Genomic DNA, 115343 nt, shown 5'->3' on the forward strand with positions numbered 1-115343 from the left:
CGGGACCATGTGTAACGACCGCCGGCCCACCATCATTCCGGGCCCCGCGACCCGCCTCGACGGGCCACCCTTCCTCGGTCGCTCACCCGTGTTCAACCACCCCCAGCCACCCACCATTCCGCCGCCGGCCAACCCCGTCCACTCCCGAAATCCGCACAAAACCCCCAGACCGCTCCCGTCACCCACCCACCGCCCAGTTGATCAAGAGGTTTGCGTCCGGATTCGCCCCGATGCCAGACGCAAACCTCTTGGTCAACACGGTGCGGGGTGAGCCGCATTCCGGCCAGGTCGGACAGCCCGCACATCCCCTGCACGACGAGCGGTCGACGGGTCAGTGGGGCACCGCGCCCAACGCGGGGATCAGGCCGCTGGCCAGTCCTGGGAGGCCATACGTGGCGAGACCGCCCCCGGAGGGGCGGCCTCGAGCCAGGAGGAGAATCCGGTGACGGTGGACCGCGCCATGGCGATCTCGACCGGAGCGTGTCTGCTGGTACAGCGGAGGATGATCCAGTCAGCCGGCATGGACATCCGTTCCTGCCCCTCGGGCAGTCGCCGTCGCTCGACGGTGAGCGTCTCGCGGGAGAGCACCCGCCTGGGGCGTACGGCGAAACTGAACATCCGGTACCAGCGGAGTTCGTCGCCGACGAACCGGCCGAAGCCGGGCGACCAGCCACGACCGTCGAGCACGGTGGTGGTCCGGACGCTGAGCCGGATGATGCCGCCGCTGCGCGTGACCACGGCCCGCCGGATGAAGAGGATCAGGAACGCGCCGAGGATCACGGCGAGGCCGATTCCGATCCCTTCGACGATCTCCATCGGCGGATCGGCTCAGTTGCCCTGGGCGGCGGCGGACGTCGGAGTCGCGCTCTCGGCAAGTACCGTGACGCCCCGTTCGCTCACCGACAGGAAGCCGCCGGCCACCTCGTAGGCGAGCTGCTCGCCACCGGGAAGCTTGATGCGCACCTGGCCGGGCTCGGCAAGCTGACCGAGCAGGGGCGCGTGCCCGGGCAGCACACCCAGCTCGCCCTCGGTCGTCCGGGCGATGACCATCTCGGCCTTGCCCGACCAGACCTTCTCCTCGACGGCCACGAGCTGGACGTTAAGCTGCTCTGCCACGCTGTCTCCTTGCTGAGGCGGCGGATTGGGGAAAGTCTAGTCGCGACTTCGGCCTGCTCATCATGCGGGTGCCGAGACCTGCGCCACGATCAGCCCTTGTTCACGAACTTGGGATGCTCCAGGAGGAACGGATCCAGCAGATTCCGCTCCAGGGCCACGAAGAAGTCCTCCACCGCAGGCTCGAACCGCTCACCGCGGTACTTCCCGTTATCGAAGACGCCACCACCCGGCAGCTTGATCATCTGGATGTTGCCGGGGCGGATGTCCTTGAGCGCGAGACCGAAGTCGACCACGCTGTGGCCCCGGCCGTTGAAGATCAGCGACTCGCCCGCAGCCCGGAGCACCCGGTCCAGCTTCACCGGGTTGGTCACCACGTCGGCGCTGAACGCCTGGCTCGCCATCGCCTTGACGAACTGCTGCTGGTGCCGCTGCCGGCCGTAGTCGCCGTCCGGCACGCCGTTCTCCGCGTACCGCTGACGGACGTAGTCCAGCGCCTGCCAGCCCTTGAGGTGCTGCTTGCCCTTCGGGTAGACCGCCTGCGGCCCGACGTAGCCCCCGCCGCCGGGTCTGCCCTGGCGATGCTTGCCGTCCGGCTCGCGGTGCCTGGAGCGGACCTCCCGCTCGATGTTCATGGTGACGCCGCCCATCGCGTCGACGATCTTCTGGAAGCCCGAGAAGTTGATGATCGCGCCGGCGTCGAAGCGCTTGATCCCGGTGACGTTCTGCACGGTGGTGGCCAGCAGCTCGAAGCCCCGCGCCGGGTCCGGCTTCTCCCCGGGCACCCGGCTGCCGAACGACATCGCGTCGTTCAGCTTCGAGGTGGTGCCGTTGAAGCCCGCCTTGCGGAACGGCGGGATCTGGACGTAAAGGTCGCGCGGCAGCGAGAAGAGGTACGCCCGGTCCATTTCCTCGGGCACGTGCAGGACCATGATCGCGTCGGCGAGGGGCGGGGTGGTCTCGTTCCTCGGGTCGATGCCGACCAGCAGGATGTTGAGCGGGCCCTTGATGTCGCTCTTACGTTCGGCGGCCCCGGCGGCCTGGTCACCGAAGAGGTCCGCCTTGCCCACCGCGCCCTCGTAGCGGGCCATCAGCGCCTCGGCACCAACCAGCGACGTGCCGCTGAGCATCATCAGGACGACCCCGAAGATGGTGCAGAGCTGCGCCCAGCGTGGTACGCCCCGCCACACGGACGATTTGCCGCCACGCTTGCCGCGCTTACCACCCCGGCCGGCCTTACCCACGAGCATCTCCGTTCGTCGCGCCCCGAGGAGGGATACGGGCGCAGGTAACCGAATGGTTCAACTCCTCGCTGCCCAATCGCGACGAGCGTGGCTAGACGGTATCTCGCCACCGGCTGGATCGCCGACCATGGAAACGGGGGCACCGCCGACGGTAGATCATAACGGCAAAGGAAGGCCGCCCCGGCATCGACCGGGACGGCCTTCCTTTCGCTCGTACGAAGGACTACTCCTTCATCAGCTCGGCGGCCTTCTTCTCCAGGTCGTCGAGCCCACCGCACATGAAGAACGCCTGCTCGGGGAAGTGGTCGTACTCACCCTCGCTGATCTTCCGGAACGCCTCGATGGTCTCCTTGATCGGGACCGTCGAGCCCGGCACGCCGGTGAACTGCTCCGCCGCGTAGGTGTTCTGCGACAGGAAGCGCTCGATCCGTCGGGCCCGCTGGACCGTGATCTTGTCTTCCTCGGAGAGTTCCTCGATGCCGAGGATGGCGATGATGTCCTGCAGGTCCTTGTAGCGCTGGAGGATCCGCTTCACCTCGCTGGCCACCTGGAAGTGCTCCTGGCCGACGAACTCGGGCGCCAGGATCCGGGACGAGGACGCCAGCGGGTCCACCGCCGGGTAGATGCCCTTGTCGGAGATGGACCGCTCCAGGTTGGTGGTCGCGTCCAGGTGGGCGAAGGTGGTGGCCGGAGCGGGGTCGGTGTAGTCGTCCGCCGGCACGTAGATCGCCTGCATCGAGGTGATGGCCTGGCCGCGGACCGAGGTGATCCGCTCCTGGAGCTCGCCCATCTCGTCGGCCAGGGTCGGCTGGTAACCCACCGCGCTGGGCATCCGGCCCAGCAGGGTGGAGACCTCCGAGCCGGCCTGGGTGAAGCGGAAGATGTTGTCGATGAAGAGCAGCACCTCCTGCTTCTGCACGTCGCGGAAGTACTCCGCCATGGTCAGCGCGGAGAGGGCGACCCGCAGCCGGGTGCCCGGCGGCTCGTCCATCTGGCCGAAGACCAGCGCGGTCTTGTCGATGACGCCGGAGTCGGTCATCTCGTGGATGAGGTCGTTGCCCTCACGGGTCCGCTCACCCACGCCGGCGAAGACCGAGGTACCACCGAAGTTCCGGGCGACCCGGGTGATCATCTCCTGGATGAGCACCGTCTTGCCCACGCCGGCACCGCCGAACAGGCCGATCTTGCCGCCCTTGACGTACGGGGCGAGCAGGTCGATGACCTTGATGCCGGTCTCCAGCATCTCGGTCTTCGGCTCCAGGTCCGCGAAGGCCGGGGCCTTGCGGTGGATGCCCCAGTGGTCGTCGGCCTTGATGGTCTCGCCCTCGGCGAGGTTGAGGCACTCGCCGATGGCGTTGAAGACGTGGCCCTTGACCGCGTCGCCGACCGGCACCCGGATCGGGAAGCCGCTGTCGCGCACCTCGGCACCGCGGACCAGACCGTCGGTGGGCTGCATCGAGATCGCGCGGACCAGGTTGCCACCCAGGTGCTGGGCGACCTCCAGGGTCAGCGTCTTCTCGCCGCCGGAGAGGGTCACGTCCACGTTCAGGGCGTTGAACAGGTCCGGCATGGCGTCGCGCGGGAACTCGGCGTCGACGACCGGGCCGATGACCCGGACCACGCGACCCGTGGCCGTCTTGGTCTCTACTGGGGCAGTCATCACACTTCACTTCCCGACGCGGCCAGCGCGTTGGCGCCGCCGACGATCTCACTGATCTCCTGGGTGATCCCGGCCTGGCGGGCCGAGTTCATCTCACGCGTGTACTTTTCGACCATCTCTTCCGCGTTGTCCGTGGCGCTCTTCATCGCCCGCCGCCGCGCCGCCGACTCGCTCGCCGCCGACTCCAGCAACGCCGCGTAGATCCGCGTGTTGATGTACTTCGGCAGCAGCGCGTCGAGCAGTTCCTCCGGATCCGGCTCGAAGTCGTAATCCGGCAGCACGCCCACGGCCGCCTCCGACCGGGGCCGCTCGTCCACCTGCAACGGGCCGATGATCCGGGTGACCGGGGTCTGGGTCATCAGGGACTTGAACTCGGTGTAGACGATGTGCAGTTCGTCCACGCCGAGCACCCCGTCCGAGCCGGGGCCGCTGTCGACGTCGTCCGCGCCGGCCGAGAACGCCTTGATCAGCGTCTCGCCCACCTCGCGGGCGTCGGCGAACGACGGCTGCTCCGAGAAGCCCGTCCAGCTGGCCTCGATCGGTCGGTTGCGGAAGCGATAGAACGACACACCCTTACGCCCGATGACGTAGAGCACCGGCTCCTTGCCGTCGGCCTGGAGCCGGGCGATCAGCGACTCCGCCGTCTTGATGGCGTTGGAGCTGTAGCCGCCGGCCAGGCCGCGGTCGGCGGTCACCAGCAGGACGCCCGCCCGCCGCACCCGCTCGCGCGGGGTGAGCAGCGGATGATCGACCGACGCGTTGGACGCCAGCGCCGTGAGGACGCCGGTGATGGCCCGGGCGTACGGCAGGGACGCCTCCACCCGGGCCTGGGACTTGGCGATCCGGCTCGTCGCCACGAGCTCCATCGCCTTGGTGATCTTCTTCATCCCCTTCGCCGAGCGGATCCGTTGACGAAGAACACGTACCTGCGCCGCCATGGCCCGGCCCTACTGCTTCTGGGCCGGAGCCCCGCCGCTGTAGCGGGTGACCGTCTCGTGCTCGGCCTCGCCCTCCAGCGGCGCTGCCGGCGCCTCGTTGATCGTGCGCTCGTCCTCATGGCCGAGGAAGCCCCGCTTGAACTCCGTCACGGCCGACTCGAGAGCGCCGATGACGTCGTCGTCCCACTTGTTGTCGGCGATCGCCTGCAGCGTGGCGTTGTGCTTACGCCGCAGGTGCTCCAGGAACTGCGTCTCGAAGCGCCGGACCTCACCGACCGGGACGTCGTCCAGCTTGCCCTCGGTGCCGGCCCAGACCGAGACGACCTCGTCCTGCACCGGGTACGGCGAATAGTTCGGCTGCTTGAGCAGCTCGACCAGGCGGGCACCGCGGTCCAGCTGGGCGCGGGAGGCCTTGTCGAGGTCCGAGGCGAAGGCGGCGAAGGCTTCCAGCTCGCGGTACTGGGCCAGGTTCAGCCGCAGCGAGCCGGCGACCTTGCGCATCGGCTTCACCTGGGCGGCGCCACCGACCCGGGAGACCGAGGTGCCGACGTTGATGGCCGGCCGGACGCCCTGGTTGAACAGGTCGGTCTCCAGGAAGATCTGGCCGTCGGTGATCGAGATGACGTTGGTCGGGATGAAGGCCGAGATGTCGTTGGCCTTCGTCTCGATGATCGGCAGACCGGTCATCGAGCCGCCGCCCATCTCGTCGGAGAGCTTCGCGCAGCGCTCCAGCAGGCGGGAGTGCAGGTAGAAGACGTCACCCGGGTACGCCTCGCGGCCCGGCGGGCGGCGCAGCAGCAGCGACACGGCCCGGTACGCCTCGGCCTGCTTGCTCAGGTCGTCGAAGACGATCAGGACGTGCTTGCCGTTGTACATCCAGTGCTGCCCGATGGACGAACCGGTGTACGGGGCGAGGTACTTGAAGCCAGCCGGGTCCGAGGCCGGGGAGGCGACGATGGTGGTGTACGCCATCGCCCCCGCCTCCTCCAGCTGGCCCTTGATGGAGGCGATGGTGGAGGCCTTCTGGCCGATGGCCACGTAGATGCAGCGGACCTGCTTCTTCGGGTCGCCGGAGGCCCAGTTCTCCCGCTGGTTGAGGATGGCGTCCAGGGCGACCGTGGTCTTGCCGGTCTTCCGGTCGCCGATGATCAGCTGCCGCTGGCCCCGACCGATCGGGGTCATCGCGTCGATGGCCTTGATGCCGGTCTGCAGCGGCTCGAAGACGGACTGCCGGGCCATCACGTTCGGCGCCTGCAGCTCAAGCTCGCGGTAGCCCTCGTCGGTGATCTCGCCGCGGCCGTCGATCGGCTGGCCGAGCGCGTCGACCACGCGGCCGAGGAAGGCGTCACCGACCGGCACCGAGAGCACCCGGCCGGTGCGCTTGACGCGCTGTCCCTCCTCGAGCCCGGAGTAGTCGCCGAGGACGACGACACCGATCTCCCGGACGTCGAGGTTCAGCGCCACGCCGAGCGTGCCGTCCTCGAACTCCAACAGCTCGTTGGTCATGGTCGAGGGCAGGCCCTCGACGTGGGCGATGCCGTCGCCGGTGTCGGCGACGGTGCCGACCTCCTCACGGGAGACGTCGGGCGAGTAGGAGGAGACGTAGCGCTCCAGGGCGCCGCGGATGTCCTCCGTCGAGATGGTCAGCTCGGCCATCCTCTGCTTCCTTAAGTATCAGGGGCCCGGGATACCTAGTACCGACCGGTCCTCGGGTCTGTCGTTTCCGGGCGCTTCGCGGGGTGCTGGTCAGCGCTTCGTAAGCGCGTTACGGGTCTCGTTGAGGCGACGCAGGATCGTCCCGTCGTACAGGTCGGCACCCACGCGGACGCTCGCTCCGCCGAGGATCGCCGGGTCAACCGTAAGCTTGACAGCGACCTGTCGATCGTATATGGCGGAAAGCTGGTCGCCCAGCCGTCGCTCCTCGTCCTCGCTGAGCGGCGCCGCGACGGTCACGTACGCGACCAGTCGGTCCCGCCGCTCCGCCGCCAGCTCCACCAGCCGGGACAGCGCGGCGGAGAACGATCGACCGCCGAAGCCGGCCAGCGCCGTCTCCACCAGTCGCACCGTCACCGGCCGGGCCTTGCCCGTCAGGAGCATCCCGATCAGCTCGGCCCGCTGGGCCACTGGCGCCACCGGGTCGGAGAGGGCGTTGGAGAGCTGCGGATTCCCGGCGACCACCTGGCCGAAGCGGAACAGTTCGTCCTCCACCTCGCCCAGCTCGTCGACGCCGTCCGCGCTGGCGAGCAGGGCCTGCACACCGAGGCGCTCGGCACCGTCGAGTAGCTCCGACGGAGCCGACCAGCGGCCGGTGACCAGCGCGCCGAGCAGGTCGAGCGCGTCCGCGCCGATCTTGCCGGAGAGCACCGAGGCCAGCAGGCCGGTCCGATCCGCGCCGCTGCGGGCCGGGTCGGAGAGCGCCCGGCGCAGCCGGGCCTCACGCCGCAACAGATCCGCCACGGCGAGCAGGTCGGCGCCGGTGGTGGCGACGGCCTGCGGCTCGGCGCGCCGGACGTACTCCTCCAGCCGCTCGGCCACGACGGTGTAGGACTCCCGGCTGGCGGCCTGCATCAGCGGGCCCCCGCGCTCTCGAGGTCGGTGAGGAACCGCTCGACGGTGCCCTTGCGGCGGGCCTCGTCGGCGAGCGACTCGCCCACGATCCGGCTGGCCAGGTCGACCGCAAGGCCACCGACCTCCGCGCGCAGCTCGCGCACGATGGTCTGGCGCTCCACGGCCAGCGAATCCCGGCCGGCGGCGATGATCCGGTCCGACTCCTCCCGGGCCTTGGCCAGGATCTCGGTACGGATCGACTCGGCGTCGGCGCGGGCGTCGTCCCGGATCTGGGCCGCCTCGGTACGGACCTCGGCGAGCTGGGCCCGGTACTGCTCGAGGAGTTGGTTGGCCTCGGCCTGAGCCGCCTCGGCGCGCTTGAGGCCACCCTCGATCGCGTCGACCCGCGCCTGGTACATCGCCTCCATGCGCGGCATGACGAACTTCAGCAGCACGAAGCAGAGCAGGGCGAAGGCGATCGTCCCGATGACCAGCTCCTGCCAGAGAGGCACGAGCGGGTGGTGCTCTACACCTTCGGCGGCGACTAACATTTCAGACCTCCGGGTCGGGAAGCGGACGGTCAGCTGACGGCGAAGGCGAGCACCAGACCGAACAGGGCGAGTGCCTCGACCAGGGCGAAGCCCAGGACCAGCCAGGTGCGGTTGTAGCCGGCGGACTCCGGCTGGCGGGCGCTCGAGTTGATGTACGCCACGAAGATCAGGGCGACACCGATCGCGGGGCCGACGGCGGCGAGGCCGTAGCCGATCGTGTTGACGTTACCGCTGATCTCGGCAAGAACAGTCATTGCGGGTATTCCTCCTGTTTGACGCGTGAGGTTTCACGCGTACGCGGTCATGCCAGAAGCTTGGTCGGGCCGGGCGGCCCACCGAGTGGATCAGTGCTCGGTCGCCAGCGACGACCCGATGTAGTTGGCGCTCAACGTGACGAAGACATATGCCTGCAGGAGCGCGACCAGGACCTCGAAGAACGCCATCATGATCGCCATGATGAAGGCGAAGATCGAGCTCGCCTGGATGAAGATGTTGTCCGAGGCGAGCAGCACGAAGCCGCCGATGGTGAAGACCAGCAGGATCAGGTGGCCGGCGAACATGTTGGCGAAGAGCCGGACCGCCAGCGTGACCGGCCGGACCGCGAAGACCTGCAGGAACTCGATCGGGATCAGCAGGATGTGCATCGGCCACGGAACACCCGGGATGATCAGGCTCTGCTTGAGATAGCGGCCCAGACCGTGCTTGCGGGCGCCGACGTAGAGATACATCACGAAGGTGATCAGCGCGAGCACGATCGGGAAGGCGATGTGCGAGTTCGGCGAGATCTGCAACCCGGGCACGATGCCGAAGAGGTTGGTCACCACGATAAAGGAGAACAGCACGGTGAAGTACGGCGCGAACCGGATGCCGTCCTTGCCCATCTGCTCCCGGGCGATGTTGTCCCGCACCAGGCCGTAGACCGACTCGGCCATCCACTGGCCCTTGCTCGGCACCAGCTTCGGGTTTCGGTAGGTCGCCATGAAGAAGATGATCAGCAGCCCGACGGCCAGCCAGATCATGAGGGAAAACTTGGTCACCCACGGGCCGGCCACGTCCGGCAGGTAGAAATCCTCGACGCTCGGGGGCCATGGAAGGCCCTCTGCGGCGACCAGCCGTCCGCTCACCGTGTCATCCTCCGCATTTGACAGACCCGCGCGTGCCGGCACTCAGGCACTGAGCCTCTTCATGATCAGGTAGATCGCTCCGGCTGCGCCGAGCATCATGCCCACGCCGATCCCGATGCCGGCCGGCAAATCGAGGAGCTCCCCCGCCAACCAGCCGAGGAATCCCCACATCACGATGCCGGCGAGCAGGTAACCGAGAACGGCTCCGGCCACGCCCTCCGACGAGTGCTCGTCGGAGCGTCCGCGATGAGGGTTGTCGGCCATGACGAGGCGAACACTATCAGCCGGGTGTTTCGCGAGTGCCCTGTACCCCCCACACTGCGAGCAGCGTGCGGGCGACGGGTACGGGCAAGTCAGCCGCGGCCAGACTACTCCCCTGCGGCCAGCCCGACAGGCCCACGAAACGCCCGGGAAACGCCAGCCGTCCGGTCAGCACTCCGGCGAGTGGACCACGATGGGCAGCGGAGACCGCAAAGCCCAGGCCACGTGGGCACCGATCCACACCAGCACGGCCGCGATGACCGCCACGCCCAGGTCCGGCAGCCCGGCCCAGCCGGTGGCCGCCACGGCGGCCATCACCACCCCCAGGAAGATCATCTTCGTGGCGTAGGTGACCAGACCGACCGGCATGATCAACTTCGGGTGCACCGCGTCGGCCCAGGCCACCGAGAGACTGGAGATCAGGTAGCTGACGACCACCAGGCCGATCCCGGCGACCACGCCGGCCGCGCCGGTCGTGCCGCGCAGCCAGGCGGCCACCGGCACGCCGGCCACGGCCAGCGCGGCGCAGGCGAGCAGGGGCAGCCGGAGGTGGGGCAGGCGCGCGCGGATGGCGCCGGTTTCCCCGGCGCGGGGTAGCTGCACGTCTGGCCCCCAGGCGGTGCCCTTGGCGGTCTCCACACACCGAGTCTAGGAGACCCCGGACCGGTGACCGTGAGATGCCTGGTCGCCAGCGGCTACGGGACACATCGCCTGCACCGGCGCGTCACTCGCCGGTACGTTGCCCGGTGGCCCGCCACGCCGTCCGATCGCTCGGCGGCACGAAATCGCGTACCGGCTGGTCCCGCAGCGCGAAGTCGAGGATCTCCCCCACCGACTCGACCATCTCGGTCTGCACCGCCCGACCGACCGCGTCGCGGGGGTCGTCCGGGTTCGCCGCGATCGCAGCGACCGCCAGTTGCGGGGTGAAGGCCACCAGGGTCTCCGTGGCGTACCGCTCGGAACTGCCGGTCTTGCCGCCCACCGGGCGGCCGAGCTGGCTGCGCAGCCGGGTGGCCGTGCCGCCCGCGCAGGCGTGGTACATGGACTGGTCGCCGACCGGGCAGCGGGCCGCGTCGGCCCCCGCGCGGGCCACGTCGACGTCGAGCACCTGCCGGCAGTCCGGCTGGCCGGCGGTCACCCGGCGACCGTTGGCATCGGTGATCGAGGTGATCGGCGTGGGCGCGCACCAGGTGCCCTCGGCCGCCAGGGTGGCGTACGCGCCGGCCAGGTCCAGCGGGGTCGTGGCGACCACGCCCAGGGTGAACGGCCCCCACTCGCGCGCGCCGTGCCGGGCCAGCTGCGCGTCGTCCTCGGCCCGCAGCACGATGCCCAGCCGCTCGGCCATCTCCACCACCCGGTCCGCGCCGACCCGCTCGGTCAACCAGACGAAGTACGTGTTGACCGAGCGACCGAAGGCGGTCCACATGTCCTGCTCGCCGGTGGTCAACGAGTTCGCGTTCTCCGGACACCAGTAGCCGCCGCAGCTCGCCTCGCCGCTGACCCGGTACCCGGTGACGATTCGCCGCGGTGCGTCGAAGACGGTGTTCAGCGGCATCCCCGCCTCCAGGGCGGCCAACAGGGTGAAGAGCTTGAAGGTGGACCCGGCCTGGTACCCGACGATGCTGCCGCCCCCGGCAACCAGCTGGTTGACCGTGTTCGGGTAGTTCTTCTGGCCCGGCGGGTTCGCCGCCACGCTGTAGACCCGGTTGACCGCCAGGGCCAGGACCCGTCCGGTGCCCGGCTGGATGACGGCGGTCGGCATGGCGTACCGGTCATCCACCGAGTAGACCCGCCGGACCTGCTCGGTGGCGGCCCGCTGCACCGACGGGTCGAGCGAGGAGACGATGGTGAAGCCGCCCCGGCGCAGGGTGCGCTGTCGTTCGTCGACGCTGCCGCCGAACGCCGGCTGTTCGTTCCACCAGCGGGTGAACCAGTCGCAGAAGAAGCCCTGGTCGTTGTGCCCCTCGGGCACCGCCGTGCAGTCGTTCGGGGTCTCGCTGGGGCGCAGGTTCAGCGGCTCTGCCTGGGCCTTCACCGCCAGGTCGGGCGCCAGTTGGCCGGACTCGACCATCCGGTCCAGCACGTACCCGCGGCGGGCCAGCGCGCGGTCCGCGTCGCCGCTGATCGGGTCGTCGGTGTGTGGGGAGCGGACCAACCCGGCCAGCAACGCCGCCTGGGCCAGCGTCAACTCCGCCGGGGAGATGGAGAAGTAGCGTTTGCTGGCGGCGGCGATGCCGTACGCGCCGGCGCCGAAGTAGGCGATGTTGAGGTACCGGGTGAGGATCTGGTCCTTGCTCAGCTCCCGCTCCAGCGCCAGCGCGTAACGGATCTCCCGGAGCTTGCGGGCGGTGCTCACCTCGGTGGCCGCGGCCCGCTGCGCCTCGGTCAATCGGGGGTCGGTGCTCAGCACGTTGCGGACGTACTGCATGGTCAGCGTGGAGGCGCCCTGCCGGGTGGCACCGCCGTGCCGGTTGGCGGTGAAGGCCCGCGCGATGCCGCGCAGGTCCACTCCGTTGTGTTCGTGGAAGCGGGCGTCCTCGGCGGCGATGATCGTCTGGCGCATCACCGGCGCCACCTCGCCCAGCGGCACGTCCACCCGGTCCTCCTGGTAGAAGGAGGTGATCAGGGTGGTGCCGTCATTGGCGTACAGGTTCGACCGCTGGGCGGTCGGTGGCATGCGCAGCGTGCTGGGCAGCTCCGCGTACGGCGCGGCGAGCGCCGAGAAGCCGAAGCCGAACACCAGCGCGGCCGGCAGGGCCGCCGCCGCCAGTACCAGGCCGGCCAGTGCGCCGGCCAGCAAGACGGTGAACACTTTCGGCAAAAAAGCCCGGGTCATCAGCTCTCCCCGCAGGAGCCGTCAGGACCCTCCCAGAATGGCGCTAATCGCCCATCAAGCTACCGTTTCCCCCCATACCTGGAGAGAATTCATGCCTTCAGGGCAGCAGGACCGCGGCCAGCGGGTGCACGGTCTCCTCGATCTCGTCGGCCACCCGGGTGAAGCACTGGTCACCACGCCCCCACGGGTCGTCGAGGTCGTCGGCGGGCAGCGGGGTGCTGCCCTGACGGGCCGCGTCCGCGGCGTCGACCAGCGCCACGCCACGGGCATGAACCGCGTCCGGGGTGACCTCGGCCGGCGGCAGCCCGACCGGGTCCAGGGCGGCCAGCAGCCGGCCGAACTCGCCCAGCACGAAGGTGCGGGCGGCGGCGTCGGGACGCAGCGCCACCACGTATTCCTGCTGGTCGGCGGTGGCGGTCAGGACCAGGTCGGCCGCGTCGATGTGCTCCGAGCGCAGCCGGCGCGCGGCGAAGCCGGAGACCCCACCGCCCCGGCTGATCACCTGGCGAGCCGCTGGCGGGTTCATCTCCTCGCCGGCGTGCCACCCACCGGTGCCCGCGCTGTGGCTGTGCAGCAGTTCGTCGGCCCGGGCCGGGTCGACGTCGCGTCGGGTCAGCCGCTCTCGCACGGCGACGGTGAGCAGCCGCTCGGCCATCGGCGAACGGCAGATGTTTCCCATGCAGACGTGCAGGACGGTGAAGGGAGGCATTTACGCCACCTGACTCTCGCGCAGTTCCGGCACCACGTCGCGCAGCTCGGCCAGGCCGATCGCGCCCTCCCGGACCACCACCGGTTCGTCGCCGGTCAGGTCCACGATCGTGCTCGGCACCGGATCGGCGGCCGGTCCGGCCTCCAGGTACGCCCGCACCGAGTAGGCCAGCTGGTCGCGCGCCTGCTCGGCGGTGAGCGCGGGCGGCTGGCCGGTCTTGTTGGCCGAGGCGACGGCCATCGGACCGGTCTCCCGCAGCACCTCCAACGCCACCGGGTGCAGCGGCATCCGCACCGCCACCACGCCGCTGTCGTCACCGAGATCCCAGCGCAGGCTCGCCGAGTGCTTCACCAGGATGGTCAGCGCACCCGGCCAGAACGCCTCCACCAGGTCGCGCGCCGCGGTCGGCAGCGTGTAGACCAGGCCGTCGAGGGTGTGCCGGGAGCCGATCAGCACCGGCGGCGGGACGTGCCCGCCCTTGGCGTCGAGCAGGGCCTTCACCGCGTACGGGGTGAAGGCGTCCGCGCCGATCCCGTAGACCGTGTCGGTTGGCAGGACCACCAGCTCGCCGTTGCGGACCGCCTCGATGGCCGCAGCGATGCCGCGGTCCCGGTCGGCAAGCGACCGGCAGTCGTAGAGCATCACGAGGAGCCAGTCTGCCATGTGTCGGCCGGGCCGGGCGCCGGACGGTCCGGCCGGCGGGACGCGGTCACGAATCGGGGCCGGCCGGCGAGGTCCTGGTGGTCGACGATCGCCGCGTAGCGGCCGTCCGCGGCGAGCAGGTCGGGAACCACCGCGCCGTGCGTGTCGTCGTGCTCGATGCCGAGCCCGCCGCCGGCGCGCAACAGGGTCGCCGCGCGGTGGATCACCGGACCGATGACGGCCAGACCGTCCGCCCCGCCGAACACCGCCTCCGCCGGATCGTGCCCGGCCACCTCGGGCGGTACGGCCACCGACCGCGGCACGTAGGGCGGGTTGCACACCAGCACGTCCACCTGGCCGACCAGTTCGGCCAGCAGGTCCGGATCGGTCGCGTCCGCCTCGACCACCTCGATCGGCCGGTCCCCCGCCGCGGCCCGCGCCGCCGCGTTGCGGAGCAGCCAGGACAGCGCGGCCGGGGAGCGTTCCACCGCGATCACGCGGGCGGCCGGCACCTCCTGGGCCACCGACAGCGCGATCACCCCGGAGCCGCTGCACAGGTCCACCACCAACGGCTCGGCGCCCCCGCCGTCACGGGCCCGCTCGACGGCCCAGCCCGCGAGCAGCTCGGTCTCCGGACGCGGCACGAAGACGCCCGGCCCGACGGCCAGTTCCAGATGCCGGAAGCCGGCGCTGCCGGTCAGGTGTTGCAGCGGCTCCCGTGCCGACCGGCGACGCACCAGGGTTCGAAAACGCTCAAGCTGCCCGTCGGTGAACCCGTCGGCCAGGGCCAGTCGTCCCCGGGGCACCCCGAGCACGTACGCGGCCAGCAGTTCGGCTTCGGCCCGCGCCGAGGGCACGCCGGCGTCGGCCAGGTCACGGGCGGCGTGGGCCACTACGGGAGTGGCGCGTCGCCGTCCCGTCCCTTCGGACGGGTGTTGCGGCTCGGTGGTCACGCAATCATCATGAGGCGTCGCAATGCACGTGCATAAGCAGGTGCAGGCGACACACCGACGGGAGGTCTCGGGTGGGCTGGCTCGACCGGGTCGATGACCAGGTTGACGCCCTGACGAAGGCGCGGGCGTTGCAGGAGGTGAGCCGCTCGGTCGAGGCGTACGCGATCCTGGAGCGGGTGTTACGGGTCACCCGGGATCCCGCCGCCCGCGCCGACGCGCTCGTACAACGCCTCTCCGCGCTGATCAACCTCGGCCGGACGGCCGAGTACACCCGGGCGATCGAGGAGGCCGCCGCCGCGGTGCGCGACCTCGCCGAGCCCTACCTGCACGGGCACCTCAACGCACTGGCCGCGCTGGCCGCGCAGCATCAGGGCGCGTTGGACCGTTGCGTCACGCATCTGGTCAAGTCGGCACGCGCGCTGAACGCCGTGGACGACCCGGACCGGGACACCGCCTGGGGCTGGCACGACCTGGCGATGGCCTACTCGTACCTGAGCTTCCACGGCTACGCGCTCGGGGCGATCGAGCGAGCCCGGCAGCTCGGCACCGCCGCCGGGATCCCGGAGGAGACGTTCGCCGCACCGGGAATCCGGCTGCGCAACGCCGTGGCGCTGGACCACACCGGCGACAGCGACGGCTGCCTGCGCGTACTGCGGGACGTGGCAGTCGACCTCGACCGGTTCGTCGCGGCCGGTCGCGCCGACCGGCTGCGCCCCAGCAGCCTGGCCGCCTACGGCTACGCCGGCGCCCGCCGGGCCGCCCTCGGCGACCCCGTCGACGACACCGGCGCGGGCAGCGGCCCGGCCCGGCTGCTCGGGCACGGCGCGGACAGCGCCCGGGCCCGGGACATGCGCCAGCTCGGCCAGGTCTGCCTGGCCATCGCCGCCGACCGGCCGGTCGAGGCCGTCGCCCGGCTGGACACCGCCCAGGTGTCCGCCGAGACGCTCGGCGCCGCCGAAGCGGCCCGGCTGCGGAGCATGGCGCTGGCCCGGGCGGGGGATCATGCGGCCGCACACCGCGTCGACCGACTGGCCTTCCGGCTCGCCGCCCAACGGCACGACCGACTCCGTGACGTCTACATCGACGGCATCGCGGCCCGGATCGATCACGAGGAGATGCGTCGCGAGGCGGCGCGTTTCGAGGGCGAGGCGCTGACCGACCCGTTGACCGGGCTGCCGAACCGACGCCGGCTGGAGCGCTACATCGCGACGGTGGTGTCGCGGGGCGAGCGCGTGGTGATCGGCGTCTGCGACCTCGACGGGTTCAAGGCGGTGAACACCCGCCACGGGCACCACTCGGGGGACCTGGTCCTCCAGCGGATCGCCGGTGTGATCAACAGGGTGATGCGCCGGGGCGACTTCGTGGCCCGTTACGGCGGCGACGAGTTCGTGGTGGTGCTGCCGGGGGCGGGGATGACCGAGGCGACGGAGGTGGCCCGCCGCATCGACGCCGCCGTACGCACCGAGGACTGGGAGTCGCTCGTGCCCGGCACACCGGTCGGTGTGAGCATCGGCTTCTCCGAGGTGAGTGCCGGCGGCCCCGGCCAGCGGGACGCGCTCGGCGCCGCCTTCGAGGCCGCCGACCGCGAGATGCTGCGGGCGAAGGCCCGCCCACGCAGCGCCTGAGGCGGGTCAGCGCCGGGCGAGTTCCGCGTCGCCGGCCAGGCGGGCGGCCCGGTCGGCCTCGCTGAGCGCGTCGAGCACGCCGTCCAGCTCCCCGTCCAGCGCCAGATCCAGGTTGTACGCCGTGTAGCCGATCCGGTGGTCGGTGATCCGGTTCTGCGGGAAGTTGTACGTACGGATGCGCTCCGAACGGTCGACCGTGCGCACCTGCGCCTTACGCGCGTCCGAGGCGGCCGCGTCGGCCTGCTCCTGGGCGGCGGCGAGCAGCCGGGCCCGGAGGATGCGCATCGCCTGCTCCCGGTTCTGCAACTGGGACTTCTCGTTCTGGCAGGAGACCACGATGCCGGTGGGCACGTGGGTGATCCGCACCGCCGAGTCGGTGGTGTTGACCGACTGGCCGCCCGGCCCTGACGAGCGGTACACGTCGATGCGCAGCTCGTTGGGGTCGATGGTCACGTCGACCTCCTCCGCCTCGGGCAGCACGAGCACACCGGCCGCGCTGGTGTGGATGCGCCCCTGCGACTCGGTGACCGGCACCCGCTGCACGCGGTGCACGCCGCCCTCCCACTTCAACCGGGACCAGACCCCGTTGCCGCCCTCCGGCGCCCCTTTGGTCTTGATCGCCAGGGAGACGTCCTTGACCCCACCGAGGTCGGAGTCCTGAGCGTCGATCACCTCGGTGAGCCAGCCGTGCCGCTCCGCGTACCGGGTGTACATGCGCAACAGGTCGCCGGCGAACAGCGCCGACTCCTCACCGCCCTCGCCGGCCTTGATCTCGACGATGACGTCCTTGGCGTCGTGCGGATCACGCGGGATCAGCAACTCGGCCAGCCGCCCCTCCAGCCCGGGCAACGTCGACGCGATCGCCTCGGCCTCGGCCGCGAAGGACGCGTCCTCGGCGGCCAACTCCCGCGCCGCGGCCAGATCCGCTCGGGCCTGCTCCAGCTCGGCAGCGGCCTTGTGCAGCGGGACCAGCTCCGCGTACCGGCGCCCCACCCGACGGGCGGTGCCCTGATCGGCGTGGATGGAGGGATCGGCCAACCGCCGCTCCAACTCGGCGTACTCGTCGAGGAGGGCGGCCAGGCGCTCACTGCTCATGCTGGGGGTTGCTCCTAGGACGGCGGGAGACCGGGACGAAAGACGACCGACGCCCGCGCCCGGAGAAACCGGACGCGGGCGTCGAACGAGGAGCTACTTGGCCTTCTTGGGCTGAACCTTGGCGTACTTCTGCTGGAACTTCGCAACCCGGCCGGCGGTGTCCAGGACGCGCTGCTTGCCGGTGTAGAACGGGTGGCAGGCGCTGCACGTCTCGACGTGGATCGAGCCGCCCTTGGCGGTGCTGCGGGTGGTGAAGGTGTTGCCGCAGGAGCAGGTGACGTCGGTGGTCACGTACTCCGGGTGGATGTTCTGCTTCATGTCGCCTCGGTCCTCTCATCGTGGTCGCCGGGTCGCCCTGGGCTGGTGTGCTCGTCAGGGCGTGAACCGGAACCGGTGGCCGATTGACCAGTGTGCCACGGGCATCAGCCGACCCGGGAAGCGGGCCGCACCCCAGGTCCAGCATCCGCAACGTGCGCCTCCGGTCTGGTATTCCCACCCCCGCGCCGGGCATTCACCCGGTACGGTCCGGCCGGCCGCGTGCTCCGCTCGGGGGCATCCCGGCCACGGACGCCCGTCGGGCGTCCACGAGAACCAGGCGTACGACACGGAGGACCCATGGCCCGCCTGATCGCCACCCGAGGCCTGCCCGCCTCCGGCAAGACCACTTTCGCGCGAACGCTTCAGCCGTCCGTGGTCCGGGTCAACCGGGACGACCTGCGCCGGATGCTGCACGGCGAGCGGCTCTTCACCCAGCGGGCGGAATGGCAGGTCACCATCGTCCAGCGGGCCCAGGTCGAGGCGTTGCTGCGGGCCGGTGCCGACGTCTGCGTGGACGACACCAATCTGCGTTCCCGTGGGCTGCGGGACTGGGCGGACCTGGCCGCCCGGTACGGCGCCGAATTCGAGGTGCACGACTTCACCGACGTGCCACTTGAGGAGTGCCTCCGCCGTGACGCCGCCCGCCCGGAGGCCGACCGGGTCGGCGAGGCGGCAATCCGGCGGCTGCACGAGCGCTACCTGGCGGGCAGGACGCTGCCGCTGCCCGTGCCACAGGCCCGCACCGGGCGGCCCGCGACGGTGCACCCGCCGTCGGCCGAACCACCGGAGATCGTCCTGGTGGACATCGACGGCACCGTGGCGCTGAACGTGTCACGCAGCCCGTACGACATGACCCGGGTCGGCGAGGATGCCCCGAACCCGGCCGTGATCGCGGCGATCCGGGCCATGCACGCCGCTGGCTACGGCGTGATCTTCTGCTCTGGCCGGGACGCCACGGCTCGCGCCGCCACCGAGGCGTGGCTCGCTCACCACGTCCAGGTGCCGTACCTGGCCCTGCACCTGCGGGCGATCGGCGATTCACGAAAAGACTCGATCGTCAAACGGGAGATCTACGAGCACGAGATCAAGGATCGCTACCGGGTGGTCGGCGTCTTCGACGACCGCGCGCAGGTGGTGAAGATGTGGCGCGAACTCGGTCTCACCGTCTTCCAGGTCGCCGAGGGCGACTTCTGAACGGGTGCAGGGGCGCAGCCGTTCCGGCTGCGCCCCTGCAGTTCGCCTCCTCGGGCGAGGGTCACTCCCCCGGCGTCGACTTGGCGATCTGCATCAGGAACTCGATGTTGGTCCGGGACTTCTTGAGCTGGTCCAGCAGGAGATCGAGCGACGCCTGCGAGTCCAGCGAGTGCAGCACCTTGCGGAGCTTGTGCACGATGGCCAGTTCCTCCGGCGCGAGCAGGATCTCCTCCTTGCGGGTACCGGACGCGCTGACATCCACGGCCGGGAAGGTCCGCTTGTCGGCGATCTTCCGGTCCAGCTTCAGCTCCGCGTTACCGGTGCCCTTGAACTCCTCGAAGATGACCGTGTCCGCCATGGAGCCGGTCTCCACCAGCGCGGTGGCGAGGATGGTCAGGGAGCCGCCGTTCTCGATGTTGCGGGCCGCGCCGAGGAACCGCTTCGGCGGGTAGAGCGCGGTCGAGTCGATACCACCCGACATGATCCGGCCGCTGGCCGGTGCCGCCAGGTTGTACGACCGGCCCAGCCGGGTCACCGAGTCGAGCAGTACGACCACGTCGTGGCCCAACTCGACCAGGCGCTTGGCCCGCTCGATCGCCAGCTCGGCGACGGTGGTGTGGTCCTGCGGCGGACGGTCGAACGTGGCCGCGATGACCTCGCCCTTGACCGAGCGCTGCATGTCGGTGACCTCTTCGGGCCGCTCGTCGACCAGCACCACCATCAGGTGGCACTCCGGGTTGTTGTGCGTGATCGCGTTCGCGAGCGCCTGGAGCACCATGGTCTTACCGGCCTTCGGCGGCGAGACGATCAGCGCCCGCTGTCCCTTCCCGATCGGCATGACCAGGTCGATCACCCGGGTGGTGAGGATGTGCGGCTCGGTCTCCAGCCGCAACCGCTCCTGCGGGTAGAGCGGGGTGAGCTTGTAGAACTCCGGCCGCCGCTTCGCCTCGTCCGGTTCCATCCCGTTGATGGTGTCCAGCCGGACCAGCGGGTTGTACTTGTCGCGCCGCTGCTCCCCGTCGCGGGCCGCCCGCACCGCACCGGTGATCGCGTCACCGCGCCGCAGGCCGTACTTCTTGATCTGGGACATCGACACGTACACGTCGTTCGGCCCGGCCAGGTACCCGGTGGTCCGGACGAAGGCATAGTTGTCGAGCACGTCCACGATGCCGGCCACGGGTACGAGCACGTCGTCCTCGCCGACCTGCGGCTCGCGGCCACCGTCGCCACCGGACTCGCGCTCGCCGCGGCCCCCGCGCCGACGGTCCCGGAAGCGGCTGCGCCGACTACGCCGGCCACTGCCGTCGCCATCGTCGTCGCCGTCGTTGTCCCGCTCGGCCCGCTGCCCGCGGTCGTTACGCTCGCCGCGCTCGGCGGTCCGCTCGCCGCCACGTTCGGTCCGCTCGCCACGCTCGGTGGTCCGCTCGGCGCCACGCTCGGTGGTCCGCTCGCCGCCACGTTCGGTCCGCTCGCCACGCTCGGTGGTCCGCTCGGCGCCACGCTCGGTGGTCCGCTCGGCGCCACGCTCGGTGGTCCGCTCAGCCCGCTCGGCGCCACGCTCGGTGGTCCGCTCAGCCCGCTCGGCGCCACGCTCGGTGGTCCGCTCGGCCCGCTCGCCACGCTCGGTGGTCCGCTCAGCCCGCTCGGCGCCACGCTCGGCTCGCTCGGTGGTCCGCTCGCCACGGTCCTCGTGCTCGGCGCGATCGCTCCGCTCGCCGCGGTCGCGGCCGGTCCGGCCCTCGGCCCGCTCGCCGGCCTCCACGACGGTCTCCTCGGCGCGAGGCTCGGCCGCGGCCGCCCGGCTGCGCCGGGTCCGGGTGGTACGCCCCTCGGTCTCGACGCTCGCCGCTGGCTGCTCGGCGTCACGCCGTTCGGCCTTCGGCTGCTCAGCCGTGTCGCGTACCTCCGCGTGGACCTCCTCGCGGACCGGGGCAGCGGCCGCCGCGACCTCGGCCCGTGGTCGAGGGGCCCCGGCAGCGCCGCCCTGCCGCTCGGTGATCGCGCTGATCAGCTCGCCCTTGCGCATGCGAGCCGTCCCCGAGATGCCGAGCGACGCGGCCAGGCTCTGCAGCTCCGGCAGCAGCATTGCCGACAGCCCCGTGCCGCTGCGCCGGCGGCGGGCAGGGGCAGCGGTGGTGGCATCGCCAGCGACGTTGGAAACATCCGACGTCACGTCGGTGGTGTCGCTCAATGGATTCCTTCCCTCGATAGGCCGGGACTGCCCGGAATCGACAATCAGGTGGCCGGGCGGCCTCGGTGCACCCGCCTCGCATGACGCTCTGCGGGAGTCTGTGACACAGCAGCCGGTCGGTCGCCCGACCCACCAGTGAGCCGGTGAGCGGGTTTCGCCGTCTGCGGCGACCGGTGAAGACTGCGGTGCGGCGTGGGCCTAGGCAGGAATGACGGGCTTACCGCCGAAAGCTTCGGGGGTGCGCCGACCCGCAGGAGATCGCATGCTTCGCGGCTGTGCTAAGTCTAGAGCGTAATCAACTCTTCCGACCTGCGGCAACAGGGTCCCGCTCCGCGTGTCCGAGTCTACCCCGCCCAACCTGTGCGCCGGGTACGTCTACCGGCAACCGCAAAACTCGCCAATCTGTTCCCGGTTCGAAGCCTTTGGGCAGCTCAGACAGGGCGAGCACGGTCGGGCCGGCCCCACTGACCACCGCCGCCACACCCATCTCACGCAACCCGTTGACCAAGGCGGCCGTGGCCGGCATCGAAGATGCGCGGCTGTTTTGGTGCAGCCGGTCGGCGGTGGCCGGCAGCAGCAGTGCCGGCTGCATGGTCAGCGCGTGCACCAGCAGGGCCGCGCGGCCGGCGTTGAAGGCGGCGTCGCCGTGCGGCACGGTCGCCGGCAGCACCGCGCGGGCCGACGCGGTCAGCCCGTGCTCGGCGGGAATCAGCACCGTCGGACGTACGCCGTCGGCCACCGGCAGCGACACCGCCCGTGCCCCGGAGGGTTCCGTCCAGGCCACGGTGAAACCACCGAGCAGGCAGGGTGCCACATTGTCCGGGTGGCCCTCGATCCGGGCGACGAGCCGTAGCACGGCATCCTCGTCGAGGCAGCGTTTTCCGTCCACCACCAGGGCCCGGGCCAGCAGCACACCGGCGACGATCGCTGCCGAGGAGGAGCCGAGCCCGCGCGCCTGCGGAATGCGGTTCACGCACTCCACCGCCAACCCCGACGGCTGTCCGCCAAGTTCGTCGAAGGCCGTCCGCATCGCGCGGACCACGAGGTGTTCGTCGTCGACCGGCAGCTGGCCGGCACCCTCGCCGGTCACCGCCACCGTCACGCCGCCGGTCGTCACCTCGGCGGACACGTCGTCGTAGAGCGCGAGGGCCAAACCCAACGCGTCGAAGCCCGGCCCCAGGTTCGCACTGGTGGCGGGAACCCGGACCCGGACCGGCCCGGCGGCGAATGTGGTCGACACGGGCCCATGCTAGGGCTCGTTGCCGACGTCACCGAACGCCGCCCGGTTCCTGGGATTCCCAGAACGATCGGTCGAGCCTGATTCATGAACCGGACGGTGGGGCGGTTTACGGGCGGCCGGTGGTCTGCCGCACCGCATTCTGGGCCGACCCGGCAGCCGGCGTGACGAGCGAGAGCCGACGCGTGGCGATCCGCCAGCCGATCGCGTACACCAGCGTGACCAGGCCGCAGCCGGCCAGCACGACGCGCTCGTCCACCACGTCCACCACTCCCGCCACCACCAGCTGGCTGACCGAGATCGCCAGGGTCGCCAGCATCATGTCGGTGGCGAACACCCGCCCGCGCAACCGGTCCGGCACCTCTACCTGCAACGCGAAGTTGGACATCACCCAGTTGCTGCCGCCGGCGAAGTGCGCCACGAAGACCAGGACCAGCACCAGCGGGAACCAGGGCGCCACCGAGGCGCCGAGGTAGGCCAGTCCGTACGCCGACATGGACAGTGCCAGCCCCGGCAGCAGCCACGCACGGTTGGTCAACACCCGGCGCATCAGGATCGGGCCGACCAGGGCGCCCGCGCCGCGTACCGCGAACAGCAGGCCGGCGCCCACCGGGCCGACCGCGTACACCCCGGCGAGCAGCGGGAAGACGGTCAGCACGCCATTACCCAGGCCCACCGCCGACTTCACCGTCACCAGCGCCAACACCCGCGGGCGGTGCCCGATGTAGCCCAGCGCCTCGCGGATGGCCGTCCAGGTCCGTGGTGCCGCACCGCCCTGCTGCTGCGGGGCCTGCAACGGCCGACGGATGAGCGTGGTCAGACCGGCGGCGGCGACCAGGGCGGTCCCGCCGATCCAGAAACAGACGTACGGCCCGGCCACGGCGGTGAGCACGCCACCGAGCGACGCGCCGACGATGGTCATCGTGCCCCACGCCGACCCGGCCACCGCGTTACCGGCGGCCAGTTCCTCGGAGTCGAGCACGTTGGGCACGGCGGCCTGCGCGGCCGGGGAGTAGAACGCCTTGGCCACCGCGACCACACCGATGCCGAGCATGGCCAGCCAGGCCGTATCGGCGCCGCGCACACCGAGCAGGAGCAGCACGCCGGCCAGCGCGGCGACGTTCGCGACCATCATGATCTTACGGCGGTCGAACCGGTCCGCGATGGTGCCGGTGTACGGCAGCAGCAGCGCCACGATGCCGGTGTCCACGGCGAGCACCAACGCGCCCCACACACCGCTGCCGGTCAGCTTCGGCAGCAGAACCAGCAGCGGCACCATGACGAACCAGTCGGCACCGAACACGACCAGTTGGGCCATGAACAGGTTGCGGAAGTTCCGGTTACGGGTGAGGACGGAGAGGGTGGACGCCACGGGCGGACCATACCGGGCAGTTTCCGGTGGTCGAGTCGCAGCGCGGACATGCGACGTCCCCGGTGGATCGGGACCCACCGGGGACGTCGCGTCGGCCTGCTCAGCTGCTGGGCGGGAAGGGCGACTGGCGGCTCTTCGGCAGCCGGAGCACCTCGAACTGGTCGGTGCCGTCCACCAGCGCGCCCGAGGGTGCCGCCGGCACCGGCCGGCTCTGCGGCGCGGGGGCGTCGGCCCCGGCCGAGGCGCCCACCGGAATCGACTCGGCTGCGGCCGGCTCGCTCTCGACCCGGTCCGGGCCGGTGTCCGGTCGCTCGTCGACGACGGTCGCGCCGGACCGGCGCTGGCGCCGCGTCCGTAGCGACTGCTTGGTGTCCTCCACCATCGCGTACAGCGTCGGCACCAGGATCAGGGTGAGCAGGGTGGAGCTGAGCAGCCCACCGATCACCACGACCGCCAGCGGCCGGGAGATGAAACCGCCCTCGCCGGTGAGCCCGAAGGCCATCGGCATCAACGCGAAGATGGTGGCGATCGCGGTCATCAGGATCGGGCGCAGCCGGTGCCGGCCACCCTCGACCACCGCCTCCCGTACGCCCAAGCCCTGGGCGCGGTACTGGTTCACCAGGTCCAGCAGCACGATGGCGTTGGTCACCACGATGCCGACCAGCATCAGCACGCCGATCAGCGCCGGCACGCTCAGCGCGGTGCCGGTGGCCAGCAGCAGGGCGACCGCGCCGGTGGCCGCGAACGGGATGGAGACCAGCAGGATCAGCGCCTGGACCATGCTGCGGAACGTCGCCATCATGATCAGGAAGACGATCGCGATCGCGGCCAGCACGGCCAGGAACAGGTCGCCGAAGGTCTCCCGCTGCTCGGCACCGACCCCGCCGAGCGTGAGCGTCGCACCCGGCACGTCGATCGCGTCGAGCCGGTTCTCCAGCTCCTTGCTGATCGCGCCGAGGTCGGAGCCGGTGACCGTGCCGGTCACCGAGACACTGCGTTCGCCGTCGATCCGCCGGACCTGCTGCGGCCCCTCGGTCTCGGTGACCTCGGCGATGGCGTCCAGCCGCACCGGGCCGACCGGCAGCGCCTTCAGCTCCGCCACCGTCACCGGCGGCTGCGCCGACAGGCGCAGCACCACGTCCCGCCGGCCGCCGTCGAGGCTCACCTGGCCCATCGGCGTACCGCGGAACGCCTGCCCCACCAGCTCGCCGACCGCGGCCTCACTGAGCCCGGCCCGGCTGGCGGCGACCCGGTCGACCGTCACGTCGATCCGCGGCACCCGGTCGGCCAGGGTGGTCGACACGTCCTCGACGCCCGCGATACCGGCCAGCGCCGCCTGGGCCTGCTCGGCGGCGCGGGCCAGCGCCTCCGGCTCGGCGGCCCGGACCACCACCGCCAGCTCGTTGGCGGACGCCCCGCCCTGACCCGCCGGGAAGGTGATCTCGCCGGCCGCCGGGCCGAGCTGCGCCAACCGCTCCCGCAGGATGCCGCGCATCTCGGCGGCGTCGGTGTCGCCGTCGAGCCGCAGCGCGTAGCTGGCCACGTTGTTGCCGGCGCGGCCGCCCCACGGCGTGTCACCGCCGCCGGCGGTCACCTGGTACGACCGGACGCCCGGGGTGTCCGCCAGCACCTCCTCGACGCGTCGGGCCGCGGCGTCGGTCCCGGCCAGCCCGGTACCGACCGGCAGCTCCTGCCGGATGTTGAGGGTGTCCTGGCCGGAGTCGTCGAGGAAGTTGGTCTCCAGCTGACGGGCCAGGCCGAAGGTGCCGGCCAGCACGAGCAGGCTGGCGGCCAGCGTCGCCCAGCGGTAGGCCCGCCGGCCGGTGGCGAACCGGATGACCGGCAGGTACGCCCGTTGCAGGGGGCTGCGCAGCTCGCGCTGCTCGGCGGCCCGGCGGATCGCGGCACCGTCGGCCCCGGTCACCGGCTTGAGGAACCAGTACGCGAGCACCGGGACCACCGTCAACGAGACCAGCAGCGAGGCGAGCAACGCCACGGTGACGGTGATCGCGAACGGCGCGAACAGTTGGCCGACAAAGCCGCCGACCAGGGCGATCGGGGCGAAGACCGCCACCGTGGTCAGGGTGGACGCGGTGACCGCCCCGGCCACCTCACGGACGGCGGTGAGGATCGCCCCGCGCTTCGCTCCGCCGTACGTCAGGTGGCGCTTGATGTTCTCCAGCACGACGATCGAGTCGTCCACCACCCGGCCGACGGCGACGGTCAACGCGCCGAGGGTGAGCAGGTTGAGCGAGTAGTCGCCGATCCAGAGCGCGAGCAGCGCGACCACCACGGACAGTGGGATGGAGACCGCGGTGACCACCGTGGAGCGCACCGACAGCAGGAACACCAGGATGACCACCACGGCCATGATCAGACCCAGCAGGCCCTCGGTGCTCAGCGTCTCGATGGACTTCTCCACGAAGGGTGCCTGGTCGAGCACGACGGTCAGCTCGGCATCGGTGGCCTCGCGCAGCTCGGCGAGCCGCTCGGTGACCGCGTGCGAGATCTCCACGGCGTTGCCGTCCGGGTCCGCGGTGACCGCGATACCCAGGCTCTCCGCGCCGTTGGTCCGGGTGATCGCCGTGGCCGGGGCGAGCTGTTCGGAGACCGTGGCGACGTCGCCGAGGCGGACCGGGCCCTTCTTGCCGGCCGGCGGCGCGACGACGATGCCGCGCAACTCGTCCAGCGTGGTCAGCGGGGCACCGACCTGCACCGGCAGGCTGCGCTCACCGTCGACCACGGCGCCAGCCGGCACCGTCACCCCGTTGACCCGCAACGCGGTGCCGATGGCGGTCGGCGGCACCTTCGCCCTGGCCAGCTTGGCCGGATCGGGCGAGATCACCACGAGGTCGTTCCGGACGCCGGTCAGCTCGACGCTGCGGACGCCCTCGATCGCCGCCAGCTCCGGCACCACGGTGTCGCGCAGCTTGCCGGCCAGGGCGCGCTCGTCGCCACCACCGCTCGCGGCCAGTACCACGGCGGGCAGGTCGTCGGTGCTGCCCGCGAAGATCTGCGGGTCGACGCCCTCGGGCAGGCGGGTACGGTTCAGCGCGGTCTGCATCCTGCCGACCACGTCGTCCAGGTCGGTGCCGAACTCGTACTGGACGGTGATGGTGGTGAGACCCTCACGGGAGGTGGAGGTGACGGTGTCGAGGTCGGGAATGCCGCGCAGGCTGTTCTCGATCGGCTCGGTCACCTGCGACTCGACGACCTCCGGCGCGGCGCCGGGGTACGAGGCCACGATGAAGGCGGCGGGAAACTCCAGCGACGGCAGGAGTTGCTGCTTCAGCGACGGCACGGCGTACACACCGAACGCCGTGGTCACCACCGCGATGAGGGCTACCAGCCCCCGGTTGGCGAGGCTGAATCTGGCGAGCAGCGACATCGGTGTGGCTCACTCCTGAGGGAGACGGTCCTGGGGTACGAGCAGTGTGCCCGACCCGATCCGCCCGTCGGTCTCCGGGGCGGCACCGATCCCCAACGATGCTGAAGAGATCGACTTCGCCGCTGACTCATGATCAACGGTGGGTGGAGTGGGGGGTCAGGTGAGGTCCAGGGAGCGGGCGGCGGCGATCGGGTCGTTGGCGATGGTGACCGGGGCGGGGGCGGTGGAGATCGCCCACTCCGGGTCCTTCAGGCCGTGGCCGGTGACCGTGCAGACCACGGTGGACCCGGCCGGCACCCGGCCGGCGGCGGCCTGCTGGAGCAGGCCCGCCACGCTGGCCGCGCTGCCGAGTTCGACGAATACGCCGACCTCCCGGGCCAGCAGTCGGTACGCGGCGAGGATCTCCCGGTCGGTGACCGCCTCGATCAGGCCGCCGGAGGCGTCCCGGGCATCGAGGGCCTTCGTCCAGCTCGCCGGGTTGCCGATCCGGATGGCGGTGGCGATGGTGGACGGCTCAGGCACCACCTGCCCGGTGACGATCGGCGCGGCGCCGGCGGCCTGGAAGCCGTACATCCTCGGGGTGCGGCTGGCGTTGCCGGCCGCCCGGTCCTCGGTGTAGCCCATCCAGTAGGCGGTGATGTTGCCGGCGTTGCCCACCGGCAGGCAGTGGATGTCCGGCGCGTCGCCGAGCGCCTCGACGATCTCGAACGCCGCCGTCTTCTGGCCGTGCAGCCGGTCGACGTTGACCGAGTTGACCAGGGCCACCGGGTAGTCCTGGGAGAGCTTCGCGGCCAGGGCCAGGCAATCGTCGAAGTTGCCGTCGATCTGGAGCAGCTTGGCACCGTGCACCAGCGCCTGGGCCAGCTTGCCCAGCGCGATCTTGCCCTGTGGCACCAGAACCGCGCAGGTCACCCCGGCCCGGGCCGCGTACGCGGCGGCGGAGGCGCTGGTGTTGCCCGTGGAGGCGCAGATGATCGCCTTGTTACCGGCCTCGATCGCCTTGGAGACCGCCATCGTCATGCCGCGGTCCTTGAAGGAACCGGTCGGGTTCGCGCCCTCCACCTTGAGGTACACGTCGCAGCCGAGCCGGGCGGAGAGCACCGGCGCGGGCAGCAACGGGGTGTTCCCCTCGTGGAGGGTGACGATGGGCGTAGCCTCGGTGACCGGCAACCGATCCCGATAGGCGTCGATCAGGCCCCGCCACATGTCGCTCTCCTCATTCCTCGTCTGCCCGTTCGGCCGCCACCAGCGTCGCGCAGCCTCGCGAACCGGCTCCGGGCGCACTCCCGTCCACCCACCTGACGGGACGCCCCCGTCACAGCATGCGTAGCCGAGTGTCGGTCACAGGCCGCCCTCGACGCGCAGCACGCTCGCCACCGACCGGACGATGTCCAGGCCGTGCAGCTCGCGGACGGTCGCCGCGAGCGCCGCGTCCGGCGCCACGTGGGTCACGATCACCAGTACGGCGTCGCCGTTGCCGCCGCCCGACGGGCCCTGCCGCACCGTGGCGATGGAGACGTCGTGCCGGGCGAACACCCCGGCCACCGCCTCCAGCACGCCCGGACGGTCGGCCACGTCGAGGCTGATGTGGTAGCGGGTGAGCGCCTCCCCCATCGGCCGGACCGGCAGGGCCGCGTACGCGGACTCGCTGGCCGCGCGGACCCCGGCGAGCCGGTTGCGGGCCACCGCCACCACGTCGCCGAGCACCGCGCTGGCGGTCGGCGCGCCACCCGCGCCCCGCCCGTAGAACATCAACTCTCCGGCGGCCTCAGCCTCGACGAAGACCGCGTTGAAGGCGTCGCCGACGCTGGCCAGCGGATGGGTCAGCGGGATCATCGCCGGGTGCACCCGAACACTGATCGTCTCCCGGCCGGCCGCGTCCGCGCCCCGGGCGGCGATGCAGAGCAGCTTGATCGTGCAGCCCATCGCCTTCGCGCTGGCCACGTCGGCGGCGGTGACCTCGGTGATGCCCTCCCGGTGCACGTCGGCCGCGCCGACCCGGGTGTGGAAGGCCAGCGAGGCGAGGATGGCCGCCTTGGCCGCCGCGTCGAAGCCCTCCACGTCGGCGGTCGGGTCGGCCTCGGCGTACCCCAACTCGGTCGCCTCCTCCAGCGCCTCGGCGAAGCCGGCACCGGTGGCGTGCATGGCGGAGAGGATGAAGTTGGTGGTGCCGTTGACGATGCCGGTGACCCGGGTCACCCGGTCCCCGTGCAGCGACTCCCGCAACGGCCGCAGCAGCGGGATCGCCCCGGCCACCGACGCTTCGTAGTAGAGGTCGCCACCACCCTCGGCCGCCGCGTCGTGCAGTGCGCCGCCGTCCTCGGCGAGCAACGCCTTGTTGGCGGTGACCACGCTCTTGCCGGCCCGCAGCGCCTCCACCAACCAGCTACGCGCCGGCTCGAGCCCGCCGACCACCTCGACCACCACGTCGACGTCGTCGCGCTTGATCAGCCCGAGCGCGTCGGTGGTGAACAGGGCCGGGTCGACCGGCAGGTCGCCGCGGTGGCGTCCGATCCGGCGTACCGCGATGCCGGCGATCTCCAGGGGGGCACCGATCCGGGCGGCGAGGTCCGCCGACTGCTCATGCAGCAGCCGGACCACCTCGGCACCGACGGTGCCGCAACCGAGCAGGGCCAAGCGCACAGGTGACTTCATTCCACGTCCAAAGCGAGCAGGTCCTCTTCAGTCTCACGTCGAACGATCAGCCGAGCCTGGCCGTTACGGACCGCGACCACCGGGGGTCGGGGCACATGGTTGTAGTTGCTGGCCATGCTGCGACAGTAGGCGCCCGTGCCGGGCACCGCGACAAGATCTCCGGGCTGCACGTCAGCGGGCAGAAATTCATCCTTCACCACGATGTCCCCGGATTCACAATGCTTTCCCACCACGCGGGCCAGCATCGGTTCCGCGTCGCTGGCCCGCGAGGCCAGTGTCGCGGAGTACGAGGCGTCGTAGAGCGCGGTGCGGATGTTGTCGCTCATCCCCCCGTCGACGCTGACATAGGCACGACGATCATCGGCCGGGTCGTTACCGGTGCCGATCAGCACGGACTTGACCGTGCCCACCTCGTAGAGGGTGAACACGGCCGGGCCGACGATCGCCCGGCCGGGCTCGATGGACAGGCGCGGTACGACCAGTTGCTCCGCCGCGCACTCGGCATCCACGATCTTGCGCAGCCGCTTGCCCAGCTCGTGCGGCTTCGCGGGGTCGTCCTTGGTGGTGTACGCGATGCCGAAGCCACCGCCGAGATCGAGTTCGGGCAACTCCACCCCGCGGGCGTCCCGGATCTGCGCCTGAAGGCCCAGCACCCGGCGGGCGGAGACCTCGAACGCGCTGGTGTCGAAGATCTGCGAGCCGATGTGCGAGTGCAGGCCGCGCAACTCCAGCACGTCCTCGTCGAGGATGCGCAGCGCGGCGGCGATGGCCGCCCCGCCGGCCAGCGAGAAGCCGAACTTCTGGTCCTCGTGGGCGGTGGCGATGAACTCGTGGGTGTGCGCCTCGACCCCGACGGTGACCCGGAGCAGCACCCGCGGACGCACGCCCCGCTCTCTGGCCAGCGCGGTGAGCCGGTCGATCTCGGCGAACGAGTCGACGATGATCCGGCCGACGTTGGCGTCCAGCGCCCGGCGCAGCTCGGCCACCGACTTGTTGTTGCCGTGGAAGCCGATCCGCTCCGGCGGTATCCCGCCAGCCAACGCCACGGTCAGCTCACCGCCGCTGCACACGTCGAGGAACATGCCCTCCTCGGCGATCATCCGGACCACCGCGCGGCAGAGGAACGCCTTGCCCGCGTAGTAGACGTCCTCGTTCGGGAACGCCGCCCGGAATTCCCGGCAACGCGAGCGCAGGTCGTCCTCGTCGAGGACGTACACCGGCGTGCCGAACTCGGCGGCGATGTCGCGTACGTCCAGGCCCGCGACGACCAGCGCGCCGGCGTCGCCGCGCCGGGTGTTGCGCGGCCACAGCTGCGGCACCAGGGCGTTGACGTCGACCGGGGTACGCAGCCAGGCCGGCCCCCGGGTGCCGATGTTGCCGTGCAGCGCACCGGCCTCGTGAGCACGCATCCGGTCACATCCTCTCTGGGGCCGAGACACCGAGCAGGTGCAGGCCGTTGGCGATGACCACCCGGGTGGCGTCGTTGAGCCAGAGCCGTGCCCGGTGCAGGTCGGTGACCTCCTCGTCACCGCGGGGCAGGATCCGGCAGTTGTCGTAGAACCGGTGGTACGCCCCGGCCAGGTCCTCCAGGTAGCGGGCCACCCGGTGCGGTTCGCGCAGCTCGGCGGCGGCGGCCACCACGGCGGGGAACTCGGCGAGCGCCTTGAGCAGCTCGTTCTCCTTGTCGTGGTCGAGCAGCTCGGGGCGGAACGACGCGGCGTCGCCCCGGATCAGACCGACCTCGGCGGCGTTGCGTCCGACGCTGGCCGTCCGGGCCGCCACATACTGCACGTAGTAGACCGGATTGTCCCGGGTCGCCCGGGTCCACAGCTCGATGTCGATGTCGATCGGTGAGTCGCTGGAGTAGCGGGCCAGCGCGTACCGGGCGGCGTCCACCCCGATCGCGTCGACCAGGTCCTCCAGGGTGATCACGGTGCCGGCGCGCTTGCTCATCCGCATCGGCGCCCCGTCCCGGACCAGGTTGACCAGCTGACCGATGAGGATCTCCAGGGTCTGCTCGGGGTCGTCGCCGAAGCATGCCGCCATCGCCTTCATCCGGCCGAGGTAGCCGTGATGATCCGCGCCGAGCATGATCACGACCCGGTCGAAGCCGCGTTCCCGCTTGTCCAGGTAGTAGGCGCAGTCGGCGGCGAAGTACGTCCACTCGCCGTTGGACTTGCGCAGCACGCGGTCCTTGTCGTCGCCGAAGTCGGTGGTGCGCAGCCAGGTGGCGCCGTCGGTCTCGAAGACCTGCCCCTGCTCGCGCAGCCGGGTCAGGGCATGGTCCAGCTCACCCCGGTCGTGCAGGTCCTTCTCGTTGAAGTAGGTGTCGAACTCCACCCCGAAGTCGCGCAGCGAGGACTTGATCTCCTCGAACATCAGCGCGACGCCCTCGCCCCGGAAGACCTCCTGGGCGGCGGCGTCGGACAGCTCCAGAACGTCCGGCCGGCGTGCGGTGACCTGGGCGGCGATCTCGGCGATGTACGCGCCGCTGTAACCGTCCTCCGGGGCCGGCTCGCCCCTGGCGGCGGCGAGCAGCGAACGGGCGAACCGATCGATCTGCGAGCCGGCGTCGTTGAAGTAGTACTCCGTGCCGACCTGCGCGCCGGTGGCCCGCAGCAGGCGGCTCAGCGCGTCGCCGACCGCCGCCCAGCGGACCCCGCCGATGTGCACCGGGCCGGTGGGGTTGGCCGAGACGAACTCCAGATTGATCTTCAGATCGGCGAGCCGGCCGCTGCGGCCGTACTCCGTGCCGGCCTCGACGATCGTCCGGGCGAGCTGACCGGCGGCGGCAGCGTCCAGCCGGATGTTCAAAAAGCCCGGCCCGGCGATCTCCACCGACTTGATCCCCGGCGTGCTGGCGAGCTGCGCGCTCAGCGCCGCGGCCAGCTCACGGGGCGGGACGCCCACCTTCTTGCTCAGCTGAAGCGCCAGCGTGGCGGCGTAGTCGCCGTGCTCGGGATTACGGGGTCGCTCGACCGTCGTGCGCTCCGGCAGCGCGGAGCGGTCCAGCCCTCGGTCGGCGAAGACGGCGTGAGCGGCGACGAGGACGGCTTCGGCGAGTTCTGCGGGAGTCACCGATCCATGTTATCGGGGGTAGACTCGGTCCCCGCGGCGGCGACCCGGCATCGGGGGCCGGGCCGCCGGACTCCTCTGACCGACCGACCTGACGAGGCACGATGAGCATCAGCACCCCGGGCGGCCCGCAGCGCCGCCCGACCGTGGTCAGCACCGGCAAGAAACCGGCGGCGGGTCGGCCGGCCGCCGACGCCAAGGCCGGGTCCGGCAAGCCAGCGACTCCCCAGCGTTCCGGCGGCGGCAAGGGGCCGCGCAAGCCGATCACCCCGGTCAAGGTCAGCCAGGGCCGGCCGTGGGGACCGATCGCCCTCTTCGTCGCCGTGGGTGTGCTCGCCACAGCCATCATCGGCTACGGCGCCTGGGCGACCTTCAAGGGCAGCCAGTCCTGGCAGGACAAGGCGGCGCAGATCGAGGGCATCGTCAACTTCCGCAAGACGGACCCGGAGAGCATCAGCGACCAGGAGCACCGGGCCGGCAAGATCGAGTACAAGCAGAGCCCGCCGGTCGGCGGTCCGCACAACCCCACCTGGCAGCGCTGCCTCGGCGACGTCTACGACGCGCCGATCGCCAACGAGCACGCACTGCACAGCCTGGAGCACGGCGCGGTCTGGCTCACCTACCGCCCCGACCTGCCCGTCGCCGACGTGGAGAAGCTGGCCAGCGTGATCCGCAACAACGACTTCATGCTGATGAGCCCGTACGAGGGCCTCGACGCCCCGATCTCCGTTCAGGCGTGGGGCTACCAGCTCAAGCTCGACAACGCCGACGACCCGCGGATCAAGGAGTTCGCCACCGTCCTGGCGCAGAACGCCTCGGTGGAGCCGGGTGTGCCCTGCTCCTCCGGCAACTACACCACCGGCACCGGCACCGAGCCGCGCGAGCTCGAGCCGTCGATGGGTGGTTGACGTGGCCACCGCGCTGCAGGATCCCCCGGTGGAGGAGCGGACGGGCCCGGCGGAAGCCAGCCGGAGCCCTCGGGCGCTGCGCTACCTGACGCTGGCCCTGGCGGCGCTGCTGCTGCTCGGCGTCGGCTGGACGGCCGCGACGCTGGTCGCCGGGCGCGCCCCGGGCGAAAACTCGCCCGAGGCCGGCTTCGCTCGGGACATGTCCCGCCACCACGCCCAGGCGGTCGAGATGGCCATGGTCGCGTACGCCAACGGGCAGGATCCGGCGATCCGGCAGATCGGGTACGACATGGCGCTGACCCAGCAGGGCCAGATCGGCCAGATGCAGCGCTGGTTGCAGGAGTGGAACCTGCTGCCGACGGGTTCCCGGCCGGCGATGGAGTGGATGCCCGACGGGATCACGGTGGACAACAACGGGCTGATGCCCGGAATGGCCACCCGTGAGCAGATCACCCAGCTGCACGAGGCGCAGGGCGCCGAGGTCGACCGCATCTTCATCGAGCTGATGATCAAGCACCACATCGGCGGCGTCCACATGGCCGACGGGGTGCTCAAGGCCTCCGACCGTCCCGAGGTGGCCCGGATGGCCGAGGCGATGAAGCTGTCGCAGCAGAAGGAGATCAACGAGCTGCGCAAGCTCCAGCAGGCCAGCAGCTGAGCCGCCCGCAACCGTACGATCCAGCGCCGCCCCGCTCACCACGAGCGGGGCGGCGTCGCTCTGTCACCGGGACGGGGATAAGGGGCTTCCGCGCCGTGTTGTGACCATAAGACCGATTTTCCCTTCTAGGGGTTGCTTAGGGAGTTCTGCACTCGTTGTCCAACACGTGGGGGTTGCACTCAGAGACGCGCAGCGCTCGGTCACCAGCTGGTGCCGGCGCCACACCATCGGCGGTGACGGGACGGTGGCAGCCGTCCGTCGCGGACAGCGGCAGGGTGAGCCGGGAACACTCAGCCGCGAGCAGGAGCTGGAACTGATCGACGCCCTCCGGGGCGTTCACCCCGACGCCTTCGGTCTGGACGAGGAACTGTGGACCCGACAGAGTCTGCACGCCCTGATCCAGCAGCAGTTCGGGCTGAGCCTGGATCTCGGGATCGTCGGGGCGTACCTGCGAGCCTGGGGGCTGGGGCCGCGGGAGCCCCGGGAGCGGGCCTGCGGCCTCTGCGTCGGCGCGGTCGAGCGCTGGGTACGCAGCGAGTATCCGGCGATCACCCGGGCCGCGCAGGAGCACCTCGCCGAGGTGTACTGGATCGGCCGGATCCGCCTGCGGGGCACCATGCCGGCGGCCGACGTGATCTCCGCCATCTCCGCGCGGGGCCGGGTGCGCTTCATGATCACCACACCGTCGGTGGATCCGCGGCTGCCCCGGGACTTCGTGCTCCGGCTCAGCGGCGCCGAGCAGCGCACCGTACACCTGATCGTGGACGGCTCCTGGGCCCGCAACGAGTGGCCGCGCCGACTTCCCCGCCGCATCGTGCCGCACCCGCTGCCCAGCTGCGGGCGGGCGCTGGCCCCCTGACTCGCCGATACCGATTCGGCGATCGGCTACGGGGTTTGCTAATCTTCTCCAGTCGCTGAGCCCCCGTAGCTCAGGGGATAGAGCACCGCCCTCCGGAGGCGGGGGCGCAGGTTCGAATCCTGCCGGGGGCACCAGACAGACCTCGTGCGAGTTGAGCCGGACGGCATTGCCGTCCGGCTTTTCGTTCTGGGCTGACCGGTGAAGCCGCCTACCACCGTCTCGGTGCGGAACGCCTCCCGATCCCGGTATCCCGATCCCTTCGGAAGTTCGTCCGGCAGGGGTCTACTCGTGTTGCCAACCGAGGAGAGTCACGTGCCACCGCGTTACCGCTACGAGCAGATTGCCGACGACCTCGCCAAACGCATCGCATCCGGCGAGTTCCCACCCGGCTCCAAGCTGCCCAGCCGGCGAGAGCTGATCGAGCGTTACGAGGTGACCGAACCGGTCATCGACCGGGCGATGCAGGTGCTGCGGATCAAGGGCATGACCGAGACCCTGCCGGGCGTCGGCGTCTTCGTCGCCGAGTAAATCGCTGCGTGCAAGATCGTCAAGTTGGCGATCGCATATCATCGACCACCGTGATCGAGCGGATCCTGCCCCCGGCCGTGGTGGTGGTTGAGTCCTTCAACGACCCCGACGGGGCGACGCTCTTTCCCGAGGAGGAGGCGTGCATCGCGAAGGCGGTGCAGAAGCGCCGACGCGAGTTCACCACCGTGCGGGATTGCGCCCGGCGGGCGCTGGGTCAGCTGGGCCTGGCGCCGGCGCCGATCCTGCCGGGCGTCCGGGGTGCCCCGGTCTGGCCGGACGGGGTGGTCGGCAGCATGACCCACTGCGACGGCTACCGTGGCGCGGCTCTCGCCCGCTCGGCGGAGATCGCCACCATCGGCGTCGACGCCGAGCCGCACGCGCCGCTGCCGGACGGCGTGCTCGGCGCGATCGCCCTGCCCGGCGAGCGGACCCGTACCGCGGCGCTGGCCGCCGACCAGCCGGCGATCTGGTGGGACCGCCTGCTGTTCAGCGCGAAGGAGTCGGTGTACAAGGCGTGGTTTCCGCTGACCGGCCGATGGCTGGGCTTCGACGAGGCGGACATCGAGCTGGCCCCGGACGGAACGTTCGTCGCTCAACTGCTGGTGCCCGGCCCGCTGCTCGGGGGAACCCCGGTGACCAGCTTCCGGGGCCGGTTCCTGGTCGACCGGGGCCTGCTGCTCACCGCTATCGCCGTGCCGGCCGTCGCCGGTTGAACGCGGGCGCAGGCCCGTACATCGGCACCTGCCGGACGATCGCCCACGCCACCCCCAGGACGGCCAGGCCGGTGACCGCGTGCAGACCGAAGATCAGCGGGCCGACGGTGTCACCGGACGCCCGGGCGAGCTTCGCGATCAGGACTTCGAGAGCGGTCAGTCCGGCCACGAGGGCCGGTAGCCCGATCAGCCGCCACGGCACCCGGGCCACGGCGGCGACGAGCACCATCACCACCGGCAGGAGGAAGATCACGTACCCCAGCGCGTGGTGCGGCCGATAGGACTCCTCGGGGGGCGCGCTACCGACCGCGCCGCTCGCGGCGAAGAAGAACTGCGCAACGACGACCAGCAGGAGCAGTGCCGCCAGTCCGGCGAAGACCTTACGCATCAGAGGACCTCTTAAGGTTGTCCGGCTCAGTGGTGGTTGGTGGCCGGTCAAAGCTCCGACGATCCCGTCGCCGAGAATGTGAGGTCTCTTCGTCCTCATCGGTTCGTCGCGGTCCCCCGTCGAACCGATGAGGAGAGTCGCGATCGAGGGAGAGCCGGCGACATGACCATCGGATCCACCCCAGGGGACGGCGCGCTCGACCCGGAGCTGAGCGCGATCATGAGTGAGCGACGTCAGCTCACCAATCTGGCGTACCGGCTTCTCGGTTCCCTGGCCGAGGCCGAGGATGCCGTGCAGGAGACGTACGCCCGCTGGTACGCCATGACCCCACAGCAGCGCAGCGTCATCGAGGTGCCCGGTGCCTGGCTGACCACCGTCGCCAGCCGCATCTGCCTCGACCTGCTCGGCTCGGCGCGGGCGAGGCGGGAGCGCTACCTCGGCGCATGGGTTCCCGAGCCGCTGCCCGACCGGGCCGAATGGATCGGCGAGCGGGCGGAGGACACGAACGCCGACCCGGCCGAGCGGGTCACCCTCGACGAGTCCATCACCATGGCCTTCCTCGTCGTGCTCGAGTCGATGACCCCGGCCGAACGGGTCGCGTTCGTCCTGCACGACGTCTTCCGCTATCCCTTCGCCGAGGTGGCCACGATCGTCGGCCGTACCCCGGCGGCCTGTCGCCAACTGGCTTCCTCGGCCCGTCGCCGGATTCGCGCGTCGCAGGCCCCCGGCACACCGGCGGCCCAGCGGGTCGGCGTCGTCCGGGAATTCCGGCGGGCGTGGGAGGCGAAGGACATCGCCGCCCTCGTCGCCCTCCTCGACCCGCACGCGACGGCGGTCGCCGATGGCGGCGGCCTCGCCAGCACGGTGCTCCGCCCTGTCGAGGGCGGCGAGCAGGTCGCGCGCTACGCCATCGAGATCGCCAGCCGGGTGCCGCACATGACGCTCCTGGAACGCACGGTCAACGGCGAGCCCGGCCTGGTGGCCCAGCGGGACGACGTCACCATCGCGGTGCTGGCGTTCCACGTCGTGGGCGATCGAATCACGCGCATCTGGGCGGTACGCAATCCGGAGAAGTTGCGGCCCTGGACGACGGGGTGAGGCGGCTCAGGCGGGTGGCACCCGGTACACGGGGGCGATCCGCCGGCGGCGTGTGGGGAACGCCACTGATCTGACCGATCGGTCAGGTGCTGACCGATCGGTCAGGCATCCTGGTCCCCATGGCCCGCCCCACTCCGCAGACCCACGGCGAGATCCTCGCCGCCGCGGCGCGACGCTTCGCCGCCACCGGCTACCGGGGCACCTCGCTACAGGACATCGCCGGTGAGGTGGGCTGCTCCAAGGCAGCGGTGCTCTACCACTTCGCCAACAAGGAGGCCATCCTCACCGAGTTGATGGCACCGGCGATCGAGGTGTTGCGGGCACTCGACGACCGGATCGCGGCCCAGTCGGAGCCGGCGTCGGCCCAGCGGGTCGCCGCCGAGGGCTTCGTCGACCTCGCGGTCCGTTTCCGCGGCGAGATCGCCCTGCTCCGCGGCGAGTTCCCGGAGCTGCTGCAACAGCCCGACTTCGCACACATCCAGCAGATCTCCGAGCGGCTGCTCGCCGCGCTCGCCGGGCGATCCGAGCGGGCCTCGGCCCGGATCACCGCGTTCGTGCTGCTCGCCGGCATCGCCGAGACCTGCGGCGAGTTCGCCGACGTGCCCGACGAGGAACTGCGTGACGCGCTGCTGGCGTTGCTGCGGCGGGCCCTGGCGCCCGTCCACTGACCCGTCCCACCATTCACGACCGAGGGAAAGGACCTCATGGCGACCCTGCTCTACCGGCTTGGCCGGGGCTCGATGCGCCGGCGGCGACTCGTCGCCGCGATCTGGCTCGTCGTACTCGTCGGGCTCGGCCTGGCCGCGGCGACCCTGCGCGGCCCGACGGCCAGCAACTTCACCATGCCCGGCACCGAGTCCCAGCGCGCGCTCGACCTGCTCGACGAGCAGTTCCCGGCGGCAGCCGGCGCCACCGGCACCATCGCGGTCAAGGCGCCGGCCGCCGGCCAACTCGGCACCCCCGAGGGCCGGGCGGTGGTCCAGGCGATCACCCAGGAGGCCATGGCCCTGCCCGGCGCGGTCGGCGCCGTCGACCCCTTCCAGGTCGGCGCCGTGTCGCCCGACGGCCGGTACGCGCTGATCCAGGTGCAGTTCAACGGCGGCGCGGACACGGTGACCGCCGAACAGCGGGACGCCTACGAGAAGGTGGGTGCCGAGGCCGCGCCGCAGGGCTGGCAGGTGGCTCCCGGCGGTGAGGTGCTCAACACCGAGCCCGAGGTCGGCTCCACCGAGGCGATCGGCGTCGCGGTGGCGCTCGTCGTCCTGGTCGTCACCTTCGGCTCGCTGGTCGCGGCGGGGATGACCATGCTCAACGCGCTGATCGGGGTCGGCGTCGGCATGGCCGGGCTGTACGCGCTCAGCAACGTGGTCGAGCTGACCAGCACCGCGCCGATCCTGGCGCTGATGCTCGGCCTCGCCGTCGGCATCGACTACTCGCTCTTCATCACCTCGCGGTACCGGCAGAACCTGCTCGACGGGCTGCCGGCCGACGAGGCGGTCGGTCGCGCGGTCGGCACCGCCGGTTCGGCGGTGGTCTTCGCCGGAGCCACGGTGGTCATCGCCCTGGCCGGCCTGGCCGTGGTGAACATCCCCTTCCTCACCGTCATGGGTCTGGCCGCGGCCGGCACGGTGACCGTCGCGGTGCTGGTGGCGATCACCCTCCAGCCGGCCCTGCTGGGCTTCGCCGGTGGCCGGGTACTGCCCCGCCGACTGCGCGCCACGGTCCCGGTCACGACCGAGGAGAGTGCCGGGGCCACCACCGGCGACGGCAGCGCCGCGCTGGATCGCGCCGCCCCGGAGGCCGGCACGCTCGCCGGCGAGGACCGCTCGGCGTTCGGGTTCCGCTGGGCCGGCCTGGTCACCCGATTCCGGATCCCGGTGATCCTGGTCGGCGTACTCGGCCTCGGGCTGCTGGCGTTGCCCGCGCCGGACATGCGCCTCGCCCTGCCGGACGCCGGCACCGCACCGGCCGGCTCGCCGGCCCGGGTCTCCAACGACCTGATCACCGAGGGCTTCGGCCCCGGCTTCACCGGTCGCCTCGCGGTGGTCGTGGCGGGCGACGACGCCCAGGCCACCGCTGCGGCTATTCCGCAGGTCACCGGGCTCGTCCAGGGCACCGAGAACGTGCTCGCGGTGGCCCCGCCGCAGCTCAGCCCGGACGGCCGGACGGCGCTGCTCGGGGTGATCCCGCAGACCGGCCCGACCGACCCGGCCACCGAGACGATGGTGCACGACATCCGTACGGCGGTCGCCGGCGTGCCGAACGCGGACGTGCTGCTGACCGGCGTGACCGCGATCGGCATCGACATCTCGGAGAAGCTCTCCGACGCCCTGCCGGTCTACCTGATGCTGGTCGTCGGGTTGTCGATCCTGCTGCTCATGCTGGTGTTCCGGTCGCTGCTGGTGCCGGTCAAGGCCGCGCTGGGCTTCCTGCTCACCGTCGCCGCGACCTTCGGTGTCACGGTGGCGGTCTTCCAGCAGGGTCACCTCGCCGACCTGGTCGGCCTGGACACCCCCGGTCCGCTGATCAGCTTCCTACCGATCCTGCTGATCGGCATCCTGTTCGGCCTGGCCATGGACTACGAGGTCTTCCTGGTCTCCCGGATGCGGGAGGACTTCGTCCACGGTGACACCGCCCAGCAGGCCACCATCAACGGGATGGGCCACGGCGCCCGGGTGGTGACCGCGGCCGCACTGATCATGACGTCGGTCTTCGGTGGCTTCGTCTTCCTCGACGACCCAGTGATCAAGTCGATGGGCTTCGCGCTCGCCATCGGCGTGGCCATCGACGCCTTCGTGGTACGGATGACCATCGTCCCGGCGGTGATGTCGCTGCTCGGCAAGGCGGCCTGGTGGCTGCCACGCTGGCTGGACCGGGCACTGCCCAACGTCGACATCGAGGGCGAGAAGCTCCGCGCCCAACTCGACAAGATGTAAGGAAGGGCCCCCTGTTAACGCCTCGTGCATAGCAGGGGGCCCCTATTAACAAACCCCGTCGCCGCGCGACTCAGACGCCGGCCGGATACGTCTCCATCTCGCCGGCAGCGGGAAGCGCCGGCAGCGGATGCAGCGCGGTCGTCTCGTCGCACCAGATGAAGGCGTCGTACCGCTGCCCCAGCCGGGTGGGCACATAGTTGCCCCACGACTCGAAGGACGGGTCGTACACCACCCCGATCGCCCGGTGGTCGAGGGTGTCGGTGACCCAGCCCGGCTGGTCCGGTCCGCCGAAGACCAGCACCGCGCGGTCCGGCATCAGCTCGTGCAACCGCTGCTCCACCGAGCCGGCACGGGCCGGCGGCGCGAGCATGGCCTCGGCCGGCGCGCCCCACCTCGGCGCGGCGATCACCGTCCCGCGCCAGCTACCGAAGCCGATCAGTACGACGTCGTCGGCGCCGTGGCGTTCCCGGGCCAGCTGACCGATGTTCAGCATCCCGCCGGTGGCCATGTCGGTCGCCCGCGCGTCGCCGACATGCGTGTTGTGTGCCCAGACCACCCCCCGGGCGTCCGGCCCGTAGCGGTCCAGCAACCGATCCAGCGTGTCGGCCATGTGAGTGTCCCGGACATTCCACGAAGCCGGGCCACCGGAGACCATCGCCCGGTAGTAGCGCTCCGCGCCCGCCACCACCTCCGCGTTCTGCCAGGCCGAGAAGGCTCCCGGTCCGTCCACGGCGGCCTGTTCCCGGGTACGCGTCAACAGCCGTACCACCTCCTGCTCGCAGCGCGCGGAGACGAACCGGGCCGCGGTCCCGTACTCCTCGATCCGCTTGCCGTACGGCTCGAAGCAGCGGTACGCCTCCTGCGCGGCCTCCAGCGACGCCGGGTCCTCCTCGCCCAGGTAGTCGAAGATCGCCTGCATCGACTCCCAGAGGCTGTAGACGTCGAGGCCGTGGAAACCGACCCGGGCCGGCTCGGCCCGCTCCAAGTTCCACGCGCGCAGCCAGCGGCAGAAGCGGGCCACCTCGGCGTTCGCCCACATCCAGGTCGGCCACCTCTCGAAGCGCTCCAGCGCGGCCTGCGGCTCGGCCGCGCCACCCGGCGCCCCGGTCACCGAGCGGTGCACCCGGTCGCAGTCGGGCCAGTCACCTTCGACCCCGACGAAGTTGAACCCGCACTCGGCGATCAACCGGCGGGTGAGCTGCTCCCGGATCCGGTAGTAGTCGTAGCTGCCGTGGGTGGCCTCCCCGATCATCACCACCCGGGCGTCCCGCACGCGCTCCAGCAGGGGATCGAAATCACTCGGCGCGCCGAGCCGCTGTACGAGCATGACTGCGGCTACCCGGCACCCCGGCGGGCAAACGCGGACCGCCCCGGTGGTGTGCGGAGGTGGTCGCCCGGGTAGATCGGACGACATGTCCGACAGCGGTTTGTCCTTGCCGGAGTACCTCGCGGGGCTGGACTATCCCGTCTCCCGCGAGGACCTCGTCCGCTGGTGCCAGGAGAACGGCGCGAGCACGGAGCAGTTGCAGGCCGTACGAGCTCTGCCCATGGAGCAGTTCAGCTCCCCCGCCGAAGTGACCGAGGCGCTGCGCGCGACGCTCTGACCGGGTGCGCGCGAGATGCATCGCGCCCAAGGCGAGCTTGCGCGAGATGTTAAGAAGGGGCCCCTTCAATGCACTAGGCGTTAAAAAGGGGCCCTTCCTTACATCTGTCAGCGGGCGTGGAGCAGGCGGTGCAGGGTCAGCCACTGCTCGGGCCAGACGTGCCCGACCGGCGCGGCCGGGTCGAGTCGGCTGGCGCGCAGGGCCGCCACCAGCCGGGCCCGCGGGTACTCGCGGGCCAGCGACGCCGCGAGGGAACCGCCGGCGCCGCCGAAGCCCAGCTCGACCATCCGGCGGTACGACGGCAGGGCGGCGGCCGCCACCAGTGGCTGCGCCCGCCGCTCGATGCGCAGGATGCCCGCCTCGACCCGGGGCACCGGACGGAACGCGCTGCGCGGGATCCGCCCGACGAGCCGCCAGTCGAACTCCGGCCAGGTCAGTACGGTCAGCCGGGTCCACCGGCCGTAGTCACCGGCGCGGCGGCGGGCGTACTCCAACTGGGTCAGCAGGGTCGCCGTACGTAGCCGGGGCGCGGTCAGGCACCAGCGCACCACGGCCGCGGTCAGCGACCACGGGATGTTGCCGATCACGGCGAACTCCTCGTGCGGCGGCGACGCGGCGAGGAAGTCGGCTTGGCGGTGGGTGACCGTGGGCAGGGTCGCGCAGACCAGGGCCAGTTCCGCTCCGACGTCGGGGTCCACCTCGTACGCGACCAGCCGGCCGCAGCGCGCGGCCAGTGGCCGGGTCAGTTGCCCGCGCCCGGCGCCCACCTCGAGCACCAGCCCGTCGGGATCCGGGCGGGCGGCGTCGACCATCCGGGCGATGGCGGCCGGGTCGGCGAGGAAGTTCTGGGAGAGCACGCGACGGGACCGGTCGCGTTCGGTGGTGCGGGTTCGGCGGGGTGCCATGGCGTCGTCCTGTCTGTCGCCGGGCGGCGACGGATGCGGACAGGCAGCCGTGAGCGGGGCCTGTCCGAGGGCTCGGGACTCGGACGACCCTGGTGAGATGGCGCGAGGGCACGGCGACCTGCGATGCGCAGGCGGGTGCCGGAGGAGTACGCGGAGGCGTCAGTCGCGGATCGCGCCGGCCAGGGCCGGACGCCGGACTCGCGGGCGGGCCTGCAACAGCGGCCCGAACGCGGCCGGCGCAACGGCCGCGTTGATCAGAGCGTACGTAGCCATGGCCGCGACCCTACCGACTGCCATCTCCCCCATCCACCGCTTTTCCGGTCGGCTCAGCTGGGCAGGTCGACGGGAGTGCCCTGGGTGCGGGCGGCCTCGGCGGCGGCCAGCACGGCCACCACCTCGCGGCCGAAGCGCACGTCGCAGCGGTGGTCCCGGGTGCCGGCGTCGATCTCCGCCAGCAGTTGGTCGATCGCCATCCCGAACGCGGTCGCCGGACTCGCCTCCGGGACCGGGATCGACTCGACGCCGTTCTCGCCGTACAGGACGAACTCGCCGGCCACCGCCGTCGGCGGGGCGTCCAGGGTCAGCGACACCGTGCTGACGACGCCGCCGTCATGGGTGAGCAGCAGGTGCACCAGGCCGCCCGGCCCGTCGACGGCCACCACCCGGGTCACCCGGCCGAGCACCGGCAGCAGGATCGCCAGGGCGTGCGGACCGATGTCCCACAGCGCGCCGTGTCCGCGCCGCCAGGGCGACTGGGCGTACGGGCTGCCTGGCTGGAAGGCCGAGGCGAACCGGACCACGTTGGCGGTGTGCCAGCCACCGGCGGCCGCGGCGGCGGCGACGAAGCCGGCGACCTCGGGCTGGTAGCGACCGGTGAAGAAGACCACCGAGGCCACACCCGACCGGGTCGCCGCCTCGACCACCCGGTCGGCATCGGCGATGCTCAGCGCGAGTGGCTTGTCCAGCAGCAGGTGCCGACCGGCGGTGGCGGCCCGGACGGCGATGTCCGCCTGGACGTCCGGCGGGAGTGCGACGGCCACGGCGTCGCACGCCTCGATCAGCGCGTCCACATCGTCGAAGGCCGGTACGCCGTAACGGGTGGCGAGGGCAGCGGCCCGGTCCCGGTTGCGGCCCCAGACACCCACCAGGTCGGCCCTCGGGTGTGCGTCGAGCGCCGCCCCGTGCGTCTCCGCCGCCCAGTGACCGGTGCCGAACAACCCGAACCGCATCACGCGTACCTCCCCATCGTCGTCGTGACCCCCGACACGGTCCACGCTATCGGCTGCCGGCGGCGACAGCCGTCCCCACGAGGGTGGCGTCGCGGTGACGTCGCACCCGTGCCAGCGGTGACCGGCGGGCCCGACCGGGCTTTACTACGAGGATTAGTAGAGTGGGGCGGTGAACGACTTGAGCGCCGGGCGGCACCGGTGATCGGCACCGGGTCACCGGTCGACGGAGTACCGTCCGTCGCCGCCATCGTGTTGTCGCTGCTGGTCGCCGCCTGGGCACTGGTGGCCGTGCTGCGCCACCGGGCGCCGGACCGGGTGCAGCTGATCGGTTTGGCCGTGCTGGAACTGGTCCTGCTCGGGCTGGCGGTGCTGGCCGGGGTGGCGCTCGCCGGTGGCGAACGGCCCGGTGAGCCGGGAGCGTTCTTCGGCTACCTGGTGACGCTGGTCTTTCTGCCGCCGCTGGCCGCGGTGCTGGCCCGGATGGAGCCGACCCGCTGGGGCTCGGCGATCGTCTGCGCCATCTGCCTGGTGACGCCGGTGGTCGTGGTGCGGCTTCAGCAGACCTGGGAGCTGCTCGGTGGCTGAGCTGCGGACCGCCCGGTCGACGAGGACCAACGCCGGCCCGGGCCGGCTGCTGATCGCGGTGTACCTGCTCTTCGCGATCGCCGCCACCAGCCGGGCCGGTCTGCAGATCGCCACGAGGTTCGGCGAGGCGCCGCTGGCGTACCTCCTCTCCGCGCTCGCCGCGGTGGTCTACATCGTGGCGGCGGTGGGCCTGGCCCGGGCCGGCCACGCGGGCCGCCGCGTCGCCTTCGCCTGCTGCACCGTGGAACTGGTCGGCGTGGTCGGGATCGGCGCATTCAGCCTCGTCCGGCCCGATCTCTTCCCCGACGAGACGGTCTGGTCCGGCTTCGGCAGCGGCTACGGCTACATCCCGCTGCTGCTCCCGATCCTCGGCCTGGCCTGGCTCGCGAAGACCCGGTAAGGAAGGGCCCCTTCTTAACAATCAGCACCCGTCCGCCGCCGCGGGCCACCACAGGCCGCGCGGGAGGGGTGGTCAGGAGCGGCGGAGCCGGATCCAGCGGTAACCGAAGCCGGCCAGCTTCAGTTTGTCCAGCTTGCCGACGTCGTCGTAGTTGCGGTCGGCGAGCACGTCGATGGGCAGGTCCGCCTCGGGCTGGAACAGGCTCAGATCCAGCTCGGCATCGGCGGTACCCAGGTTGTGCAGGAAGACCATCGTGCCGCTCGGCCCGTCGGCCCGGTGCGCCAGCACGCCCGGGGGCATCGGCACGTCGATGTGGGTGGTGTTGCCGAAGCCGGTCTCCGGCGCCTCCCGGAGCGTACGGATCATCCGCTCGAACCAGGCCAGCAGCGAGTTGCGGTCCCGGCGCTGGAGCGTGACGTTGACCTTCCCGTACCCGTACTCGCCCTTTTCGATGACCGGACGGAGCAGCTTCTCCGGCTCCGCGCTGGAGAAGCCGTTGTTGGTCTGGCTCGACCACTGCATCGGGGTACGGATCGCCTCCCGCCCGGGCAGCGAGAGATCCTCGCCCATCCCGATCTCCTCGCCGTAGCGCAGCACCGGCGTGCCGCGCAGCGAGAACTGCAGGGAGTACGCGAGCTCGATGCGCCGCCGGTCGTTACCGAGCATCGGCGCGAGCCGGCGGCGGATGCCCCGGTCGTAGATGCGCATGTGCTCCTCGGGGCCGAACTGCTCGTACACCTGGTTGCGCTGTTCGGCGGTGAGCCGCGAGAGATCGATCTCGTCGTGGTTACGCAGGAAGGTGGCCCACTGCCCGCCCTTCGGCAGGGCCGGGGTGTCGCGCAGCGCCTCGATCACCGGTTCCGGGTCCTGTCGGGCCAGGGCCAGCATCAGCCGCCCGTTGAGCATGAAGTCGAAGAGCATGTGTACCCGGTTCGCCGAGCCGCCACTGTCACCGAAGAAGGCGGGCAGTTCGTCCGGCTCGACGTTCGCCTCGGCCAGCAGGACCGCGTCACCCCGGCGCCACTGCACGTGCTGGCGCAGCTCGGTGAGGAACTCGAAGTCCAGCTCCGGGTTCGGGTCACCGGGCTCGGTCCGCTCGATGATGAACGGCACCGCATCCATCCGGAAACCGGAGACCCCGAGCTGGAGCCAGAACGACATGATCTTCTTTATCTCGGCGCGTACCGCCGGGTTGGTGGTGTTGAGATCCGGCTGGAACTTGTAGAAACGGTGGTAGTACCACGCCTTGGCGGTCCGGTCGTAGGTCCACGTCTCGTGCTGCTCGCCGGGGAAGACCATGCCCTGGTGCCGGTCGGTCGGCTCGTGATCGGACCAGACGTACCAGTCGCGGTACGGCGAGTCCGGCGAGGAGCGCGCGGACTGGAACCACGGATGCTGGTCCGAGGTGTGGTTGACGACCAGGTCGATGATCACCCGGATGCCCCGGTTGCTCGCCTGGTGCAGCAGTTCGGCGAAGTCGCCGAGGGTGCCGAACCGGGGGTCGATGTTGTAGAAGTCGGTCACGTCGTACCCGTCGTCGTCGTTGGGCGACGGGTGGATGGGGTGCAACCAGAGGCAGGTCACCCCCAGCCGGGCCAGGTAGTCCAGTCGGCTGATCAGGCCCGGGATGTCGCCGACCCCGTCGCCGTTGGAGTCCGCGTACGTGTCGATGTCGAGGCAGTAGACGACCGCCTCCGAGTACCACCTGTCAGACATGCCCCCGTACCTTCTCCGATCCGGCCCGACGGCAAACGCGCCGTCGTACCCGAGCGCCGGATCGGCCGACCGGTGTTAAGAAGGGGCCCCTGCTCTACCGGAGGCGTTAACAAGGGGCCCCTCCTTACACGTCAACGGCGGAAGTGGAACCAGTTGACGTTGACGAAATCGTTGGGCTGGCCGCTGCTGAAGGTGAGGTAGACCGTGCGCCGGCCGGTCACCGAGGAGACGTTGCCGGGCACCGAACGCCAGCTCTGCCAACCTCCGGTGTTGGCGATGGCGAAGCTGCCGATCGGGGTGCTGGTCGGGCTGTCCAGCCGGACCTCCACCAGGCCGCTGACGCCGGCCGCCGCGCCCGAGGCGACCCGGGCCACGAAGTCACGCGGGCCGGGGGAGCCGAACTCCACGTTGTCGAAGCGGACCCAGTCGCCGTTGCGCAGTGCCCCGATGTTCTGCCCGCCCTCGGCGCAGGCCTCAACGATCACGCCGTTCTGCGCGTTGAACGACTCGGCCTGGATCGTCGCGTACGCGTCCCGCACTCCGCCCGTCGGCGGCGGCGTGGTCGGGGGCGGGGTGGTCGGTGGGGTGGTGCCGCCGCCACGGCTGTAGACGGCCACGTAGTCGACCAGCATGGGCCGGCCGGGCACGGTCGCCGAGGTCGGCGTGGCGCTACCGGCCACGCCGTCCGGGAAGGCGCCGCCCATCGCCACGTTGAGCAGCAGGAAGTAGCCGGCGTGGCTGGTCATCTGCGACCAGTACGGCTCGCCGACGCGGGTCTGGCTGACCGTGTGGTAGAGCTGCCCGTCGACGTACCAGCGCAGTTGCTGGGGGCTGACTGAGGCGTCCCACTCGAAGCGGTAGGTGTGGAACGCCGACTGGCAGGTGCTGCCCGGGCAGGACCGGGAGGCGCCGATGCCGTTGAACTCGTCGCACGGGCCGCCCGGCGCGACGCCGCAGTGCAGCACGCCCCAGACGGTGTTGAGCCCGTTGACGTTCTCCATCACGTCGAATTCACCGACGCCCGGCCAGTTCTGGTAGTTGCCCCGGTACGGCGACCCGAGTGCCCAGAACGCCGGCCAGTAGCCGGCCGCGGCCGCGCCGGTGACGTTGGGCATCTGGATCCGGCCCTCGATGGCCAGCACGCCACCGGACGGCGGCTTGAAGTTGCTGCGTACGGTCTCGATGCGGGCCGAGGTCCAACGGCCGGCGCTGTCGCGCAGCGGGGTGATCCGCAGGTTGCCGGCGCCGTCGTGGCTGACGTTGGCGGTGCTGTTGGTGTACGTCTGGATCTCGCCGGTGCCCCAGTTGGGCGGGCCACCCGGGTAGCTGGTGCCGGTGTCGATGATCCAGTTGCTGGCCGACGGGAGGGTGTTGGCGGCGCCGGTGAAGTCGTCGCTCCACACCAGGCTCCAGCCGGACGGGGGCGGCGGCACGGCGGCGTCGGCGGTCGTGGTGAGCCCGGCCAGGCCGGTGGTGACGGCGGTGAGCAGTGCCAGGGCGAGCGGAAGGCGACGTCGGGCGGGCAGGGCGGCGGGTGCCGCCGGGGCAGGTGCCATCGGACTTGCCTCTCTATGGGACGGGGATTAGAGAGCGCTCTCTGACGAGTTGTACGTCCCACTCTCGCAGTTGTCAATGTCGATGGACCGACGCGCGGGGACGACGGGCCGCGCGGCCGGCGTTTCCCGCGCCCGTCACAACGGGTACATGCCCGGCCGACCGGGCGCGGACGGACCGCACCGGCAGGAGCGGGAGTTCCAGACCAGCCAGATCGAGATCGGCAGCCCGCCGGGGCTGGCACTCTCCTCGATCCGGCACTCCCTCGCCCTGCTCCGCGCCGCTCTCGCCGACGCCGCCGAGCGGGCCGACGTACGGCTGCTCGCGATCGGGACCGGCCCGGTCGACGGCCCGGGGCGAGGACACCGGCTACGCCAGTTGGCGCTCGATCGAGTGGGAACGCTGGCCATCGGTGGCCCCCACCCCGTACCTGGTCAACCATGACCACTACCGCCGGCTGATCAGTCAGCTGATCGGCAGCGGCGTGATGCTCGACGAGGGGATGCTCTGCTGGTACGCCCGACTGTCGGCCAGGTACCCGACGGTCGAGCTGCGCATCGGGGACGTCTGCCCGACGGTGGACGAGGCGGTGCTGGTCGGCGCGCACTGGCGGGCCGCGCACGACGGCCTGGAGGGCTCGGCGGTCGACCTGACCACCGGTGAACTTCGGCCGGCGTGGGACGTGCTCTACCAGCTGGTCGGGCGGCTCGGGCCGGCCCTGGAGCGGCACGGCGACCACACCGAGGTGACCAGCCTGCTGGAGACGCTGCGCCAGCACGGCACCAGCGCGGCGCGACAGCGTTCCGCGTACGCCCGCACCGGCCGGGTGGAGGATGTGGTGGCGGACGTGGCGCGACAGACCCGGGGAGAGGCCCCGGGGTGACAGGAGGGTTGCCGTGGCGGAACGGATGATCGTGGTCGGCGGGGACGCCGCCGGGATGGCGACCGCCGCCCAGGCACGACGGCGCCGGGACCGGCACGACCTGGAGATCGTCGCGTTCGAACGGGGGCACTTCACCTCGTACTCCGCGTGCGGCATCCCGTACTGGATCAGTGGTCTGGTGCCCGACCGCGAGCAGCTGGTGGCCCGGGACCCGGCGACCCACCGCGAACAGTTCGACATCGACGTGCGAATCCGGCACGAGGTGACCGCGATCGACCTGGACCGCCGCGAGGTCCTCGCCCGCGACCTGGACGGCGGCGGCGAGGTCCGCGAGCGCTTCGACACCCTGATGTACGCGGCCGGCGCGGTGCCGATCAAGCCGGACTGGGCGCGGAGCGACATGGCCGGGGTCTTCGGCGTGCAGACCCTCGACGACGGCACGGCGCTGCGGCAGTGGCTGGACGCCGAGCCGGGGCCCCGACGCGCGGTGGTGGTCGGCGGCGGCTACATCGGCGTCGAGATGGCCGAGGCGCTGGTCCTGCGCGGCCTGTCGGTAACCCTTGTCGAACGCGGCGAGCAGCCGATGTCGACGGTGGATCCGGACATGGCCCGGCTGGTCACCGAGGCGATGCGCGGGGTGGGCGTCGACATCCGCACCGGAGTGCGGGTCATCGGGCTGTCCGAGCGCGACGGCCGGGTGTCCGGGGTGGAGACCGACACCGACCCGATCCCGGCCGACCTGGTGGTGCTGGGTCTCGGCGTACGCCCGAACACCGCGCTCGCCGAGGCGGCCGGCCTGCCGCTCGGCCCCACCGGCGGGATCCGGGTGGACCGCCGGATGCGGGTCACCGGGGTACCCGGAGTGTGGGCCGCCGGGGACTGCGTGGAGACGCTGCACCGGGTCAGCGGGATGCCGGTGCACGTGCCGCTCGGCACGCACGCCAACAAGCAGGGCCGGGTGGCCGGGATCAACATCGGCGGCGGGTACGCCACCTTCGCCGGGGTGATCGGCACCGCCGTGACCAAGGTCTGCGACCTGGAGGTGGGCCGTACCGGGCTGCGCGAGCAGGAGGCCCTGGCCGCCGGCTTCGAGTTCGTCACGGTGATCGCCGAGTCGACCAACCGGGCCGGCTACTACCCGGGAGCCCGACCGATGACCGTGAAGCTGATCGCCGAACGGACCAGCGGACGGCTGCTCGGAGCGCAGATCGTCGGCTGGTCCGAGGCGGCGAAGCGGATCGACACGCTGGCCGTGGCGCTGTGGAACAAGATGACGGTGGACGACATGACCGCGCTGGACCTCGGCTACGCCCCGCCGTACGCCCCGGTCTGGGACCCGGTGCTGGTCGCCGCCCGCAAGGCCGTCGACGCGCTCGCCCGCTGAGCCGCTCGGGATTGTGGCGACCGCTCGACCTCGACCACAATGCACCGGTGAGCGGCGCGCTGCGGATTCCCGACGAGCTGACCTGGTTGCGCGGGATGGCGGGCGGCCCGCAGTGGCTGGCGGAACTGCCCGACGGGCTGGCCGCCTGCGCCGCCCGCTGGTCGCTGCGGGTCGGGGCGCCCTTCGGGTACGCCTTCGCCTCGCTGGTGGTGCCGGCCGACCTGCCGGACGGCACCCGCGCGGTGCTCAAGTTGCAGTTTCCCGACGCGGAGAGCGAGCACGAGGCGACCGCGTTGCGGCGCTGGAACGGCGACGGCGCGGTCCGGCTGCTCGCCCACGACCCGGGTCGGCGGGCGCTGCTGGTGGAACGCTGCTGTCCCGGCACGCCGCTGCACGCGCTGCCGCTCGACGACGCGCTCGACGTGGTGGTGGGGCTGCTCCCCCGCCTCTGGGTGCCGGCGGGCCGGCCGTACACGTCGTTGGCCGACGCGGTGGCCGGCTGGGCGACCAACCTGCCGGTCGCCTGGGAGCGGAACGGCCGGCCGTACGAGCGACGGCTGGTGGACCTGGCGCTCGACCTGCTGACCGGGCTGGCGGGCAGCCAGGGCGAGCAGGTGCTGGTCAACCAGGACCTGCACGCCGCCAACGTGCTGCGCGCCGAGCGTGAGCCGTGGCTGGTGATCGACCCGAAGCCGCTGGTCGGTGAGCGCGAGTTCGCGGTGGTGCCGATGGTGCGCGGCACCGAGCTGGGTCACTCCGCCGCAGCGGTCCGGCGTCGGCTGGACCGGCTCAGCGCGGAGTTGGGGCTGGACCGCGAACGGGTCCGCGACTGGACCATCGGCCAGACGATGGCCTGGAGCATCGCTGGCGACAAGATCTTCCACGACCACGTCGAGGTGGTCCGTTGGCTGCTCAACGAGGGGTGAGGGTGCCGCCCTTCCTAACACCAGGTGTCAGGAAGGGCCCCCTCCTATACATCAGGCGTTAAAAGGGTGTCCTTTCTTACATCTGGCAGGTGGGGCACCAGTAGAGGTTGCGGGCGGTGATGGTGCCGCGGCTGACCGGGGTGCCGCAGACGTGGCAGGGCTGGCCGGCGCGGCGGTAGACGTACACCTCTCCGCCGTGCCGGTCGACGCGGGCCGGGCGGCCCATCGCCTCGGGCAGGTGCGCGGCGCGGACGGTGTCGATCCGACCGGTGCCGACGGCGAGCGTCATCAGCTCCACCAGGTCGGCCCAGAGCGCGTCCCAACCGGTGCGGTCGAGGTCCCGGCCGGGCAGGGTCGGCGGCAGCCCGGCGCGGAACAGCGCCTCCATCACGAAGATCAGACCGGTGCCGGCCACCACCGACTGGTCCAGCAGCAGCGCCGCCAGCGGCGTCGAGCTGCGCCGGATCCGGGCGTACGCCTGCTCCGGGTCGGCATCGGCGCGCAGCGGATCGGGCCCGAGGCGGGCGCGCAACGCCGCCGCCTCGGGCGGGGTGAACAGTTCGCAGGCGGTGGGCCCACGCAGGTCGAGCCAGTGCCCATCGCTGCTCAGCCGCAGTCGGATCTGCCCCACCGGCTCGGGCGGCACCCCGACACCGTCGGTGACCTTGCCGTACAGCCCGAGGTGTACGTGCAGAATCAGCTCACCGGCGTAGTGATGCAGCAGGTGCTTGCCGTACGCCTCGGTGCGCTCCAACACGGTGCCGGAGAGCCGTGCGGCGCCCTCGGCGAACCGGCCCTGCGGGCTGGCGGCGAGCACCTTGTCCCCGGCGAACAGCTCGGCGTGCCGGGCCGCCAGGCGATGGATGGTGTGTCCCTCTGGCACGGCCGCCAAGCTTAGTGCGACCGGCAATCGGGCCTGCCAGCCGCGCGTGCCCTGGCATGACCGGGTGGTGGGAATTCGGGCGGGGTGTCTGGTTCAATTGCGCGTCGGCCGCGGGCAAGGTCGGCAGTTGTCGGGCGCAGCGCGACGAGGGCGGTGGGTCATGGCGGATCGGGTGCGTTGCGCGGTGGTGGTCGGCAACAGCGACGGGATCGGGTTGGCGTTCACCCGCCGGCTACTCGCGGACGGGTGGCGGGTCGCCGGGCTGTCCCGGCGGGAGAACGGAATCAACGTCCCGACGTACGCCCACCACGTCGTCGACGTGACCGCACCGGACTACCCCGAGGTGCTCGGCAAGGCGGTCGACGCGCTGGGACGGGTGAACCTCTGCGTGTACGCCGCCGGGATCGGTGAGCCGATCGACCTGGCCGACCTGAACGCGCAGGCCCACACCTTCGAGGTGAACCTGCTGGGCGCGGTCCGCACGGTGGCCACGGTGGTGCCGAGCATGGTGGCCGCCGGTGAGGGACATTTCATCGGGCTGTCCAGCCTCGCCGACCGGCTGGTCTCCGCCGAGGCACCCGGCTACGCCGGGTCGAAGGCCGGGCTGTCGTCGTACCTGATGGGGTTGTCGACGGCGCTGCGCGGGCAGGGTGTGAGCGTAACGACGGTCCGGTTCGGATTCGTGGACACCAAGATGGCCAAGGGCCCCGTGCGCCCGCTGATGATCCCGGTCGACCGGGCGGTGGAGATCCTGGCCCGATGCGTACGCACCCGCCCCGTCCTGATCTCCCGTCCTCGCCGACTGGCTCTCCTCACCGCGGCCCTGGCCCCCTTCACCCGCCCCCGCTGAGCGGGAGTCTCCAGAGCGGGCCGGCGCTGGCTGGCCCGGGTGTCTGGGAGCGGGCGAATGGGTATCTGCGGGTCATCGACGCGCGTGGGTGGCGCCGATTCACAGGGCTTGCGGCACCCGCACGCACTACCAGGAGGTCAAGCCATGAGATTTCCTTCGCTGTCGCGCCACGCGGAGCCCGCGCCCTCGACGGCCGACGACGACGCCGACCGGGGTGGGACGGTGGCCACCGCGATCCGCACCCCCGCCGACCAAGCCGCCGAGCGGGACGCCGCGGCCCGGGCCACCACCGCCCGTTCCGGCGTCGCCGGATCCCGGCGCGCCCGCGCCGTCGCCCCCGCCGGCACCCCCGACCTGGACCGGACCGTCGATCTCGACCAGCCCGCGGACCGGGATTCGACAGTCGACCGGGATCGGGTGGCCCCACCGGACCCGCCAGCGGCACCGGCGGGGCCGCGACCCCGGGGCAGCCTGCTGGCCACCATCGGTCTGATCGGCGGGCTCGCCGGCCTCGGCCTCGTCCTCACCGGCGCCCTCGCCGAGTACGGCATCGCCCTGGGCGCGCTCGGCGCGGTGCTCGCCGTACTCGGGCTGATCGCCACCCGGCGGCGGCACGTGGCCGGCAAGCCCGACGCGCTGCTGGGGATGGCCTTCGGCCTGGGCGCGGTGGTCCTCGGTGTGCTGGCGATGACCGGGCAGTACGACTGGCCGACCACCGACGGCGACGTCGTGACCCGCCTCCGCGAGTGGCTCGACTCACAGTTCGTCGGCCGTCCCTAGTGGGCACTGATCGGCCCGCCGGTGGTTGACCGGCGCCCGGCCGGCGAGTTACCGGCCGTAGCCCGAAGTTCTGGTGGTTCACCAGCCGGGCGCACTTTCTCGTCAGGGGCGGCGATTCGCCGCCCCTGACTTCTGCCCGGCCCCCTGACGACGCAATGAACAGCCGATCAATGCCGTGCATACGCAACGATCCGCCGCTTTCTGCAACGCTCGGCGGTGGATTCTGGCGGTCAACGCCGCATAACGTTGAGCAACGGCGCCAGCCCGTGGCCCGACGGTGGCCGGGCGCGCGGAGACCCTGGGAGCAGGACAATGACGATGGACGCCACCCGCCAGCGCTACCTGATGTGCCGGCCGACGTACTTCGCCGTCGACTATGCGATCAACCCGTGGATGGACCCGACCACCCCGGTCGACGCCGACCTCGCCGTACGCCAGTGGGAGCGGCTGCGCCAGGTGTACCGCGACCTGGGCCACACGGTCGAGGAGATCACCCCGCTGCCGGGCCTGCCCGACATGGTCTTCGCCGCCAACGGCGGCACCGTGATCGACGGCAAGGCGATGGCCGTGCAGTTCCGCGACCCGCAGCGCGCCGACGAGGCGCCCGCGTACCGCGCCTGGTTCGAGGCCGCCGGCTTCGAGATGTACGACCCGAAGCACATCAACGAGGGCGAGGGCGACGTCCTGCTGGCCGGCGACCACCTGCTCGCCGGCACCGGCTTCCGCACCGCGCACGCCGCGCACGCCCAGTTGCAGGAGGTCTTCGGCTACCCGGTGATCACCATGCAGCTGGTCGATCCGCGTTTCTACCACCTGGACACCGCGCTGACCGTGCTCGACGAGCGGACCGTGGCGTACCTGCCGGAGGCGTTCAGCGCCGGCAGCCAGGCCGTGCTACGCCGACTGTTCCCGGACGCGGTGCACGCCACCATGGCCGACGCCGAGGTGCTCGGTCTCAACGCGGTCAGCGACGGCCGGCACGTGGTGCTGCCCGCACAGGCGACCAGCCTGGCCGCGCAGCTGCGCGACCGGGGCTACCAGACCATCGGCGTCGACCTGTCCGAGCTGCGCAAGGCCGGCGGCGGCCCGAAGTGCTGCACGTTGCGACTCCGTCAGAGAAAGGCGAGCAAGTGATCGAGGACATGCTGCGGACTCCGGCCGCCGTGCAGGACGCGGAGCGCCACACCGCGCACAACTACCACCCGCTACCGGTGGTGATCTCCTCCGCCGAGGGCTCCTGGGTGACCGACGTGGACGGCCGGCGCTACCTGGACTGTCTGGCCGGCTACTCGGCACTGAACTTCGGTCACCGGCACCCGGCCCTGATCGCCGCCGCGCACGCCCAGCTCGACAAGCTCACGCTGACCAGCCGGGCGTTCGTCCACGACCAGTTCGCCGACTTCTGCCGTGAACTGGCGGCGCTCTGCGGCAAGGAACTGGTGCTGCCGATGAACACCGGCGCCGAGGCGGTGGAGACCGGCATCAAGGTGGCCCGCAAGTGGGGCTACCAGGTCAAGGGCGTACCGGCCGGGCAGGCCAACATCGTGGTCGCGGAGGGCAACTTCCACGGGCGTACGACCACCATCGTCAGTTTCTCCACGGACTCCGACGCGCGGGCCGACTTCGGGCCGTACACCCCCGGTTTCCGGATCGTCCCCTACGGCGACCTGGCCGCGCTCGCCGAGGCGGTCGACGAGCAGACCGTCGCGGTGCTGCTGGAGCCGATCCAGGGCGAGCAGGGCGTGGTCGTGCCGCCGGAGGGCTACCTGCCGGGCGTGCGCCGGCTCTGCGACGAGCGGAACGTGCTCTTCGTCGCCGACGAGATCCAGTCCGGCCTCGGCCGGACCGGCGCCACCTTCGCCTGCGAGCAGGAGGGCGTGGTGCCGGACATGTACCTGCTGGGCAAGGCGCTCGGCGGCGGCATCGTGCCGGTCTCCGCGGTGGCGGCCGACACCGACGTGCTGGGTGTGCTCAGGCCGGGCCAGCACGGCTCCACCTTCGGCGGCAACCCGCTCGCGTGCGCGGTGGCCACCGAGGTGGTCCGTTTGCTGGCCACCGGCGAATTCCAGCGCCGCTCGGCCGAGCTGGGCGAGCGGCTGCACGCGGGCCTGCGCGCGCTGGTCGGCAGCGGCCTGGTCGCCGTCCGTGGCCGAGGGCTCTGGGCCGGTCTGGACATCGACCCGGCGCTGATGAGCGGCCGGGAGGCCTGCGAGCGGCTGATGGAGCGTGGCGTGCTGGCCAAGGACACGCACGGCTCGACCATCCGGCTCGCTCCTCCGTTGGTGATCACCGCCGAGGAGATCGACCACGCGGTGGCGCAACTGGCCGCCGTGCTGGCCGGCTGAGCGGTCGCAGCGACGCCGGCGGGAACCGGTCGTGACGACAACGGCGGGCGCCGGAACGTGATCCCGGCGCCCGCCTTTGTTACGGGACCGCTCAGCGAGGCAGGCGCATCGCCATGGTCGGCGCCTCGGACATCACCGAGTCCGGGTTGTACGGTGCGCCGGCCGGTAGGTCGTCCGGGCGGCCGATCTGGACGCCGGGATAGAGCTCCACCATGTCGCCGGCACCGAGGACCCGGGACTGCTGCGGTGGCAGGGGGATCCGGTCCGCCTCCGTCATCGAGCCGGCCGGCCGGATGCCGGAGCCGTTGGTGCTCACGTCGGTGGCCACGATGTCGGCGCCGCGCAGCTCGAACCGGAGGTGGCTGCGGCTGATCCACCGGCGGGCCTCGTCGTTGAGCCACTGGCCGAGCACGATCCCGTTGGAGCCCTCCGGTGCCCGGCCGACCGTCACCGGCTGCTCTGCGGTGAGCACGAATCGGCGTCGGGTCAGGCCACCGACGCGTACCGCGAGGACTTCGCTGCGCGGCCGGGACCCGGCGTCGCGGAGCCGGGTGCCGTGCCGGGGGCAGGTCGGCACGCCGCCCCGGAGCGACGGTGGCGGCTGACCGGTCGGCGCGCGGTCCACCCGGGCCAGGTCGGCGAAGGCACCGCCGCCGCCACTACCGCCGAACAGGTTGCAGCCCGACTCCGGGCAGCGCCATTCCCGAGCGAGCAGCTTCGCCGCAGCCGGCGACGGTGGCCCGGACACCGGCGTGTGGCCGCCACCGACGTGGGCGATGAAGACCGGCCCGCCGGCACCGGGCACCGGCGCGAGCACCCGACCGGGCTGCTCGACCAGCCAGGGGAACCGCCCGCGCAGGCCGTCGAAACGGACCCGGCTGAGCACCGGCAGGCCGAGCAGGTCGGCGACCTCCAGCATCCGGTCACCCGGGTTGTCGAGCACCTCGACCAGGCCGTCGTCGGCCCAGCGGCGGACCACCATGCGTTCGTTGGAGGTCAGGTCGGCGTCGGAGAGCACCCCCCGGTGCACCACCGCGTAGACCGGGACGGTGTCCTCCTCCAGGCTGCGCGCCAGCGCGTCGATGACCATGCCGAGACGCAGGGTGCTGGCCGGGCGCCCGCCGTCGAGGTCCTGGTACCGGATGATCTCGGCCAGGTCGATCACCGCCCGGACCAGCTGCGGGTCGGTGCAGACCCGGCCCTCGATGGCGTCCAGCACCTTGCTGATCTCGAACCTCATCGGCCCTCCCCCACGATCTCGTCGATTCGCCGAGCCAGCTCGACGTCGCGCCGGGTGACCCCACCGGCCGAATGCGTCACGCAGCGGAAGGTCACCGTGCGCCACCGGATGTCGATGTCCGGATGGTGGTCCAGCTCCTCGGCCGTCACGGCGACCCGGTCGACCACCTCGATGGCGTCCGGGAAACTGGCCAGCTCCACCGTGCGGGTGATCCCGCCGGGATCCCCCGACCAGCCTGCCAGCCCACCCAGCTCGTCTCGCACCGCCTCGGCGGTGAGCACCTCTGCCATGGCCAGACCCTACCGGTGAGACCCGGAGGCACCATTCAGGTCATCCGGGTCACCGCGGAACGCAGCCGGCGCAGGTCGCGGCGGCGCCGCTCATAGGTGGCGGCCAGGCCGATCAACGCCAACCCGGCGGCGCCGAGGTAGATCCACCGGGGCAGCAGGTCCCAACTGCGCACCAGTTCGTAGAGGGCGAGCAGGGCCAGCGTCCCGCCGCCCAGCACCACCGGCGCCTGCCAGCGGCGGGCCGCCCCGAGCAGCGTCGCGGTGAGGGCGGCGGCCCCGAGCAGCAGTCGCCGCAACGGATGGTGTTCGGCACCGACCAGCACGGCCGCCAGGCTGGGCAACAGCACCGCAGCCAGACCCGGCCCGAGCGCCAGCCAGCTGGTCAGACCCGGCCGGCTCCGCAGCGCCACCGCGCCCACGACGAGCGCCAGCACCGCCAGCGGCAGGGTGTACGCCTCCAGCACCGTCACCCCACCGGCCCTCAGCAACAGCCAGGTCGCGAGCAGTTCGCTGCCCCCGGCGATACCCGCGAACGCCCACCGCCGCCCGGTCGACTCGCCCCGGCGCAGCAGCCGCACCCCGACGGCGACTCCCCAGAGCACGCAGACCGTCGCGCCGTGCCGAGGCGCACCCAGGGTGAGCAGCAGCGCGAGCAACGCCACCGCCTGCGCGGCGGCGTCCAGCACCGGGCGCACCGGCGGCATCGCCGACACGTCCCGCACCGCACGGGCGGGCACGGTCGCCTCTGGTCCCCCAGGTCCGGAGGACGCGGCCACCTGCGGAATAATGTGCCAACGTTCGGGTGCCACGGCGGCGAGGGCGAGGGCAACCGCCGCCACGCCGAGCACCGCGAACGCAGCCATCCGCAGCGGCAGCCCGCCGGCCAGCGGGGCGACGACCGCAAACGCCGTCGTCGTGGTGACCGTGATCAGCCAGCCGACCAGGCGTACCCCGGGCTGCCGCGCGGCCACTGCGGTACTGGCCGCAGCCACCACCAGCAGACCCAGCCCGGCGAGCGTGCCCGCCCGGGTGGCTTGGAGGTTGAGCAGCCCGGCCCCGGCCAGCACCAGACCCACCGGGACACCGGCCGCGAGGAACGGACCGCGCGGGGTGGAGAGCGCGGCGGTCACCAGCAGGGCCACGCCGCCGAGCAGCGCCGTCGCCGGCACCACCGGCCAGGGCGCTCCGCCGGCGGCCAGCAGCACCTGCCCGGCAGCCGCCACGAACGGCAGCACCACCGCCGCCACCCGCCAGCTGGCGAAGTTAAGAGGGGGCCCTTCCTCTACCGCAGGCGTTAATAGGGGGCCCTTCCTTGCACTGGGGGGCTGGGTGGCCAGCGCCGCCGCCAGGGCCAGGAGTGCCAGGGCGAGACCGACCGGCAACATGCCCGGGACGGGCTGCGCGTCCGGGGCGCCGGACCACACAGCGGGCGGCGGGCCGTACGGAGTGAACAGGGCCGTCACCACCACCGGGACCGCCGCCAGCACCGCCACCACGGCCAGGCCCAGCCCGGCCACCGGCAACCCCGCCGACGGGCGGGTCCGGAACCCGGCCAGCGCGACCAGCAACGCCGCCACCGCCGCGTAGGCCGTCACCCGCTCCCCGCCGGGTACCACCAGCGGCGACAGACCGGTCAGCACCGCCACCACGGCGAGCCCGGCCGAGGCGTACCCGCTCAGGTCGGGCCAGGATCGACGCAGCGCGAGCAACGCGACCGCCGGCAGCGCGACGGCGGCCAGCGCGGCCCGGGCCTGCCACCAGGGTGGCGCCCCGGCACCGATCAGCGCGACCGCCGCACCGGCCGGCACCACGAGCACCGCCGCGAGCAGCCCGTACCCGGCCACCCTCCGCTGCACCGGCCCGCCGTGCCGTCCAGCGACGGCCACCACCAGGCCGGTGGCCAGGATCACCGCACAGGCCGCACCGGCACCGGCCGGGCCGGCCAGCCCGACCAGCAGCCCGTGCCCGAGCAGCACGGCGCCGCCCAGCGCCGACGTCAGCGCGGTCACCCCGCGTCCCGCCGGGCGGGCCACCGCGGCGGCCGACAGCGCCGCCCCGACCACCAGGTCGATGGCGACCACCGCCGGCCACGGCGCGGCCCAGGCCACCGGCACGGCCAGCGCGGTCACGGCGACGCCGGCCGCCGCGATCGACGGCCGGGCGGCCCGCGGCAGCAGCCAACCCACGGCGAGCGAGGCCAGGGCCACCGCGACCGGCAGTTGCCAGCCCCAGGCGAAGTCCGGCCCCGCCGTGGCCCCCCGCCACGGCGGAACCGACCGGCCCACGGCGACATTGGCCAGCACCACGGTCATCAAGGCGGTCACCGCCGCGCCGCCGCCCGCCACCACCAGCGCACCGATCCGGGGACCGGGTCGCCAGCCGGCCGGAAGCAGCCGTACGGCACCGGCAAGCGCCACCACGATCAACGCCGCCAGCACCAGCGACACCGATGCACGCAGCTCCACCGCCGGGCGCAGCAGCGCGCCGGCCAGGACCGGCACCAGCGCGCCGGCCGCGACCGCCCGCGCCGTCCCGCCACCCAGCAGCAGCGCCGCCGCGAACACGGCCAACGCCACCAGCAGCATCGGCACTCCGGCCAGCAGCGGTACGCCGCCCGCCCGGCCGACCAGCAGCGGCACCAGCGCACAGCCGCCGGCGAGCAGCAACGCGCCCACGTACCCGGTACCGGCCGTCACCTGTCCGCCGAGCAGCATCCCCGGGGTCGTCGCGGCCCCCTCGACCGCGACGCTCCTGCGCCGTTGCAGCACGACGACAACCGCCAGGTCGATCAGCGCCACCCCGACGAAGACCACGGCCCAGCCAGCCGGCTCGGGGCGCGCCTCGGCGGCGAGCAGCGGCAGCACCGGCTGCCCGGCCAGCAACGCGGCGAACCACGGGACCGTCAGCCGGCTGAGCCGGGCGTACCCGACGGCGACGGCCGTGCTGACCATCGCGACGAGCCCGGCGTATCGGCTGCCCGGCCAACTGGTCACCCCGAGCAGGTCCACCGTCCACACGGCGTACCCGTCCAGCACCACCAGCAGTAGCCCCACGGCGGCGAACGTCTCGGCGGTGCCGCGCAGCCCGCGCCAACGGGCGACCATCGGCACGGCGAGCAGCAGCGCGGTGAACGCCAACAGGATCAGCGCCCGGCCGGCGATGCCGACCGACGCCCAGGCCACCGCGGTGAAGACCGTCGCCGCAGTGCCCAGCATCAGCCCACCCAGAACGAAGAGCAGCCCCTGCACGGTGCGGGTCGAGGTCTCCGCCCCGCCCGGCCGGCCCGCCGCCGACACGGGCACCGGCGCCCAACCGCCGGCACCCGCAACGGCGCCGGCACGCGGGACGGCGCGGGCACCCGGGACGGCGCCGGCACCCGGGACGGCCCCCGCAACGCCGGCACCCGGGGTGGCACCCGGAACGCCGGCACCCCGGGCGGCGATCGGGATGGCGGCAACCGGGATCGGGGGAAGCGGCGCGGCGGCCGGGACCGGGAACTCCGCCCGCACCGTGGCGGCCAGTTCGTCGCGCCGCCGCCGGGTCGCGGCCAGCCGGCCGGCCAGCCCTTCGTACGCCTGGCGGACCCGGGTCACCTCGGCGTCGAGTACGACGATCTCCCGGTTCAACCGGATCACCTCGGCGGCAGCGGAGTGCGGCGGCCGGCCGCAGCCGGTGCAACCGGAGGCGAGGCGCGCCGCCGCACCGCACGCCGGGCAGGGATAGTCGTTGTCCACGGTGTCATCCTCGACAGGCGGGTACCGCTCGCACCAGAGTGCGCGTACTCAGGAAAGGGTCTGCTCGAGCCGCGTGTCGACCACCGTCGCCACCAGGCTGATCAGCTTCACGTGCGGACCCTACGCGACGCTCTCCCGGTTCTCCGCGATCCACCGGTCGATCCGGCTCCACCACTCGTAGAGCCAGTCGATGCGCTCCTGCCGCCCGGCCGGGATCTCCTCCGGCGGCACCGACCAGAACCGCATCACGAGCCGCTTGTCCATCGGCAGTTCCCGCCACACGTCACCGATGGTGAGCATCCGGTCCAGGCCGGTGTGGGCCACGAAGATCACCCCGGCGTCCGGCGCGGCGTCCAACGCCGCCAGCACTCCGCCGGGCTGCGGGGCGAGCACGTGCCGCATCGCCTCCGCCCGCAGCGCCATCCGCTCGTGCCCCCGGTCGCGCAGCCGGGCGATGGCCCGCACCCGCCGTCGGGGGGTGAAGTTGCCGCCCTCGGGAAAGATCACGAAGGCGTCATCGTCGTCCAGCCCGACGGCGAGGTGCCCGACCTGCTCGGTGAGCGAGTTGGCGCCGTCCCGGCCCGGCGCGATGAAGCGGCTCGGCAACCGGTTGAGCAGCACGTCGATCGCCGGGTCCCACTGGAGGGTGTCCTTGAGCACGATCCGCGGCTCGCGACGGAACCAGTTCACCAGGGCGTGGATCAGGATGAACGAGTCACCCGGGCCGGCGTGCCGACAGAGCACCAACTCGGGCCGGCCGGGCATCGCGGTGTCCGGATCGGTGCCGACCACCTCGAGACTGAGCCGCAGCGTCCATCGGGCCTGCCAGAACAGCACCCGCAGGAACCAGCCCGCCAGCACGTAGTGGGCGCGTTGGAAGGCCGGCGAGCGGACCCGCCAGCCGAATCCGGAGGCGACCCAGAGCCCGAACAGACTCAGCAGCGCCGCCGCGTCCCAGAGCAGGTAGAACAGACCGATCCACAACAGCCGCAGGGGCCGCAACCGCCCCGGAACGAACGGGGACAGCAGCACCGCCAGCAATGCCCAGAGCGGCACCGTGGTCACCAGCAGGATCACCAGCAGGATCACGCCCGGCGCCAGCAGCAGGCGGCGGAGCCAGCGGGGCGGCAGCGGCATCAGCGTTCCAGATTCGCCAGGTAGTGCCGGGAGGCCGCGTAGGCGCGGCTGATCCTCCGGCCCACCGCTGCCATGTCCCGGTACGCCCACGGCGTGTCGTCGCGCGGTTCCAGCCCGCCGGTCGGCAGCACGTGCACCTCAACACCCTCGGGCAGCGCGGCCATCTCCCGGGCGAACCGGTGCCGGCGGGCGATCTCGAACGCGACCTGGGCGATCTCCCAGGGACGCCGCGGCGGAGTCAGCGCCCGCTCGATCCGGCCCACCTGGAGTACGAAGATCCGGCCGGCGCCGGCCGCGACCGCCTCGCCGATCGGGATGGAGTTGACGATCCCGCCGTCGACGTAGTGCTGGTCGCCGATCCGCGCCGGCGGCAACAACCCGGGCACCGAGGCTGACGCGAGCACCGCGGGCACCACCGGCCCGCTGACGAACCAGTGCTCCGCGGCCCGCTCGATGTTCGCCGCGCAGCAACGGAAGGGAACCTTCAGGTCGGCGAAGGTGGTCTCCGCGCCCAGCTCGCTCTCCAGCAGCTTGCGTAGCGGCCGGGGCGAGTGCAGGTGGGTCCGGGCGGCGAAGCGGCGCAGTTGCCGGGCCACCGAGTCGCCGTACACCTCGCTCGCCTCGGGTGAGGCCCAGAGCCGCACCAACCGGTCGGTGACCGCCTCGCACGGGTCGGCGGCGACGAGCGCCCCGTTGACGGCGCCGATCGACGTGCCGAGCACCATGTCCGGTCGGATCCCGGCGCGGAACAGGGCGCGCAGCATGCCCACCTCGACCGCGCCGAGGACGCCTCCGCCCCCGAGCACGAACGCCACCGGTCCCCGCCCCATGCCGCCAATCCTGGCACGCCCCGTCCGAGCGCGGTCAGTCCGACCTGCCCCGGTGTCCGCCGCCGTCGTGCCGACCGGCGCCGCGCAGCCGCCGGGCCCGCCCCGCACCGGCCGTGCCGGCGTTGGCGGCGACCGCCCGCCGTGCCGTTGACAGCGGCGCAACATTCCCGCAACCTGATACCGCTCCCACCTACGAGGCAGGTGCGATCCGTTGAAGCCAGCACTGCAGCCTGGCCGGTTGCTGGCCACCAGATACCGGCTGATCAACCAGATCGGTGCCGGTGGCATGTCGGTGATCTGGCGAGCCCACGACGAGGTGCTCGACCGGGTGGTCGCGCTGAAGGTGCTCGCCCCGTCACTGGCCGCCGACGCCCGCTTCCGCGACATGGTCCGCGAGGAGGCCCGGGCGGCCGCCCAGCTCGTCCACCCGCACGTGACGTCGGTGCACGACTACGGCGAGGCGGTGTCGCCGGACGGTTCCATCACCTCGTTCGTGGTGATGGAACTGCTCTCCGGCGAGGAGCTGGAGTTCCGGCTCACCGAGGGGCCGCTGCCCTGGCCCGAGGCGATGGAGATCGGGGCACAGGTCGCCGACGCGCTCGCCAGCGCGCACCGGCTCGGCATCGTGCACCGGGACGTCACCACCGCCAACGTGATGATGACCCAGGTCGGCGCCAAGGTGCTCGACTTCGGCATCGCCACCCGGATCGGCACCCCGGACGACGACGAGGACGGCGCCACCTTCGGCACCCCGGCGTACGTGGCACCGGAACGGCTCGACGGGGCGCCCGCCCAGCCGGCGACCGACGTCTACTCGCTCGGCGTGCTGATGTACGAGACGCTGACCGGCCGGGTCCCGTACCCGGCGGACACCTGGGAGGAGCTCAGCGTCGCGCTGGCGGAGGGGGCGCCGCCCACGCTCGCCGGGGTGCCCGGCCTGCCACCGACGGTGGCCGAGGTCTGCCTACGCTGCCTGTCCCGCGACCCGGCCGACCGTCCCACCGCCCGCCAGGTGGCCACCGTGCTCCGCGACCAACTGCTGCCGACCGATCCGCAGGCCAGCACGATGGTCGCGCACACCGCGGCACTGCCCGCGGTCAAGCCGCACCGCGCCGTTCCCGCCGGCGCGCCACGGGCCGTCCCCGCCGCGCCACCGGACGCACCCGCCCTGACGCCGCAACGGGCCGCCGACCCGACGTCGGTCACCGGTCCCGCCGGGCCGACTCCGGGCGACCCCGAACACGACCAACCACGGGCCGCACCGTCGCGGCTGCTGCGCCCCGCTTTCCTGGTGCCCGTGGCGGCGGTCCTGGTCGCCGCGGCACTCGCCGTTCCGGCACTGCTTCCGGACGACGGCAACGAGCCGCCCGCCGCGCTGCCCAGCGACGGCCCGACGGCGCAGGTCGAACCGACCCCGTCGGCGGAGACCGCCAGCGCCCAGCCACCGGTCGCGCCGTCGGCCACTGCGGCTCGCCAGCCCGGCCCGACCGTCGTACCATCCCAGCCGGGCGGGACGGGCACCCTGGTCGAGGCCGCGAACCGGCTCGATGCGGTGATCGGCGCCGGTCTCGCCGACGGCGGCATCCGCGAGGATGTCGGCCTCGACCTGCGCAATGAGCTGCGCAACCTGACCCGGGCGGTGACCGGCGGAGAGCGCGAGCTGGGGCCGGGGGTCGCGCGGCTTCGCGAGAAGGTGTCCACCCGGCTCGGTGAGCAGGCGCTGAGCCCGGCGTACGCCCAACAGCTCGACGCGGCCATCGCCGCGCTCGGCGCCGCGCAGACCTGACCGGCGCCACCGTGGATCAGCCCGGGGTGCTGCGAGTCGGTTCCCGCACTCCGCTGTTCGGGAACGCCCCGGCGAGGAACCGTCGGTACACCGCCTCGTAACCGGCCGCCATCCGCTCGGTGGAGAAGGTCTGCGCGACGTGCGCCACGCACTCCGCCGGGTCGAGACCGGAGGCCGCGCGCAGTGCCGCCGGCAACTCGTCCTCCCGGTCACAGATCAGCCCGGTCACTCCTGGCCGGACCAGTTCCGGCACCGCCCCCCGGCGCAGCGCCACCACCGGCGTGCCGGTGGCCATCGCCTCCAGCATCACGACGCCGAACGGCTCCTCCCACTGGATCGGCATGATCAGGCAGCGCGCCTCGACCAGCAGCCGGAGCACGGCGTCCCGGTCGGCATCGAACACCACCGTGACATCCGGGCCCAGCAACGGCCGGACCACCGCGTCGTAGTAGTCCAGTTCGGCGGGCTCGGTGCACTTGCCGGCCAGCACCAACGGCAGGCCGGCGGCCCGGCAGGCGCTGATGGCCAGGTCCGGCCCCTTGTCGGGGCTGAACCGGGCCAGCCACAGCACCGGACCGTGGCTGGGTTCGCTCTTGCGGGGGAAGAGGTCGGTCTCCATCGCGTTGTGCACGGTGCCGACCCACGGCAGCCGGGAATTCAGCCGGCGCTGGGCGTGCGAGATGGCCACCAGACCGACGCCCCGGTCGGTGTCGCTGAGCACCGTGCCGTACTCGCCCACCGGGTTGCCGTGCACCGTCGCCACGGTGGGTACCTCGCGGCGGCCGGCAACCAGCGGACCGACCGTGGTGTGGTCGTGCACCAGATCGAAGTCGGCCACGCTCAGCAGGTGGTTCACCCGGGCCAGGTGAGCCAGTTCCGGCAACGACTCGCCGAGCCGGTCGTACTGGAGTTCGTCGAGCATGGCGAGAAAGTCGGCGGCGGTGCGGTGGCCGTCACCGGCACCCAGCAGGGTCACCGCGTGGCCCCGGTCGACCAGGGCGTCCACCAGGCCCGCCACCACCTGCTCCAGCCCTCCGTAGCCGGGCGGAGGCACCGACAGCCAGGGCGGCACCACCATCGCGATCCGCAACCCATGCTTACCCGCGGCGTGGTTGTCGGGCACGAGTCCTCCCCCGTCGGTCGGGTGCGTCAACCCGGCGCTCGGCGCCGGGTATCCCGCCGGACCGGAGCGTTTTCCCGGCGCCGGCACCGGCAAACCGGGCGTCGGCTGCGCCGCTCAGCCGCCCACCAGCAGGTCGACCCGCACCGCGCACACCCCCTCGGCCGACCAGGCGACCCGTTCCGCCTGGTCGCGTTCCCACCAGGACCGCACCACCCCACTCAGGGCCACCGTGTCGTCGTGCACCTCGACGGTGATCCGCTCGGTGCCGATCCCGCGCAGCAGGGCGCGCTGCACGTCGCGACGGATCCGGTCGGCGTCGGCGGGGGCGGCGGGACTCACCTCGACCAGGTTGGTCACGCCGCGTACGCCCCACAGCCGGCGCAGTTCCCGTTCGGCCGTACGCCGCTGCCAGCCGAACTCCACCTCGCCCCGCAGCATCACCCAGCCGTTCGAGACGGTCAGGTCGAGCCGCTCGGCCGGCACGAAGCTGTTCCACTCCAGCGCCCGGCTGGCCGCGACGGCCAACGCGCCGTCGGTGAGGTCGACCGGCCCGACCGGGTGTACCTCGATGTCGTCGGCGACCACTCGCACCCCGCGGATCCGCTGGACGGCGCGGACCGTCGCCCACTTACGCGCGGCGCTGTCCACCTGACCGGTCAGGGTCACCACGCCGTCGTGCACGGTCACCCCGATGTCATTCGAGCGCACCTGGGCGTCCCAGGTGAGTTCGTCGAGCACGTCGCGCTGGATCCGGTCATCGGACCGGGCAGCCGTTGCCGCGCTGGTCATGGCACCCCCATCCGCCGCACGAGGTCTTCACCTGCGTTGAGGCTGCCCGCCGGGCGGGTGAGGCGGGTTCACCCACCGGGGGTGAACCGGGCCGGAGACGGAGGAGGGCGGCGGGTAGTGCGGCCAACCCCCTTGGCCGCGCCACCCGCCGCCCGAGGGAGGAAGGTTCTTCGTTTAGGACGCTTCGGCGAGCGTTACGGTTGCCGTCGCCTCGGCCCCGTTTCGCTGGAAGATCACCTCGGCCTGGTCGCCGACCTTGCCGGCCTGCACGGCACCGACGAGATCGTTCGCGTCGTTGATCGCCTTGTCGCCGAACCGCGTGATCACGTCGCCGCGTTGCAGCCCGGCCCGCTCGGCGGCACTGCCCGGGGTGACGTTGTTGATCACAGCACCCCCGTCCGGCGCGTTGCTCACACCCACCCCGAGCGACGGGTGGCTGATCTTCTCGCCCCGCTGGAGCTTGTCCGCGACGTCCTTGGCCTTGTTGCTCGGGATGGCGAAGCCCACACCGATGTTGCCGGTGTTGCCCTGTCCCGCGGTGGCGATCGCGGTGTTGATGCCGATCACCTCGCCCCGGGTGTTGACCAGGGCACCGCCGGAGTTGCCGGGATTGATCGGCGCATCGGTCTGGAGCAACCCGGAGATCGAGCTGACTGCCTGGCCGGGCAACTGCTGCCCGCCGCCGGCCTGGATGGTGCGGTCCCGGGCACTGAGGATGCCCGCGGTGACCGACCCCTGCAGCCCGAGCGGGCTGCCCAGCGCGAGCACCTGGTCGCCGACCTGCATCGCATCGCTGTCACCGAAGGTGGCCGGCTTGAGATCGCGTACCCCACTGGCCTTCAACACGGCCAGGTCGGTCTTCGGGTCGGTGCCGACGACCTCCGCCTGAGCGTTGGTGCCGTCGGCGAAGAACACCCGGACGCTGGCGCCACCGTCCGCGCTGGCGATCACGTGGTTGTTGGTCAGCACGAATCCGTCGGTGGAGAGGACCACCCCGGAGCCCTCGCCGCTGCCGGTGCTGATCGAGACGACGCTGTCCTGCACCGAGGCGGCGATGCGGGGCAGGTCGGCGCTGTCGATGACCGGGGCGGCGGAGTAGGTGCGGGTGATCCCGCCTCCGTCGCTCAACGCCAGCGCGAGCGACCCGCCGGCGACGCCACTGCCGAGCATCAGCGCGAACACCGCGACGCCGGCACCGACGAACTTGGCGATCCGGGCCGGCCGTACCCCGCGCGAAGGCGCCGGCGACCACGGTGCCGGTTGCCCGGGGTAACCGGTCGGCGAGCCGCCCGGGTAGCCGGTGGCCGGGTAGCCCGGGTAGCCGGTGGCCGAGCCGCCCGGGTAGCCGGTGGCCGAGCCGCCCGGGTAACCGGTGTGCGGCCCGGGATGTCCCGGGTGCCCGCCGGGCGAGGTCGGCTGCGGGCCGCCGCTCCAGCCGGACTGGCCGGCGTACCAGGGCGTGCCCGGGTAGGGCGGGGCGGAACCGGGCCGACCGGCCTGGTACGGGTGCTGGCCCGCCGGCGTCCAGGCGGGCTGCCCGGAGACCGGCGGCGCCGAGGGCGGCGGGCCTGCGGTGGCGCCGCCCGGCGGGGTCGGCTCGCCGGCAGGCCCGCCGGGGCCGGACGGCGTCTCGACGGCACGGACCGGGACGGTCGGCGCCTCGGCGGTCGAATCGTCCGCCGGTACGGATGAGGAGTCGGCCCACGCGTGCTCGGCGCGGGGCAGCTCGGAGTGCGACGGCTCGGCGTCGGTGCGGGCCGGCCGGCGCGGTTCGGACTCGTACTCGGTCATGTCCCTACCCTCCCCCATCGCTCTGCGATCCGGCTTAGCCTGACCTGAGGATTTGCTGAAAATCACTGCTGATCGATGTCGATGTCCGGAGAGAGCGGCAGCCGGACCCGGAAGGTGGTGCCCCCGCCGGGTGTCTCGGTCACCTCGACGGCGCCCTGGTGCACCGTCACCAGGGCGGCCACGATGGCCAGGCCGAGGCCGGTACCGGTGTTCCCACCCAGCTGGCGGGTACGCGAGGCGTCCGCCCGGTAGAAACGTTCGAAGACCCGATCCGCCTGCTCCGGGGTGAGCCCCGGGCCGGTGTCGGCCACCTCGATCACGGCCACGTTGTCCGGTTCGGCTCGTAGCCGCAGCGTGACGGCCGCCTCCGGCGGGGTGTGCCGCAGCGCGTTGGTCATCAGGTTGCCGATCACCTGCCGCAGCCGCGCGTCGTCGCCGCGCACCACCAATGGCCCCGAACCGGACTCGATCTCCAGCTCGATCCGCCGGTCCGGCTCCACCGCCCGGGCCGCCTCCACGGCGTCCGCGGCCAGCACCGGCAACTCCACCGGGGCGAGCGAGAGCGGTCGCTCGCGGTCCAGCCGAGCCAGCAGCAGCAGGTCCTCCACCAGCAGACCCATCCGGGCGGCCTCGTCCTCGATCCGGCGCAGCAGGTCGGCGGTCTGCTCGGGGGCCCGGGCGGCACCCTGCCGGTACAGCTCGGCGAAGCCGCGGATGGTGGTCAGCGGGGTACGCAACTCGTGCGAGGCGTCCGCGACGAACTGCCGCATCCGCTCCTCCGAGCGGCGGGCCCTGCCCTCCGAGGCACGAGCCGCCTCGGCGGCCTCGCGGGCGGCGGCCTCGGCGGACCGGGCCGCGGACTCCGAGGCAGCGCGGGCGGTGAAGGCCATCTCGATCTGGCTGAGCATCGCGTTCAACGCCCGGGAGAGCCGCCCCAGCTCGGAGTTCGGGCAGGGCTCACCGTCCTCCGGATCGGGCACCCGCCGGCTGAGGTCTCCGCCGGCGATGGCCGCGGCGGTACGTTCGATCTCCACCAGCGGCTTGAGGCTGGCCCGGACGATCGCCGCGCCGATCGAGGCGAGCAGGATCAGCACCGCGCCACCCACCAGCACGTCTATCCAGACCAGCCGGGTGACCGCCCGGTCGACGTCGGTCAGGTGCTGCCCGACCGCCACCCACTGCCCGTTGGGCAGCTCGGTGTAGAGCATCTGCCAACGAACCTCGCTGCCTCGGGACTTGACGGAGAAGGGTTCACCGGCGAGCCGGGCGAACCCGGCCGCGTCGTCCGGCCAGGGTGGCAGGTCGGCCTCGCTGAACCGGCGACTGTCGAACCCGTAGTCCTCCACCGCGCCGGAGCTGCGGTTGGTGATCACCACCACGTAGTCGGTCGGCACGACGCTGTCCCGCCGGAAGACGAGCTCCGCCCAGGGCCTGCCGTACAGCTCGTTCTCCAGGGTGCCGACGGCGTCGGTCAGCTCCGCGTCCACCTGGTCGACCAGGTAACTACGCAGGAAGAACGTGGTCAGCGCGCTGATCACGAGGAGCGCGGCGGCGACCAGGGCGAGGACGGCCGCGACCAGCTTGACCCGCAGCGGAACCGAGCGCAGCCGGGTCTTGCCCTGCTGTAACGCGTTCACGCCGCCGGCTTGCGCAGGACATAACCCACCCCGCGCAGGGTGTGGATCAGCCGCGGCTCGACGTTGTCGACCTTGCGCCGCAGGTACGAGATGTACGACTCGACGATGTTGTCGTCACCCCGGAAGTCGTAGTTCCACACGTGGTCGAGGATCTGCGCCTTGGACAGCACCCGGTTGGCGTTGAGCATCAGGTAGCGCAGCAGCTTGAACTCGGTCGGCGAGAGCTGGACCCGCTGGTCGGCCCGGTACACCTCGTGGGTCTCCTCGTCCAGCTCCAGGTCGGCGAAGGTGAGCCGGGCCGGGGCCTGCTCGCCGCTGCTGGTACGGCGCAGCACCGCCCGGATCCGGGCGGTCAACTCCTCCAGGCTGAACGGTTTGGTGACGTAGTCGTCGCCCCCCAGGGTGAGGCCGCGGATCTTGTCGTCGGTGGCGTCCCGCGCGGTGAGGAAGACCACCGGGGTACGCGTGCCGCCCTCCCGCATCATCCGGATCACCTCGAAACCGTCGAGGTCCGGCAGCATCACGTCGAGCACCACCAGGTCGGGTCGGTGGTCCCGGGCAGCGCTGAGCGCGGCCGAGCCGCTGGTGGCGGTGGCCACGTCGAAGCCCGCGAAACGCAGGCTCGCGGAGAGCAGTTCGAGGATGTTGGGATCGTCCTCGACGACGAGCAGTCGCGCCTCGGTCTGGGTAGCGGCCATGCCGCCCATCATCCGCGCAATCGCTGCGCCCACGCTGGGCGAAGCCTGAAAAGACCCTGTGAGCGGAACTGGTCGGCGGTCAGGCCGCCAGGGGCAGTCCTCGGCCGGCCGGGGTGCCGGGCCCGGCGCACCGAGCGCAGCAGGGTCTCGTCGCCGACGAAGGCCGGGGCGGTGGTCGGCGCGCCGGTCGCACCGCACCGGTAGCCAATCCGTAGCGGCACCACGGGCGCCCCGGCGTCGATGGCGGCCTGGAACATGGCCGGCCGGAAGCCAGCCGGCGGGCGGGGGCGATCCACGAACAGGGTCCCGGCCGCGCGGGCCAGCACTCCGATGAGCGGCCAGCGGCCCACCTCGTGCTTGGCCACCAGCCGGGCCGGCGCGACCGCCAGCAACGCCAGGATGTCCCACCAGGAGAGGTGGTTGGCGACCAGCAGCACGCGCCGCCGTGGCAGCCGGCCCCGCACCGTCAGGCGTACGCCGCAGGCGCGGGCCGTCGCCCGCGCCCAGCCGTGGGTGAGGGCGTGCCGCTCCCCGGCGGGCAGCACCGCGAGCGGCGGAACCAGCTTGCCCGCCCCCGCGACGGTCGCGGTCGGCACCCCAGCCGCCGAGCCAGCGCAGGCCACGCAGGTGCAGGTAGCGGGCGATACCAGCCCACATCAGGTTGATCACCGCGCCGGTGCGGTGGTCCGGGTGCACGCAGGAACGGCCCGCCTCGACCAGTTGGGCGCGCAACGCGTCGAGCGCGCTCAGCTCGAACTCGCCCTCGGCGTAGTGGCGAGTGGTCCGCCCGGGCGGGGGTTCGCAGAGGGGCGTCCGCGGCGGGCAGAGCGGGCATGCTTCCAGCTAACGCCGGCCGGGTTGCCGGCCCTGGTGCCGGGCGATGGCGATCCGGTGAACGGCGGTCGGCGTTCGTTCGCCGCCCCGCCACCGATGCCCCGAGCGGGGGCGTGCGAGGCTGCCGGGGCGCCGACGACCGGCCGGCGCGGCGGGAGGAGTCCGATGATCATCGAGGCACGGTTCAACGGCCCGTCCGGCTCGGGCAACGGCGGTTGGAGCGCCGGGGTCTTCGCCGAGGCGTACGGCGTCTCCGGTCCGGTGGAGGTGACCCTGCGCCGGCCGCCGCCGCTGGACACCCCGCTGACGCTGCGCGACGGGCAGGTGCACGACCCGACCGGGGCGGTGATCGCGCAACTGCGGCCGGCGGAGCGGTTCGACGACCTGGTGCCGCCGGTGGACCTGGCGACCGCGCGGGAGGCCTCGGCGGCGTACCCCGGTCTGCTGGACCACCCCTTTCCCGGCTGCTACGTCTGCGGACCGCAACGCGCCGACGGCCTGCGGATCTTTCCGGGACCGCTGCCGGACGGCCGGACGGCCGCGCCGGTCCGGGCGCCGGAGCAGGTGCGGCTCGCCACCGTCTGGGCCGCCCTGGACTGCCCCGGTGGCTGGGCGGTGATCGGGGCCGGCCGGCCCTACCTGCTCGGTCGGATCACCGCCCAGGTCGAGGCGTTGCCCCGGCCCGGCGACGAGTGCGTGGTGACCGGCGCGGTGGTGACCATCGAGGGACGCAAGGCGCTGGTGCGCACCAGTCTGTACGGACCGGGCGGTGATCTGCTCGGCCGGGCCCACGCCACCTGGATCGCCCGGTAGCGGCGTCGGCCGATCGGGTCGTTCCTGGGGATGAGGCGACTCCTGCCTGCGACGGAGGAGGATCTCCGGAGCGTGCCCGATTGATTTGGTTGACCACTACCGTCACGCTGTGCAACGGCGCACCTCGGCGCCAACACGGGAGGAGAACAATGTCCGACGGGCAGCCACGCCCCAACAATGACGCGCAGATCGTGGTTTCCGGCCTGAGCAAGCAGTACCGCAACGTGCTCGCGGTCAACAACCTGTCGTTCACGGTCGAACCGGGTCGGGTCACCGGCTTCCTCGGCCCGAACGGCGCGGGCAAGACCACGACCCTGCGCATGCTGCTGAACCTGGTCACCCCGACCGCCGGAACGGCCACCATCGGTGGCCGCCGGTACCCGGACCTGGCCGACCCGCTGCACCACGTCGGCGCGGTGCTGGAGGCGTCCAGCGCGCACAAGGGCCGCACCGGAATCAACCACCTGCGGGTGATCTGCGCGGCGGCGGGGCTGCCTCGGCAGCGCGCCGACGAGGCGCTCGCCCTGGTCGGGCTGACTCCGGCGGCGAAGCGCAAGTTCAAGGGCTATTCGCTGGGCATGAAGCAGCGACTCGGAATCGCCGCCGCGATGCTCGGCAACCCACGCGTGCTCATCCTCGACGAGCCGGCCAACGGGCTGGACCCGGAGGGCATCCGGTGGATGCGCGGGTTCCTCAAGGGCCTGGCCGCCGAGGGCCGCACCGTGCTGGTTTCCAGCCACCTGCTGTCGGAGATGCAACTCCTGGCCGACGACGTGGTGATCATCGCGGCCGGGCAGTTGATCCGGCAGGGCCCGGTCGACCAGGTGATCGGGTCGATGGCACAGGGCGGCCGGGTCCGGGTCCGCACCCCACAGGCGGAGGCGCTGACCACGGCGCTGGCCGGCGGGCCGGCCACGGTGGAGGCCGATGGGCAGGGCGCACTCCTGATCACCGGGGTGGACGCCCCGACGGTGGGCCGGGCGGCGCTGACCGCCGGTGTGGAGTTGCACGAACTGACCACCGAACGCCCCGACCTGGAAGGCGTGTTCCTGGAACTGACGGCCGGAAAGGCGGGCATTCGATGAGCAACCTGGTCCGCTCCGAACTGATCAAGATCCGTACGACCAGCACCTGGTGGTGGCTGGCCCTCGGGGCCTTCCTGTCGATCGTCCTGGCGTTCCCCTTCAACGCCTGGCTGTTCAACGAGACGGTCGGCGGCGGCGGGGAGGAGTTCGGCGTCACCGGCGACGCGGCGTCCGCTCCGGCCCAGGCGGCGAACCTCTACACCTCGGGGCAGTACCTCGGGCTGATGTTCGTGATGCTCATCGGCATCCTGATGGTCACCAACGAGTTCTTCCACCAGACCGCGACCACGACCTTCCTGGCCACCCCGCGACGCACTGCGGTGATCACCAGCAAGCTCATCGCGGCCAGCCTGCTGGGTTTCGCGTTCTGGCTGGTGACCACGCTGATCGACCTCGGTGCCGGAGCGGCCTTCCTGGCGCTGAACGATCACGGTCCACTGCTCGGCGAGTGGGAGGTTCAGCGGGCGTTGCTGCTCAACCTGATGGCGTACGCCATCTGGACCGTGCTCGGCGTGGGCATCGGCACCCTGATCACCAACCAGCTGGGCGCGGTGATCACCGCCTCCGTGCTCTACCTGATCGGCACGCAGGTGGTGGGCCTGCTCTTCCTGCTGCTGGCGAGCTGGCTGGACAGCATGGCCGTGATCAAGTGGCAGGTGATCTGGCCGGCGGCCGCCTCCCAGATCATGATCACCCCAGGCGAGAACGAGATGCTTCCGGCCTGGTGGGTCGGCGCGCTCGTACTGATCGGGTACGCCCTGGTCAGCGGCATCGCCGGGGTGTTGATCACCCGGCGCCGCGACATTTCCTGACGCTGGCGGCCCGGCCGGGCCGACGCAGCGACCGGCGTGGGGCCCGGTTCACCGGTGACAGCCGGCGGACCGGGCCCGTCGTCTCATAACAGCAAGCAACGGAACACGCAGCGCTTACCGAACTTCTGGCATCTTCTGTGAATTCGGCCACGCGGAGCAGCCGGAAATGCCGTAGGGATCCGTACGGCGTAGCCTTGGATCCGTCCTGTGTCCCGCTTCGGCGGCACGGGACACCGCGTGACACACAAACCCGCGTGAAAGAGGCGATTACCGGCCGTGTCGACCCAGCAAACTTCGCAGGAGAACCCACTGGCGGGTTTCGGCCCGAACGAGTGGGTCGTCGAGGAGATGTACCACCGCTACCTCGCCGACCCCGGCAGCGTCGACCCGGCCTGGCACGACTTCTTCGCCGACTACCGCCCTGGCCCGGGCACGGCTGCCGCGGCCGAGGGGGCCGGCGCCCCGACCGAGGCCACCCGCAAGCAGTCTGCCCCAGCCAGGACCGCGCCGGCCGCCAAGGGTGAGCCGACGGCCAAGACCGCCGCCCGCACCGCGCCGGCCCCGGCGAAGGCCCAGCCGGCAGCCAAGGCCGCCGCTCCCGCCAAGGCCGAGCCCCGCACCGCGCCGGCGAAGGCCCAGCCGGCAAAGACCGAACCGGCGAAGACCGCGCCGAGCGCCACCGGGGCGCAGACCACGCCGCTGCGCGGGGTGGCCGCCCGGATCGTGCAGAACATGGACGCCTCGCTGTCCGTGCCGACCGCCACCAGCGTGCGGGCCGTGCCGGCCAAGCTCCTGGTCGACAACCGGATCGTGATCAACAACCACCTGACCCGGGGGCGCGGCGGCAAGGTGAGCTTCACTCACCTGATCGGCTACGCGCTGGTCCGCGCGCTGGCCGCGCACCCGGAGATGAACAACTCCTTCGCCCAGGTCGACGGCAAGCCGGCGCTGGTCCGCCCGGAGCACGTCAACCTGGGCATCGCCATCGACCTGGTCAAGCCCGACGGCAGCCGCAACCTGGTGGTCCCTTCCATCAAGGGCTGCGAGCAGATGGACTTCCGGCAGTTCTGGCAGGCGTACGAGGACATCGTCCGGCGCGCCCGCCGCAACGAGTTGACCATGGAGGACCACTCCGGCACGACCATCTCGCTGACCAACCCCGGCGGCATCGGCACGGTGCACTCCATACCCCGGCTGATGCAGGGCCAGAGCGCGATCATCGGCGTCGGCGCGATGGAGTACCCGGCGCCGTACCAGGGCATGAGCGAGGCCACCCTGGCCGAGTTGGCGGTCAGCAAGGTCATCACGCTGACCAGCACGTACGACCACCGGATCATCCAGGGCGCGCAGTCCGGCGAGTTCCTCAAGGCCATGCACGAGCTGCTGCTCGGCGAGCACGGCTTCTACGACCAGATCTTCACCTCGCTGCGGATCCCGTACGAGCCGGTGCGCTGGGTGCGCGACGTTGCGGTCGACAGCGAGGGGCAGATCAACAAGACCGCGCGGGTGCACGAGTTGATCCACGCGTACCGGGTCCGCGGCCACCTGATGGCCGACACCGACCCGCTGGAGTTCAAGATCCGCAAGCACCCCGACCTGGACGTGCTCCAGCACGGGTTGACCCTGTGGGACCTGGACCGCACCTTCCCGGTGAACGGCTTCGCCGGCAAGCAGCGGATGAAGCTGCGCTCGATCCTGGGCGTGCTGCGGGACTCCTACTGTCGGCGGGTCGGCATCGAGTACATGCACGTCCAGGATCCGGAGGAGCGCCGCTGGATCCAGGAACGGGTCGAGCTCAAGTACGAGAAGCCGCCGGCCGACGAGCAGAAGCACGTGCTCAACCGGCTCAACGCGGCTGAGGCGTTCGAGACCTTCCTGCAGACCAAGTACGTCGGCCAGAAGCGCTTCTCGCTGGAGGGCGGCGAGTCGCTGATCCCGCTGCTCGGCGAGGTCCTGGAGGCCTCCGCCGAGAGCGACCTGGACGAGGTCGTGATCGGCATGGCCCACCGGGGTCGGCTCAACGTGCTGGCCAACATCGTGGGCAAGCCGTACGAGAAGATCTTCTCGGAGTTCGAGGGGCACCTGGACCCGCGCTCCACCCAGGGCTCCGGCGACGTGAAGTACCACCTCGGGCAGAACGGCAAGTTCACCACGCCCGACGGCGCGCACTCGGTCAAGGTCTCGGTGGTGGCGAACCCGTCGCACCTGGAGGCCGTCAACCCGGTGCTGGAGGGAATAGTCCGGGCCAAACAGGACCGGATAGACCTCAAGCTGGAGGGCTACACCGTGCTGCCGCTGGCGGTGCACGGCGACGCCGCCTTCGCCGGCCAGGGCGTGGTGGCCGAGACCCTCAACCTGTCCCAGTTGCGCGGCTACCGCACCGGCGGGACCGTGCACGTGGTGGTCAACAACCAGGTCGGCTTCACCACCGCCCCGGAATACAGCCGCTCCAGCCTCTACAGCACCGACGTGGCCCGGATGATCCAGGCGCCGATCTTCCACGTCAACGGCGACGACCCGGAGGCCGTGGTCCGGGTCGCCCGGCTGGCCTTCGAGTACCGCCAGACGTTCAACAAGGACGTCGTGATCGACATGGTCTGCTACCGCCGGCGCGGGCACAACGAGGGTGACGACCCGTCGATGTCCAACCCCGAGATGTACAAGATCATTGACTCGAAGCGGTCGGTCCGGAAGCTCTACACCGAGGAGCTGATCGGCCGGGGTGACATCACCGTGGAGGACGCGGAGGAGTTGCTGCGCGACTACCAGGCGCAGCTGGAGCGGGTGTTCAAGGCCACCCGCGACGCCGCCACCACGCCGCGCCAGCTCGGCCGCCCGAAGCGGGAGGACGAGCCGGAGCCGCAGGTGGACACGGCGACCGACGCGTCCGTGATCAAGTCCATCGGCGAGGCGCACGTCAACCTGCCGGAGGGCTTCACCCCGCACAAGCGGATCCAGCAGTTGCTCGACCGGCGGGCCAAGATGTCCGTCGAGGGCAACATCGACTGGGGCTTCGGCGAGATCATCGCCTTCGGCGCGCTGCTGAACGACGGGGTCACCGTCCGGCTCGCCGGGCAGGACTCGCGCCGCGGCACCTTCGTGCAGCGGCACGCCGCGGTCGTCGACGCGGAGACCGGCGACGACTACCTGCCGTTGCAGTCGCTCACCGGTGACGGCGAGCGGTCCCGGTTCTTCGTGCACGACTCGCTGCTGTCCGAATACGCCGCGATGGGCTTCGAGTACGGCTACTCGGTGGAGAACCCCGACGCGCTGGTCTGCTGGGAGGCGCAGTTCGGCGACTTCGTCAACGGTGCCCAGTCGGTGATCGACGAGTTCGTCTCCTCCGGCGAGGTGAAGTGGAGTCAGCGCTCGGCGGTCACCCTGCTGCTGCCGCACGGTCACGAGGGGCAGGGCCCGGACCACACCTCCGGCCGCCCGGAGCGGTTCCTCCAGCTCTGCGCCGAGGACAACATGCGGGTGGCCGTCCCGACCACCCCGGCGAACTACTTCCACCTGCTGCGCCGCCAGGCCCTCTCGCCCAAGCGCAAGCCGCTGGTGGTGTTCACACCGAAGTCCCTGCTGCGGCACAAGCTCTGCGTGTCGTCGGTGGAGGACTTCACCACGGGCACCTTCTCCCCCGTGCTCCCCGACGGCGCCGCTCCGGCGCCGGAGCAGGTCAAGCGGGTGCTGCTCTGCTCGGGCAAGGTCTACTACGACCTGTTCCAGGCGCGACAGGAGCGCGGCGTCACGGACACCGCGATCGTCCGCCTGGAGCAGCTCTACCCGATGCCGGCGGCGGAGGTCCGGGCGGCGCTCGCGCAGTACCCGAACGCCGAGGACTTCGCCTGGGTGCAGGAGGAGCCCGCCAACCAGGGCGCCTGGTCGTTCGTCGCGCTCAACCTGTTGGAGCACCTCGACGGGCTCCGGCTGCGCCGCATCTCCCGCCCGGCCGCCGCCGCACCGGCCGTCGGCTCGGCGAAGATGCACGAGGTCGAGCAGAGCGCGCTCATCGAGGCGGCCCTTCCCCGACCCTGACGAGACGCATCCCGGTCCCGTCCCACCTCGGTGGGACGGGACCGGCCGGCTTCACCGGGAGGACACCGGTGAGGAAGCGAGTAGGCGATGTACTTCACCGACCGGGGCATCGAAGAACTGGTCGAGCGGCGCGGTGACGAGCAGGTCAGCCTGGAGTGGCTCGGCGCACGGCTGCGCGACTTCGTCGACCTGAACCCGGAGTTCGAGACCCCGATCGAGCGGTTCGCCACCTGGCTGGCCCGTCTCGACGACGAAGACGACGACTGACCGCGGTGCGCACCAGCCCGCCTGAGTGCCCGGTTTCCCGTACGACCGCCGGAGCCCGGACGACCGTGGCGCGGGACCCCGCCGCGACCCGGATCGGGGCGGTGCCGGTGGCCACACCCCGGACCGCCAGCGGCATCGCGGCGGCCAGCGTGGCCTTGGCTCTGCTGTTGGGCGGGTGCGGCTCCCCCTCGACGCCGCGGGTGGCCGAGGCGGCCGGGTCCGCGCTGCCCTCCCCGCCGTCGGTGTTCTACGTCGACCCGGCGAATCCGGCGGAGGCGGAGGCGGAGCGGCGTGCGGCGCGTGGCGAGACGGCCGACGCGGAGGCGTTGCGCGCGATCGGCAGCCGGCCCAGCGCGAAGTGGCTCACCGGCGGCCCGGCCCGCGAGGAGGTCGACGCCTTTCTGGGGCGGGCCGCGATCGCCGGCCAGATCCCGGTGCTGGTGGTGCACAACGTGCCGCAGCGGGACTGTGGCCGGCGGGGCGGCAGCGGTGGGGCCGGTTCCGGCACCGAGTACCAGTCCTGGATCCGCGACGTTTCCGCCGGCATCGCCGGCCGGCCGGTGACCGTGATCCTCGAACCGGGCGCACTCCCCGACGCGGTGGCCGGCTGTGTACGCGACCACGCCGGCCGGCTCGCCCTGCTGCGCGACGCGGTCGCCGTACTGGCCAGCACCGGTACCGCCCGGGTCTACCTCGACGCGGGCCATCCGGGCTGGATCTCCAACGTCGACGCGCTGGCGACGGCGCTGCGTCAGGCCGGGGTGGCCGAGGCGGACGGCTTCGCGCTCAACGTGGCGAACTTCGTCCGCACCGAGGACAACGTCGCCTACGGGCACCGGATCTCCGACGCGCTCGGCGGCGCCGCCACGTTCGTCATCGACACCAGCCGTAACGGCAACGGTCCGTACCCGACGGACCGGGTCAAGGGCGCACCGAGCTGGTGCAACCCGCCGGGGCGCGCGATCGGCGCGGAGCCGACGGCTGACAGCGGGCTGCCCCGGGTCGACGCCCTGCTCTGGATCAAGTACCCGGGCGAGTCCGACGGCGACTGCCGCCCCGGCGAGCCGCCCAGCGGCACCTTCTGGCCAGAGTACGCCATCTCTCTGGCCCACCCCTGACTCTCCTCATCAGGGGGTGCAGGCCGGGCGGCATCCGCGCCAGCTCGGCGAGTCCCACCCGCGCACTTCCTGATCAGAGCGAGTTGGCCGGGGCGGAGGGCTGGGTGGGGGTCAGGCCGGTACGGCGGAGTTTCTGCCAGCCGAGGCGGCCACCGGTCAGGGCGGTGACCATCGACTGGATCATTACCAGGTACATCAGCTGGCGGTACGCGAACTGCTGCAACGGCAGCACCCACAGCACGCCCAGCTTCTCCCGGTCGAGCCGGAACGCCACCACCGCGGTCAGCATCTGCAGGCCCAGCATGACCAGCCAGGCCACCGCCGTCGCGGTCCGGTCGAGGAAGAACAGCCCGTAGAGCGCGAGCAGGTCGATCACCGGTGCCAGCAACGGCAGGAGCACCCCGAACAGGCTGAGGAAGAGCAGACAGCGGCGGGTGAACCGGCCCGAGGCGCCGCCGTCGGTCAGCGACCGGCGGTGTTTCCACATCGCCTGCATGGTCCCGTAGCTCCACCGGTACCGCTGCTTCCACAACTGGCCCAGCGTGGTGGGTGCCTCGGTCCAGGCCCGCGCCGTCTCCTCGTAGACGACCTTCCAGCCGGCCCGCCCGATGGCCATGGTGATGTCGGTGTCCTCGGCCAGGGTGTCGTCGGTCATCCCGCCGGCGTACGCCAGGGCCTGCCGCCGGAACGCACCGATCGCCCCGGGCACGGTGGACATGCAGCGCAGCGACTCGTAGAGCCGGCGATCGAGGTTGAAGCCGATGACGTACTCGATGTGCTGCCACTTGGCGATCAGGCCGCCGCGGTTGCCCACCTTGACGTTGCCGGCGACGGCGCCCACCTGCGGGTCCGCGAACGGCTGCACCAGTCGCCGCACCGAGTCCCGCTCGAACACGGTGTCGCCGTCGACCATCACGATCAGCTCGTGCCGGGCCAGCGCCACCCCGGTGTTCAGCGCGCTCGGCTTGCCGCCGTTGGGCTTGCGGACGACCCGGACGTTGGGCAACCCGAGCCCCTCGGCGATGTCCGCCGTTCCGTCGGTGGAGCCGTCGTCGACGACGATCACCTCGATTCCGCCCGGGTGATCGCCGCCGGCCAGCGAGCGGACCGCCGCGGCGATCCCCTCCTTCTCGTTGTACGCGGGCACGATCACCGACACCGGTTCGGTCACCGGCGGCCCCCACGCCCAGTCCTTGGCGCGACGTCGGCGGGCGTGCCGACCGGCGAGCACGAACAGCAGCACGCTCCGCCCGATGGTGAGCACGCCCACCGCGACGAAGAGCCACCCGAGCAGGCCCAGCGTCCGGTCCGCGCCCTGCACCGCCCAGATCAGCATCCGGCCGCGCCAGCGCTCGTCCGGACCGGCCGCCAGGCCGGCGTCCACCCGGTGGTCGACGCCGGCCTCGGCGAGCGCGAGGTTCAACCCCTCGGTCACCGTGACGAACCGGTAGCCGCGTTCCTTCATCAGCGGAATGAACCGGTCGAGGGCCGCGACGGTCTCGGCCCGGTCACCGCCCGCGTCGTGCCAGAGCGTGACGGCACCCGAGTACCCCGAAGGCGTCACGTTGGCGACGATCTGATCCACCCCGGGCAGCGCCCAGTCCCGGCTGTCGGTGTCGTTGAGCACGCTCAGGTAGCCCAGGTCGCCGGCGTGGCCGAACACCGGCCAGTCCAGGTCGTCGATGGCCGCCGCGTACGAGGAGTACGGGAACCGGATCAACGAGGTACGCACCCCGGCGGCACTGGCGATGACCAACTGGGTCTGGGCGTACTCCATCCGGCGCCGCCACCCGGGCAGGACGGTCAGGTCCGGGTGGGTGAAGGTGTGTACGCCGAGCTCATGGCCGCCGGCGGCCAGTTCTCTGACCAGATCGGGGTGGCGAGCCACCTGCGAGCCGACCACGAAGAAGGTCGCCGGGACCTGGTGGGCGTCCAGCACCCGTAGGACCTCCGGGGTCCAGACCGGATCGGGCCCGTCGTCGAAGGTGAGCGCGAGGGTGCGTGGCGGCAACCGGTACGAGCGGTGCTGCCCGTCCGCGATGCTGATGATCGGGCCACCGGTCGTCACCGCGTCGGGCACCTCGTGCTGTACGCCCTGGCTCTGCCGGCGGTCCGGAGCGAACGACGCGTTGGCGTACGCGCCGACCATGAGCACGCCGACCAGCACCGCACCGAGCACGCCGAGCAGGGTCCAGCTCGGTGGCGGTACGACGCGACGGCCCAGCCGGACCCGGCGGTGCCGCTGCCGCGACGGCTCAGCCATCGACGCGGGCAGCAGCGTCTGCGCCGACCGGCGGGTCGATGATCGGGGGCGGGCTGACGGTCGGTTCGGCGCCGGGTGCCGTCGGCGGTGTGGTCGTCCGGGGCGCACGGGTCTCGGCCGGCGGCGACGACGGGCCCCGGCCGGGTGCCGTCGAGGTGGCCGGGGTCGAGGGGGCGCGTGCCGGCGTGGCCGACGTGCGGTTGGTCGTGGGGGCGGTGGTCGTCGGCGTGGCCGGTGCGGTCGTCACGGGCGCCTCGGCGGCGGGCAGCGTGGGCGCGGGAGGCGGCTGCCAGGGCTGCTGGGTCGACTCGACCAGGGGCAGCAACGGCGTGGCGTTGACCGGAGCACCGGCGAAGCTCGCCACGACCAGCCCGGTGTAGAGCAACCCGATCAGCCCCAGGCCGTACGCGATCCACCGCAGCCAGGAGCGGCGTCGACCGGTGGGGTCGACGAAGACGGGTGGGGGTTCGGGCACCGTTGCCATCAGGGTGGTGGGGCTGTCTACCCGTACCAGCATCATGGTCGGTCCGTCCACGGCCGGCGGTGCCGGCGCGACCCGCACGGCCGGCTGCACCACCGTCGCGTCCTGCCCTGCCGGGTGCCAGCCCTCCAGCGCGTCGGCCTTCGCGTTGGCGCTGGTGAGGCGGTCCCGGTTCATGGGGCCGCAGTTTAGAAGCGAGCATTCCTCGATCTGCCGGCGGCATCCGCGTTTGGGACGCAAGTTGCATCCGACAAACGCCCGGTCGGAGCCGGAGTGACCGGATCGCTGCGGACGGCGACGTACGGCTCGGCCGGTAGGCGGCACCCGACCCCGCGCCCGTCCCGCGCGGCCTGCCCGAATCCCGCCTCGGCCGGCGCGAACGACCGGGTCGCCGTCCGGCCGGCGGAGACACGGTCGTCCGGACCGCTCACCGACCCCTGGTCGGACGGCCCAAAATAAAGATCCTCTCGGTCGACGCGCAGGTCGGTGCCCCGCCGACCGGCCCGGCCGTCCGGCGGACCGATGGCCCGCGTCCGGGGGCGTCGAGGGTCCGGGCGGGACCTTCCGGTATCCGGGTAGCGTGAGTGCCGTGGCCCGCAGCGTGTACCTGACCAGCGTCGGCTCGGGCGGGGGGAAATCCACCGTCGCCCTCGGACTGGCCGAGCTGCTGTCCCGGCAGGTCGGCCGGATCGGAGTGTTCCGGCCGCTGGTCGCGCCGGATCCGCCCGACCCGATCCTCGCCCTGCTCACCGAGCGCTACCGGGTCGGCCTGCCGGTCACGGAGCTGCACGGCGCCACTTACGCCGAGGCGACCGCCCTGGTTGCCGACGGTCGCCGGGAGGAGCTGATCTCCCGGATCGTGGAGCGCTACCGGGAGGTGGAGCGGCAGTTCCCGGCAATGGTCGTGGTGGGCAGTGACTTCGCCGGTGCCGGTGCCGGTGACGGCCCCCGGGAGCTGGCCTTCAACGCCCGGCTGGCCACCGAGTTCGGCAGCGTCGTGGTGCCCGTGGTGGACGGCTTCGAGCAGTCACCCGACACGATCAGCGCCGCTGCCCGGGGCGCGTACCACGACGTGGCCGACCTCGGCGCGACCGTGCTCGCGGTGCTCGCCAACCGGGTGCCGGGCGTCATGGCGCTGCCCCGGTTGCCGGTCCCCGCGTACGCGATTCCGGAGGTGCCGAGCGTGTCGGCGCCGACGGTGGCCGAGGTGGCGGCGGCGCTCGACGCCACCCTGCTCGCCGGTGACGAGACGGCGCTCGGCCGGGACGTGCTCGACTACGTGGTCGGCGCGGCGCACGTGCCGACCCTGCTGGACCACCTGACCGAGGGCGCGCTGCTGATCATGCCGGGCGACCGGGACGACCTGCTGGTGGCAGCGGCTGCGGCGCACGTCGCCGGCCAGGTGTCCCTGGCCGGGCTGGTGCTCACCCTGGGGGTGCCGCCCGACCCCCGGGCGATGCGGCTGGTGGCGGCGCTGAACGCCCGGCTCGCGGTGCTCTCGGTGACCAGCGACAGCTACCACACGGTGGCCGCGTCGAGCCGCATCGAGGGCCGGCCCAGCGCCGGCAACCCGCGCAAGGTGGAGGCCGCCCTCGGCGCCTTCGAGGCGCACGTCGACACGGCCGAGCTGGCCGGCCGGCTGCGGGTCAGCCGCTCCGAGCGGGTCACCCCGTTGATGTTCGAGTACGACCTGATCGACCGGGCCCGGACGCGACGGCGGCACCTGGTGCTGCCGGAGGGGACGGAGCCACGGGTCCTGCGCGCCACGGAGATCCTGCTGCGCCGAGGCGTGGCCGACCTGACCCTGCTCGGCCGTCCCGAGGAGGTCGCCCGGGGCGCCCGGGAGCTGGGCGTCGACATCGGCGCGGCCCGGGTGGTGGACCCGGCGGCCAGCCCGTGGCGCGAGGAGTTCGCCGAGGCGTACGCGAAGCTGCGCGCCCACCGGGGCGTCACCGTCGAGCTGGCACACGACATCGTGGCGCAGCCGAACTACTTCGGCACGATGATGGTGTCGGCCGGCCACGCCGACGGCATGGTCTCCGGCGCCACCCACACCACCGCGGCGACCATCCGCCCCGCGTTCGAGATCGTCAAGACCATGCCGGAGGTCTCCGTCGCCTCCAGCGTCTTCTTCATGCTGCTCGCCGACCGGGTGCTGGTCTACGGCGACTGCGCGGTCAACCGCGACCCGGACGCCGCCCAGCTCGCCGACATCGCCATCTCCTCGGCCGACACTGCGGCCCGGTTCGGCATCGAACCCCGGGTGGCGATGCTGTCGTACTCGACCGGCAGCTCCGGTGCCGGCGCGGACGTGGAGAAGGTCGCAGCGGCCACCGCCCTGGTCCGGCAGCGCCGGCCCGAGCTCGCCGTGGAGGGACCGATCCAGTACGACGCGGCGATCGACCCGGCCGTGGCGGCGACGAAGCTGCCCGGCAGCACGGTCGCCGGCCACGCCACGGTCTTCATCTTCCCGGACCTGAACACCGGCAACAACACCTACAAGGCGGTGCAGCGCTCGGCCGGGGCGGTGGCCGTGGGGCCGGTGATGCAGGGCCTGCGCCGGCCGGTCAACGATCTCTCCCGAGGAGCCACCGTGCCGGACATCGTGAACACCGTTGCGATCACCGCCATCCAGGCCGCCGCGCTCACCGACGCATCGGCGGCGGTGCTCTCGTGAGCAAGGTACTCGTGCTCAACAGCGGTTCGTCGTCGGTGAAGTACCGGCTCTACGACGGCGAGCGCGTGCTCGACCGGGGCATCGTGGAGCGGATCGGCGAGCCGGGTGGTGGCCCGGGCGACCACGCCGGCGCGATCCGACAGATCCTGACCGGACTGGACCTGACCGGGCTGGCCGCCGTGGGTCACCGGGTGGTGCACGGCGGTCGGCGGTTCACCGCGCCGACGCTGGTTGACGACGCGGTGCTGGCCGCCATCGCCGACCTGGTGCCGCTCGCCCCGCTGCACAACCCCGCCAACCTCACCGGCATCGCGGTGGCCCGCGAGGCGCTGCCCGAGGTGCCGCAGGTCGCCGTCTTCGACACGGCGTTCCATCACACGCTGCCCGACTCCGCCGAGACCTACGCGATCGACCGGGAGGTCGCGCAGCGGTACGGCATCCGCCGGTACGGCTTCCACGGCACCTCGCACGCGTACGTCTCCCGGCGCGCCGCCGACCTGCTGGGCCGCCCGTACGCCGAGGTCAACACCATCAGTCTGCACCTCGGCAACGGCGCCAGCGCCTGCGCGGTCTCGGGTGGACGCAGCGTCGCCACCTCGATGGGGATGTCCCCGCTGGAGGGCCTGGTGATGGGGACCCGCAGCGGAGACCTGGATCCGGCCATCGTGTTCCACCTGCGCAGGGAGGGCGGGATGGGCGTCGACGAGATCGACGACCTGCTCAACCACCGCAGCGGCCTGCTCGGGCTGACCGGCGTCAACGACATGCGCGAGGTGCTGGCCCGGCGGGCGGCCGGGGACCAGGCGGCGACGCTCGCCTTCGACGTCTACTGCCGGCGGATCACCAGCTACGTGGGCGCCTACTACGCCCTGCTCGGTCGGGTGGACGCGATCGCCTTCACCGCCGGTGTCGGCGAACACGCGGCACCGGTACGCGCGGCGGCGCTGGCCGGGCTCGGCCGGCTCGGCATCACCGTCGACGCGGAGCGCAACGCGGGCAGCGGCGACCGGCTCATCTCGCCGGACGGCGCCGAGGTGGCGGTCTGCGTCATCGGCACCGACGAGGAGCGGGAGATCGCCCGCACGGCCAGAGCGGTGGTCGAAGCGGCCCGCTGAGCCGCCACATCGACCCAACCGGCGGGTCGCGTGCCCGGGCGGTGAGGGGGGGGACACCCGGGCAACGGCACCCGGGTGGGTGCGCCGGGGCCCTACCGTGATGCCGTGGATGTTGTTCCACGGCGGCTCGTCGCGTCGGCGATGGCTCTGCTGATGGCTCTGCTGATGGCCGGGGTGACCGGCTGCGCGGCGACCGGCGACCCGGCCGGCCGGGTGACGCCGACCCGGGCGGCACCCCAACTGCAGTACGCGGTGGCCGTCCGGACGTTCGTCGTCGACCCCGGCTCGGCGCGGCCCCTGCCGGTGACCCTCTGGTACCCGGCGCAGGGCAGTCGGGTGGCCGACGGGCGGTTCCCGGTGGTGCTCTACAGCCACGGCCTGGCCAGCCTGCCCGAGCTGCACTCCGGGCTGACCGCCCGCTGGGCCGCCGCCGGTTTCGTGGTGGCCGCTCCCGCGTACCCGCACACCCGACGCGGCGCGGCCCGTTTCTCCCGGGCCGACGTACGCCATCAACCGGCCGACGGATGGCGGGTGATCCGGCACCTGGTCCAGCTCGACCGCCGAGCCGGCGACCCCCTCGCCGGCCATCTCGACGTGCAGCGGATGGCGGCGGCCGGTCACTCGGCAGGCGGCTTCACCACGGCGGGCATGTTCACCAGTGGGCACCCGGTCAGCCTGCGCGCCGGCATCGTGATCGCCGGCGGTGGAATGGCGGGCAGCTTCGCGGGACCGCCCGCGCCCATGCTCTTCGTGCACGGCACCGCCGACTCGGTTGTGCCACTCAACGTCGGCCGGGCCGCCTATCACCGTACGCCCGGCCCCGCCTGGTTCCTCAGTCTGCTCGGGCAGGGGCACGGCGAGTACCTCGTCCCCGGCCGACCCGGCTTCGCCCAGGTGCTCGGCGTCACCACCGACTTCCTCCGGTGGACCCTCTACGGCGACCCGGAGGCCGCCCGTCGCCTCCCCACCCACGCCCTGCTCTCCAACATCACCTCCTTCGAGTCCCGCCCCACCCGCTGACTCCCCCGCGATCTTGCACTTTTCGTCCCCGCAAATCACCCCATAAGCATCTTTTCGGCGACCGAAACTGCAAGATCGGCGCGGCGGAGGGGTGGGGGGAGGGGTGGGGGTGGGTGGGGGGGAGGCAGAATCGGGGTGTGGGGCGTCGTGTCGGGTCGGCTCTGCTCGCCAGCGCGCTGGTCACCGGCGCGGTGGTGGGCTGTTCCAGTAGCCGCGACACCGTGCCGCAGGCGACTTCCGCCGCGCCGGCGCCCACCTCGGTCGCGCCGGAGAAGCCAGCAGTACCCGCCGGCAGCGCGCCGGAACGCGCCTTCGCGGTCGGCGTACGACAGCTGAAGCTGAACCGCGACGGCGATCGGCCGCTGCCGGTGACCCTCTGGTACCCGGCGGCCGGGCGGGCCGGCGGGCCGCCGACGACCTCGGCCGACGCGGCGGCCGGGAAGTTCCCGGTGGTCATGTTCAGCCACGGCCTGGGTGGCCGACCCGACGACTACGCGGAGCTGCTGACCCGCTGGGCGGCGGCCGGTTTCGTGGTCGCCGCGCCGACCTTCCCGCACACCTCCCGGTCCGGCGACCGCAACGTGCTCGACGTGCTCAACCAGCCCACCGACGTGTCGTACGCGCTGACCCGGGTGCTCGCCCTCGACGCACGTGAGGACGACCCGCTGCGCGGACGGCTGGCGACCGACCGGGTAGCCGCCGCCGGGCACTCGGCCGGCGGGGTGACCACCATCGGCCTCTTCACCACCGGTCGGGACGAGCGGCTGGCCGCCGGGATCGTCCTCGCCGGCACCGCCCTCGGAGTGGGCACCGCCTTCGCCGGCGCCGCGGCACCGCAACTCTTCGTGCACGGCGAGGCCGACGAGGTGGTGCGGTACGCCGCCGGCAGGGCCGTGTACGACAAGGTGCCCTGGCCGAAGGCGATGCTCAGCCTGCCCAACGGCGACCACGGCCGAGCCCTGCTGCGCGACGGCCCCTCGCTGCGGGTGGTGGCTGACACCACCATCGAGTTCCTACGCTGGGCCCTCTACGGCGACGCCGATGCCAGGGCCCGCATTCCCGCGGCCGGCGCCCGCAACGGCATCGCCACCCTCGACGACCGCTTGTAGAACCGCGGCGGCTCAGGCGGTGTGGTCGATGACGACCTTGCCGAAGACGTCTCCGGAGTGCAGGCGGGCGAAGGCGTCCGCCACCCGGCTGAACGGCACCACGCTGTCCACCACCGGTCGGACGCCCCGTTCCGCGCAGAACGCCAGCAGGTCGGTCAGCTCTCCCGGCGTGCCCATCGAGGTGCCCAGGATCTCCAACTGCATGGCGAAGACCCGGCGCAGGTTGAGCTTCGGTTCGTGCCCGGCGGTCGCGCCGGCGACCACGATCCGGGCCCCGGGCGCGGCGGACTTCAGCGAGTGGTCGAAGGTGGCCGCGCCGACGGTCTCGACGACCACGTCGACCCGTTCGGGCAGCCGCGCGCCGGGTTCGACCGCGGTCGCGCCGAGCTGGGCGATGCGCTCCCGCTTGACCGTGTCCCGGCTGGTCGCGTACACCCGTTTGCCCATCGCGGCAGCCAGCGCGACCGCCGCGGTGGCCACGCCACCACCGGCGCCCTGGACCAGCACGGCGTCGGCCTCGTCGACGCGGCCCTTGGTGGTGAGCATCCGCCACGCGGTCAGCCAGGCGGTCGGCAGGCACGCCGCGTCGGTCGCCGCCAGGCCCGCCGGCAGCGGCAGCAGATTCGATCGGGGTACGGCCACCCGCTCGGCCAGGGTGCCCGGGAAGTGCTCGGAGAGGATCGACACGCCGCGCGGGTCACCTGCAGTGGCCACCACCGGGTAGACGACCACCTCGTTGCCGGCGGGGTCCGTCCCGGCCGCGTCACAGCCCAGGATCATCGGCAACTGTTCGGCGCGCAGCCCCACGCCCCGCAGCGACCAGAGGTCGTGGTGGTTGAGCGAGCTGGCCGTGACGCGCACGACCACCCAGTCGTCATCGGGCAGGCTCGGCTCGGGCTGCTCACCGACGGTGAGTGCGGCGAGCGGGTCGGCGTCGTCGAAACGGGAGGCGAAGGCGGCACGCATGATCCGCACCGTAACAAGCGGAGCGGGCGTTAAGAAGGGGCCCTTCCTATGCACGAGGCGTTAAGAAGGGGCCCCTCCTTACACCTCAGGCGCGGGCGACGCCGGCGCGGCGGGCGGCCTCGGCGACCGCCTCGGCGACGGCGGGGGCGACCCGCGGGTCGAGCGGGGAGGGCACGATCGCGTCCGGGGCCAGCGTCTCGGCCACCACGGCGGCGATGGCGTCGGCCGCCGCGACCTTCATGGTGTCGGTGACCCGGGTGGCGCGGGCCGCCAGGGCGCCCCGGAACACGCCCGGGAAGGCCAGCACGTTGTTGATCTGGTTCGGGTAGTCGCTGCGGCCGGTGGCGATCACCGCAGCGTGGCGCCCGGCCACCTCCGGATGCACCTCGGGCGTGGGGTTGGCCAGCGCGAAGACGATCCCGCCGGGGGCCATCCCGGCCACCGCCTGCTCGGGGATCTGCCCGCCGGAGACCCCGATCAGGACGTCGGCGTCGCGCAGCGCCTCGATGATGTCGCCCTGCCGACCGTCGGCGTTGGTCAGTTCGGCCAGCTCTGCCTTTGTGCCGGTCAGGTTGGGGCGATGGGCGGAGATGATGCCCTGGGAATCGCAGACCACCACCTGGTCCGGGTCCACTCCCCCGGCGACCAGCATCCTGGTCACCGCCACCCCGGCGGCGCCCGCGCCGCTGACCGCCACCCGCAGGTCGCCGAGCTTGCGGTTGAGCAGCGTGGCCGCGTTGCGCAGCGCCGCCAGCACGACGATCGCGGTGCCATGCTGGTCGTCGTGGAAGACCGGGATGTCCAGCGCCTCGTCGAGCCGGCGCTCGACTTCGAAGCAGCGCGGGGCGCTGATGTCCTCCAGGTTGATCCCGCCGAACGAGGGGGCGAGCGCCGTGACCGTCGCCACGATCTCGTCGACGTCCTGGGTGTCCAGGCAGACCGGTACCGCGTCGACCCCGCCGAACTGCTTGAACAGCACGGCCTTGCCCTCCATCACCGGCAGCGCGGCGCGCGGGCCGATGTTGCCGAGGCCGAGTACGGCCGAACCGTCGGTGACGACCGCGACCGTGTTCGACGCCCAGGTGTAGTCGTGGGTGAGCGTCGGATCGGCGGCGATGGCCTCACACACCCGGGCCACCCCGGGGGTGTACGCGAGGGAGAGGTCGTCCCGGCTGGTCAGCGGGACCGTCGAGACGACGGCCATCTTGCCGCCCCGGTGCAGTCGGAAAACCGGATCAGCAGGGTCCACGGTGGACGAAGACATGGTGACTCCAGGATCTGTCGAGCAGCTGGACCAGCCGGTCGGGCGCACGGTGAGGCGACGAGCGGCGGCGCGCGGTGCGGGGGGTCACCCGGACGTCTCCGAGCATATGGGAGCGGCGTCGCCAGCACGTGACCAGGGTCATAACCGACGGGACGGCAGCCGGCCGGGCCGTGGCCAGTAGCGGGCCACCACCCGGCCGATCACGTCGGCCACCCCGTACGCCCGGGAGTCGTCGGTGACCAGATCGTTGTCCCCGTACAGCCACCAGCCGCCGTCGGCGGGACGGACCGCGCGTTTGACGACCAGCAGGTCCGGGCGGCTGCGGAAGACCGCGACCACCACGTCGCCGGGGCGGACGGCCCGGCCGCCCCGGCGGACCAGCACCGCGTCGCCGTGCCGCAGCGTGGGCGACATGGACGGGCCGGTCACCAGTACGGCTGACAGCGGCCACCGCAGCCGGGCCTCGGGCACCGGTTTCACCTCCAGCGGCCTCGGGGACCATGTCCAGGAGTAATGTCGTCTTGGATCATCGCAAACTTCCCATGGAGGATCCCGATGCGACTTCCGCGCATCCTCACGCCTCGCGTGACCGCCAGCGCGCACTGCGACCTGCCCTGCGGTGTCTACGACCCCGCTCAGGCTCGGATCGAGGCCGAGTCGGTGAAAATGATCTGCGAGAAGTACCAGGCCAACACCGACCCCGAGTTCCGCACCCGAGCCATCCTGATCAAGGAGCAGCGGGCCGAGCTGGTCAAGCACCACCTCTGGGTGCTGTGGACCGACTACTTCAAGCCGCCGCACTTCGAGAAGTACCCGAACCTGCACCAGCTGTTCAACGAGGCCACCAAGCTGGCCGGTGCCGCCGGCGCCAAGGGCGCCACCGACCCGGCCAAGGCCGACGAGCTGCTGCAGAAGATCGACGAGATCGCGAAGATCTTCTGGGAGACCAAGCAGGCCTGACAGCGCCATCCACGGCGGCCGGTGCGTCCGTACGGACGCACCGGCCGCCGGCCACCCGCACCACCACCGCCGCCGTCGTCGCTGGCGGCCATCGAACATCCGGCCGCCTGAGCGGGTAGAGTCCCCGACCGGGGGGATGAGTGGTGACTCAACTGACTGGCCAGCCGGCAACCGACGACGTCGTGCACCTCACCGTGCCCGCCGACGGCGGCTATCTCGGCGTGCTGCGCACCGCCACCGCGGGCCTCGCGGCCCGCCTGCAGTTCGCCCTCGACGAGATCGAGGATCTGCGCATCGCCGTCGACGAGGCGTGCGCCATGCTGCTTGCCATCGCGGCCCGGGGGGCCGATCTCGACTGCCGGTTCACGGTGATCGAGGACGCACTGACCGTCGAGGTCACCGTGCCGACCGTGCCGGGTGCCAAGCTGCCGGCCGAGTCGTCGTTCGCCTGGAAGGTGCTCACCGCGCTGACCACCTCGGCGTCGGCGAGCGCGGTCGCCGGCCGGGCCACCATCTCGCTGCTCACCCGTCGTACGACGGGTTGGTGACGGTCTCAGCTCACTCGAAGCCCAGGGCTCGCGTGGTGGGCGGGCTGACCAGCAGCCAGGTGACGCCGATCCCGAGCGCGATCAGCGGTACGCCGAGCCAACCCAGCCCTCCCTGGATCATGAACCAGCCGATCGGCAGCAGCATCAACTGGAGCACGATGGCCGGAGCGCGGGCACCAGCCCGGCGGCGCAGCAGCGCGCCACCCAGCGCCCTGAGCGCACCGGCGGCGCCGGCGGCGAAGGCCGTGACCAGTAACGCCGAGGTCAGGTCGGTGCTGGTGGCGGTGAAGTCGGCGACGACCAGCCAGGCGGCGACCAGCCCGACGGCAACCGACTGGCCCTGTAACAGCCGCACCGCCCAACGGAGCGTGACGGGGGTCGGGACGGAGTCGATGGCCACGCGGACACGATACCCGTGACGGTCCGGAGTACAGTGCCGCCCATGCGGGCCGTCCTGCTGGTCAATCCGAAGGCCACCACCACGAGCGAACGCGCACGGGACGTGCTGGTCCGGGCGCTACGCAGCGAGGTCGATCTTTCCGTGCGCTACACCCGCCGGCGGGGGCACGCCACCGCGCTGGCCCGTGAGGCCGCCGCCGAGGGGGTCGACGTCGTGGTGACCCTCGGCGGCGACGGCACGGTCAACGAGGTGGTCAACGGTCTGATGACGGCCACCACGGTCAGTGGCCGACCGCCGACGGCGGAACGCCTGCCTGCCCTGGCCACCGTGCCGGGCGGCTCGACCAACGTCTTCGCGCGAGCGCTGGGCCTGCCCCGGGAGTGGCCGGAAGGCGCCAGCATGATCCTGGAGGGGCTACGGCTGGGCCGGTACCGGACGATCGGCCTCGGCCAGGCCGACGACCGCTACTTCACGTTCTGCGCCGGCTTCGGGCTCGACGCCGCAGTGATCCATCGTGTCGAGGAGGCTCGACGCCGGGGCCGGGTCTCCTCGCCGGGGCTCTACTTTCGCGCCTTCACCGCACAGTTCCTGTTCGGCTCCGAACGGCGACACCCGGCGATCCGGCTGGAGCAGCCGGGCGAGGAGAGCGCCGGCGAACTGGCCAGCGTCATCGTCCAGAACACCGCCCCGTGGACCTACGTCGGGGACCGGGAGGCCAACCCGAACCCGGATGCCTCGTTCGATCTGGGGCTCGACGTGCTGGCCTTTCGCCAGCTTGGTGTCGCGAGCACGACACGTACGGTGACGCAATTCCTCTCCAACACGCCGGATCCGCGTGGCCGGCAGGTGCTGCGACTGCACGACGTGGCTGAGTTCACGCTGGTCGCGGGCCGTCCCCAGGCATTTCAGCTCGACGGCGACTATCTTGGCGAGAGGGAAAAAGTCAGATTCACCTCCGTTCCGGCCGCACTCAGAGTAATCTGTTAGGCCTCCGGCACCACCGGGTAGGAACGACAGGGTGCATCCCCCGACGCCCCGACTCGCGACACCCGGGGCTCGTGTCGGAAATGTCAGCATTGTCCGCCGGACTGTACTATATTGATGATCGACTGTGATACGGCGGGTAGCCGGAGCAATCCGGAACCCGGACAAATGGGTTGTGGGCTTGCTCACCGCCCGGAGTTTTTCCGAGCGCCACCCTTGACATTGCGCAAGTTCGTGAAAGTATTCACAAGCGAACTTGAGTTACCGGGACATTGCCCGAACGCGCCCAGCAGGTTGAGCCGTTCCAGCAGGTCTCGGGGCCAACGGGCCTGCTCACGCAGTGCCGAATTGACGGACGCGAACCGTCATCATCGGCATTGCGGATGCATATAGGAAAAGCACCAAACAGCAACGTCTGCCACCCACCCAGAATGAGGAGTGTTGCCGCCATGGACTGGCGCCACCGTGCTGTCTGCCGCGACGAGGACCCGGAGCTGTTCTTCCCGATCGGGACGTCCGGTCCGGCTCTCCTGCAGGTCGAGCAGGCCAAGGCCGTCTGCCGGCGCTGCTCCGTGACCGATCAGTGCCTGCAGTGGGCACTGGAGTCCGGTCAGGACGCTGGCGTCTGGGGCGGGATGAGCGAGGAGGAGCGGCGCGCTGTCAAGCGTCGCGGCGGCCTCCGGGTGCTGCGCGCTCACTCCGCCTGACCACAACCGCACCACGGAAGAACGCCCCGGCCGGCTCCGCCCGCCGGGGCGTTCTACTGCCGCCCCACTCGCGTCGATCATGAGGTTAGCGACAGAATCAGAGATCAAGAGCGCCGCTAACCTCATGACCAATGCGGCGGAGCACCAGGTCGACCAGTTCCGGGGTGTCGGTGAGGGGGGCGGAGACGGCCACGGCGCCGGCGGTGCGCGCGGTCGTCGTCACTGCGTCGTGGAAGAAACCGGGGGCCAGGAAGTAGGCGGCCACGGCCACCCGCCGGGCACCGGCCGCCCGCAGCCGGGTAACCGCCGCGCCGGAGTCCGGTGGCGCCGCCGAGGCGTACGAGACCCGGGTCGGGGTGTCCAGGGCCGCGCCCAGTGCGGCGGCCACCCGCCCGACGGACCCGCGGGCGGCGGCGTCCCGGGTCCCCGCCGCGGCCAGCACCAGCGCGTCGAAGCGGCCTGGATCCGCCTCGGCCAGCCGCCGCCGCAACCCGGCGAGCAGCGCCGGGTCCACCTCGTCGCCCACCGGGCCGAGCACGTCGGTCACCCGCACCCGGATCGGAGGCCCGGACCGGTTGGCCGCGGCCACCGCCGCCGGGATGTCCACCCGCCGGTGGTACGCGGCGGTGAGCAACAACGGCACCAGGACCACCCGGGGGTGCCCGGCGGCGGCCAACCGACGCAACGCCTGCGCCGGATCGGGCTGGGTGTGATCGAGCCAGCTTGCCAGGACCGGGGCGCCGGGCCGGGCCGCCGCGACCGCTCGAGCCAGCGCCCTGGTCGCCTCGGCCGCCCGTGGATCGCGGCTGCCGTGCGCGACCAGGAGCACGGGATCGGTGTCGGGCTTCCCGGGCCGGCTCCGACCGCCGCTCAGAGATGCAGCCCGCACTCGGTCTTCTCGAACATGGCCCACCGGCCGGCGCGCGGATCCTCCCCGGCCTTGGTCCGCCGGGTGCACGGCCAGCAGCCGATCGAGCCGTAGCCGCGCCGGAACAGCTCGTTGACCGGCACGTTCCACCGGGCGATGTACGCGTCGACGTCCGCCTGGGTCCAGGCCGCGATCGGGTTGACCTTCACCTTGCCGCGCCGGTCGTCGAACGCCACCACCGGCGTGTTGGCGCGGGTCGGGGACTCGTCACGGCGCAGCCCGGCGGCCCAGGCGTCGTAGCCGGCGAGCGCCCGCTCCAGCGGCTCCACCTTGCGCAGCCGGCAGCACTCGTCCGGCGATCTGTTGAACAGCCGCGGCCCGTACTCGCCGTCCTGCTGCCCCACGGTGAGCCGCGGCCGGATCGACCGGACGTTGACCGGCAGCGCCCGCGCCACCTCGTCGCGGACGGCGAGGGTCTCCGGGAAGTGCAGGCCGGTGTCGAGGAAGACCACGTCGACCCCGGGCGCCACCCGGGAGACCAGGTGGGCGAGGACCCCGTCGGCCATCGAACTGGTCACGCAGAACCGGGCGCCGAAGGTCTCCGCGGCCCATCGGGCGATCTCCGACGCCGGGGCGCCCTCCAACTCGCGGCCGGCGCGTTCGGCCAGCTCCCGCAGTTGGGCCGGGCTGCGCCGACCGGCCTCCGTGGACGCCGTGCCGACCAGCCCCAGGCCGGCGGCGGAGACCAGCCCGCTCATCGGTTCACCGCCCGGGAGAGCAGGCCGGTGAACCGGACCGTGAAGACCCGGGCGCAGGCGTGGCACTCCCACGCGCCGTGCCCGGCCTCGCTCGGCCGTAGGTCCTCCTCGCCGCAGTACGGGCAGTACAACGGGACGGCTCGGGTCTCACCGCTCATCGCGCCACCTCGCTACGCTCGGTGCCGCGATGAGACTCCGAAGCACTGAACCGAAAGATTCGCTCGCTACGCTCGCTCATCGCAGTTCCTCCTCGTCGGCACGGATCACCCAGTTGGCGAACGTCTCGCCCTCGGTGCGGCCGGCCAGGTAGTGCCGGACCAGCCGCTCGACGTACTCGGGAAGTTCCTCGGCGGTCGTCTTCAGACCGCGCAGCTTGCGACCGAAGCCGGCGGTCTGCCCCGCGACCATGCCCAGCCCGCCGCCGAGGTGCACCTGGAAGCCCTCCACCTGGCGACCGTCCGGACCGGTCACCAACTGGCCCTTGAGGCCGATGTCGGCCACCTGGGTACGCGCGCAGGCGTTCGGGCAGCCGTTGAGGTGGATGGAGATCTGGGCGTCCTTGAGGTCCTCTCCGGCGAGTCGTTCCTCCAGCCGGGCCACCAGCTCCTCACCGCGCGCCTTGGTCTCGACGATGGCGAGCTTGCAGTACTCGATGCCGGTGCAGGCCATGGTGCCACGCCGCCAGATCGACGGGCGGGCCTCCAAACCGATCCCGCGCAGCGCCGTGACCAGCGACTTCGAACGCTCCGGTGGGACGTCGAGCACCAGCAGGTTCTGGTACGGGGTGAGCCGCACCCGGCCGCTGCCGTGCGCCTCGACCACGTCCGCGAGCTGGGCCAGTTGGCTGCCGGAAACCCGCCCGACCACCGGGGCGGCACCGACGTAGTGGCGACCGTCCCGCTGGGCATGCACGCCGAGGTGGTCGATCGGCTTCTCCGGCAGATCCGGGGCGGGACCGTCGAGCAGCGTCCGGCCGAGGTACTCCTTCTCCAGCACCTCGCGGAACTTCACCACGCCCCAGTCGGCGACCAGGAACTTCAGCCGGGCCCGGTGGCGCAGCCGACGGTAGCCGTAGTCGCGGAAGATGCCGACCACGCCGGCCCAGACCTCCGCCACCTCGGCCAGGGGCACCCAGACGCCGAGCCGCTGGGCCAGCATCGGGTTGGTGGAGAGGCCACCACCGACCCACAGGTCGAAGCCGGGCCCGTGCTCGGGGTGGTCGACGCCGAGGAAGGCGATGTCGTTCGCCTCGTACGGGGTGTCCACCAGCCACGAGATCGACGTCTTGAACTTGCGGGGCAGGTTGGAGAACTCCTGGTCGCCGATGTACCGCTGGACGATCTCGTCGATCGCTGGCGAGGCGTCGATCCGCTCCGCCTCGGCCACCCCGGCCACCGGGCTGCCCAGCACGACCCGGGGGCAGTCGCCGCACGCCTCGGTGGTCTGCAACCCGACGGCCTCCAGCCGCCGCCAGATCTCCGGCACGTCCTCGATGCGGACCCAGTGGTACTGGATGTTCTGCCGGTTGGTGATGTCGGCGGTGTCCCGGGCGAACTCCCGGGAGATCTCGGCGACCGTACGCAGCTGCGCCAGGTCGAGCTGGCCGCCGTCGACGCGTACCCGCAGCATGAAGAACTCGTCTTCCAGCTCGTGCGGCTCCAGCACGGCGGTACGTCCACCGTCGATGCCCGCCTTGCGCTGCGTGTAGAGGCCCCACCAGCGGAACCGGCCGCGCAGGTCCTGCGGGTCGATGGAGGCGAAGCCCTGGTGCGCGTAGATGTTCTCGATCCGCTCGCGTACGTTGAGCGGGTTGTCGTCCTTCTTGATCCGCTCGTTGGGGTTGAGCGGCTCGCGGTGCCCGAGCGCCCACTGGCCCTCGCCGCGGGCCCGGCGCGGTGTCCGAGCGGGTCTTGCCGGGGGGTTCTCGGGGCGGGCCGGAATCTCGCTGACCACCATCGCGGCGTCCTCCGTTGTCTGCAGTGCCTCGGTCGGGTACCACAAACGCGACGACCGGCTCCCGATGGGGCCGTGGACAACGGTGTCATGGGGGCGGCCGGCGCGCTGCGTGCCCGAGGCAGGATTGGTCGGGCGTCGTCAGTGAGCCGGACAGATGGCGCTGAACACGCGGCCGTAGTCCACGTGGCGACGGGCCACGAGGCGACGGACTAGGGCAGCAGCCATGCACGCCATGCTTCCACATCCCGGCCGGGCCGGCCAATGACCGCGTGGGCGATCCCACATCACGGGCGCCGGCTGAGTCACCCGCGAGCTACGCCCTGTGGCAGGCTCGCGACATGGGTGATTTGTCGGGTAAGTCGGTCCCGATCGCCGGCACCGGGGTCCGACTCAACGGCCTGCGCCTGCGCGCCCTGCCGGTGTGGCTGGTGCCGGCCGGCGTCACCCTGATCGTGACGCTGGCCGGGTTGGACGCCGCCCAGCCGTGGCGGGACGAGTTGGCCACCTGGAGCGCCGCCAGCCGGCCGGTGAGCGGACTGCTCCGGCTGGCCGGCACCATCGACGCCGCCACCGTGCCGTACTACCTGCTCATGCACGCCTGGGTGGCGGTCGCCGGTGACTCGGTGGCCGCGCTGCGCCTGCCGTCCGCGCTGGCGATGGCGGCGGCGGCCGGGCTGACCGCCGGGCTCGGGCAACGGCTCTGCGACGCCCGCGTCGGCACCCTCGCCGGCCTGCTGTTCGCGGTACTACCCGGCACCGCCCGGTACGCCCAGGAAGCCCGACCGTACGCCCTGGCCTGCGCGCTGGCCGTGCTGAGCACCCTGCTGCTGGTCGATGCGCTGCGCCGTCCCGGCCGGAGCCGCTGGGCCGCGTACGCCGCCGCGACCACCGCCCTGGGACTGACCCACCTGATCGCCCTCACCCTGCTCGCCGCCCACGCCGTAGCGGTGCTCGGCACCGTCACCGGCCCCGACCGGCGGCAGTCCGACCGACCCCGGCCGAACCAGGGACGGCCGGGTTCGCATCCAGCGCCGCCGGACCCAGCCCGGTCGGACCGGTGGCGTGCCGCCTGGCCGTGGCTCGCCGCCCTGGTGCCGGTGGTGCTCGCCGTGGCGCCGCTGGCGCTGCTGTCCTCCGGCCAACGGACCCGGCAACTGGACTGGGTGGACGGCAGCCGCCCTGCGGACCTGGCGGCGCTGCCCGGTGGGGTGGCACAGAGCGGCGTGGTCGGCGGCGTGCTGGTCGGGCTCGCCGCGCTCGGTCTGGTCCGGGCCGGTCGGCGGATGGTGCTGCCGGCGAGCTGTGTCGTACTCCCGGTGTCGCTGCTCTTCCTCGCCGGGCTGGTCGTACCGCTGTGGGTTCCTCGCTACCTGCTCTTCGTGGTGCCCTTCGCCTGTCTGCTGGCCGGCGGAGCGCTGGCGTCCGCGCGGTTGCCGGGCGCGCTGATGGTGGTGGTCCTGGCCGGACTGCTCGGCCTCCCCGACCAGATCGCGCTGCGCCGCAGCCACGAGTGGCCCCGGACCGCGACGGTGGACTACCGGGGCGCGGCCCGGATCGTAGCGGCGGGCCACCGCGCCGGCGACGCGGTGGTCTACTCGCCCCGGGACGGCTGGCTCTTCCTCGATCTCGGTCTCCGGTACCACCTGGGCGAGCAGACGCCCAGGGACGTGCTGCTGGTTGCGGACCAGGAGCACCGGGGCGACCTGTGGGCCACCGAGTGCGAGCGACCGGCCGAGTGCCTCGCCGGCACCGACCGGGTCTGGCTGGTGCTGGCCGGCCACCACCGCGACCCCCTCACCGCCGTCCCCGCACCCAAGGGCGCCGCCCTCCGCGCCAACTACCACGTGGCCCAGATCTGGCCCCGCCCCAACCTCACCATCGCCCTCCTGACCCGCTGAGCGGATCAGGAGGTGGCGCGGGTGAGGGGGACGGTCAGCAGGGCTTCGGTGCCGCCGGTGGCGCCGGGACGCAGCTCGATGCTGCCGCGCAGTTCGCCAGTGACCAGGGCACGGACGATCTGGAGGCCGAGCTTGCGACCGCCGTCGGCGTCGAAGTCGGGCGGCAGTCCGCGTCCGTTGTCGGCGACCGTGACGTGCAACATCCTGCGGGACCGGTGCGCGGAGACCACCACCTCGGGCACCACCGCGGGCTCCGCCACCACCGACCCAGCCACCACCGGCTCCGCCACCACCTGTGCCGGGAGATCCTCATCGGCCGGAGGGAAACCGTGTTCGACGGCGTTGAGCAACAATTCGTTGAGGGCCATCACCAGCGAGGTGGCGATCTCGGCAGGCAGTACGCCGAAGCTGCCCTCGCGCCGCATCCCGACGCTCACCTCGGTCGCCGCCACCTCGGTCGCCGCGCTCGCCACCCGGTCGACGATGCCGTCGAACTCGACCGCCTCGTCGCTGGACATGGAGAGCGTCTCGTGCACCAGGGCGATCGACGCCACCCGGCGTACGGACTCCTCCAGCGCCACCCGCGCCTCCGGGATGCCGACCCGACGGGCCTGCAGACGCAGTAGCGCGGCCACGGTCTGGAGGTTGTTCTTCACCCGGTGGTGGATCTCCCGGATGGTGGCGTCCTTGGTGATCAGGGCCCGATCCCGGCGACGTACCTCGGTGATGTCGCGGACCAGCACCAGCGCGCCGATCGGCACTCCGGCAGGCATCAGCGGCAGGGCCCGGGTGAGCATGGTCGCGCCGCGCGCATCGATTTCCCGCCGCGGCGGCGGCTCGCCGCGCAGCGCGGCGAGGATGCCATTCGCGGCGTCGGTGCCCTCCAGCGGATCGCCGGCCAGCCGGCGGTGCAGCGCCGCGAGATCCTCACCGACCAGGTGGGCGGCGTAGCCCAGCCGCCGGTACGCCGACTGCGCGTTCGGGCTGGCGTACGTGACCTTGCCGCTCGCGTCCAGCCGCACCAGGCCGTCACCGACCCGGGGCGCCGAGGTGGTCTCGCCGGGGTGCCGGGGCGGCGGGAAGGTGCCATCGGCGATCATCTGGGCCAGGTCGTCGGCCGTGGTCAGGTAGTTCAGCTCCAGTTGGCTGGGGGTGCGGGCGGTGGACAGGTTGGTGTCCCGGCCCACCACGGCGATCACCTCGCCGGACTCACCGTCGGCGGTGCGCAGACGGACCGGGATCGCCTCGTGGCGGGCGGGCACGTCGCCGTACCAGACCGGATCGCCTTCCCGCCAGATCCGCCCCTGCCCGTACGCGACATCCAGGTGCGCCACTTCCGGGCCGCCGACGAACCGCCCCACCTGGTCGTCCTGGTACGCGGTGGGCGCGGTGGTGGGGCGGACCTGGGCGGCGCAGAGGAAGCTGTCCTCGCCGTTCACCGGCACCCAGAGCAGCAGGTCGGCGAAGGAGAGATCGGACAGCAGCTGCCAGTCACCGGCGAGGCGGTGCAGGTGATCGATGTCGGCCGGGCGCAGACGGGTGTGCTCCTCGGCAAGGTCACGCAGCGTGGACACGTCGACCAGGGTGCCACGCGGCCGGTCACATCGTCGCGGTGACCTTCTTCAACCCTCGTGGCGCGTCCGGATCCTCGCCCCGGGCCAGGGCCAGAGCCAGGGCGAGCCGTTGCAGCGGCAGGATGTCCAGCAGCGGGGCGTACCGCTCGTCGACCGCCGGCACGGCGAGGCGGGTGGCCGCCTCGACCTCGGCGGAGCCGATCACCACCACGTCGGCGCGGCGCTCGCCGAGCCGGGGCAGCACGTCGACCATCGACCGCCCGCCCGGCCCGCCCCCGACCACCGCCAGCACCGGCACGTCCGGAGCGGTCATGGCCAGCGGACCGTGCAGCAGGTCGGCGCCGGAGAAGGCCAACGCCGGCAGGTACGACGTCTCCATCAGCTTCAACGCCGCTTCCCGGGCGGTCGGGTACGCGTACCCCCGGCCGGTGGTGACCAGATGGGCGGCGAAACGGTAACGCGGAGCGAGCTGGGCCGGGGTGGGGTCGGCCAGCGTTCGGGCGGCCAGTTCGGGCAGGGCGGCCAGGGCGTGCCGTTCCTCGGCGGGCAGCGCGCCGTCGCCGGCCCGGATCCCCTCCACCAGCAGCAGCAGGGCCAGCAGCTCGGCGGTGTACGTCTTGGTGGCCGCCACCGCCCGTTCGTGCCCGGCGGCGATGTCGACGGAGAGCTCGGCGGCCTGCGTCAGCGGCGAATCCGGCGCGTTGGTCACCGCGAGGGTGAGCGCGCCGGCGTCCCGGGCGACCCGGAGCACCTCGGTCAGGTCGGGCGAACCACCGCTCTGGCTGACCGCGACGACCAGGGCGTCGGAGAAATCCGGACGGGCGCCGAAGAGGGTGATCGCGCTCGGTGAGGCGAGGCCGGCCGGCAGACCGAGACGGATCTCGGTGAGGTAGGTCCCGTACAGCGCGGCGTGGTCGGAGGTCCCCCGCGCGGTGAACACCACGTGCCGCGGCCGGCGCTCGGCGACGGCCGCCGCGACCCGGGCGATCGGAGCGGCGTGGTCGGTGGAGAGCAGTCGCTCGTAACCCGCCGGCTGCTCGTCGATGTCGGCGGCCATGCCGCCCCCTGGGCGCGTCACAGAAGCTCCTCCCCTGCGCACTCTCCGCGCATTTCCTGCTCAATCTTGCATCGTTGATCCGAATTCAGCAATCAAACGATCAGCATCGCGCAGCCGATCACCAAAACTCGATGCTGTCACCTACGCTGACCCGACCTCACCGCCCAACCGGTACCGACAGCGAGAGGATGACGTGGCCGAGGGAACGGACGGCCGGGCGTTGCCGGCGACGGAGGAACTGGCCCTGGCCCGGCGGGCCCTGGACGCCGGCGACCTGGCACACGCCGCCAACCATGTCGCGGGCGCGCTGGTCCGGGCCCCGACCCTGCCCGAGGTGCACGAAACCCTCGCCCGGCTCGCCGCAGCCAGCGTGGACGGCGGGCTGGACCTCTTTCCGCTGCAACACCACACCTTCGTGGGTGCGGTGGTCGCCCGGGCACACCTGCTCGCCGCGGCCGGCCGCCCCGCCGAAGGTCTCGACCTGTTGGTCGCCGCCACCGCGCACGCGCCCGGAGCGGACTGGGCCGGGGTGCCCTGGGTCACCTCTCCCGAGTTGGCCGAACGGATCGGCCCGGACCGTGCGGTCCAGGTCCTCATGCAGGTCTGCGCCGCCGCCCCGGACCCCGTGCCAGTGGCCGACCGTCCGGCGCTGGCCGCCTACCTGACGCTGGCCCGCAACGCGATCACCGTCCATCCCGAGCACGGCCTGCTGCTGGGCACGGCGTCCGCGCTGGCCCGACGGGTGGGCGAGGTCACGCTCGCGGTCCGCTGGGCCGCCCGGGGCGTACGCGCGGCACCGTCGAAGATGGGCGAGGTCTGGCTCGGGTACGCGCTGCGCAGCGCCGGGCGGACTCGGGAGGCCCTGGCCGCGCTCCGTCGCGCCGTCGACCACGACCCGGACGACCTGGCGGTGTACGCCGACATCGCCGGCACACTGGCCGACCACGGCCGGCTGGAGGAGGCGCTGGGCTGGATCGAGCACGCGCTGGTCCGCAACCCGTCCTTCGACTGCGCGGTGCACACCGCGCACCGGCTGCGGTTCCAGCACGACGGGGACGTCCGCCACCTGGTCGAGTTGGCCGACTTCATCCGGGACCACCCGGACGACTCGCACGAGCACGGCGACCTGGCCGAGTGCTGCCGCGGCCACCCCTGGTTGGGGCAGCTGACCCCACCCGCACCGAGCCCGGCGACCGCTGCCCCGGGCCCGGCCGGTTCCGAGGCCGGCTCCACCGGCGTCGACCCGACGCCCTCGACGGTGGGCCCGGCCGCGTCGGTCACCGGGCTCGATGCGGTGGCGACCATGGTGGGCCCGACCGCGTCGCCGCCCTCGGCCGAGGCGGCCCGCCGGCTCCGTCAGCTCGCCCATCCGGCGTGGCCGCACCCACCCGCGGCGTACGACACGGCAGTCACGCTGGCCACCCTGGACCTGGCCGACCTGCTCGGCCTGCTGGCCCACCCGCCGGAGACGCCGCAGACCGCGCTGGGCCGGGTGCTGTCCGGGCAGGACCCTTCGCTGTGGATCCGGTGCGTGCAGGTGTGGACCTGTCTCGGCCTGCTGCACCACCGCACCGACGAACCCTGGGCGGACTCGACCCGGCGGCGGGTGCTGGTGGGGCTGGCCGAGGGGGTCGAGGGGGTTGCCGAGGCGGCCCTGTTCGCACTGGTGACCGCTGCCTGGGTGGATCCGTCCGTACGGGCCGACGTGGCCCAGCTGGTCGCCGACCGGCTGACGGCGGCCCGGGAGCGGGCCGTCCTGTCGCTGGCCCATCTGGCCCTGGCCACCCCCGGCCTGGACAAGGACACCACCGCGCTGGCCCGAGAGCTGGCCGGGGTGCGGGGCACTTGCCGCGACCGCCTGCGGGCGCTGCTGCGTCGTCTGCTGCGGATGTTCCGGCCGCGCCTGCCCGGCCCGCCACCCCCACCCTGACGAATGTTAAGAAGGGACCCTTCCTATACACCAGGCGTTAACAGGGGGCCCTTCCTTTCAACCGATCACCGCGATCAGGTCACCGTCCTGCACCACGTCGCCCTCGTTCACCGCGAGCTGCTGCACGACGCCGTCGGACTCGGCCACCACCGGAATCTCCATCTTCATCGACTCCAGGATCACCAGGGTGTCCCCCTCGGACACGGTGTCCCCGGCCGACGCGACGACCTTCCAGACGTTCGCCACCATCTCTGCGCGGATCTCCTCGGCCATCTCCGGCCCCTCTCTCGCGACTGTCTGCGCAGTATCCAATCATGTGGGGGCCGGCAGCTGGTCCACGGCGGAACCGCCCCCGGCCGCGCCGGGACCTCGGACCACGACTTAGCATCAACGGGTCGGACCGGCGGCCCAGGGACGACCGGTGCATGCCCGGGGCCCGAGGTCCTGGGCAGGCGATCATCACGAGGAGGTCAGCATGGCGAAGAAGGCCCGCAAGAAGAAGGCCCGTAGGAAGAGCGCCGCCAACCACGGCAAGCGCCCCAACTCCTGAGCGGGTGGACCGGACCGCGTCGCGGACCGGACAGCAGGACGCCGGTGGCCTGTCGGCCACCGGCGTCGTCGTTGTCGGCTCGTCTTGCCTGCTCGTCCTTGCTGGCTCGTCGTTGTCGGCGTGCGCTCAGTCGGTCAGTTCGCGCGATTCGGTGGTCTCGACGACGACCAGCTCGCTGAGGCGTACCCGCAGCCGCTCGCGCAGCTCGTCCGGTGCGGACTCGTTGCCGCAGCAGCGGGCCACCAGCGCCTTGACCTCCTGCTCGATGCCGTACTCCCGCAGACACGGACCGCACTCGTCGAGGTGCTGGCGGATCAGCGTCCGGCGCTCCTGCTCACACTCCAGGTCGAGGTAGAGGTAGACCTCGGCGAGAACCTCACGGCAATGCGTCTCGTGTGGGTCTCCACAGCTCACGTCACACCTCCCGGCCACTGGCGGCGGTCGAACTCCGGCCCGACGATGCGGCGGAGAAGCCGCGCTCCGCGGCGTAACCCTCAAGCAGCTTGCGCAGATTACGACGCCCGCGGTGCAACCGCGACATCACGGTGCCGATCGGCGTACCCATGATCTCGGCGACCTCCTTGTAGGAGAAGCCCTCGACATCGGTCAGGTAGACCGCCAGCCGGAACTCCTCCGGCAACTGCTGGAGCGCCTCCTTGACGTCGGTGTCGGGGAGCCGGTCGAGCGCCTCGGTCTCCGCGGACCGCAGCCCTCTGGAGGTGTGCGACTCCGCCGCAGCGAGCTGCCAGTCGGTGATCTCCTCGGTGGGCGCCTGCACCGGCTGCCGCTGCCGCTTCCGGTAGGAGTTGATGTAGGTGTTGGTCAGAATCCGGTAGAGCCAGGCCTTCAGGTTCGTGCCCTGCTCGAACTGGTGGAAGGCCGCGTACGCCTTGAGGTAGGTCTCCTGGACCAGGTCCTCGGCATCCGCCGGGTTACGCGTCATCCGCAGACCAGCCGCGTACAGCTGATCAACGAAGGGCATCGCATCCCGCTCGAACCGGGCCCTGCGCTCGTCCGTCTTCTCGGTGGTCAACCGCACATCCCCTCGGGTCGGATGCTTCCCCGCCGAGGATACGCGTCCCGACCCACCAGTAGATTCGGTTCCGACGGGTGTGCCCGTCGCCACCTCGGGCGGCGACACCGTCGCCGGCCAGTCCGGGCCAGCGAGCAGCCGCCTGAGCTGCCGCGCCTCCCGCTCGTCGCGTTCCCGGCTCCGGATCTCGGTCGGCACCGGTCACCCCCCTCGCACAGTGGTCATCCGAGGGGTTCAACGCCCACTGCGGGTCGCGGCATTCCAGCCCCGTTCCTGGTCCCGCCCGCGGCCGTGCGCCGGGGCTGGGACCAGGAAGGGCCTGGGAGCCCGGTGCAACCGCCGCCCGGAGCGGGGCACGGCGACACCACCGGATGCAACGACCCGCCCCGACCGACGGAAACGGCACCGCCGACGGCGGGCCGCGCTCCGGTCGACGTGGTCAGGTCCGGGCCCAGCCGTGCTCGCGCAGCCAGTCGATCACCACGGCGGCCGTGGCGGCTGGGTCGCCGCGTAGGTCGTGCCGCTCGCCCGGCCGGATCACCACCCGCACCCCCGGGGCCGGTTCCGGCACGCCGAACGGATCCCGGTCACCGTTGACCACCAGCGTCGGCACGCCGGTCGCCAACTCACCGGCCCGGCTACGCTCCGGGCGCCCGGGCGGATGCAGCGGGAAGGCGAGCGCGACCACCCCGACGGCGGCCACGGCGGCTGCGGTCCGGCAGGCCACCCGGGCCCCGCTGGACCTGCCACCCACCAGCAGCGGTACGCCTGGATGCCGGTCGCGCAACACGCCCAGCACGGCGGTCCACGCCTCGTCGAGATGCCCGGCGGGAGCCGGTGCCCGGCGGCCGGCGACCCGATAGGGCTGGGTCACCCGGGCCACTGCCAACCCGGCGGCCACCGCCGCGTCGCCGAGCGCGCGCAGATCGGGGGCGTCGACATCGCCACCCGCGCCGTGGCCGAGGACCAGCAGCGCCCGGGCGGCTTCGGCGGGCAGGCCGGTGTCGACCCGCGCCGGACCGCGCGGGGTGTCCAGGAGATCGTCGTGCGGCACGGTCCCATTCTGCGGCCCGCGCTCGCCCACCCCGCGCCGTCCCGACGACCTCGCCCGGCACCCGACGCGAGGTCGGACACCGCCGATCTGGATCGGGCGTGCTGGCGGTCAGCTCAGCGGCACCAGGGTGAGCAGCCGGTCGCGGACCGGCGGGCCCGCCTCGGCAGCGGCATCCGGATCGGGCTGCACCTCGCTGCGCCAGGCGACCAGCATCGCCCGCCGCTCGCGCGGGGTGGTGCCGCCCCACACGCCGTGGCAGTCACCGACCTCCAGCGCCCAGGCCAGGCAGGAGCCCTGCACGTCGCAGCTGTGGCAGAGCGCCACCGCGGCGTCGGCCGGCTCGTTCGGCGCCGGAAAGAACGTCTCCGGGTCGACGCTCTGGCACGTGCCTCTGGTGCGCCAGGCTTCGTCCTGTCGACGTTCTTGCAGGGCACGCAGCAGCCGCGGATCACGTCGCGCGGCGGCCACCTCGTGCGGACGGGGCATACGCGCCCGGGTCATCCACCCACCTCCCCCGTGGGATCAGAAATATCGATGGAGGGCGTTCACAGGGCGCGAACGACACCGCCACCGGCGCTGTGTTCTATCGCATTTACCGATGCGAGGACAAGACCCTGCCGGGAAGTTGCCAGAACGGTTGTGCGACGTTTCGCCCGCAACCCCGGCAAATCACTCCCGACAATGCGCGACCGGTAATCAGAACAGCGTCATGTCCTCCGGTGTCGTGGGCTGCGTCGAGGGCACCCGGGCGGTGAGTTGTGGGCCGTCGTTGCGGACATCGCCCACCGCCGGCCCCACCGGCCGGATCTCCAACCCGGCGAGCCAGTCGAGCGGCGGGGGCGCGAGCAACTCGGCCGGGTCGCCGGCCGTTCCCAGCCAGCCCGCCCACTGCTGCGGCGGCAGGAGCAGCGGCATCCGGTCGTGCACCTCGGCCAGCTCACCGAGCGCGGCGGTGGTCAGCACGCTGCAGGTCAGTAGCGGGGCCGCAGAGCCGTCCCAGACCGACCAGATGCCGGCGAAGGCGAGCACCGACCCGTCCCGCGGGGTGAGGTAGTACGGCTGCTTCGCTCCGTCCGGCCGGCGGACCCACTCGTACCAGCCGTCGGCCGGGATCAGGCAGCGCCGACGGGCGAAGGCGGAAGCGTACGCCCGGCTGGTCGCCACCGTCTCGGCCCGCGCGTTGATCATCCGGGCGGCGCCGGCGGGTGAGCGGGACCAGGCGGGCACCAGCCCCCAGCGACCACGCGAGAGCGCCCGATGCCCCTCGGCGCCGACCCGGATCAACGGCACCGGGTCGGTCGGCGCGACGTTGTAATCGGCGACGAGCTTGCCGCCGGTCTCGTCGACGGCCTCGAAGAGGCCGCTCAGGTCGCCGGCGCTCCGGGTCGTGGCGTACCTCCCGCACATGTGGCACACGCTAGCGCGGTGTCGGCCGTCACGATGTCCCGTCCACCGGGAGGAGCGGCGTGGGCCACGACCGGCGCCGCGCGCGACACGGCAGAATAGGGGGCGTGGGGAATCTGACCGCGACCCGGCCGCCACAGCCGTGGACCGCCCCGACCGCCAGTGACCCGGTCTCGGCGTCGTTGCGCCTGCCCGGCTCCAAGTCGATGACCAACCGGGCACTGGTGCTCAGCGCGCTGGCCACCGGCCCCTCGACGCTGGCCAAACCGCTGCGCGCCCGGGACACCGAACTGATGGCCGCGGGGCTGCGCGCAATGGGCGCACATGTCTCGATCGCCGACGACGAGCGCTGGCTGCTCCGGCCGCACCGGCTCGTCGGCCCGGCGCACGTCGACGTCGGGCTCGCCGGCACGATCATGCGATTCGTGCCACCGGTCGCGGGGCTGGCCGACGGGCAGGTCACCTTCGACGGCGATCCGGCCGCGCGCACCCGGCCGCTCGGGCCGCTGATCGAGGCGCTGCGCTCGCTCGGGGTGCGCATCGACACCACCGGTCCCGGCAGCCTGCCGCTGGTGGTCCAGGGCACCGGCCGGGTCACCGGCGGCGAGGTGGTGATCGACGCCTCGGCCTCCAGCCAGCTCGTCTCGGGGCTGCTGCTGGCCGCGCCGCGTTTCGACCGGGGCCTGGTGGTCCGGCACGTCGGCCCGCCCGTGCCCTCCGCGCCCCACCTGCGGATGACCGTACGCATGCTGCGCGCCGCCGGCGCGGCGGTCGACGACAGCACGACCGACGTCTGGGTGGTCGAGCCGGGTCCGCTGACCGGACGCGGCTGGGAGATCGAGCCGGACCTCTCCGGCGCGGTGCCGTTCTTCGCCGCCGCCCTGGTCACCGGCGGTGAGGTGACCCTCCAGGGCTGGCCGCGCGGCAGCGCCCAGCCGGTCGAGCTGCTCCGGCCGCTGTTGGAGCAGATGGGCGCCGAGGTCGCGCTGACCACCGAGGGGCTGACCGTGCGGGGCGGCGGGCGGGTGCACGGCCTGCACGCCGACCTGTCGGACGTCAGCGAGCTGACCCCGGTGCTGGCCGCGCTGGCGATGCTCGCCGACTCCCCCTCGGTGCTCACCGGGGTGGGCCACATCCGTGGCCACGAGACCGACCGGCTCGCCGCCCTGGCCCGCGAGTTCACCGCGCTCGGCGCGGACGTGACCGAGGAGCCCGACGGGCTCCAGATCCGGCCCCGCCCGCTGCGCGGCGGAATGTTCCGAACGTACGACGACCATCGGATGGCGCACGCGGCGGCGGTGGTCGGCCTCGCCGTGCCCGGCATCGAGCTGGACGACGTGGCGTGCACCTCGAAGACCATGCCCGAGTTCCCGGCACTATGGTCGACGATGGTGACCGGCAAGAGCTGAGCGATCAGGTTAGGAGCGGCCCTGGCCACCAGGCGGCGGGAGTACGACGAGGACGATGTCCGGGTCCGGCCCGGCAGGTCCTCGCGTCCGCGTACCCGCACCCGCCCCCGGCACGCCGACGCGAGGGACGGCTTCGTCATCGCCGTGGACCGGGGGCGCTACACCTGCGTGCTGGCCGGCGTCGGGGCGGACGAACCGACGGTCACCGCGATGCGCGCCCGCGAGTTGGGGCGCAAGTCGGTGGTGGTCGGCGACCGGGTCGGCCTGGTCGGCGACACCTCGGGCGCGCCCGGCGCGCTGGCCCGCATCGTCCGGATCGAGCCGCGCCGCTCGGTGCTGCGCCGCACCGCCGAGGACGACGCCAGCACCGCCGAGGGGCGGTTGGAACGGGTGGTGGTCGCCAACGCCGACCAGCTCGTGATCGTCAGCGCGCTGGCCGACCCGCCGCCGCGCACCGGGTTCATCGACCGCTGCCTGGTGGCCGCGTACGACGCGGACATCGAGCCGTTGCTCTGCCTGACCAAGGCCGACCTGGCCGGCCCGGAGGCGGTGCTCGACTACTACACCGAGCTGGAGCTGCCGTACGTGCTGATCCGGCCGGACTCGCCGCTGGACGCGCTGCGCAGCCTGCTCGCCGGTCGGCTCTCGGTGCTCGTCGGGCACTCCGGGGTGGGCAAGTCGACGCTGGTCAACCGCCTGGTGCCGGAGGCCGAGCGGGCGGTCGGCGCGGTCAGCGCGATCGGTCGGGGCCGACACACCTCCACCAGCGCGGTGGCGCTGCGGCTGCCCGCCCTGCCCGGCGCCGACGACGACCCCGGCTGGATCGTGGACACCCCTGGCGTACGCAGCTTCGGGCTGGCGCACGTCTCGGCCGAGAGCCTGCTGCACGGCTTCCCGGATCTCGTGGCGGCCACCGTCGACTGCCCGGCGAACTGCCCGCACACTGCTGACGAGGCCGACTGCGCGCTGGGTGCCTGGGTCGCCGACGGTCGGGCCGATCCCCGCCGGCTGGCCTCGTACCGCCGATTGCTGGCCTCCCAGGCCGGCGAGCCCGACCCACGCGGCGAGCCCGACCCACGTGGCCAGAGCGACCCGCGCGACCCACGTGGCCAGAGCGACCCGCGCGGCCAGGCCGACCCGCGTGGACGCGCGGAGTGAGCGGGGTGCCGGCCCCGCCGGCCGGTGCCTCGCTACGGTGTCCGGCATGACCGGATACGCCGACGAACTCGCCCTCGCCCATCGGCTCGCCGACGCCGCCGACGCCCTCTCCACGGCCCGTTTCCGCGCGCTCGACCTGCGGGTCGAGTCGAAACCCGACCTGACCCCGGTCTCCGACGCGGACACCGCCGTGGAACGGGAGATCCGCGCTCTGCTCGCCGCGGAGCGCCCCGGCGACGGGCTGCTCGGCGAGGAGTACGGCGCCACGCCGGCCGCCGGAGCGCGGCAGTGGGTGGTGGACCCGATCGACGGCACCAAGAACTTCGTGCGGGGCGTGCCGATCTGGGCCACCCTGATCGCACTGCTGGTCGACGGCCGGCCGGTCGTCGGGGTGGTCTCCGCGCCGGCGCTGGGCCGACGCTGGTGGGCGGCGCACGGCACCGGCGCGTACGCGGGCCCCGACGCCACCCGGGGCGAGCAGATCCGGGTCTCCCGGGTACGCGAGCTGGCCGACGCCAGCCTCTGTTACTCCTCGCTGGAGGGCTGGGAGCAGGCCGGGCGGCTGGAGCCGATGCTCCAGCTGATGCGGGACACCTGGCGCAGCCGGGCGTACGGCGACTTCTACGGTTACATGCTGTTGGCCGAGGGCACGCTGGACGTGATGGTCGAACCCGAACTGTCGCTCTGGGACGTGGCCGCGCTGGTACCCATCGTGACCGAGGCCGGGGGAACCTTCACCGACCTGGCCGGCCGTCCCGCTCCCGCGGGAGCCGAGAACAGCGCCGTAGCCAGCAACGGTGCTCTGCATCCCGACATCCTCGGCAGGCTGGGTCGGCCGACCGCGCACTGACGCCAGGTAACCTCTATCCTCGCCAGGTGGCTACCGCTGGTTGGTGTTTCCTGGCGGCGATGATCGTCGCGTACGGCATCGCCAATCTGTTGCAGTCGGTCGCCGCCGCCCGGACCACGGTGCATCACTCCTTCGATCCCGGGTTGTTGCTGCGCCTGGCCGGGCACCGCACCTACCTGGTCGGCCTGGTCTGCCAGGTGGCCGGGTTCGTGCTGGCCTTCCTGGCCCGTCGGGATCTGCCGCTGTTCCTGGTTCAGGCGAGCGTGGCGGCTGGGCTGGGGGTCACCGCCATCCTCGGCGTGGTGGTGCTGAAGTGGCGGCTGCCGGCGGCCGAGATCGTGCTGCTCCTGCTGCTCTTCGCCGGGATCAGCGCGCTGGTGCTCGCCGCCCGGCCGGCGCCGTCGAAACCTCTGGGTACGGCGGGCATGCTGGCCCTGCTGGTGACCCTCGTGGTGATCGCGGTGCTGGGTTTCTTCGCGGTCCGGCTGCGCGGCGCCCCCGGCTCGGTGGCCCTCGGCTCGCTGGCCGGGCTGGGCTTCTCCGCCGCCGCGGTGGCCGCCCGGCCGCTGGCCTCCGCGCCGAGCTGGGAGGCGTTCCTCACCGACCCACTGCTCTACCTGCTCGTCGGGCACTCCGTCGTCGGCCAGCTCCTGCTCGGGCTGGCGATGCAGCGCGGTTCCACCACCGCCGCGGTGGCCGCCATGGACGCCGCCGGCGCGGTGCCCGCCGCGATCATCGGCCTGGTGCTGCTCAACGACAAGATCTGGCCGGGCCGGGAGTGGCTCGCCGGCATCGGCTTCCTGATCACCCTCGCCTCGGTCATCGGGCTCACCCGGTACGCCGAACCACAGCATCACCACGCCGTGGCCCAGAGGTCCACCCGCGCCGTCATCGCCGCCGGCAAGGTGTAAGGAAGGGCCCCTTCTTAACGCCTCGTGTAGAGGAAGGGCCCCTTTTTAACACCCGGCACGCTCAGGCGGCCTCGACCGGTTTTCGCCGGCCGACCACCCGCTCGTACAGCCGCTCCAGGGCGGCCGCCGTCCGTTCCCAGGTGTAGCTGCACCGCACCCGGTCCACCGCCGCGTGCCCGTACGCGAACCGGCCCGCGTTGTCGGTGAGCAGTCGGCGCAGCGTCATCCCGAGGGCGCGTACGTCGCCCGGCGGCACCAGCTTCCCGGTGACCTCGTCGACCACGGCGTCGGCGATGCCACCCATGGCGTAGCCGATCACCGGGACACCGCAGGCCATCGCCTCCAGCGACACCCGCCCGGCCGACGAGTAACGCGGGGTGCAGGCGACCACGTCGGCCGAGCGGTACCAGGTGGCCATCTGGCCGTGCGGCACCGCGCCCACCAGCTCCACCTGCTCGGCCACGCCCGCGCGCTCGGCCAACTCGCGCAGCCGGCGGGCCTCGGCGTGGTTGGCCAGCCGGTCGGTTGGCGGACCGCCGGCGATCACCAACTCCGCGTCGCCGACCAGGCGCATGGCCCGGATCAGGTCCTCCTGGCCGTGGCCCCGGGAGAGCCCGCCCACCGAGAGGATCCGCGGCCGCTGCTCGCGCGGAGCGGCCTCGCCGTCAGGGCGGAACTGTTCGGTGTCCACGCCGGTCGGGACCAGCGCGACCGAGGCACGTTGCAGACCCATCCGGGTCAGCTCGTCCACCTCGTCGTTGCACTGGGCGACCGCGATGTCGATCGCCCTGGTCAGCGCGCGCTCAAGTGGGATGCGGGCACCCGGGCCGTCGTACTGCGGGCCGAGGTGCCGCAGCTGTTCCATGCCGATCGAGTGGAACGTCTGCACCATCGGGATGTCGGTCTGCCGGACGGCGTGCGCGGCGGCCAGCCCGCCGATCCAGTAGTGGCCGTGCACCACCTCCGGAGTCCAGTCGCCGGTCCACTGGTCGGCCAGCCACTGGCCCAGTTCGGCCACGTACGGCACCAGCTCGGCGGTGGGGATCGGTGCGACCGGTCCGACCGGTGCCCGGTGCAACCGGTAGCCGTCCACGACGACGCTCTCGGCCGCCTCGGGATCGTCCCGCCGGGTGTACACCCGGACGTCGTGTCCTCGCCCGGCCAGTTCGGCAGCCACCCGTGCGATGTGCTGGTAGGTGCCGACGACGGTACTGTCGCCGGACGGTGGCGCAGCGGCGTGGGCGCAGACGAGGCCGACGCGCACGGGTCACCTCCATGCGGATGAGGCGGTGGTCCTCCGGTCAAAGCGTCCCATTAACCCGGCCCCGAGGAGCCGAAACCTGGCAGATCGGCATGGGCGGCTGCGGTTACGCGGGGAGGGCAGCGGGTAGTGCTCAGGCATGCGCGAGGACGAGTACCCCACCCCCGTGTCCGATCCTGAGGCCGACGGTCTGCCCGACACCGCCGACGACGACTCGACGGCCGGAGACGACGTGCTGACCGGGCGGGAGGCGGACGGGCCGGCACCGGCGCAGCTGCCCGGCGACCGGGCGTCGACGG

Annotated in this window: 103 protein-coding genes, 1 tRNA gene and 4 pseudogenes (1 of these 108 running past the window's edge); 44 read left to right on the plus strand and 64 right to left on the minus strand. The window is 72.2% G+C overall.

The window, feature by feature from the left end; all coding sequences use genetic code 11:
• Positions 1–360: 360 nt before the first annotated feature.
• The 16 genes from IEY61_RS15450 to prmC form a co-directional block, all read right to left on the minus strand.
• On the minus strand, positions 361–816 hold the full coding sequence (locus IEY61_RS15450) for a DUF2550 domain-containing protein (protein WP_189044812.1): 456 nt from the start codon (positions 814–816) through the stop codon (positions 361–363).
• 12 nt (positions 817–828) lie between these two features.
• The gene (locus IEY61_RS15455; RefSeq protein ID WP_189044814.1) at positions 829–1116 is read right to left on the minus strand and encodes a F0F1 ATP synthase subunit epsilon; all 288 of its coding nucleotides are present in this window, start codon (positions 1114–1116) and stop codon (positions 829–831) included.
• An 89-nt stretch (positions 1117–1205) separates the two neighbouring features.
• Positions 1206–2363: an LCP family protein gene (locus IEY61_RS15460; RefSeq protein ID WP_189044816.1), complete on the minus strand. Its 1158-nt coding sequence runs from the start codon at positions 2361–2363 to the stop codon at positions 1206–1208.
• A gap of 217 nt (positions 2364–2580) precedes the next feature.
• Positions 2581–4017 (minus strand): F0F1 ATP synthase subunit beta, encoded by a 1437-nt coding sequence (gene atpD / locus IEY61_RS15465; protein WP_189044819.1) that lies wholly within the window; start codon positions 4015–4017, stop codon positions 2581–2583.
• Positions 4017–4955: a F0F1 ATP synthase subunit gamma gene (locus IEY61_RS15470; RefSeq protein ID WP_189044821.1), complete on the minus strand. Its 939-nt coding sequence runs from the start codon at positions 4953–4955 to the stop codon at positions 4017–4019. The genes atpD and IEY61_RS15470 overlap by 1 nt, the downstream gene beginning before the upstream one ends.
• A 9-nt stretch (positions 4956–4964) precedes the next feature.
• Positions 4965–6611: a F0F1 ATP synthase subunit alpha gene (atpA, locus tag IEY61_RS15475; protein WP_189044823.1), complete on the minus strand. Its 1647-nt coding sequence runs from the start codon at positions 6609–6611 to the stop codon at positions 4965–4967.
• 90 nt (positions 6612–6701) lie between these two features.
• Positions 6702–7523 (minus strand): F0F1 ATP synthase subunit delta, encoded by an 822-nt coding sequence (locus IEY61_RS15480; protein WP_189044825.1) that lies wholly within the window; start codon positions 7521–7523, stop codon positions 6702–6704.
• Positions 7523–8053, minus strand: a complete 531-nt coding sequence (locus tag IEY61_RS15485; RefSeq protein ID WP_189044827.1) for a F0F1 ATP synthase subunit B — start codon at positions 8051–8053, stop codon at positions 7523–7525. Before IEY61_RS15485 ends, IEY61_RS15480 begins: the two co-directional genes overlap by 1 nt.
• A 29-nt stretch (positions 8054–8082) precedes the next feature.
• A complete protein-coding gene (gene atpE, locus IEY61_RS15490; RefSeq protein WP_189044829.1) occupies positions 8083–8307 on the minus strand; it encodes an ATP synthase F0 subunit C in 225 nt (74 codons plus the stop codon).
• Between the two features lie 90 nt (positions 8308–8397).
• Positions 8398–9219 carry a F0F1 ATP synthase subunit A gene (gene atpB / locus IEY61_RS15495; protein WP_189044831.1) on the minus strand — a complete coding sequence of 274 codons (822 nt, stop codon included), beginning with the start codon at positions 9217–9219 and terminating at the stop codon, positions 8398–8400.
• Positions 9220–9441 carry a hypothetical protein gene (locus tag IEY61_RS15500; RefSeq protein ID WP_189044833.1) on the minus strand — a complete coding sequence of 74 codons (222 nt, stop codon included), beginning with the start codon at positions 9439–9441 and terminating at the stop codon, positions 9220–9222.
• Between the two features lie 165 nt (positions 9442–9606).
• The gene (locus tag IEY61_RS15505) at positions 9607–10077 is read right to left on the minus strand and encodes a Cg1360 family ATP-synthase-associated protein (RefSeq protein ID WP_229705936.1); all 471 of its coding nucleotides are present in this window, start codon (positions 10075–10077) and stop codon (positions 9607–9609) included.
• Between the two features lie 85 nt (positions 10078–10162).
• Positions 10163–12274, minus strand: coding sequence for a transglycosylase domain-containing protein (locus IEY61_RS15510; protein ID WP_189044835.1), 2112 nt, complete (start codon positions 12272–12274; stop codon positions 10163–10165).
• Positions 12275–12371: 97 nt separating this feature from the next.
• Positions 12372–12983 carry an arsenate reductase/protein-tyrosine-phosphatase family protein gene (locus tag IEY61_RS15515; protein ID WP_189044837.1) on the minus strand — a complete coding sequence of 204 codons (612 nt, stop codon included), beginning with the start codon at positions 12981–12983 and terminating at the stop codon, positions 12372–12374.
• Positions 12984–13646: an L-threonylcarbamoyladenylate synthase gene (locus tag IEY61_RS15520; protein ID WP_229705937.1), complete on the minus strand. Its 663-nt coding sequence runs from the start codon at positions 13644–13646 to the stop codon at positions 12984–12986.
• Positions 13625–14578 (minus strand): peptide chain release factor N(5)-glutamine methyltransferase, encoded by a 954-nt coding sequence (prmC, locus tag IEY61_RS15525; RefSeq protein WP_189044839.1) that lies wholly within the window; start codon positions 14576–14578, stop codon positions 13625–13627. Before prmC ends, IEY61_RS15520 begins: the two co-directional genes overlap by 22 nt.
• A gap of 71 nt (positions 14579–14649) precedes the next feature.
• Here prmC and IEY61_RS15530 point away from each other — a divergent pair, with 71 nt between their 5' ends.
• A complete protein-coding gene (locus IEY61_RS15530; RefSeq protein ID WP_189044841.1) occupies positions 14650–16203 on the plus strand; it encodes a GGDEF domain-containing protein in 1554 nt (517 codons plus the stop codon).
• 6 nt (positions 16204–16209) lie between these two features.
• Here IEY61_RS15530 and prfA read toward each other — a convergent pair whose 3' ends face one another.
• Both prfA and rpmE read right to left on the minus strand, forming a co-directional pair.
• Positions 16210–17298 (minus strand): peptide chain release factor 1, encoded by a 1089-nt coding sequence (prfA, locus tag IEY61_RS15535; protein WP_189044843.1) that lies wholly within the window; start codon positions 17296–17298, stop codon positions 16210–16212.
• A gap of 93 nt (positions 17299–17391) precedes the next feature.
• Positions 17392–17616: a 50S ribosomal protein L31 gene (gene rpmE, locus IEY61_RS15540; RefSeq protein WP_189044845.1), complete on the minus strand. Its 225-nt coding sequence runs from the start codon at positions 17614–17616 to the stop codon at positions 17392–17394.
• A 297-nt stretch (positions 17617–17913) separates the two neighbouring features.
• Between rpmE and IEY61_RS15545 the strand changes: the two genes are divergently transcribed.
• A complete protein-coding gene (locus IEY61_RS15545; protein WP_189044847.1) occupies positions 17914–18810 on the plus strand; it encodes a phosphatase domain-containing protein in 897 nt (298 codons plus the stop codon).
• A gap of 61 nt (positions 18811–18871) precedes the next feature.
• Here the strand turns inward: IEY61_RS15545 and rho are convergent, their stop codons facing one another.
• The 8 genes from rho to argS form a co-directional block, all read right to left on the minus strand.
• Positions 18872–21001: a transcription termination factor Rho gene (gene rho / locus IEY61_RS15550; protein WP_189044849.1), complete on the minus strand. Its 2130-nt coding sequence runs from the start codon at positions 20999–21001 to the stop codon at positions 18872–18874.
• Between the two features lie 295 nt (positions 21002–21296).
• The gene (gene thrB / locus IEY61_RS15555) at positions 21297–22241 is read right to left on the minus strand and encodes a homoserine kinase (RefSeq protein WP_189044851.1); all 945 of its coding nucleotides are present in this window, start codon (positions 22239–22241) and stop codon (positions 21297–21299) included.
• A gap of 106 nt (positions 22242–22347) precedes the next feature.
• Positions 22348–23610: an MFS transporter gene (locus tag IEY61_RS15560; RefSeq protein ID WP_189044853.1), complete on the minus strand. Its 1263-nt coding sequence runs from the start codon at positions 23608–23610 to the stop codon at positions 22348–22350.
• 100 nt (positions 23611–23710) lie between these two features.
• Positions 23711–26998, minus strand: a complete 3288-nt coding sequence (locus IEY61_RS15565) for an efflux RND transporter permease subunit (RefSeq protein ID WP_189044855.1) — start codon at positions 26996–26998, stop codon at positions 23711–23713.
• 156 nt (positions 26999–27154) lie between these two features.
• Positions 27155–28204 (minus strand): threonine synthase, encoded by a 1050-nt coding sequence (gene thrC / locus IEY61_RS15570; protein WP_189044857.1) that lies wholly within the window; start codon positions 28202–28204, stop codon positions 27155–27157.
• Positions 28205–28339: 135 nt separating this feature from the next.
• The gene (locus IEY61_RS15575) at positions 28340–29641 is read right to left on the minus strand and encodes a homoserine dehydrogenase (protein WP_189045096.1); all 1302 of its coding nucleotides are present in this window, start codon (positions 29639–29641) and stop codon (positions 28340–28342) included.
• Between the two features lie 8 nt (positions 29642–29649).
• Positions 29650–31062 (minus strand): diaminopimelate decarboxylase, encoded by a 1413-nt coding sequence (gene lysA, locus IEY61_RS15580; RefSeq protein WP_189044859.1) that lies wholly within the window; start codon positions 31060–31062, stop codon positions 29650–29652.
• Positions 31063–31066: 4 nt separating this feature from the next.
• A complete protein-coding gene (gene argS, locus IEY61_RS15585) occupies positions 31067–32731 on the minus strand; it encodes an arginine--tRNA ligase (RefSeq protein WP_189044861.1) in 1665 nt (554 codons plus the stop codon).
• A 101-nt stretch (positions 32732–32832) separates the two neighbouring features.
• Between argS and IEY61_RS15590 the strand changes: the two genes are divergently transcribed.
• From IEY61_RS15590 to IEY61_RS15615, 6 genes are all read left to right on the plus strand, one after another.
• The gene (locus tag IEY61_RS15590; protein WP_189044863.1) at positions 32833–33636 is read left to right on the plus strand and encodes a thioredoxin-like domain-containing protein; all 804 of its coding nucleotides are present in this window, start codon (positions 32833–32835) and stop codon (positions 33634–33636) included.
• 28 nt (positions 33637–33664) lie between these two features.
• On the plus strand, positions 33665–34294 hold the full coding sequence (locus IEY61_RS15595; protein ID WP_229705938.1) for a DUF305 domain-containing protein: 630 nt from the start codon (positions 33665–33667) through the stop codon (positions 34292–34294).
• Between the two features lie 166 nt (positions 34295–34460).
• Positions 34461–35153: a winged helix-turn-helix domain-containing protein gene (locus IEY61_RS15600; protein ID WP_189044865.1), complete on the plus strand. Its 693-nt coding sequence runs from the start codon at positions 34461–34463 to the stop codon at positions 35151–35153.
• Between the two features lie 59 nt (positions 35154–35212).
• Positions 35213–35287, plus strand: a tRNA-Arg gene (locus IEY61_RS15605).
• A 178-nt stretch (positions 35288–35465) separates the two neighbouring features.
• Positions 35466–35681 (plus strand): winged helix-turn-helix domain-containing protein, encoded by a 216-nt coding sequence (locus tag IEY61_RS15610; RefSeq protein WP_229705939.1) that lies wholly within the window; start codon positions 35466–35468, stop codon positions 35679–35681.
• A 50-nt stretch (positions 35682–35731) separates the two neighbouring features.
• A complete protein-coding gene (locus IEY61_RS15615; RefSeq protein WP_189044869.1) occupies positions 35732–36394 on the plus strand; it encodes a 4'-phosphopantetheinyl transferase family protein in 663 nt (220 codons plus the stop codon).
• Here the strand turns inward: IEY61_RS15615 and IEY61_RS15620 are convergent.
• Complete coding sequence (locus IEY61_RS15620; protein WP_189044872.1) at positions 36366–36782, minus strand: DUF6220 domain-containing protein; 417 nt, start codon at positions 36780–36782, stop codon at positions 36366–36368. The genes IEY61_RS15615 and IEY61_RS15620 overlap by 29 nt on opposite strands.
• Positions 36783–36944: 162 nt before the next feature.
• Between IEY61_RS15620 and sigJ the strand changes: the two genes are divergently transcribed.
• The 3 genes from sigJ (at position 36945) to IEY61_RS15635 (ending at position 40816) form a co-directional block, all read left to right on the plus strand.
• Positions 36945–37880 (plus strand): RNA polymerase sigma factor SigJ, encoded by a 936-nt coding sequence (sigJ, locus tag IEY61_RS15625; protein WP_189044874.1) that lies wholly within the window; start codon positions 36945–36947, stop codon positions 37878–37880.
• A 119-nt stretch (positions 37881–37999) separates the two neighbouring features.
• The gene (locus tag IEY61_RS15630) at positions 38000–38548 is read left to right on the plus strand and encodes a TetR/AcrR family transcriptional regulator (protein WP_189044876.1); all 549 of its coding nucleotides are present in this window, start codon (positions 38000–38002) and stop codon (positions 38546–38548) included.
• A gap of 36 nt (positions 38549–38584) precedes the next feature.
• Positions 38585–40816: an MMPL family transporter gene (locus IEY61_RS15635; protein ID WP_189044878.1), complete on the plus strand. Its 2232-nt coding sequence runs from the start codon at positions 38585–38587 to the stop codon at positions 40814–40816.
• Positions 40817–40886: 70 nt separating this feature from the next.
• Here the strand turns inward: IEY61_RS15635 and IEY61_RS15640 are convergent, their stop codons facing one another.
• Positions 40887–42143: an erythromycin esterase family protein gene (locus tag IEY61_RS15640; protein ID WP_189044880.1), complete on the minus strand. Its 1257-nt coding sequence runs from the start codon at positions 42141–42143 to the stop codon at positions 40887–40889.
• A gap of 85 nt (positions 42144–42228) precedes the next feature.
• Here IEY61_RS15640 and IEY61_RS15645 point away from each other — a divergent pair, with 85 nt between their 5' ends.
• Positions 42229–42420, plus strand: coding sequence for a DUF2795 domain-containing protein (locus tag IEY61_RS15645; RefSeq protein WP_189044882.1), 192 nt, complete (start codon positions 42229–42231; stop codon positions 42418–42420).
• A gap of 107 nt (positions 42421–42527) precedes the next feature.
• On the opposite strand, the gene erm is transcribed toward IEY61_RS15645, so the two are convergent.
• Positions 42528–43325: an ErmE/ErmH/ErmO/ErmR family 23S rRNA (adenine(2058)-N(6))-methyltransferase gene (erm, locus tag IEY61_RS15650; RefSeq protein WP_189044884.1), complete on the minus strand. Its 798-nt coding sequence runs from the start codon at positions 43323–43325 to the stop codon at positions 42528–42530.
• A 326-nt stretch (positions 43326–43651) separates the two neighbouring features.
• Positions 43652–44557 (minus strand): Gfo/Idh/MocA family protein, encoded by a 906-nt coding sequence (locus IEY61_RS15655; RefSeq protein ID WP_189045100.1) that lies wholly within the window; start codon positions 44555–44557, stop codon positions 43652–43654.
• A gap of 195 nt (positions 44558–44752) precedes the next feature.
• On the opposite strand from IEY61_RS15655, the gene IEY61_RS15660 reads away from it, so the two are divergent.
• Together IEY61_RS15660 and IEY61_RS15665 are read left to right on the plus strand one after the other, a co-directional pair.
• Entirely contained in the window at positions 44753–45139 is a 387-nt protein-coding gene (locus tag IEY61_RS15660) for a hypothetical protein (protein ID WP_189045102.1), read from the plus strand.
• Positions 45132–45536, plus strand: a pseudogene (locus IEY61_RS15665) (hypothetical protein); the annotation flags it as partial. The gene IEY61_RS15660 and the pseudogene IEY61_RS15665, both read left to right, overlap by 8 nt.
• Before the next feature lie 75 nt (positions 45537–45611).
• Here the strand turns inward: IEY61_RS15665 and IEY61_RS15670 are convergent.
• Positions 45612–47255 carry an alpha-amylase family protein gene (locus IEY61_RS15670; RefSeq protein ID WP_189044888.1) on the minus strand — a complete coding sequence of 548 codons (1644 nt, stop codon included), beginning with the start codon at positions 47253–47255 and terminating at the stop codon, positions 45612–45614.
• A gap of 131 nt (positions 47256–47386) precedes the next feature.
• Positions 47387–48811, minus strand: a complete 1425-nt coding sequence (locus IEY61_RS15675; protein WP_189044890.1) for a carbohydrate-binding protein — start codon at positions 48809–48811, stop codon at positions 47387–47389.
• Positions 48812–48998: 187 nt separating this feature from the next.
• Here IEY61_RS15675 and IEY61_RS31245 point away from each other — a divergent pair.
• The 3 genes and pseudogenes from IEY61_RS31245 to IEY61_RS15690 form a co-directional block, all read left to right on the plus strand.
• Positions 48999–49692 (plus strand): annotated as a pseudogene (locus tag IEY61_RS31245) (carboxylate-amine ligase); the annotation flags it as partial.
• A 13-nt stretch (positions 49693–49705) separates the two neighbouring features.
• Positions 49706–51076 carry an FAD-dependent oxidoreductase gene (locus IEY61_RS15685; RefSeq protein WP_189044892.1) on the plus strand — a complete coding sequence of 457 codons (1371 nt, stop codon included), beginning with the start codon at positions 49706–49708 and terminating at the stop codon, positions 51074–51076.
• Between the two features lie 47 nt (positions 51077–51123).
• Positions 51124–52002: an aminoglycoside phosphotransferase family protein gene (locus tag IEY61_RS15690; RefSeq protein ID WP_229705942.1), complete on the plus strand. Its 879-nt coding sequence runs from the start codon at positions 51124–51126 to the stop codon at positions 52000–52002.
• Positions 52003–52078: 76 nt separating this feature from the next.
• Here IEY61_RS15690 and IEY61_RS15695 read toward each other — a convergent pair whose 3' ends face one another.
• Positions 52079–52885 (minus strand): Fpg/Nei family DNA glycosylase, encoded by an 807-nt coding sequence (locus tag IEY61_RS15695; RefSeq protein WP_189044895.1) that lies wholly within the window; start codon positions 52883–52885, stop codon positions 52079–52081.
• A 160-nt stretch (positions 52886–53045) separates the two neighbouring features.
• Here IEY61_RS15695 and IEY61_RS15700 point away from each other — a divergent pair, with 160 nt between their 5' ends.
• The 4 genes from IEY61_RS15700 (at position 53046) to rocD (ending at position 56860) form a co-directional block, all read left to right on the plus strand.
• Positions 53046–53735: an SDR family NAD(P)-dependent oxidoreductase gene (locus IEY61_RS15700; protein ID WP_189044897.1), complete on the plus strand. Its 690-nt coding sequence runs from the start codon at positions 53046–53048 to the stop codon at positions 53733–53735.
• Between the two features lie 144 nt (positions 53736–53879).
• Entirely contained in the window at positions 53880–54515 is a 636-nt protein-coding gene (locus IEY61_RS15705) for a hypothetical protein (RefSeq protein ID WP_189044900.1), read from the plus strand.
• Between the two features lie 318 nt (positions 54516–54833).
• The gene (ddaH, locus tag IEY61_RS15710) at positions 54834–55649 is read left to right on the plus strand and encodes a dimethylargininase (protein ID WP_189045106.1); all 816 of its coding nucleotides are present in this window, start codon (positions 54834–54836) and stop codon (positions 55647–55649) included.
• Positions 55646–56860 (plus strand): ornithine--oxo-acid transaminase, encoded by a 1215-nt coding sequence (gene rocD / locus IEY61_RS15715; protein WP_189044902.1) that lies wholly within the window; start codon positions 55646–55648, stop codon positions 56858–56860. Before ddaH ends, rocD begins: the two co-directional genes overlap by 4 nt.
• 91 nt (positions 56861–56951) lie before the next feature.
• Here rocD and IEY61_RS15720 read toward each other — a convergent pair whose 3' ends face one another.
• From IEY61_RS15720 to IEY61_RS15740, 5 genes are all read right to left on the minus strand, one after another.
• Complete coding sequence (locus tag IEY61_RS15720; protein WP_189044904.1) at positions 56952–58100, minus strand: FHA domain-containing protein; 1149 nt, start codon at positions 58098–58100, stop codon at positions 56952–56954.
• Entirely contained in the window at positions 58097–58390 is a 294-nt protein-coding gene (locus tag IEY61_RS15725; RefSeq protein WP_189044906.1) for a 4a-hydroxytetrahydrobiopterin dehydratase, read from the minus strand. The genes IEY61_RS15720 and IEY61_RS15725 overlap by 4 nt, the downstream gene beginning before the upstream one ends.
• Positions 58391–58425: 35 nt before the next feature.
• Entirely contained in the window at positions 58426–62124 is a 3699-nt protein-coding gene (locus IEY61_RS15730; RefSeq protein ID WP_189044908.1) for an SCO7613 C-terminal domain-containing membrane protein, read from the minus strand.
• A 120-nt stretch (positions 62125–62244) separates the two neighbouring features.
• A complete protein-coding gene (locus IEY61_RS15735) occupies positions 62245–63261 on the minus strand; it encodes a 1-acyl-sn-glycerol-3-phosphate acyltransferase (protein ID WP_189044911.1) in 1017 nt (338 codons plus the stop codon).
• Positions 63261–64091, minus strand: a complete 831-nt coding sequence (locus IEY61_RS15740) for a patatin-like phospholipase family protein (RefSeq protein ID WP_189044913.1) — start codon at positions 64089–64091, stop codon at positions 63261–63263. Before IEY61_RS15740 ends, IEY61_RS15735 begins: the two co-directional genes overlap by 1 nt.
• Positions 64092–64302: 211 nt before the next feature.
• Here IEY61_RS15740 and IEY61_RS15745 point away from each other — a divergent pair, with 211 nt between their 5' ends.
• The gene (locus tag IEY61_RS15745; protein WP_189044915.1) at positions 64303–65877 is read left to right on the plus strand and encodes a serine/threonine-protein kinase; all 1575 of its coding nucleotides are present in this window, start codon (positions 64303–64305) and stop codon (positions 65875–65877) included.
• Positions 65878–65893: 16 nt separating this feature from the next.
• On the opposite strand, the gene IEY61_RS15750 is transcribed toward IEY61_RS15745, so the two are convergent.
• The 7 genes and pseudogenes from IEY61_RS15750 to IEY61_RS32150 form a co-directional block, all read right to left on the minus strand.
• A complete protein-coding gene (locus tag IEY61_RS15750) occupies positions 65894–66955 on the minus strand; it encodes a glycosyltransferase family 4 protein (RefSeq protein ID WP_189045108.1) in 1062 nt (353 codons plus the stop codon).
• Positions 66956–67114: 159 nt separating this feature from the next.
• Positions 67115–67789, minus strand: a complete 675-nt coding sequence (locus IEY61_RS15755) for a BON domain-containing protein (protein ID WP_189044917.1) — start codon at positions 67787–67789, stop codon at positions 67115–67117.
• 174 nt (positions 67790–67963) lie between these two features.
• A complete protein-coding gene (locus tag IEY61_RS15760) occupies positions 67964–69580 on the minus strand; it encodes a trypsin-like peptidase domain-containing protein (protein WP_189044920.1) in 1617 nt (538 codons plus the stop codon).
• A gap of 62 nt (positions 69581–69642) precedes the next feature.
• A complete protein-coding gene (locus IEY61_RS15765; RefSeq protein WP_189044922.1) occupies positions 69643–71217 on the minus strand; it encodes a HAMP domain-containing sensor histidine kinase in 1575 nt (524 codons plus the stop codon).
• A complete protein-coding gene (locus IEY61_RS15770; RefSeq protein ID WP_189044924.1) occupies positions 71214–71915 on the minus strand; it encodes a response regulator transcription factor in 702 nt (233 codons plus the stop codon). Before IEY61_RS15770 ends, IEY61_RS15765 begins: the two co-directional genes overlap by 4 nt.
• Before the next feature lie 122 nt (positions 71916–72037).
• A pseudogene (locus IEY61_RS15775) lies at positions 72038–72565 on the minus strand (lysophospholipid acyltransferase family protein); the annotation flags it as partial.
• Between the two features lie 10 nt (positions 72566–72575).
• Positions 72576–72758: pseudogene (locus tag IEY61_RS32150) on the minus strand (GNAT family N-acetyltransferase); the annotation flags it as partial.
• Between the two features lie 156 nt (positions 72759–72914).
• On the opposite strand from IEY61_RS32150, the gene IEY61_RS15785 reads away from it, so the two are divergent.
• The 6 genes from IEY61_RS15785 to IEY61_RS15810 all read left to right on the plus strand — a co-directional run bounded on the left by IEY61_RS15785 (position 72915) and on the right by IEY61_RS15810 (position 80879).
• Entirely contained in the window at positions 72915–73562 is a 648-nt protein-coding gene (locus IEY61_RS15785) for a hypothetical protein (RefSeq protein ID WP_189044926.1), read from the plus strand.
• A gap of 149 nt (positions 73563–73711) precedes the next feature.
• Positions 73712–74647: an ABC transporter ATP-binding protein gene (locus IEY61_RS15790; RefSeq protein ID WP_189044928.1), complete on the plus strand. Its 936-nt coding sequence runs from the start codon at positions 73712–73714 to the stop codon at positions 74645–74647.
• Positions 74644–75459, plus strand: coding sequence for an ABC transporter permease (locus tag IEY61_RS15795; RefSeq protein ID WP_189044930.1), 816 nt, complete (start codon positions 74644–74646; stop codon positions 75457–75459). The genes IEY61_RS15790 and IEY61_RS15795 overlap by 4 nt, the downstream gene beginning before the upstream one ends.
• Positions 75460–75735: 276 nt before the next feature.
• Positions 75736–79494 (plus strand): multifunctional oxoglutarate decarboxylase/oxoglutarate dehydrogenase thiamine pyrophosphate-binding subunit/dihydrolipoyllysine-residue succinyltransferase subunit, encoded by a 3759-nt coding sequence (locus tag IEY61_RS15800; protein WP_189044932.1) that lies wholly within the window; start codon positions 75736–75738, stop codon positions 79492–79494.
• A gap of 87 nt (positions 79495–79581) precedes the next feature.
• Positions 79582–79761 carry a DUF6104 family protein gene (locus IEY61_RS15805; protein ID WP_164447706.1) on the plus strand — a complete coding sequence of 60 codons (180 nt, stop codon included), beginning with the start codon at positions 79582–79584 and terminating at the stop codon, positions 79759–79761.
• A gap of 65 nt (positions 79762–79826) precedes the next feature.
• Positions 79827–80879 carry a glycoside hydrolase family 6 protein gene (locus IEY61_RS15810; RefSeq protein ID WP_189044934.1) on the plus strand — a complete coding sequence of 351 codons (1053 nt, stop codon included), beginning with the start codon at positions 79827–79829 and terminating at the stop codon, positions 80877–80879.
• Positions 80880–80952: 73 nt separating this feature from the next.
• Here the strand turns inward: IEY61_RS15810 and IEY61_RS15815 are convergent, their stop codons facing one another.
• The gene (locus IEY61_RS15815; RefSeq protein WP_189044937.1) at positions 80953–83142 is read right to left on the minus strand and encodes a bifunctional polysaccharide deacetylase/glycosyltransferase family 2 protein; all 2190 of its coding nucleotides are present in this window, start codon (positions 83140–83142) and stop codon (positions 80953–80955) included.
• The gene (locus tag IEY61_RS15820; protein ID WP_189044939.1) at positions 83135–83800 is read right to left on the minus strand and encodes a hypothetical protein; all 666 of its coding nucleotides are present in this window, start codon (positions 83798–83800) and stop codon (positions 83135–83137) included. The genes IEY61_RS15815 and IEY61_RS15820 overlap by 8 nt, the downstream gene beginning before the upstream one ends.
• A 403-nt stretch (positions 83801–84203) precedes the next feature.
• Here IEY61_RS15820 and pta point away from each other — a divergent pair, with 403 nt between their 5' ends.
• The 4 genes from pta to IEY61_RS15840 all read left to right on the plus strand — a co-directional run bounded on the left by pta (position 84204) and on the right by IEY61_RS15840 (position 89544).
• Positions 84204–86300 carry a phosphate acetyltransferase gene (gene pta, locus IEY61_RS15825; protein WP_189044941.1) on the plus strand — a complete coding sequence of 699 codons (2097 nt, stop codon included), beginning with the start codon at positions 84204–84206 and terminating at the stop codon, positions 86298–86300.
• Positions 86297–87415, plus strand: coding sequence for an acetate/propionate family kinase (locus tag IEY61_RS15830; protein WP_189044943.1), 1119 nt, complete (start codon positions 86297–86299; stop codon positions 87413–87415). Before pta ends, IEY61_RS15830 begins: the two co-directional genes overlap by 4 nt.
• Before the next feature lie 141 nt (positions 87416–87556).
• Entirely contained in the window at positions 87557–88435 is an 879-nt protein-coding gene (locus IEY61_RS15835; protein ID WP_189045112.1) for an alpha/beta hydrolase family protein, read from the plus strand.
• 137 nt (positions 88436–88572) lie between these two features.
• On the plus strand, positions 88573–89544 hold the full coding sequence (locus IEY61_RS15840; RefSeq protein ID WP_189044945.1) for an alpha/beta hydrolase family protein: 972 nt from the start codon (positions 88573–88575) through the stop codon (positions 89542–89544).
• A 12-nt stretch (positions 89545–89556) separates the two neighbouring features.
• Here IEY61_RS15840 and IEY61_RS15845 read toward each other — a convergent pair whose 3' ends face one another.
• The 3 genes from IEY61_RS15845 to IEY61_RS15855 form a co-directional block, all read right to left on the minus strand.
• Positions 89557–90519 (minus strand): zinc-binding dehydrogenase, encoded by a 963-nt coding sequence (locus tag IEY61_RS15845; RefSeq protein ID WP_189044947.1) that lies wholly within the window; start codon positions 90517–90519, stop codon positions 89557–89559.
• A gap of 76 nt (positions 90520–90595) precedes the next feature.
• On the minus strand, positions 90596–91774 hold the full coding sequence (locus IEY61_RS15850) for an NAD(P)-dependent malic enzyme (RefSeq protein WP_189044950.1): 1179 nt from the start codon (positions 91772–91774) through the stop codon (positions 90596–90598).
• A 138-nt stretch (positions 91775–91912) separates the two neighbouring features.
• A complete protein-coding gene (locus IEY61_RS15855) occupies positions 91913–92254 on the minus strand; it encodes a S24/S26 family peptidase (RefSeq protein WP_229705945.1) in 342 nt (113 codons plus the stop codon).
• A 75-nt stretch (positions 92255–92329) separates the two neighbouring features.
• Here IEY61_RS15855 and sodN point away from each other — a divergent pair, with 75 nt between their 5' ends.
• Positions 92330–92734 (plus strand): superoxide dismutase, Ni, encoded by a 405-nt coding sequence (sodN, locus tag IEY61_RS15860; protein ID WP_189044952.1) that lies wholly within the window; start codon positions 92330–92332, stop codon positions 92732–92734.
• A gap of 143 nt (positions 92735–92877) precedes the next feature.
• A complete protein-coding gene (locus IEY61_RS15865) occupies positions 92878–93282 on the plus strand; it encodes an ATP-binding protein (RefSeq protein WP_189044954.1) in 405 nt (134 codons plus the stop codon).
• 10 nt (positions 93283–93292) lie between these two features.
• On the opposite strand, the gene IEY61_RS15870 is transcribed toward IEY61_RS15865, so the two are convergent.
• Positions 93293–93682: a hypothetical protein gene (locus tag IEY61_RS15870; RefSeq protein ID WP_189044956.1), complete on the minus strand. Its 390-nt coding sequence runs from the start codon at positions 93680–93682 to the stop codon at positions 93293–93295.
• Positions 93683–93724: 42 nt separating this feature from the next.
• On the opposite strand from IEY61_RS15870, the gene IEY61_RS15875 reads away from it, so the two are divergent.
• Both IEY61_RS15875 and IEY61_RS15880 read left to right on the plus strand, forming a co-directional pair.
• Positions 93725–94669 carry a diacylglycerol/lipid kinase family protein gene (locus IEY61_RS15875; RefSeq protein WP_189044958.1) on the plus strand — a complete coding sequence of 315 codons (945 nt, stop codon included), beginning with the start codon at positions 93725–93727 and terminating at the stop codon, positions 94667–94669.
• Between the two features lie 446 nt (positions 94670–95115).
• A complete protein-coding gene (locus IEY61_RS15880; protein WP_189044960.1) occupies positions 95116–95373 on the plus strand; it encodes a WhiB family transcriptional regulator in 258 nt (85 codons plus the stop codon).
• Between the two features lie 97 nt (positions 95374–95470).
• Here the strand turns inward: IEY61_RS15880 and IEY61_RS15885 are convergent, their stop codons facing one another.
• The 4 genes from IEY61_RS15885 to IEY61_RS15900 form a co-directional block, all read right to left on the minus strand.
• Positions 95471–96262 (minus strand): sirohydrochlorin chelatase, encoded by a 792-nt coding sequence (locus IEY61_RS15885; protein WP_229705946.1) that lies wholly within the window; start codon positions 96260–96262, stop codon positions 95471–95473.
• Positions 96244–96999 (minus strand): phosphoadenylyl-sulfate reductase, encoded by a 756-nt coding sequence (locus IEY61_RS15890; RefSeq protein WP_189044962.1) that lies wholly within the window; start codon positions 96997–96999, stop codon positions 96244–96246. The genes IEY61_RS15885 and IEY61_RS15890 overlap by 19 nt, the downstream gene beginning before the upstream one ends.
• Positions 96996–97157 (minus strand): IS1 family transposase, encoded by a 162-nt coding sequence (locus IEY61_RS15895; RefSeq protein ID WP_189044964.1) that lies wholly within the window; start codon positions 97155–97157, stop codon positions 96996–96998. The genes IEY61_RS15890 and IEY61_RS15895 overlap by 4 nt, the downstream gene beginning before the upstream one ends.
• 76 nt (positions 97158–97233) lie before the next feature.
• Positions 97234–98955 carry a nitrite/sulfite reductase gene (locus IEY61_RS15900; protein WP_189044966.1) on the minus strand — a complete coding sequence of 574 codons (1722 nt, stop codon included), beginning with the start codon at positions 98953–98955 and terminating at the stop codon, positions 97234–97236.
• A 338-nt stretch (positions 98956–99293) separates the two neighbouring features.
• On the opposite strand from IEY61_RS15900, the gene IEY61_RS15905 reads away from it, so the two are divergent.
• On the plus strand, positions 99294–100853 hold the full coding sequence (locus IEY61_RS15905; RefSeq protein ID WP_189044968.1) for a glycosyltransferase family 39 protein: 1560 nt from the start codon (positions 99294–99296) through the stop codon (positions 100851–100853).
• A 5-nt stretch (positions 100854–100858) separates the two neighbouring features.
• On the opposite strand, the gene IEY61_RS15910 is transcribed toward IEY61_RS15905, so the two are convergent.
• Positions 100859–102427, minus strand: coding sequence for a PAS domain-containing sensor histidine kinase (locus IEY61_RS15910; RefSeq protein WP_189044970.1), 1569 nt, complete (start codon positions 102425–102427; stop codon positions 100859–100861).
• Positions 102428–102452: 25 nt separating this feature from the next.
• The gene (locus IEY61_RS15915) at positions 102453–103484 is read right to left on the minus strand and encodes an SIS domain-containing protein (RefSeq protein ID WP_189045118.1); all 1032 of its coding nucleotides are present in this window, start codon (positions 103482–103484) and stop codon (positions 102453–102455) included.
• A gap of 193 nt (positions 103485–103677) precedes the next feature.
• Between IEY61_RS15915 and IEY61_RS15920 the strand changes: the two genes are divergently transcribed.
• Positions 103678–105414, plus strand: a complete 1737-nt coding sequence (locus IEY61_RS15920) for a tetratricopeptide repeat protein (RefSeq protein ID WP_189044972.1) — start codon at positions 103678–103680, stop codon at positions 105412–105414.
• Positions 105415–105471: 57 nt separating this feature from the next.
• Here IEY61_RS15920 and IEY61_RS15925 read toward each other — a convergent pair whose 3' ends face one another.
• The gene (locus IEY61_RS15925; protein ID WP_091068708.1) at positions 105472–105687 is read right to left on the minus strand and encodes a biotin/lipoyl-binding carrier protein; all 216 of its coding nucleotides are present in this window, start codon (positions 105685–105687) and stop codon (positions 105472–105474) included.
• A 148-nt stretch (positions 105688–105835) separates the two neighbouring features.
• On the opposite strand from IEY61_RS15925, the gene IEY61_RS31810 reads away from it, so the two are divergent.
• Entirely contained in the window at positions 105836–105964 is a 129-nt protein-coding gene (locus IEY61_RS31810; protein WP_268240649.1) for a 50S ribosomal protein bL37, read from the plus strand.
• Between the two features lie 126 nt (positions 105965–106090).
• Here IEY61_RS31810 and rsrA read toward each other — a convergent pair whose 3' ends face one another.
• From rsrA to IEY61_RS15950, 5 genes are all read right to left on the minus strand, one after another.
• The gene (rsrA, locus tag IEY61_RS15930) at positions 106091–106378 is read right to left on the minus strand and encodes a mycothiol system anti-sigma-R factor (RefSeq protein ID WP_189044975.1); all 288 of its coding nucleotides are present in this window, start codon (positions 106376–106378) and stop codon (positions 106091–106093) included.
• A gap of 1 nt (position 106379) precedes the next feature.
• Complete coding sequence (locus IEY61_RS15935) at positions 106380–107195, minus strand: sigma-70 family RNA polymerase sigma factor (RefSeq protein ID WP_189044977.1); 816 nt, start codon at positions 107193–107195, stop codon at positions 106380–106382.
• 241 nt (positions 107196–107436) lie between these two features.
• Positions 107437–108051 (minus strand): alpha/beta hydrolase family protein, encoded by a 615-nt coding sequence (locus tag IEY61_RS15940; protein ID WP_189044979.1) that lies wholly within the window; start codon positions 108049–108051, stop codon positions 107437–107439.
• Between the two features lie 108 nt (positions 108052–108159).
• The gene (locus IEY61_RS15945; protein WP_189044981.1) at positions 108160–108552 is read right to left on the minus strand and encodes a WhiB family transcriptional regulator; all 393 of its coding nucleotides are present in this window, start codon (positions 108550–108552) and stop codon (positions 108160–108162) included.
• A 195-nt stretch (positions 108553–108747) separates the two neighbouring features.
• Positions 108748–109458, minus strand: coding sequence for an SOS response-associated peptidase (locus IEY61_RS15950; RefSeq protein ID WP_189044983.1), 711 nt, complete (start codon positions 109456–109458; stop codon positions 108748–108750).
• Positions 109459–109562: 104 nt separating this feature from the next.
• On the opposite strand from IEY61_RS15950, the gene aroA reads away from it, so the two are divergent.
• The 4 genes from aroA to IEY61_RS15970 all read left to right on the plus strand — a co-directional run bounded on the left by aroA (position 109563) and on the right by IEY61_RS15970 (position 113783).
• Positions 109563–110864 (plus strand): 3-phosphoshikimate 1-carboxyvinyltransferase, encoded by a 1302-nt coding sequence (gene aroA / locus IEY61_RS15955; RefSeq protein WP_189044985.1) that lies wholly within the window; start codon positions 109563–109565, stop codon positions 110862–110864.
• A 138-nt stretch (positions 110865–111002) separates the two neighbouring features.
• Entirely contained in the window at positions 111003–112022 is a 1020-nt protein-coding gene (rsgA, locus tag IEY61_RS15960) for a ribosome small subunit-dependent GTPase A (RefSeq protein ID WP_229705950.1), read from the plus strand.
• 46 nt (positions 112023–112068) lie between these two features.
• Complete coding sequence (gene hisN, locus IEY61_RS15965) at positions 112069–112872, plus strand: histidinol-phosphatase (RefSeq protein ID WP_189044987.1); 804 nt, start codon at positions 112069–112071, stop codon at positions 112870–112872.
• 59 nt (positions 112873–112931) lie between these two features.
• Positions 112932–113783, plus strand: coding sequence for a hypothetical protein (locus IEY61_RS15970; RefSeq protein ID WP_229705951.1), 852 nt, complete (start codon positions 112932–112934; stop codon positions 113781–113783).
• A 61-nt stretch (positions 113784–113844) separates the two neighbouring features.
• On the opposite strand, the gene IEY61_RS15975 is transcribed toward IEY61_RS15970, so the two are convergent.
• Positions 113845–115047: a glycosyltransferase gene (locus IEY61_RS15975; protein ID WP_189044992.1), complete on the minus strand. Its 1203-nt coding sequence runs from the start codon at positions 115045–115047 to the stop codon at positions 113845–113847.
• Positions 115048–115183: 136 nt separating this feature from the next.
• Between IEY61_RS15975 and IEY61_RS15980 the strand changes: the two genes are divergently transcribed.
• Positions 115184–115343 carry the beginning of a DUF5709 domain-containing protein gene (locus IEY61_RS15980; RefSeq protein WP_189044994.1) on the plus strand. Its footprint extends 416 nt past the window's final position, so 160 of the gene's 576 nt are visible here — the first part of the coding sequence; it begins with the start codon at positions 115184–115186; the stop codon falls past the right edge of the window.

It is taken from the genome of Micromonospora sonchi, assembly GCF_014646235.1.
Taxonomy (GTDB): domain Bacteria; phylum Actinomycetota; class Actinomycetes; order Mycobacteriales; family Micromonosporaceae; genus Micromonospora; species Micromonospora sonchi.

What these genes read in the sequence shown, in the direction of transcription:
- IEY61_RS15450 (WP_189044812.1), bottom strand. Translation starts at nt 816, where the DNA reads ATGGAGATCGTCGAAGGGATCGGAATCGGCCTCGCCGTGATCCTCGGC.
- IEY61_RS15460 (WP_189044816.1), bottom strand. Translation starts at nt 2,363, where the DNA reads ATGCTCGTGGGTAAGGCCGGCCGGGGTGGTAAGCGCGGCAAGCGTGGC.
- atpD (WP_189044819.1), bottom strand. Translation starts at nt 4,017, where the DNA reads ATGACTGCCCCAGTAGAGACCAAGACGGCCACGGGTCGCGTGGTCCGG.
- IEY61_RS15470 (WP_189044821.1), bottom strand. Translation starts at nt 4,955, where the DNA reads ATGGCGGCGCAGGTACGTGTTCTTCGTCAACGGATCCGCTCGGCGAAG.
- atpA (WP_189044823.1), bottom strand. Translation starts at nt 6,611, where the DNA reads ATGGCCGAGCTGACCATCTCGACGGAGGACATCCGCGGCGCCCTGGAG.
- IEY61_RS15480 (WP_189044825.1), bottom strand. Translation starts at nt 7,523, where the DNA reads ATGCAGGCCGCCAGCCGGGAGTCCTACACCGTCGTGGCCGAGCGGCTG.
- IEY61_RS15485 (WP_189044827.1), bottom strand. Translation starts at nt 8,053, where the DNA reads ATGTTAGTCGCCGCCGAAGGTGTAGAGCACCACCCGCTCGTGCCTCTC.
- atpE (WP_189044829.1), bottom strand. Translation starts at nt 8,307, where the DNA reads ATGACTGTTCTTGCCGAGATCAGCGGTAACGTCAACACGATCGGCTAC.
- IEY61_RS15500 (WP_189044833.1), bottom strand. Translation starts at nt 9,441, where the DNA reads ATGGCCGACAACCCTCATCGCGGACGCTCCGACGAGCACTCGTCGGAG.
- IEY61_RS15510 (WP_189044835.1), bottom strand. Translation starts at nt 12,274, where the DNA reads ATGACCCGGGCTTTTTTGCCGAAAGTGTTCACCGTCTTGCTGGCCGGC.
- IEY61_RS15515 (WP_189044837.1), bottom strand. Translation starts at nt 12,983, where the DNA reads ATGCCTCCCTTCACCGTCCTGCACGTCTGCATGGGAAACATCTGCCGT.
- IEY61_RS15520 (WP_229705937.1), bottom strand. Translation starts at nt 13,646, where the DNA reads ATGGCAGACTGGCTCCTCGTGATGCTCTACGACTGCCGGTCGCTTGCC.
- prfA (WP_189044843.1), bottom strand. Translation starts at nt 17,298, where the DNA reads ATGAGCAGTGAGCGCCTGGCCGCCCTCCTCGACGAGTACGCCGAGTTG.
- rpmE (WP_189044845.1), bottom strand. Translation starts at nt 17,616, where the DNA reads ATGAAGCAGAACATCCACCCGGAGTACGTGACCACCGACGTCACCTGC.
- IEY61_RS15545 (WP_189044847.1), top strand. Translation starts at nt 17,914, where the DNA reads ATGGCCCGCCTGATCGCCACCCGAGGCCTGCCCGCCTCCGGCAAGACC.
- IEY61_RS15565 (WP_189044855.1), bottom strand. Translation starts at nt 26,998, where the DNA reads ATGTCGCTGCTCGCCAGATTCAGCCTCGCCAACCGGGGGCTGGTAGCC.
- thrC (WP_189044857.1), bottom strand. Translation starts at nt 28,204, where the DNA reads ATGTGGCGGGGCCTGATCGACGCCTATCGGGATCGGTTGCCGGTCACC.
- lysA (WP_189044859.1), bottom strand. Translation starts at nt 31,062, where the DNA reads ATGCGTGCTCACGAGGCCGGTGCGCTGCACGGCAACATCGGCACCCGG.
- IEY61_RS15590 (WP_189044863.1), top strand. Translation starts at nt 32,833, where the DNA reads ATGAGCATCAGCACCCCGGGCGGCCCGCAGCGCCGCCCGACCGTGGTC.
- IEY61_RS15620 (WP_189044872.1), bottom strand. Translation starts at nt 36,782, where the DNA reads ATGCGTAAGGTCTTCGCCGGACTGGCGGCACTGCTCCTGCTGGTCGTC.
- sigJ (WP_189044874.1), top strand. Translation starts at nt 36,945, where the DNA reads ATGACCATCGGATCCACCCCAGGGGACGGCGCGCTCGACCCGGAGCTG.
- IEY61_RS15630 (WP_189044876.1), top strand. Translation starts at nt 38,000, where the DNA reads ATGGCCCGCCCCACTCCGCAGACCCACGGCGAGATCCTCGCCGCCGCG.
- IEY61_RS15635 (WP_189044878.1), top strand. Translation starts at nt 38,585, where the DNA reads ATGGCGACCCTGCTCTACCGGCTTGGCCGGGGCTCGATGCGCCGGCGG.
- IEY61_RS15640 (WP_189044880.1), bottom strand. Translation starts at nt 42,143, where the DNA reads ATGCTCGTACAGCGGCTCGGCGCGCCGAGTGATTTCGATCCCCTGCTG.
- IEY61_RS15645 (WP_189044882.1), top strand. Translation starts at nt 42,229, where the DNA reads ATGTCCGACAGCGGTTTGTCCTTGCCGGAGTACCTCGCGGGGCTGGAC.
- erm (WP_189044884.1), bottom strand. Translation starts at nt 43,325, where the DNA reads ATGGCACCCCGCCGAACCCGCACCACCGAACGCGACCGGTCCCGTCGC.
- IEY61_RS15670 (WP_189044888.1), bottom strand. Translation starts at nt 47,255, where the DNA reads ATGTCTGACAGGTGGTACTCGGAGGCGGTCGTCTACTGCCTCGACATC.
- IEY61_RS15675 (WP_189044890.1), bottom strand. Translation starts at nt 48,811, where the DNA reads ATGGCACCTGCCCCGGCGGCACCCGCCGCCCTGCCCGCCCGACGTCGC.
- IEY61_RS15700 (WP_189044897.1), top strand. Translation starts at nt 53,046, where the DNA reads ATGGCGGATCGGGTGCGTTGCGCGGTGGTGGTCGGCAACAGCGACGGG.
- IEY61_RS15705 (WP_189044900.1), top strand. Translation starts at nt 53,880, where the DNA reads ATGAGATTTCCTTCGCTGTCGCGCCACGCGGAGCCCGCGCCCTCGACG.
- ddaH (WP_189045106.1), top strand. Translation starts at nt 54,834, where the DNA reads ATGGACGCCACCCGCCAGCGCTACCTGATGTGCCGGCCGACGTACTTC.
- IEY61_RS15720 (WP_189044904.1), bottom strand. Translation starts at nt 58,100, where the DNA reads ATGAGGTTCGAGATCAGCAAGGTGCTGGACGCCATCGAGGGCCGGGTC.
- IEY61_RS15725 (WP_189044906.1), bottom strand. Translation starts at nt 58,390, where the DNA reads ATGGCAGAGGTGCTCACCGCCGAGGCGGTGCGAGACGAGCTGGGTGGG.
- IEY61_RS15735 (WP_189044911.1), bottom strand. Translation starts at nt 63,261, where the DNA reads ATGCCGCTGCCGCCCCGCTGGCTCCGCCGCCTGCTGCTGGCGCCGGGC.
- IEY61_RS15740 (WP_189044913.1), bottom strand. Translation starts at nt 64,091, where the DNA reads ATGGGGCGGGGACCGGTGGCGTTCGTGCTCGGGGGCGGAGGCGTCCTC.
- IEY61_RS15750 (WP_189045108.1), bottom strand. Translation starts at nt 66,955, where the DNA reads ATGGTGGTGCCGCCCTGGCTGTCGGTGCCTCCGCCCGGCTACGGAGGG.
- IEY61_RS15755 (WP_189044917.1), bottom strand. Translation starts at nt 67,789, where the DNA reads ATGACCAGCGCGGCAACGGCTGCCCGGTCCGATGACCGGATCCAGCGC.
- IEY61_RS15760 (WP_189044920.1), bottom strand. Translation starts at nt 69,580, where the DNA reads ATGACCGAGTACGAGTCCGAACCGCGCCGGCCGGCCCGCACCGACGCC.
- IEY61_RS15770 (WP_189044924.1), bottom strand. Translation starts at nt 71,915, where the DNA reads ATGGCCGCTACCCAGACCGAGGCGCGACTGCTCGTCGTCGAGGACGAT.
- IEY61_RS15785 (WP_189044926.1), top strand. Translation starts at nt 72,915, where the DNA reads ATGATCATCGAGGCACGGTTCAACGGCCCGTCCGGCTCGGGCAACGGC.
- IEY61_RS15790 (WP_189044928.1), top strand. Translation starts at nt 73,712, where the DNA reads ATGTCCGACGGGCAGCCACGCCCCAACAATGACGCGCAGATCGTGGTT.
- IEY61_RS15795 (WP_189044930.1), top strand. Translation starts at nt 74,644, where the DNA reads ATGAGCAACCTGGTCCGCTCCGAACTGATCAAGATCCGTACGACCAGC.
- IEY61_RS15805 (WP_164447706.1), top strand. Translation starts at nt 79,582, where the DNA reads ATGTACTTCACCGACCGGGGCATCGAAGAACTGGTCGAGCGGCGCGGT.
- IEY61_RS15815 (WP_189044937.1), bottom strand. Translation starts at nt 83,142, where the DNA reads ATGGCTGAGCCGTCGCGGCAGCGGCACCGCCGGGTCCGGCTGGGCCGT.
- IEY61_RS15820 (WP_189044939.1), bottom strand. Translation starts at nt 83,800, where the DNA reads ATGAACCGGGACCGCCTCACCAGCGCCAACGCGAAGGCCGACGCGCTG.
- IEY61_RS15835 (WP_189045112.1), top strand. Translation starts at nt 87,557, where the DNA reads ATGGCTCTGCTGATGGCTCTGCTGATGGCCGGGGTGACCGGCTGCGCG.
- IEY61_RS15850 (WP_189044950.1), bottom strand. Translation starts at nt 91,774, where the DNA reads ATGTCTTCGTCCACCGTGGACCCTGCTGATCCGGTTTTCCGACTGCAC.
- sodN (WP_189044952.1), top strand. Translation starts at nt 92,330, where the DNA reads ATGCGACTTCCGCGCATCCTCACGCCTCGCGTGACCGCCAGCGCGCAC.
- IEY61_RS15875 (WP_189044958.1), top strand. Translation starts at nt 93,725, where the DNA reads ATGCGGGCCGTCCTGCTGGTCAATCCGAAGGCCACCACCACGAGCGAA.
- IEY61_RS15880 (WP_189044960.1), top strand. Translation starts at nt 95,116, where the DNA reads ATGGACTGGCGCCACCGTGCTGTCTGCCGCGACGAGGACCCGGAGCTG.
- IEY61_RS15890 (WP_189044962.1), bottom strand. Translation starts at nt 96,999, where the DNA reads ATGAGCGGGCTGGTCTCCGCCGCCGGCCTGGGGCTGGTCGGCACGGCG.
- IEY61_RS15895 (WP_189044964.1), bottom strand. Translation starts at nt 97,157, where the DNA reads ATGAGCGGTGAGACCCGAGCCGTCCCGTTGTACTGCCCGTACTGCGGC.
- IEY61_RS15900 (WP_189044966.1), bottom strand. Translation starts at nt 98,955, where the DNA reads ATGGTGGTCAGCGAGATTCCGGCCCGCCCCGAGAACCCCCCGGCAAGA.
- IEY61_RS15905 (WP_189044968.1), top strand. Translation starts at nt 99,294, where the DNA reads ATGGGTGATTTGTCGGGTAAGTCGGTCCCGATCGCCGGCACCGGGGTC.
- IEY61_RS15915 (WP_189045118.1), bottom strand. Translation starts at nt 103,484, where the DNA reads ATGGCCGCCGACATCGACGAGCAGCCGGCGGGTTACGAGCGACTGCTC.
- IEY61_RS15925 (WP_091068708.1), bottom strand. Translation starts at nt 105,687, where the DNA reads ATGGCCGAGGAGATCCGCGCAGAGATGGTGGCGAACGTCTGGAAGGTC.
- IEY61_RS15945 (WP_189044981.1), bottom strand. Translation starts at nt 108,552, where the DNA reads ATGACCCGGGCGCGTATGCCCCGTCCGCACGAGGTGGCCGCCGCGCGA.
- IEY61_RS15950 (WP_189044983.1), bottom strand. Translation starts at nt 109,458, where the DNA reads ATGTGCGGGAGGTACGCCACGACCCGGAGCGCCGGCGACCTGAGCGGC.
- hisN (WP_189044987.1), top strand. Translation starts at nt 112,069, where the DNA reads ATGACCGGATACGCCGACGAACTCGCCCTCGCCCATCGGCTCGCCGAC.
- IEY61_RS15970 (WP_229705951.1), top strand. Translation starts at nt 112,932, where the DNA reads ATGATCGTCGCGTACGGCATCGCCAATCTGTTGCAGTCGGTCGCCGCC.